Annotated in this window: 95 protein-coding genes (1 of these 95 running past the window's edge); 43 read left to right on the top strand and 52 right to left on the bottom strand. The window is 43.1% G+C overall.

From position 1 onward, the window contains the following. The 8 genes from rplP to rplC all read right to left on the bottom strand — a co-directional run. Positions 1-393, bottom strand: the 5' portion of a protein-coding gene (gene rplP, locus AB6735_RS12990; protein ID WP_076377413.1) for a 50S ribosomal protein L16. The gene continues 30 nt to the left of window position 1, outside the view; only the first 393 of its 423 coding nucleotides appear in the window; it begins with the start codon at positions 391-393; its stop codon lies beyond the left edge, outside the window. Positions 394-597: 204 nt separating this feature from the next. Continuing rightward, positions 598-1,473: a 30S ribosomal protein S3 gene (gene rpsC / locus AB6735_RS12985; RefSeq protein WP_090462776.1), complete on the bottom strand. Its 876-nt coding sequence runs from the start codon at positions 1,471-1,473 to the stop codon at positions 598-600. A 6-nt stretch (positions 1,474-1,479) separates the two neighbouring features. Then, positions 1,480-1,908 (bottom strand): 50S ribosomal protein L22, encoded by a 429-nt coding sequence (gene rplV, locus AB6735_RS12980; RefSeq protein WP_370996292.1) that lies wholly within the window; start codon positions 1,906-1,908, stop codon positions 1,480-1,482. A gap of 6 nt (positions 1,909-1,914) precedes the next feature. Beyond that, positions 1,915-2,181 (bottom strand): 30S ribosomal protein S19, encoded by a 267-nt coding sequence (gene rpsS / locus AB6735_RS12975; protein WP_076377419.1) that lies wholly within the window; start codon positions 2,179-2,181, stop codon positions 1,915-1,917. After that, the gene (rplB, locus tag AB6735_RS12970) at positions 2,181-3,008 is read right to left on the bottom strand and encodes a 50S ribosomal protein L2 (protein WP_370996291.1); all 828 of its coding nucleotides are present in this window, start codon (positions 3,006-3,008) and stop codon (positions 2,181-2,183) included. The genes rpsS and rplB overlap by 1 nt, the downstream gene beginning before the upstream one ends. Positions 3,009-3,015: 7 nt before the next feature. Next, positions 3,016-3,306 (bottom strand): 50S ribosomal protein L23, encoded by a 291-nt coding sequence (gene rplW / locus AB6735_RS12965; RefSeq protein WP_067059752.1) that lies wholly within the window; start codon positions 3,304-3,306, stop codon positions 3,016-3,018. Between the two features lie 6 nt (positions 3,307-3,312). Continuing rightward, entirely contained in the window at positions 3,313-3,942 is a 630-nt protein-coding gene (gene rplD, locus AB6735_RS12960) for a 50S ribosomal protein L4 (RefSeq protein ID WP_370996290.1), read from the bottom strand. A gap of 1 nt (position 3,943) precedes the next feature. Further along, positions 3,944-4,561 (bottom strand): 50S ribosomal protein L3, encoded by a 618-nt coding sequence (gene rplC, locus AB6735_RS12955; RefSeq protein ID WP_166095886.1) that lies wholly within the window; start codon positions 4,559-4,561, stop codon positions 3,944-3,946. A gap of 458 nt (positions 4,562-5,019) precedes the next feature. Between rplC and AB6735_RS12950 the strand changes: the two genes are divergently transcribed. From AB6735_RS12950 to AB6735_RS12940, 3 genes are all read left to right on the top strand, one after another. Then, entirely contained in the window at positions 5,020-6,426 is a 1,407-nt protein-coding gene (locus AB6735_RS12950; RefSeq protein WP_370996289.1) for a C45 family autoproteolytic acyltransferase/hydolase, read from the top strand. Between the two features lie 1,170 nt (positions 6,427-7,596). After that, positions 7,597-8,904: a DUF3472 domain-containing protein gene (locus AB6735_RS12945; protein WP_370996288.1), complete on the top strand. Its 1,308-nt coding sequence runs from the start codon at positions 7,597-7,599 to the stop codon at positions 8,902-8,904. 124 nt (positions 8,905-9,028) lie between these two features. Next, complete coding sequence (locus AB6735_RS12940) at positions 9,029-9,706, top strand: alpha/beta fold hydrolase (protein WP_370996287.1); 678 nt, start codon at positions 9,029-9,031, stop codon at positions 9,704-9,706. A gap of 86 nt (positions 9,707-9,792) precedes the next feature. On the opposite strand, the gene AB6735_RS12935 is transcribed toward AB6735_RS12940, so the two are convergent. Further along, positions 9,793-10,278: a hypothetical protein gene (locus tag AB6735_RS12935; RefSeq protein ID WP_370996286.1), complete on the bottom strand. Its 486-nt coding sequence runs from the start codon at positions 10,276-10,278 to the stop codon at positions 9,793-9,795. Between the two features lie 308 nt (positions 10,279-10,586). Further along, the gene (locus AB6735_RS12930; protein ID WP_370996285.1) at positions 10,587-11,846 is read right to left on the bottom strand and encodes an NAD(P)-binding domain-containing protein; all 1,260 of its coding nucleotides are present in this window, start codon (positions 11,844-11,846) and stop codon (positions 10,587-10,589) included. 133 nt (positions 11,847-11,979) lie between these two features. Between AB6735_RS12930 and AB6735_RS12925 the strand changes: the two genes are divergently transcribed. Further along, positions 11,980-12,711: a hypothetical protein gene (locus AB6735_RS12925; RefSeq protein WP_370996284.1), complete on the top strand. Its 732-nt coding sequence runs from the start codon at positions 11,980-11,982 to the stop codon at positions 12,709-12,711. Positions 12,712-12,971: 260 nt separating this feature from the next. Next, positions 12,972-13,550: an NUDIX hydrolase N-terminal domain-containing protein gene (locus AB6735_RS12920; protein WP_370996370.1), complete on the top strand. Its 579-nt coding sequence runs from the start codon at positions 12,972-12,974 to the stop codon at positions 13,548-13,550. A 42-nt stretch (positions 13,551-13,592) separates the two neighbouring features. Here AB6735_RS12920 and AB6735_RS12915 read toward each other — a convergent pair whose 3' ends face one another. From AB6735_RS12915 to AB6735_RS12900, 4 genes are all read right to left on the bottom strand, one after another. Continuing rightward, a complete protein-coding gene (locus tag AB6735_RS12915) occupies positions 13,593-14,297 on the bottom strand; it encodes a carboxypeptidase-like regulatory domain-containing protein (protein ID WP_370996283.1) in 705 nt (234 codons plus the stop codon). A 274-nt stretch (positions 14,298-14,571) separates the two neighbouring features. Further along, the gene (locus AB6735_RS12910) at positions 14,572-15,573 is read right to left on the bottom strand and encodes a LiaI-LiaF-like domain-containing protein (RefSeq protein ID WP_370996282.1); all 1,002 of its coding nucleotides are present in this window, start codon (positions 15,571-15,573) and stop codon (positions 14,572-14,574) included. A gap of 80 nt (positions 15,574-15,653) precedes the next feature. Then, entirely contained in the window at positions 15,654-16,262 is a 609-nt protein-coding gene (locus AB6735_RS12905; RefSeq protein WP_370996281.1) for a PspC domain-containing protein, read from the bottom strand. A gap of 350 nt (positions 16,263-16,612) precedes the next feature. Continuing rightward, positions 16,613-17,317, bottom strand: a complete 705-nt coding sequence (locus AB6735_RS12900) for an SDR family oxidoreductase (protein WP_370996280.1) — start codon at positions 17,315-17,317, stop codon at positions 16,613-16,615. 220 nt (positions 17,318-17,537) lie between these two features. Here AB6735_RS12900 and AB6735_RS12895 point away from each other — a divergent pair, with 220 nt between their 5' ends. The 6 genes from AB6735_RS12895 (at position 17,538) to AB6735_RS12870 (ending at position 23,823) form a co-directional block, all read left to right on the top strand. Then, positions 17,538-18,269, top strand: coding sequence for an MlaE family ABC transporter permease (locus AB6735_RS12895; protein ID WP_370996279.1), 732 nt, complete (start codon positions 17,538-17,540; stop codon positions 18,267-18,269). Continuing rightward, positions 18,266-19,018: an ABC transporter ATP-binding protein gene (locus tag AB6735_RS12890; RefSeq protein ID WP_370996278.1), complete on the top strand. Its 753-nt coding sequence runs from the start codon at positions 18,266-18,268 to the stop codon at positions 19,016-19,018. Before AB6735_RS12895 ends, AB6735_RS12890 begins: the two co-directional genes overlap by 4 nt. 125 nt (positions 19,019-19,143) lie before the next feature. After that, on the top strand, positions 19,144-20,031 hold the full coding sequence (locus AB6735_RS12885) for a class I SAM-dependent methyltransferase (RefSeq protein ID WP_370996277.1): 888 nt from the start codon (positions 19,144-19,146) through the stop codon (positions 20,029-20,031). Between the two features lie 5 nt (positions 20,032-20,036). Continuing rightward, complete coding sequence (locus AB6735_RS12880) at positions 20,037-21,623, top strand: amidohydrolase family protein (protein ID WP_370996276.1); 1,587 nt, start codon at positions 20,037-20,039, stop codon at positions 21,621-21,623. 65 nt (positions 21,624-21,688) lie between these two features. Then, positions 21,689-22,747 carry a hypothetical protein gene (locus AB6735_RS12875; protein ID WP_370996275.1) on the top strand — a complete coding sequence of 353 codons (1,059 nt, stop codon included), beginning with the start codon at positions 21,689-21,691 and terminating at the stop codon, positions 22,745-22,747. A gap of 110 nt (positions 22,748-22,857) precedes the next feature. Continuing rightward, positions 22,858-23,823 carry a Gfo/Idh/MocA family protein gene (locus AB6735_RS12870; protein ID WP_370996274.1) on the top strand — a complete coding sequence of 322 codons (966 nt, stop codon included), beginning with the start codon at positions 22,858-22,860 and terminating at the stop codon, positions 23,821-23,823. A gap of 68 nt (positions 23,824-23,891) precedes the next feature. Here AB6735_RS12870 and AB6735_RS12865 read toward each other — a convergent pair whose 3' ends face one another. From AB6735_RS12865 to AB6735_RS12840, 6 genes are all read right to left on the bottom strand, one after another. After that, positions 23,892-24,740 carry a metallophosphoesterase gene (locus tag AB6735_RS12865; RefSeq protein ID WP_370996273.1) on the bottom strand — a complete coding sequence of 283 codons (849 nt, stop codon included), beginning with the start codon at positions 24,738-24,740 and terminating at the stop codon, positions 23,892-23,894. A 181-nt stretch (positions 24,741-24,921) separates the two neighbouring features. Beyond that, positions 24,922-25,740, bottom strand: a complete 819-nt coding sequence (locus AB6735_RS12860) for a glycerophosphodiester phosphodiesterase family protein (RefSeq protein ID WP_370996272.1) — start codon at positions 25,738-25,740, stop codon at positions 24,922-24,924. Positions 25,741-25,762: 22 nt separating this feature from the next. Further along, complete coding sequence (locus AB6735_RS12855) at positions 25,763-26,857, bottom strand: alkaline phosphatase family protein (RefSeq protein ID WP_370996271.1); 1,095 nt, start codon at positions 26,855-26,857, stop codon at positions 25,763-25,765. Between the two features lie 77 nt (positions 26,858-26,934). Beyond that, positions 26,935-28,542: a SusD/RagB family nutrient-binding outer membrane lipoprotein gene (locus AB6735_RS12850; protein WP_370996270.1), complete on the bottom strand. Its 1,608-nt coding sequence runs from the start codon at positions 28,540-28,542 to the stop codon at positions 26,935-26,937. 17 nt (positions 28,543-28,559) lie between these two features. Beyond that, positions 28,560-31,877 carry a carboxypeptidase-like regulatory domain-containing protein gene (locus tag AB6735_RS12845; RefSeq protein WP_370996269.1) on the bottom strand — a complete coding sequence of 1,106 codons (3,318 nt, stop codon included), beginning with the start codon at positions 31,875-31,877 and terminating at the stop codon, positions 28,560-28,562. Positions 31,878-32,057: 180 nt separating this feature from the next. Next, on the bottom strand, positions 32,058-32,642 hold the full coding sequence (locus AB6735_RS12840; protein ID WP_370996268.1) for a phosphonate degradation HD-domain oxygenase: 585 nt from the start codon (positions 32,640-32,642) through the stop codon (positions 32,058-32,060). A gap of 256 nt (positions 32,643-32,898) precedes the next feature. Here AB6735_RS12840 and AB6735_RS12835 point away from each other — a divergent pair, with 256 nt between their 5' ends. From AB6735_RS12835 to AB6735_RS12815, 5 genes are all read left to right on the top strand, one after another. Beyond that, a complete protein-coding gene (locus tag AB6735_RS12835; RefSeq protein WP_370996267.1) occupies positions 32,899-33,477 on the top strand; it encodes a helix-turn-helix domain-containing protein in 579 nt (192 codons plus the stop codon). 364 nt (positions 33,478-33,841) lie between these two features. Continuing rightward, positions 33,842-33,994 carry a hypothetical protein gene (locus AB6735_RS12830; protein ID WP_370996266.1) on the top strand — a complete coding sequence of 51 codons (153 nt, stop codon included), beginning with the start codon at positions 33,842-33,844 and terminating at the stop codon, positions 33,992-33,994. 2 nt (positions 33,995-33,996) lie between these two features. After that, positions 33,997-35,343 carry a DUF5690 family protein gene (locus AB6735_RS12825; protein WP_370996265.1) on the top strand — a complete coding sequence of 449 codons (1,347 nt, stop codon included), beginning with the start codon at positions 33,997-33,999 and terminating at the stop codon, positions 35,341-35,343. A gap of 4 nt (positions 35,344-35,347) precedes the next feature. Beyond that, positions 35,348-36,511 (top strand): TIGR03364 family FAD-dependent oxidoreductase, encoded by a 1,164-nt coding sequence (locus AB6735_RS12820; protein WP_370996264.1) that lies wholly within the window; start codon positions 35,348-35,350, stop codon positions 36,509-36,511. Between the two features lie 134 nt (positions 36,512-36,645). Then, positions 36,646-39,195 (top strand): phosphocholine-specific phospholipase C, encoded by a 2,550-nt coding sequence (locus tag AB6735_RS12815; protein ID WP_370996263.1) that lies wholly within the window; start codon positions 36,646-36,648, stop codon positions 39,193-39,195. Between the two features lie 229 nt (positions 39,196-39,424). On the opposite strand, the gene AB6735_RS12810 is transcribed toward AB6735_RS12815, so the two are convergent. Further along, a complete protein-coding gene (locus AB6735_RS12810) occupies positions 39,425-40,678 on the bottom strand; it encodes an alkaline phosphatase family protein (protein WP_370996262.1) in 1,254 nt (417 codons plus the stop codon). 262 nt (positions 40,679-40,940) lie between these two features. Between AB6735_RS12810 and AB6735_RS12805 the strand changes: the two genes are divergently transcribed. Continuing rightward, positions 40,941-42,632, top strand: a complete 1,692-nt coding sequence (locus tag AB6735_RS12805; RefSeq protein ID WP_370996261.1) for an ArnT family glycosyltransferase — start codon at positions 40,941-40,943, stop codon at positions 42,630-42,632. Between the two features lie 70 nt (positions 42,633-42,702). Here the strand turns inward: AB6735_RS12805 and AB6735_RS12800 are convergent, their stop codons facing one another. Next, positions 42,703-45,111: an ABC transporter permease gene (locus AB6735_RS12800; protein ID WP_370996260.1), complete on the bottom strand. Its 2,409-nt coding sequence runs from the start codon at positions 45,109-45,111 to the stop codon at positions 42,703-42,705. Between the two features lie 106 nt (positions 45,112-45,217). Beyond that, positions 45,218-46,105 (bottom strand): alpha/beta hydrolase, encoded by an 888-nt coding sequence (locus AB6735_RS12795; RefSeq protein WP_370996259.1) that lies wholly within the window; start codon positions 46,103-46,105, stop codon positions 45,218-45,220. 282 nt (positions 46,106-46,387) lie between these two features. On the opposite strand from AB6735_RS12795, the gene trxA reads away from it, so the two are divergent. The 4 genes from trxA (at position 46,388) to AB6735_RS12775 (ending at position 49,556) form a co-directional block, all read left to right on the top strand. After that, a complete protein-coding gene (gene trxA / locus AB6735_RS12790; protein WP_370996258.1) occupies positions 46,388-46,684 on the top strand; it encodes a thioredoxin in 297 nt (98 codons plus the stop codon). 112 nt (positions 46,685-46,796) lie between these two features. Then, on the top strand, positions 46,797-47,450 hold the full coding sequence (locus AB6735_RS12785) for a TetR family transcriptional regulator C-terminal domain-containing protein (RefSeq protein ID WP_370996257.1): 654 nt from the start codon (positions 46,797-46,799) through the stop codon (positions 47,448-47,450). A gap of 4 nt (positions 47,451-47,454) precedes the next feature. Next, positions 47,455-48,828 (top strand): ABC1 kinase family protein, encoded by a 1,374-nt coding sequence (locus tag AB6735_RS12780; RefSeq protein WP_370996256.1) that lies wholly within the window; start codon positions 47,455-47,457, stop codon positions 48,826-48,828. 155 nt (positions 48,829-48,983) lie between these two features. After that, complete coding sequence (locus tag AB6735_RS12775) at positions 48,984-49,556, top strand: hypothetical protein (protein WP_370996255.1); 573 nt, start codon at positions 48,984-48,986, stop codon at positions 49,554-49,556. A 43-nt stretch (positions 49,557-49,599) separates the two neighbouring features. Here AB6735_RS12775 and AB6735_RS12770 read toward each other — a convergent pair whose 3' ends face one another. Beyond that, the gene (locus AB6735_RS12770; protein ID WP_370996254.1) at positions 49,600-50,076 is read right to left on the bottom strand and encodes a DinB family protein; all 477 of its coding nucleotides are present in this window, start codon (positions 50,074-50,076) and stop codon (positions 49,600-49,602) included. 483 nt (positions 50,077-50,559) lie between these two features. On the opposite strand from AB6735_RS12770, the gene AB6735_RS12765 reads away from it, so the two are divergent. From AB6735_RS12765 to AB6735_RS12755, 3 genes are read left to right on the top strand one after another with little or no spacing between them, the layout of a single operon-like run. Continuing rightward, positions 50,560-51,471 carry an NAD(P)H-binding protein gene (locus AB6735_RS12765; protein ID WP_370996253.1) on the top strand — a complete coding sequence of 304 codons (912 nt, stop codon included), beginning with the start codon at positions 50,560-50,562 and terminating at the stop codon, positions 51,469-51,471. Continuing rightward, on the top strand, positions 51,464-52,369 hold the full coding sequence (locus AB6735_RS12760) for a TIGR01777 family oxidoreductase (RefSeq protein WP_370996252.1): 906 nt from the start codon (positions 51,464-51,466) through the stop codon (positions 52,367-52,369). Before AB6735_RS12765 ends, AB6735_RS12760 begins: the two co-directional genes overlap by 8 nt. Beyond that, positions 52,362-53,675: a deoxyribodipyrimidine photo-lyase gene (locus AB6735_RS12755; RefSeq protein ID WP_370996251.1), complete on the top strand. Its 1,314-nt coding sequence runs from the start codon at positions 52,362-52,364 to the stop codon at positions 53,673-53,675. The genes AB6735_RS12760 and AB6735_RS12755 overlap by 8 nt, the downstream gene beginning before the upstream one ends. Position 53,676: 1 nt before the next feature. On the opposite strand, the gene AB6735_RS12750 is transcribed toward AB6735_RS12755, so the two are convergent. The 4 genes from AB6735_RS12750 to ggt all read right to left on the bottom strand — a co-directional run bounded on the left by AB6735_RS12750 (position 53,677) and on the right by ggt (position 57,777). Further along, positions 53,677-54,693 (bottom strand): FKBP-type peptidyl-prolyl cis-trans isomerase, encoded by a 1,017-nt coding sequence (locus AB6735_RS12750; RefSeq protein ID WP_370996250.1) that lies wholly within the window; start codon positions 54,691-54,693, stop codon positions 53,677-53,679. Between the two features lie 62 nt (positions 54,694-54,755). Further along, on the bottom strand, positions 54,756-55,253 hold the full coding sequence (locus AB6735_RS12745) for an FKBP-type peptidyl-prolyl cis-trans isomerase (protein WP_370996249.1): 498 nt from the start codon (positions 55,251-55,253) through the stop codon (positions 54,756-54,758). Between the two features lie 244 nt (positions 55,254-55,497). Further along, on the bottom strand, positions 55,498-55,929 hold the full coding sequence (locus AB6735_RS12740) for a MarR family winged helix-turn-helix transcriptional regulator (protein ID WP_370996369.1): 432 nt from the start codon (positions 55,927-55,929) through the stop codon (positions 55,498-55,500). 135 nt (positions 55,930-56,064) lie between these two features. Then, positions 56,065-57,777 (bottom strand): gamma-glutamyltransferase, encoded by a 1,713-nt coding sequence (ggt, locus tag AB6735_RS12735; RefSeq protein WP_370996248.1) that lies wholly within the window; start codon positions 57,775-57,777, stop codon positions 56,065-56,067. A gap of 244 nt (positions 57,778-58,021) precedes the next feature. Between ggt and AB6735_RS12730 the strand changes: the two genes are divergently transcribed. Next, positions 58,022-58,516 carry a hypothetical protein gene (locus AB6735_RS12730; protein ID WP_370996247.1) on the top strand — a complete coding sequence of 165 codons (495 nt, stop codon included), beginning with the start codon at positions 58,022-58,024 and terminating at the stop codon, positions 58,514-58,516. A gap of 74 nt (positions 58,517-58,590) precedes the next feature. On the opposite strand, the gene AB6735_RS12725 is transcribed toward AB6735_RS12730, so the two are convergent. After that, positions 58,591-62,334 (bottom strand): S8 family serine peptidase, encoded by a 3,744-nt coding sequence (locus AB6735_RS12725; protein ID WP_370996246.1) that lies wholly within the window; start codon positions 62,332-62,334, stop codon positions 58,591-58,593. A gap of 353 nt (positions 62,335-62,687) precedes the next feature. Next, a complete protein-coding gene (locus tag AB6735_RS12720) occupies positions 62,688-64,337 on the bottom strand; it encodes an NAD+ synthase (RefSeq protein ID WP_370996245.1) in 1,650 nt (549 codons plus the stop codon). A gap of 137 nt (positions 64,338-64,474) precedes the next feature. Here AB6735_RS12720 and gldB point away from each other — a divergent pair, with 137 nt between their 5' ends. Further along, positions 64,475-65,512 (top strand): gliding motility lipoprotein GldB, encoded by a 1,038-nt coding sequence (gene gldB, locus AB6735_RS12715; RefSeq protein ID WP_370996244.1) that lies wholly within the window; start codon positions 64,475-64,477, stop codon positions 65,510-65,512. Between the two features lie 174 nt (positions 65,513-65,686). Here gldB and AB6735_RS12710 read toward each other — a convergent pair whose 3' ends face one another. The 6 genes from AB6735_RS12710 to AB6735_RS12685 all read right to left on the bottom strand — a co-directional run bounded on the left by AB6735_RS12710 (position 65,687) and on the right by AB6735_RS12685 (position 74,738). Further along, on the bottom strand, positions 65,687-65,881 hold the full coding sequence (locus AB6735_RS12710) for a hypothetical protein (protein WP_370996243.1): 195 nt from the start codon (positions 65,879-65,881) through the stop codon (positions 65,687-65,689). A 59-nt stretch (positions 65,882-65,940) separates the two neighbouring features. Further along, positions 65,941-66,816 carry a DUF4349 domain-containing protein gene (locus AB6735_RS12705; RefSeq protein ID WP_370996242.1) on the bottom strand — a complete coding sequence of 292 codons (876 nt, stop codon included), beginning with the start codon at positions 66,814-66,816 and terminating at the stop codon, positions 65,941-65,943. A gap of 214 nt (positions 66,817-67,030) precedes the next feature. Next, positions 67,031-68,614: a 2-oxoglutarate dehydrogenase complex dihydrolipoyllysine-residue succinyltransferase gene (odhB, locus tag AB6735_RS12700; RefSeq protein ID WP_370996241.1), complete on the bottom strand. Its 1,584-nt coding sequence runs from the start codon at positions 68,612-68,614 to the stop codon at positions 67,031-67,033. 115 nt (positions 68,615-68,729) lie between these two features. Next, a complete protein-coding gene (locus tag AB6735_RS12695; RefSeq protein ID WP_370996240.1) occupies positions 68,730-71,549 on the bottom strand; it encodes a 2-oxoglutarate dehydrogenase E1 component in 2,820 nt (939 codons plus the stop codon). Between the two features lie 252 nt (positions 71,550-71,801). Then, positions 71,802-73,211: an MAC/perforin domain-containing protein gene (locus AB6735_RS12690; RefSeq protein ID WP_370996239.1), complete on the bottom strand. Its 1,410-nt coding sequence runs from the start codon at positions 73,209-73,211 to the stop codon at positions 71,802-71,804. Positions 73,212-73,430: 219 nt separating this feature from the next. Beyond that, entirely contained in the window at positions 73,431-74,738 is a 1,308-nt protein-coding gene (locus AB6735_RS12685) for a DASH family cryptochrome (protein ID WP_370996238.1), read from the bottom strand. 463 nt (positions 74,739-75,201) lie between these two features. On the opposite strand from AB6735_RS12685, the gene AB6735_RS12680 reads away from it, so the two are divergent. The 4 genes from AB6735_RS12680 (at position 75,202) to AB6735_RS12665 (ending at position 76,916) form a co-directional block, all read left to right on the top strand. Further along, the gene (locus AB6735_RS12680) at positions 75,202-75,633 is read left to right on the top strand and encodes a hypothetical protein (protein WP_370996237.1); all 432 of its coding nucleotides are present in this window, start codon (positions 75,202-75,204) and stop codon (positions 75,631-75,633) included. Positions 75,634-75,718: 85 nt separating this feature from the next. Next, positions 75,719-75,898, top strand: coding sequence for a hypothetical protein (locus tag AB6735_RS12675; RefSeq protein WP_370996236.1), 180 nt, complete (start codon positions 75,719-75,721; stop codon positions 75,896-75,898). Then, positions 75,898-76,218 (top strand): hypothetical protein, encoded by a 321-nt coding sequence (locus AB6735_RS12670; RefSeq protein WP_370996235.1) that lies wholly within the window; start codon positions 75,898-75,900, stop codon positions 76,216-76,218. Before AB6735_RS12675 ends, AB6735_RS12670 begins: the two co-directional genes overlap by 1 nt. A gap of 173 nt (positions 76,219-76,391) precedes the next feature. Then, entirely contained in the window at positions 76,392-76,916 is a 525-nt protein-coding gene (locus tag AB6735_RS12665; protein WP_370996234.1) for a DinB family protein, read from the top strand. 116 nt (positions 76,917-77,032) lie between these two features. On the opposite strand, the gene AB6735_RS12660 is transcribed toward AB6735_RS12665, so the two are convergent. Beyond that, positions 77,033-77,875, bottom strand: a complete 843-nt coding sequence (locus AB6735_RS12660; protein WP_370996233.1) for a 5'-nucleotidase, lipoprotein e(P4) family — start codon at positions 77,873-77,875, stop codon at positions 77,033-77,035. Positions 77,876-78,079: 204 nt separating this feature from the next. Then, positions 78,080-78,625 carry a peptide-methionine (S)-S-oxide reductase MsrA gene (gene msrA, locus AB6735_RS12655; RefSeq protein WP_370996232.1) on the bottom strand — a complete coding sequence of 182 codons (546 nt, stop codon included), beginning with the start codon at positions 78,623-78,625 and terminating at the stop codon, positions 78,080-78,082. A gap of 112 nt (positions 78,626-78,737) precedes the next feature. Between msrA and AB6735_RS12650 the strand changes: the two genes are divergently transcribed. Beyond that, the gene (locus tag AB6735_RS12650) at positions 78,738-79,133 is read left to right on the top strand and encodes a DoxX family membrane protein (protein ID WP_370996231.1); all 396 of its coding nucleotides are present in this window, start codon (positions 78,738-78,740) and stop codon (positions 79,131-79,133) included. A gap of 141 nt (positions 79,134-79,274) precedes the next feature. Here AB6735_RS12650 and AB6735_RS12645 read toward each other — a convergent pair whose 3' ends face one another. Beyond that, the gene (locus tag AB6735_RS12645; protein WP_370996230.1) at positions 79,275-81,611 is read right to left on the bottom strand and encodes a M1 family metallopeptidase; all 2,337 of its coding nucleotides are present in this window, start codon (positions 81,609-81,611) and stop codon (positions 79,275-79,277) included. After that, a complete protein-coding gene (locus AB6735_RS12640; RefSeq protein WP_172337863.1) occupies positions 81,608-82,198 on the bottom strand; it encodes a HupE/UreJ family protein in 591 nt (196 codons plus the stop codon). The genes AB6735_RS12645 and AB6735_RS12640 overlap by 4 nt, the downstream gene beginning before the upstream one ends. 68 nt (positions 82,199-82,266) lie before the next feature. On the opposite strand from AB6735_RS12640, the gene AB6735_RS12635 reads away from it, so the two are divergent. The 4 genes from AB6735_RS12635 (at position 82,267) to AB6735_RS12620 (ending at position 87,065) form a co-directional block, all read left to right on the top strand. After that, complete coding sequence (locus tag AB6735_RS12635; protein WP_370996229.1) at positions 82,267-82,743, top strand: DUF6702 family protein; 477 nt, start codon at positions 82,267-82,269, stop codon at positions 82,741-82,743. Between the two features lie 382 nt (positions 82,744-83,125). Then, positions 83,126-85,552 carry a beta-galactosidase GalB gene (gene galB, locus AB6735_RS12630; RefSeq protein ID WP_370996228.1) on the top strand — a complete coding sequence of 809 codons (2,427 nt, stop codon included), beginning with the start codon at positions 83,126-83,128 and terminating at the stop codon, positions 85,550-85,552. Between the two features lie 201 nt (positions 85,553-85,753). Further along, positions 85,754-86,620 (top strand): aldose 1-epimerase family protein, encoded by an 867-nt coding sequence (locus AB6735_RS12625; protein ID WP_370996227.1) that lies wholly within the window; start codon positions 85,754-85,756, stop codon positions 86,618-86,620. A 100-nt stretch (positions 86,621-86,720) separates the two neighbouring features. Next, positions 86,721-87,065: a hypothetical protein gene (locus tag AB6735_RS12620; RefSeq protein ID WP_370996226.1), complete on the top strand. Its 345-nt coding sequence runs from the start codon at positions 86,721-86,723 to the stop codon at positions 87,063-87,065. A 54-nt stretch (positions 87,066-87,119) separates the two neighbouring features. Here AB6735_RS12620 and AB6735_RS12615 read toward each other — a convergent pair whose 3' ends face one another. The 3 genes from AB6735_RS12615 to AB6735_RS12605 form a co-directional block, all read right to left on the bottom strand. Next, positions 87,120-87,890, bottom strand: a complete 771-nt coding sequence (locus AB6735_RS12615; RefSeq protein WP_370996225.1) for a hypothetical protein — start codon at positions 87,888-87,890, stop codon at positions 87,120-87,122. A 526-nt stretch (positions 87,891-88,416) separates the two neighbouring features. After that, positions 88,417-91,245, bottom strand: coding sequence for a DNA gyrase/topoisomerase IV subunit A (locus AB6735_RS12610; RefSeq protein ID WP_370996224.1), 2,829 nt, complete (start codon positions 91,243-91,245; stop codon positions 88,417-88,419). Positions 91,246-91,771: 526 nt separating this feature from the next. Beyond that, positions 91,772-92,971: a hypothetical protein gene (locus tag AB6735_RS12605; RefSeq protein WP_370996223.1), complete on the bottom strand. Its 1,200-nt coding sequence runs from the start codon at positions 92,969-92,971 to the stop codon at positions 91,772-91,774. A 390-nt stretch (positions 92,972-93,361) separates the two neighbouring features. Between AB6735_RS12605 and AB6735_RS12600 the strand changes: the two genes are divergently transcribed. The 3 genes from AB6735_RS12600 to nagB all read left to right on the top strand — a co-directional run bounded on the left by AB6735_RS12600 (position 93,362) and on the right by nagB (position 98,292). Further along, on the top strand, positions 93,362-94,141 hold the full coding sequence (locus AB6735_RS12600; protein ID WP_370996222.1) for an SDR family NAD(P)-dependent oxidoreductase: 780 nt from the start codon (positions 93,362-93,364) through the stop codon (positions 94,139-94,141). A gap of 462 nt (positions 94,142-94,603) precedes the next feature. Further along, positions 94,604-95,551, top strand: a complete 948-nt coding sequence (locus AB6735_RS12595; RefSeq protein WP_370996221.1) for a phytanoyl-CoA dioxygenase family protein — start codon at positions 94,604-94,606, stop codon at positions 95,549-95,551. Between the two features lie 818 nt (positions 95,552-96,369). Then, entirely contained in the window at positions 96,370-98,292 is a 1,923-nt protein-coding gene (nagB, locus tag AB6735_RS12590; RefSeq protein WP_370996220.1) for a glucosamine-6-phosphate deaminase, read from the top strand. Between the two features lie 132 nt (positions 98,293-98,424). Here nagB and ftcD read toward each other — a convergent pair whose 3' ends face one another. The 5 genes from ftcD to AB6735_RS12565 form a co-directional block, all read right to left on the bottom strand. Next, positions 98,425-100,083, bottom strand: coding sequence for a glutamate formimidoyltransferase (gene ftcD, locus AB6735_RS12585; RefSeq protein WP_370996219.1), 1,659 nt, complete (start codon positions 100,081-100,083; stop codon positions 98,425-98,427). 108 nt (positions 100,084-100,191) lie between these two features. Then, complete coding sequence (gene hutI, locus AB6735_RS12580) at positions 100,192-101,412, bottom strand: imidazolonepropionase (RefSeq protein ID WP_370996218.1); 1,221 nt, start codon at positions 101,410-101,412, stop codon at positions 100,192-100,194. Positions 101,413-101,544: 132 nt separating this feature from the next. Continuing rightward, positions 101,545-103,218 (bottom strand): urocanate hydratase, encoded by a 1,674-nt coding sequence (gene hutU, locus AB6735_RS12575; protein WP_370996217.1) that lies wholly within the window; start codon positions 103,216-103,218, stop codon positions 101,545-101,547. Further along, positions 103,196-104,755: a histidine ammonia-lyase gene (gene hutH / locus AB6735_RS12570; protein ID WP_370996216.1), complete on the bottom strand. Its 1,560-nt coding sequence runs from the start codon at positions 104,753-104,755 to the stop codon at positions 103,196-103,198. The genes hutU and hutH overlap by 23 nt, the downstream gene beginning before the upstream one ends. Further along, entirely contained in the window at positions 104,748-105,257 is a 510-nt protein-coding gene (locus AB6735_RS12565; protein ID WP_370996215.1) for a MarR family winged helix-turn-helix transcriptional regulator, read from the bottom strand. The genes hutH and AB6735_RS12565 overlap by 8 nt, the downstream gene beginning before the upstream one ends. 383 nt (positions 105,258-105,640) lie before the next feature. Between AB6735_RS12565 and AB6735_RS12560 the strand changes: the two genes are divergently transcribed. The 3 genes from AB6735_RS12560 (at position 105,641) to AB6735_RS12550 (ending at position 109,230) form a co-directional block, all read left to right on the top strand. Then, on the top strand, positions 105,641-107,509 hold the full coding sequence (locus AB6735_RS12560) for a patatin-like phospholipase family protein (RefSeq protein WP_370996214.1): 1,869 nt from the start codon (positions 105,641-105,643) through the stop codon (positions 107,507-107,509). A gap of 42 nt (positions 107,510-107,551) precedes the next feature. Further along, positions 107,552-108,397: a class I SAM-dependent methyltransferase gene (locus tag AB6735_RS12555; RefSeq protein ID WP_370996213.1), complete on the top strand. Its 846-nt coding sequence runs from the start codon at positions 107,552-107,554 to the stop codon at positions 108,395-108,397. Between the two features lie 71 nt (positions 108,398-108,468). Further along, entirely contained in the window at positions 108,469-109,230 is a 762-nt protein-coding gene (locus tag AB6735_RS12550) for a hypothetical protein (protein ID WP_370996212.1), read from the top strand. A 10-nt stretch (positions 109,231-109,240) separates the two neighbouring features. Here the strand turns inward: AB6735_RS12550 and AB6735_RS12545 are convergent, their stop codons facing one another. Continuing rightward, a complete protein-coding gene (locus tag AB6735_RS12545; RefSeq protein ID WP_370996211.1) occupies positions 109,241-109,753 on the bottom strand; it encodes a YdeI/OmpD-associated family protein in 513 nt (170 codons plus the stop codon). A 173-nt stretch (positions 109,754-109,926) separates the two neighbouring features. On the opposite strand from AB6735_RS12545, the gene AB6735_RS12540 reads away from it, so the two are divergent. Then, complete coding sequence (locus tag AB6735_RS12540; protein ID WP_370996210.1) at positions 109,927-110,355, top strand: nuclear transport factor 2 family protein; 429 nt, start codon at positions 109,927-109,929, stop codon at positions 110,353-110,355. Between the two features lie 157 nt (positions 110,356-110,512). Then, positions 110,513-110,941, top strand: coding sequence for a nuclear transport factor 2 family protein (locus tag AB6735_RS12535; RefSeq protein ID WP_370996209.1), 429 nt, complete (start codon positions 110,513-110,515; stop codon positions 110,939-110,941). Between the two features lie 54 nt (positions 110,942-110,995). On the opposite strand, the gene AB6735_RS12530 is transcribed toward AB6735_RS12535, so the two are convergent. The 3 genes from AB6735_RS12530 to AB6735_RS12520 all read right to left on the bottom strand — a co-directional run bounded on the left by AB6735_RS12530 (position 110,996) and on the right by AB6735_RS12520 (position 115,078). Continuing rightward, positions 110,996-111,655 carry a GDSL-type esterase/lipase family protein gene (locus tag AB6735_RS12530; protein ID WP_370996208.1) on the bottom strand — a complete coding sequence of 220 codons (660 nt, stop codon included), beginning with the start codon at positions 111,653-111,655 and terminating at the stop codon, positions 110,996-110,998. A 73-nt stretch (positions 111,656-111,728) separates the two neighbouring features. Next, positions 111,729-112,223, bottom strand: a complete 495-nt coding sequence (locus AB6735_RS12525; protein WP_370996207.1) for a cytidine deaminase — start codon at positions 112,221-112,223, stop codon at positions 111,729-111,731. Positions 112,224-113,182: 959 nt separating this feature from the next. Beyond that, the gene (locus tag AB6735_RS12520; protein ID WP_370996206.1) at positions 113,183-115,078 is read right to left on the bottom strand and encodes a DNA topoisomerase IV subunit B; all 1,896 of its coding nucleotides are present in this window, start codon (positions 115,076-115,078) and stop codon (positions 113,183-113,185) included. Between the last annotated feature and the right edge of the window lie 265 nt (positions 115,079-115,343).

The raw sequence follows: 115,343 nt of genomic DNA, 5'->3' as shown, positions 1-115,343 counted from the left end.
AAATCTGGTTTGTACCGGAAGTTTTTGTGCTGCAAGGCGTAAAGCCTCTTTAGCAACGTCCAATGGTACACCTTCGGCTTCAAAAATGATCCTTCCGGGGCGCACTACCGCAACCCAGTATTCTGGAGCACCTTTACCTTTACCCATACGTACCTCTGCTGGTTTTTTGGTTACAGGCTTGTCAGGGAATATCCTGATCCATACCTGGCCTTCACGTTTCATAAAACGTGTTACAGCGATACGCGCAGCCTCGATCTGGCGGCTGGTGATCCAGGCCGCTTCGAGTGATTTTATACCGAAAGATCCGAATGAAAGTTCTGCACCACGGGTGGCTAAACCTTTCATCCTGCCTTTTTGCATCTTTCTGAACTTCGTTCTTTTTGGCTGTAGCATTTTCTTAAGTATTGAGATATAAGATGTGAGATATGAGATATGAGATATGAGATGTTAACTTACTAATGCATCTCTTATCAAATTCTTTATCCGCTTATCAAAATCTTCTATCCTGTTATTTTATTATTTTACTATTGCATTTCAGGATGTTGAAATAAAATATGAATCTCATATCTCATATCTCACATCTCAAATCTGCCTTTATTATCTCTTTCCTGGACCACCCGGACGATTGCCGCCTTGGCCACCCGGACGGTTGCCACCTTGACCACCACCACGGTTGTTGTTTCCACCACCACGGCGGTCACCACCTGGTTTCCTGTCGCCTCTGCGCTCACCGCCACGTTCGCCACCGCGTTGGTTGTCACGTCCGCCGAATGCCGGAGCACCGTCTGGACGACCACCTTTACCGCTGCTGCTGCTTGTGCCGCCGATGTTTGGAGACAAGTCACGCTTTCCGTAAACTTCGCCTTTGCAGATCCATACTTTAACACCTATTTTACCATAAGTAGTTAAGGCTTCTGCCAGTGCATAGTCAATATCTGCACGGAAAGTGTGCAAAGGAATTCTTCCTTCTTTGTATTGTTCGCTACGTGCCATCTCGGCACCGCCTAACCGGCCTGATGTCATGATCTTGATTCCTTCTGCACCCATTCTCATGGTTGAAGCAATTGTAGTTTTCATGGCACGGCGGAAAGAGATACGTGCTTCCAGTTGTTTCGCGATACCTTCCGCAACTAATTGCGCGTCAAGCTCAGGGCGTTTGATCTCGAATATGTTGATCTGAACTTCCTTTTTGGTAAGTTTTTTCAACTCTTCTTTGATCTTGTCAACTTCCTGACCACCTTTACCGATCACGATACCCGGACGGGCAGTGTGAATAGTTACAGTAATGCGTTTTAATGTGCGTTCGATAACCACTTTGGATACCCCACCTTTAGCTATACGAGCTGAAAGGTATTTGCGGATTTTTTCGTCTTCAACTAATTTGTCAGAGTAGTTGTTGCCTCCGAACCAATTAGAATCCCATCCTCTGATGATTCCTAACCTGTTACCTATTGGATGTGCTTTCTGTCCCATTTCAAATTAATTATTATCGTTTTTACTATCCACAATAAGGGTTACGTGGTTTGAGCGTTTGCGTATACGGTAGCCTCTTCCTTGCGGAGCAGGGCGTAACCTTTTTAGCTGACGGCCGCCACCTACTGAAACTTCTTTAACAAATAAAGCGCTGTCTTCAACACGTTTGCCTTCGTTTTTTGCTTCCCAGTTTTTGATGGCTGATAACAAAAGTTTCTCTACACGAATAGCAGCTTCTTTGTTAGTATATTTTAATATGTACAACGCTTTTTCAACGTTCTCGCCACGGATAAGATCAACCACCAAACGCATTTTGCGTGGTGAAGTTGGACAGTCCTGTAGTTTAGCAACCGAAGCACCGCCAATCTGGGCTTTTGCTGCTTCTTTTTGTTGCCTGATCAATACAGACTTTTTGATTTTTGTTGTTGCTTCCATTGCCTGTTATTTTTTCTTTTCTGCGTGACCGCGGAATGTACGGGTTGGAGCAAATTCTCCCAACTTGTGACCAACCATGTTTTCTGTTACATACACAGGTATAAATTTATTACCGTTGTGTACTGCGAATGTATGACCAACGAAATCAGGAGAGATCATGGAACGACGTGACCATGTTTTTACAACTGATTTTTTGCTTGATTCATTCAAGGTAAGAACTTTTCTTTCCAGGTTATGATCAATATACGGTCCTTTTTTAATTGAACGTGCCATTATTTTTTCCTTCTTTCAATGATATAACGATCCGACCCTTTTTTCTTATCACGGGTTTTGTAGCCTTTAGCTAATAAACCTTTACGTGAACGTGGATGACCACCTGAGGCTCTACCCTCACCACCACCCATAGGGTGATCTACCGGGTTCATGGCTACACCACGAACTCTTGGTCTGCGGCCCAACCAACGGTTACGGCCTGCTTTACCTAACACCGCGTTTGCTTTTTCGCCATTTGAAACGGTACCGATAGTTGCCAAACAAGTTGACAGTATCATACGTGTTTCGCCTGAAGGCAATTTGATGATAGCATATTTACCATCGCGTGCTGAAAGCTGAGCATAAGTACCGGCGCTGCGGGCAATAACACCACCCTGGCCTGGGTTTAACTCAATGTTGTGGATGATAGAACCTAACGGGATGTTTTTCAAAGGCATGGTATTACCAACCTCTGGAGTAGCAGTCTCGCCAGATACAACTATTGTACCAACTGTTAAGCCTTCCGGAGCTATCATATATCTTTTCTCACCATCTACAAAGTGTAGCAGAGCTATACGTGCAGAACGGTTAGGATCATATTCAATAGTGGCAACTTTTGCCGGGATATCAAACTTATTACGTTTGAAATCAATTAACCTGTATGCTTGTTTATGACCACCGCCTAAGTAGCGCATAGTCATTTTACCGCTGTTGTTACGACCGCCCGATCTGGTGTTGGCTGATACAACCAACGACTTTTCAGGAACGTTTGTTGTAATATCTGAGTTAGATACATCAACTCGGAAGCGGGTACCCGGTGTAACCGGTTTAAATCTCTTTACTGCCATGTCTTAATTATATATTGCTGTAAAAATCAATTGTTTCACCGTCCTTCAACGTAATGATCGCTTTTTTATAAGTTGCAGCACGGCCTGAAACGGCGCCTGCCTTAGTGTTGCGAGTTTTAAGTTTGCCGACGTATTTCATGGTGTTTACCGCCGTAACGTTTACACCATACATTGCCTCAATGGCTCCTTTAATCTGAATTTTGTTTGCTCTGTGATCAACTTTGAAAGCATAACGGTTAAGTTTCTCGGTTAATTGAGTTACTTTTTCAGTAAGTAGGGGTTTCTTTAAAATTTCCATAATTACTTAAGCTAGTGCTTCCTCCAAAGTTTTAACAGCACCTGTAGTTAATAACAGTTTGCCTGCGTTCAACACATCATAAGTGTTCAACTGCTCAACCGAAATAACTTTTGATTTTTTCAGGTTTCTGCTTGATAAATACACATTGTTATTATCAGCGGCTGCAATTACCAATAATGTTTTATCATTAGTAACATTCAGATCAGCCTCCATTTTAAGGTAGTTTTTAGTTTTGATGCTATCGAAGCTAAAATCTTCCAATACTAAAATGTTGTTATCTTTTGCTTTGTATGATAAAGCTGATTTACGTGCCAGTGATTTCAGTTTCTTGTTTAATTTGAAGCTGTAATCGCGTGGTTGCGGACCGAAAACGCGGCCACCACCGTTAAACAACGGAGATTTTACGCTACCTGCACGGGCACCACCTGTACCTTTTTGTTTATATAATTTGCGGGTTGAACCTGCAATTTCGTTACGCTGTTTTGCTTTGTGTGTACCCTGACGCTGGTTAGCTAAATACTGCTTTACATCAAGATAGATCGCGTGATCGTTGGGTTCAATGCCGAATACCGACTCAGGAAGCTGCACCTTGGCACCTGTTTCTTTACCTGATACGTTTAATACGTTAACTTCCATCTTATTTATCAACTATTACGAATGAACCCTTAGCTCCTGGGATGGAACCTTTAACAACTAACAGATTCTGCTCCGCATAAACTTTCACAACTTGTAAGTTCTGAACTTTAACACGGCCGTTTCCGGTTTGACCCGCCATACGCATACCTTTAAATACGCGAGATGGCCATGATGACGCACCCAAAGAACCCGGTGCACGTAAACGATTGTGCTGACCGTGAGTTTGCATACCCACACCACCAAAACCGTGACGTTTTACCACACCCTGAAAACCTTTACCTTTTGAGGTACCAACCACATCCACAAAATCTCCCGCAGCGAAAATCTCTACAGTAACAGTGTCACCTAAGTTTTTTTCGTCTTCGAAAGTTTTGAATTCAACAAGTTTACGCTTTGGAGCAGTACCTGCTTTTTGGAAGTGACCTTTTAAAGGCGCAGAAGTGTTTTTTTCCTTTTTGTCGCCATATGCCAGCTGTACAGCAGCATACCCGTCTGTATCTACAGACCTAACTTGTGTTACCACGCAAGGGCCAGCTTCGATTACTGTGCAGGGAATATTCTTCCCTGTTTCGTCGAAAATGCTGGTCATTCCTACTTTTTTACCAATAATTCCTGACATTTCTTTAATTTGTTTGTGCCCATCGAAGCAGTAGGGCTTCGTTCAAGGCATATTATTTCCCCTAAAGGGACGGCAAAGATAGGAATTTTGTATTAACTCTCAAATAGTTAGTGAATTATTTTTTAATATTTTTCCACAATCATTTTTAACAAGAGCTTTGCGGGTATTTAGCTGGCGCCTAAGGTATTTAATACGTGCCGCGAAATTATGATTTTTGGAGTTTACTCAGAAATGATAAAAACATGATGGCTAAAGATTCCTGAAATGTAAATCCCGGGTTTGAATTTTTCAAAATCTGGTTTTACAACAGCCAACAATAAAGCTCATATTAACTGTAAATGCGCTGCTCTAATTTGATCTGGGTTAATATCCGGCTGAATTAAACTTTTGATCACCTAACTATCTGCAATTCAACATTCTTTTATTAAATTGAGCTTTCTTTAAAACTATTACTGATCATGAAAGCCACTACCCCAACCATTACTATCGCGCTCATCTGCTCCCTGCTTTTTAGCTGTAAACCAGAAGCCAAACCACATGACCGTATGGGCAAGGCCAGCCGGGCCGATAAAAACGGCTGGATTTACCTGCACATAGAAGGCTCTCCGGCCGATATGGGCTATCAGCATGGATACCTATTATATAAGGAGATAGATACGCTGCTTAAAGTGATGGCCTACTACCTGCCTTACAGCAGTAAAAAAGACTGGGCATTTTACCGCAGCGCGTCGGCCCGGTTCTTATGGAAAAAGATAGATAAGGAATACCAGGACGAAATACGCGGGATAGCCGAAGGCCTGCAAGCTCACGGCCTTAAATATGATACATTGGACATCACCGCCCTTAATGCCAACATTGAGCTGGCCCAATATTATGTGCCAGGCCTTATGAATAAGATAAAACCCGGCAGTGGCGATAACAAAGCCCCCGGCAATTGCAGCGCATTTATAGCTACCGGTCGTTATACTAAGGACGGTAAGATAGTAATTGGTCATAATAACTGGACAGACTATATTATAGGTGAACGCTGGAATGTGATAGCCGATGTAGTGCCCCAAAAAGGCAACCATATATTAATGGACTGCGCGCCGGGCTTTATCCACAGCGGCGACGATTTTGTGGTCACCAGTAATGGTATACTCATTACCGAAACCACCATTACCGGTTTTAAAGGTTTTGATACTACCCGTACCCCTGAATTTGTGCGCGCCCGTAAAGCATCACAATACAGTAAGAATATAGATGATGTGATCAGGATCATGAGTGCGGATAATAATGGCGGCTATGCCAACGACTGGCTCATTGGCGATACCAAAACCAACGAGGTAGCCAAACTGGAGCTCGGATTAAAAACCGTAAAAGTATGGCGGTCAAAAGATACGGCCATGATCGGCTCAAACTTCCCGAGTGATCCGGCGCTGATTAAAACAGAAACTACTTTTGATGTGAACGATAAAACCACCTCGCCCAATGCCCGCAAGCTCCGCATGGAAAAACTAGTATGCCTGGATTATAAGGGCAAACTGGATGTTGAGAACGGAAAAATGATTGAGGGTGATACCTTTGACGCCTTGCAAGGTAAAAACGCCTTTAACCGCTGCATTATCGACGGGCACATTGATCAGGACCCTAAAGGCTGCCCCGAATGGAGCGAGGGCCCCTACTTCCCAATGGGTGCCGTACAGGGTAAAGTAACCACAACCGCCCTGGCCAATAAAATGCAACTATGGGCACACATGGGTCACCCTGGCGGAACCGATTTCCTGGCTGCCCCTTTCTTCAAGCAACACCCGGAGTATAATTACCAGGCCAAATACCTACGGGATATGAAAGCTTATCCATGGACATTGTTTGCAGCGAAGTAGGTGGCTGTCGCCCGCAGACATATTGATCATCAGACTTACGAAGTTTCAAAAACTTCGTAAGTCTTAAAAACCCTCTATTGGCGCAAGTCTTGTGTTGTGGAGTTGTGTGTGTAAAGGCTGACTTGTGACCTCAGCAGAGCACAAGTCAGCCCTCCATAGGCGACCACACAAGACTTGCGCTAAAAGCGGGATATGAAAGCCTATCCATGGACATTGTTTTCGGCGAAGTAAAGACCATTATCCTTAGACATATTGATCATCAGACTTACGAAGTTTTTGAAACTTCGTAAGTCTTAAAAACCCCTCCCCACGGCTACTGTGTGAACACATCTTTTAATGTGCCCTGTAGGGGCTGAATGTCGGTAGAAGAAGGATCAAAAGAAATTTTTACGTGCCTAGGTACGTCACTTTTTAACTTCGTGGGGCAAATAATAGTGCATTAATAGACCCTAAGTCGGTTAGTGTAGTACCTATGGCACTAAAAGAGGTTGAATTTTATTATTTCTACCGACATTTTGCTCCTCTGGAGCAGCTTTTTTAATTGTTAGTGCATTGAAAAGATGTGTCCACACAGTAGCCCGGGAGGGTAATAGCCCATGAGTAGACATAACGGACAAATAATATTAAAAAGGGGGCTGTCACCCTGAGCTTCGTCGAAGGGTCGTGCGCAGAGGCCTGCCCACCATGCTTCGACGAGCTCAGCATGACACCCTTTTTTGAACAAATGTCCAATGATGGGCTATTACTCTCTCAAGAGGGAAATCGCACTATGCCCGGCTTTCTTCCGGACACATAACCGCCTGAAATACAATTTCAAACGTTTGTGTTGTGGTTTACTGCTGTAAACGCGGTTTTATAAAACATGATCAATAAGATCAATAAGGCGGTGACTATTCATCCACCACCTAAGTATTTGAAAACTATTAAATTACCTACTGTCTTCTCTTCCCAATATCCCCGCAGCTTATTAAAAATACGTTTTAGCAGTGCCTTTGGTCAACAAGCTGTTTTTAAAAGATGGTTTTGCTAATATCTCGCGGAAGCACATAAAATTATTCTTGTGGTTAAATTTTTAACAAACGTTTGCGTGGCCTTTACATAGTTGATTAACTACCCATTTCATAATTTAAGTTAAAATTAACCGACAAAATTTTAACAAACCTTTACATTATGAAAAAGAACCAATTACACTATCTGGTGTGTTTTATGCTGCTTGTATTATTTTCCTGTAAAAAGGATGCGCAAAAGAGTTTAGCCGCCAACGGGGCTGCCGACGTCAAAAGCCAATCGCTGGGCGGCTCATCGCTCCGGGTTTCTATGGGCGGTAATGCCTTCGTAACTACCCTGGCCTCGGGTGGGGTGGAAACCGTAACCTCAACCACATTGGCTAACTGGACCAACCCAAACAGTATCTTCTCTTCCTATTTCCGTTTAGGCAATACCGGTTCGTTAACCGTAAAGGTAAAAGCTAAGGTGGCATCAGGCAGCAGCGTAATTAAACTGACCATTAACGGGATAGCCTTCAATGTATCTATGACTGGTTCAGCCTTTACTACCTATGATGTAGGCACGGTAAATGTTACCAGTGCCGGTTATGTACGGGTGGATTTTCAAGGTGTAAGCAAAACCGGCGGCTATTATGCCGATGTATCCGACCTCATCATCAGCGGACCCGTGGTGGCATCTAATGTGCAGTACGCTAATGACTCTACCAATTTTTACTGGTCGCGCAGGGGGCCATCAGTTCACTTAGGTTATACTGCGCCGGCCAACTCCCAATGGTTTTATAACGAGGTTACCGTTCCTGTTGGCCAGGATCCGGTTGGATCCTATTTTATGGCTAACGGCTTTAGCCAGGGATATTTCGGGATGCAGGTAAATTCCTCAAGCGAGCGCCGCATCCTGTTTTCGGTATGGAATCCAACCGGCGGTACTACAACCAGTACCCGGGCAGGCGCCGGTGTTGTAGTAAAAACATTTACCGGTGAAGGCGAAGGCGGACAGGCTTACCTGGACTATAACTGGGTTGCAGGTACTACCTATAAATTTTTGACCGAAGCTGTACCCGATGCATCCGGCAATACTACCTTTTCGTCCTGGTTTTACGCGCCCGAAGTTGGTTCATGGAAATTCATCACTTCCTGGTTAAGGCCATCTACCAATACCTATTTAACAGGGCTGTATTCATTTGTAGAGAATTTTACAGATACTAATGGCTACCTGGGCCGTAAAGGAAATTTTGGCAATCAATGGGTAAAAAGCTCAACCGGTACCTGGACCGAGCTAACCAGTGCCTATTTTGACGGCGACGCTACCGCCAACAACCAACAGAGAATGGACTATGCCGGCGGTCTTTCCGGCAGTCAGTTTTATTTACAAAATGGAGGCTTCTTTGCCAATTATGTAACCCTTAACCAAACATTTACACGCACAGCTACAGGCACGCCGCCAAGCATCAATTTTACAACGTTGCCATAGTTAACAAGACATTATATATAATAAAGGCCGTGTCGTATTGCGGCATGGCCTTTTGTTTTACTTTTAAAAAATGCTTTTATCGAGATAATTATAATTTTATATTACCCCTTTGTAATGATGATCAATGGAAATAAAAAAAACATATTTATTTATTCCTGGCGGATGGCATGGGGCATGGGCATTTGACCCGGTAACTACAAGGTTAAAAGAATTTAACAAGAAATACTTTGCATTAACCTTACCTGGGCTTGAACCGGAACCTGTTGAACAAGATAAAATCATTAACCTGACCACACACATTCAATTCGTAATTGATTTTATAGTTGAAAGAGATATTACCAATGTGATATTGTGCGGACATAGTTACGCGGGAATGGTTATTACCGGCGTAGCAGATAGAATTCCTGAAAGAATATACGCACTTGTTTATATTGACGCTTATATTCCAAAAAATGGCGATTCCTGCTGGAAGCTTACGAGTGATCATTATCGAAATCTTTTTGCATCCGGAGCAGAAAATGATGGTTTTACGGTTGCGGTTCCGCCGGGATCAGAAAATAGGAGACGACCTCAATCTTTAGCCACATTCATACAAAGTTTACAGCTGACCGGAAGTTATGAGCAAATCCGTAATCGCACGTTTATTTATCTCAGCGGCTGGGAAGGAACGCCTTTCAAAAAACAATACGAAATATTAAAAAATTCCGCAGACTGGCATGTTAAAACCATTGATTGCGGACATAACGTAATGACACAACGCCCGGATGAATTAACAACTATATTATGTGATCTGGATAAATAAAAAATACCGGAAAAAAGAAATAATATCGAATTTGAATAAATCCCCTGCAAATAATTAAACTCGAAAAGTTTTCAGACTCATTCGAATCATTTTTTAATAAGGATAACGTTACCGCTTGTATAAGCGACAGGCGCGTTCTTATTCACCTGTACCTTATTTAAAACATATGTGGTACTACATTCGGTTTTAGTTGCTGCAACAGTACTGATCATGGTATCTGTTTTCAAGTTCTTTATTTTGATATAACAGGTATCCAGTGTCCGGGTATAAGGAACAGGATATACAAAATGCGATCCGGCAGGCACCGCTTCTTTCAACGGTGGAGAAACAGAATCTAATTTACCTGAGCTGTTTCTGAACACAATTTTAATATCAGTTAAGGCATAGGGAGGATTTGGAGAGAAAAAGAAGTCTTGCCCACTGGTTTTATCAACTACCTGAAATCTCACAACCTGCAATATTAATGCAACCGGTGCAGGCGGACAGATCTTGGTCTGATTTTTATTTTTTGAACAGGACACCACGATCCATAAAAGCAACAGACCGGCGATGCATTGGATTATTTTTTTCATAAACTAATTGGTTTAACAAGAGCAATGTATATACATTACGTACCGGATCTATCCATACGCTACAGGGGTTATATATCTTTGTCGGATATTGCGGATATTTGTATACACTAAGCCAAAAACCGATCGTTTGGTATGTTGTATTTGACAGTCAATAATTGATATTTTTTAAAGTTTCAAAAACATGTTAAAACCGCATTGAAATTTGTTAAAAGGTTTAGAATCGATGGTTTTGAGTGAATTTAGAGCTGTTTTTACACCATTTTCGACCAGAAATTTGTTAAAATTTGAGGTTTAAAAAGTTTTTCCGCTTATTCCATCATCAATCTTCTGATGAGTTCGGCGCTTTGTTTTTTGCCTTCTTCCAGCCGGTCGCCAAAAAAAGCCTGCACCTCGTTGAAATGTTTTTTGTAGCCTTCCATATCGCCATAACCAATAATGGACGACCATTCCCGCACCGCCGAATGAAATTCCAGATCGTCGCCCCGGATGGCCTTATCATATAATGCCGTCTCGATGGATTCTTCCAGCAGATCTTCATTCTTGAACAGATATTCGGCAATACCCAAACGCAGGCGGAAGGGTGGAGTTTGGCAAATGAGGTTGTCATAAGGGTTTACACCCAGGTGGTACCAGGCATCAACCATGCTCAATATGCTTAAATGCGAATTTGGTTTTTGCTGGCCGGGTTTCTGCGACAGGGAAAATTCGCGCATCACCGCGTCGTTCAGCATAATAGGTTTACGGCTTTCGTGAAAAACAAAGTCGCGGCCCCGGTACAAACGCTCTCTGAAGGTTTTGGCCTCCTCCTTGATCATGAGCTTAAACAGCTCCGATTCCGACTCGGCATAGCGTTTAACCTGTTGTCTGGCGTAAGGGTTCAAAATAGCCAAACCGGCATATACGTGTGCTTTATAGCTAAATATACGCAGCATGGTCAATATCTTTACATTGTCGATACCGCCTACGTAGGAGTCATTTTCCCATGGAAAAAATCCTGCCGATTTCCACCCGGTGCCCATACTTTCAAAACCTACATGGGTTACGGCCTGGGTATCAGCTACAATTTTATCATGTTCATGATAATCGGCAATTTCAACAATATTGCTGCCAATGGCGGTAAACAGGTCATACATCCGCTGGTAGGCATCGGGCGTGGTACGGTGGGGTATCAATATCAATGTTTGCCCGGCTGGTTCAAATCCAGGGCCATGCATACCATGAAAAGTGACTATCTGAACATCAGCAGGGAGGTATTTTTCAAAAAGGGCTATCTCCGGATGTTTTACAGATGTTTGACCTGCCACAATAGCGCCATATTTGGTCAGCGGACCGCACTCGGCCACTACCTGCTCCATTTTATCGGCCTCAACCGAATAAATGACCAGGTCATTGGTGCGGGCAACATCTTTACCGCTATCCATTATGTTTATTTTGTATGGTGCCAGCTCAGTTTCAAGCCTGTCCCTGTTTTCGGGCAAATCGCATCCGCAAACGGTGTAGCCAGCATTTGCAAAAGCTTTGGCATACAAACGGCCCATGTCGCCTAACCCAATAATACCTATATTCATGCTGCTAATATAACCATGAGTAGCAAAATTACGTATGAAACCTTACATTAGCCCCTACAAACCTGCAGGATATTATAATAAAAACCAATAGATATCCTGTTTTGTTAACATAGGATACCTAATTTTACATCTAATGAGCAAGCATTTTTTATTCCGTATCGGTATTTTAACAGTCGTTTTTTTTAGCAGTATCAGCGCGGGGTTTGCCCAGGATACCTTAAAAAAAACAGGTGCAGTAAAACCAGCCATCCAGAAGCCGCCCACTATAAAACCTGCTACTATAAAACCAGCAGTGCCTGTTAATCCTTTGGCCCACAGATATACGCAGCCAAAAGCTACCGCGGCCGATTCGGCATTAGAAAAAGACAAATCACTTAATGGCCAGTATAAATACCTGATCAGTAAACTATACCACTACCAGGAACCATTGGCATCGGCTCTTTGGAAAAACATGCGTGATACGCTGAACACCGAAAGACGTAAACTGGCCGAAGCGCAATCAAAGCTCGCAACGCTAACAAAAGATATCAACAGCCTTAAAACTGATGTAACCACTAAGGATCAGACACTTTCTGAATCAAACGCCAAACGCGATGAAATAAACCTCCTGGGTATCTCGCTCACCAAATCATCCTACAATTTATTGATGTGGGGACTGGTTATTGCATTTGGCGCTATAGCCACCATTGTTATTGCCCGTTCAGGCGCACATAGTCGTGAAGCTAAATACAGGACAAAATTGTATGAAGAGCTCGACGAAGAATATAAAGCTTATAAATCAAAAGCCAACGAAAAAGAGAAGAAACTGGCCCGTGAACTGCAAACAGAGCGTAATAAGCTTGATGAATTATTAGGCCGGGGGTAGTTTTTGATTTCGTATTTGAGAATTGCGATTTCGGATTTATCATATCATTTTGCCATCATGAGGAACCAAGGACCTATTTTAGGCTTTGCAAGCACCCTTTTAGATAATTCACCCCGTTGCGCATGACGTGTTTCATCATGTCATTGCTGCGAGGAGGAACCCTGTATCGCATGCGATTGCCATGCTGCGCTCGCAATGACATATTTATTATACCATGAATAACAGCCCTCTTTTAACCCTCATTACCCCAGGTAAGATCCATTGCTGATATAGGCCTGCTTTACGCCAAAAACGAGTATGATATAGAACGGTACACCGAACTGCGGCACATCAGCACACAAATGCTGGATCAGGTTTCGGGTTATGGAGAAGAAAAGATCGGCATACTTTTTCCGCAGGCTACCGATTACCCTACAGCTAAAGTTGATGTGCGGGGTATCCTGCTCTCTCCCGACAATAAAATATTGCTGGCCCGAGAAAGCACCGACGGCAAATGGTCGTTACCCGGTGGCTGGGGTGATATAGGTTACAGCCCAAAAGAAGTGATCGTCAAAGAATTTCAGGAAGAAACCGGGCTTGACGTTGTACCCGAAAGGTTGCTCGCCGTGTTTGACAAGAAAATGCACGCACACCCTCCGCAACCGCTTTATGTATATAAAATGGTGTTCTATTGCAAGGCATTGTCCTTTACCCTTAATAAGGGATTTGATGTACTTGATGTGCAGTATTTTGGTATTGACCAGTTACCCGAGCTATCAGAAGACCGTATACTCAAAAGCCAGATTGAAATGCTTTATCAAAATATCCTATCCGGCAACATGGCCGTTTACGTAGATTGATACTATGCTCACCTGCTAAGCAAACTGCAAACCGGCAACTGCCTACTGCAAAGTTTTACCGGTATTGGGTAAACTTGGCAATGTGCGTTTATCAGGGGGTAAAGCCATAAATTTCTTATAGGAATCGTTGATATACACCGTAAGCGATTCGCCATTATTGTTTTTCAGAAACGCATAAGTTGGGCGGTAAAGGGTCATGAAATTTTCAAGATCCTGACCACGTAATGGCACCAGGCTTTGCACATAAGTGGCATTAAATATTTCGTCAACATGCCTTTCCTCTTCTTCACGTTTAAAGTATTTTTTCAGGCGACGGGCATCACGGGCATCTTTACTGAACCATGATGATGGCGACAATGGATAAACTTTGCTTCGTGTGTAAATCTCAGGATATTCTTTATGCGCATCAAAAGATTGCCTGGTCGAGGTGATATTAACCTGGCGCAGGGCAATGGTTTTGGTTACCATTTCTATCTTTTTAGGCGTAAGATTAGTTACATACAAGGTATCAGATATATATCCCGGCGAATCAAATATCAGTGTGTGACCAGTTTCGGTATTTATTTGAAAATTACCTTTATCGTCGGTAATGGTTATTTGTTTTTTGTTGTTATCGTCCCTTATAAAAACATTGGGCATCCGGTTGTTTTTACCTGCTTCATAAACGGTGCCCTTTAACACACTTTGAGCGTTCACGGTACCCGCAATAAAAAGGGCAGAAAATATTATAAAGTATTTAGGTTTCATATGCCGATCAATTAAGCTGTAAATTAAACCTATTTTTTCCAATAATGGTTTTGGATTTAACACTTTTAGGCATGTTTTAACAATTAATGACAAATGGGTGAGTTCAAGTTTGCCAAAACTTACTTTGAACTATTGTTTATTTGCCGCATATATAAAAACGCGCCTGTCTACTCAGTGTCTTTTTAGGGATCACAAAAAAAGCCGCCTCATGATAATATCATGAAGCGGCCTGTAAAATTATTATAGATATACTGTCCCGGTATCGGTTGGGTAATTAATACCTTGTTACTTTAAAATCAGATACACCACCCGTCATGTGGATGTATATTTTGTTTTTAGCGGCATCAAACCCAGGGGTTTCGTACCGGTTATCATCCTTCTTGTCAAAGCCATCAAAATCGCTTGATGACAGGCCTGAATTAGTGCGGATGCTGCAAGCCGCGTCTTTTGGCACATTGATCTTTACTTCTGATACACCGGTTGATACCTCAACATTGGTAGTTGCCAAAGGATTGCCCAGCTTTACTTCAAATGATGCCGCGCCTCCCTTTAAAGTTAAGTTTTTTATTTTGAATTTACTAAGGTCAAAGTTAAGTTTTGTGGCGCCGGTCTCTACATTAACCTCCCATACCGGGTTAGGGTTTAGCTTAATGTCGGCCCTGTTGGCTTTATCTTTGTCCTCATCGCTATCAATATGCCAGCCTTTGTCATTGCGCAGATGCAGGTTTACTACATACATCGAATCGTCTTTGCTGGAAGTAAACTCGTATTTGCTGCCATAAAACTCTTTGGTTTCGGCTTTAAAAAGCTGATTGGTAGTATCATTTAAAGTATAAGTAGTACCGCCACCGCTAATGTTAAGACGGGCAAGTTTGGCATCCGGTGTATATTCTTTATTAAAAATACTGCTGCCCGATACCTTAACCACACCGTGGCCCACGCTACCTGTGCTATCGCTGTCGTCGTTGTCATCATCGTCATCATCCTTGTCATCATTATAACGGAAATTATAATGATTGGGCCAAAATCTGTAGTTATCAAAATGCCCAAACATAAGCAACCCGAAACCCAGGATAACCACTCCCAATTTTAAGATGGTGGCCCATGCTGTACGGTTGCCCGCAAAAACCAGGTTAACACCACCCATGATCAAAAATATGGGCCAAAGGTGTAGTACATTCATCCAATGGAAATCTATATACCCAAAGTTGTTAAGCAGGAATATGGCTCCTATGCAAACCAGGATAGCGCCCGGAACTAATCTATCGTTTCTCATTTTAATATTCTTTTATATTTATGAAGCTGCTATAACCTACATTAACTTTGCCGATCATAGTAGTTTAATGGCATCGGATGTTATACAGTTGGTGGATTATTTTTTAAATTATCGTTTTCGGGATTAGTATGATCTTCTTTATTCAAAGCGTCATCTTTTATCTCTTCTTTAACATCAGAGGCATCGGTACTGCCTGAATTATAATCTTCCCAGGGTTTCTTTTTGTTGCCTGTTGCCATTAATGCAAGGCCCGCTCCTACTAAAACCACCGGCCAAAATTTTCCAAAATGCCAGAACCTGAACAGATGTAATTCATGCAGCAGAAATGATGCACCTATGAATATCAATATCACACCAATGATCAATGCAGGGGTTGATGATCCCGATTTTTTGGGTGGTACACCAAACGGCACATCCTGTTGAGGAGGTACGCCAGTAGTAAAAGGGTTATAAGGCTCCTCCTGTGGCGGTACACGATAATCAACCCCAGGATTAAAATATTGCTGATATTTTTTAGGTAATACAATCCATAAAACAATATAAACCATAAAACCTGTACCCATGAATATAAAGGTGAGCAGGAATAGTGCCCTTACTATAGCTATATCGAGATCAAAATAATCGGCTAAGCCCGCGCAAACACCGCCAATTACCTTGCGGCGTTCATCGCGATAAAGTTTCTTTTCCATAATTTATTAATAATAGTGATTTTATAATTCAAATGTGCAAACAACAAATGTTTTACGGTAACACTATTAGGTAAAAGCAGCCAAACTCTCGGTAAAGCACCTGAAAATACCGATGAAAGTTGATGGTTGATGATTGGTTGTTCATGGTTCATAGATCGTGGTTCATGGTTGATAGTTCATGGTTCATAGTTCATAGTTCATAGTTGATAGTTCATGGTTCATGGTTCATAGTAAAATCAATGATATAAAAATATGCATGCTTCTCTTAAACCATGAACTATCAACCATGAACTATCAACCACCAATCATCAACCATGAACCACCAACCATCAACCATGAACTAATCAAATTTATATCTGGCCGGGCGCGGGCTTAATGATCATCTCGTCAACATTTGCGCCGGGGCTCATACGGTATATATTAATGATGGCTGATGAGATATCTTCTGGTAATACCATAGTGTCTTTGTCAACTACCGCGTCTTTCCATGAATCCGTTAATGTTGATCCGGGGATTATCGCGGTTACTTTTACACCATGCTCCTGCATTTCCAACCGCATTACTTTGGTGAGGCCCAACAGCGCGTATTTGGTTAAACTATACGTACCAGCCTGAGGGAAGGGGTTTAAAGACGCCACTGAACAAATATTAAAGAAATGCCCCTTGCGTGCGGCTATCATGGCTTTGCCGAAATGCCGGTAGAGCTCATAAGTGGGCATCAGGTTGGTATGCAGTTGTTTTTCAAAGTCGCCTTCGCTTTCGTCAAGTATGCTGCCGGGGGCGAACATCCCCAGGCTGTTGACCACTACATCAATAAATCCCAGCTCTTGTTGCGCCCCCCATGCAAATTGAAGTAACTGGGCTTTATTACTGCCATCAGCAACCTGTGCAAAAACTTTGATAGATGGGTTGATTAATTCCAGTTCGTCTTTAAATTTTAACAATTCTTGCTCATTGCGAGAACAAATTGCCACGTTCAATCCTTCCTTAGCAAATGAAATAGAAATAGCGCGGCCCATGCCTTTTGTTGAACCGGTGATAAGAGCGTTCTTCATGAAAATAATATAATAATAATGTATTTAAATAATTGTTCTTTTAAAGCGACTTAGAAAATACCGCGTCAATTTTTTTGATCAGAGTTGAAGCTTTACGGGCCGAATTTACGTAAGCAATGGTTAATGGCTTATAAAATTGCATATTTAAATTAATTCAATAGATACAAGCGGTAAAGCTTAATGTAAAAAACGTATTTTTAACCGATTTTTATAAAAACAAATGTTCCATAGTTTAGGAAAATACATTCTTCTGCTGCGTTTAGCTTTCAGAAAGCCCGAAAAGTTTAGTGTTTATTGGAGCGAAGTGATGCGTGAAATGGTTTCGGTGGGGATAGGCTCACTGGGTATTATAGCCATTATTTCGGTATTTATCGGGGCTGTGGCCACTATACAAACCGCATTCCAGCTGGTGAGCGACTTTATTCCTAAAACCATTGTAGGTGGTATCACCCGTGATTCAACTATCCTGGAGTTTAGTCCAACCATTTCGGCACTGGTATTAGCCGGACGTGTGGGCTCCAGCATGGCCTCGCAAATTGGTACCATGCGGGTAACCGAACAGATAGACGCGCTGGAGATCATGGGTGTAAACGCGCCGGGTTATTTAATATCGCCAAAGATCATTGCTGGGGTATCTATGATTCCGCTATTGGTTATTGTATCGGTGATTTTGGGTTTAACCGGTGGTTATATTGCTTGCGCCGCCTCCAACGATGTATCCACAGCCGATTATGTGACGGGTTTAACTGATGGTTTTAACCCGCTCATTGTAACTGTTTGTGCCGTTAAATCAATCTTCTTTGGATTCATTATTACCTCTATTTGCTCTTACCAGGGTTTTTATACTGATGGTGGTTCGCTTGAGGTGGGCCAATCGGCTACCCGTGGCGTTGTTTGGAGCTGTATCATGATATTATTTGTGGATCTCATTATTTCACGCCTGCTACTATGATCGAAATTAAAGATATCTACAAAACATTTGGCGATAACGAAGTACTAAAAGGTATAACCGCGATTTTTAAACCAGGTAAAAACAACCTTATTATTGGCGGTTCCGGATCTGGAAAAACCACCCTGCTGAAGTGTATTGTTGGTTTACACGACCCCACCAAAGGCGATGTGATATTTGACGGTGAAAACTTTACCGATATGGATTTTGAGCAACGCGTGCCCATCCGTACCAAAATAGGGATGCTTTTTCAAAATTCAGCCCTGTTTGACTCCATGACGGTGGAAGAGAATATCATGTTTCCGCTTAACCTGTTTACGAATCAAACAAAAGCAGAGAAACTCGATCGTGCCAATTTTTGCCTCGAAAGAGTTAATCTTACCGGCAAAAATAAACTATACCCATCCGAACTTTCAGGAGGTATGAAAAAACGCGTAGGTATTGCCCGAGCTATATCTATGCAACCCAAATACCTGTTTGTTGACGAACCCAACTCGGGCCTCGACCCTAAAACATCCATCCTGATTGATGAACTGATCAACGAACTGACCGAAGAGTATGAAATAACAACAGTGATTGTTACGCATGACATGAATTCGGTAATGGGTATAGGCGATCATATTATATTTTTACACCAGGGTAAAAAATGGTGGGAAGGCAGTAATAAAGAAATAGCCCACACCGATAATCAGGAACTGAACGATTTCGTATTCGCCAGTAAATTTATGCAGGCGGCAAAAGCGAAATTGTAGTTTACGGTTATCAGTTCACAGTTAGCAGTCGCTTTTATCAGAATGATTATATTTGCATCTATTAAAATGGCGTAGTAGGTAACTATTTACTGCAAACTGCCCACCGTAAACTGCAAACTAAATACATGATTCAACTATTAACCCCAACGCACTGGAAAGATTACGAACTGATTGATTGCGGCGATTTTGAAAAGCTGGAGCGCTTTGGGAATACTATACTGATACGCCCCGAACCGCAGGCGGTTTGGAGCAAGCAGTTGCCGGCTTCTGAATGGCAGCGCTTACACCACATTAAGTTTAAAGGCCGCTCGGCAACCGCGGGCGACTGGGTAAAGAAAGACCCTAAAACACCCGATCGCTGGCATATCGAATACAAGAATAAAGACGCGGCCATTAAGTTCCGTTTGGGTTTAACCTCATTTAAACACCTGGGTATTTTCCCCGAACAGGCGGTAAATTGGGATTACATCACCCAAAACATCAAAAAGTTTAAAACGCCACAGCCTAAGGTGCTCAACCTGTTTGCCTATACCGGCGGTGCATCATTAATTGCACAGGCAGCCGGCGCCGATACCACACACGTAGATTCGATAAAACAAGTGGTTACCTGGGCCAATGAAAACCAGGAGATCTCGGGTCTGAACAATATCCGGTGGGTGGTTGAAGATGCTTTGAAGTTTGTAAAACGTGAGCTAAAACGCGGTAAAAAATATAATGGTATCATCCTGGATCCTCCGGCATACGGCAACGGCCCCAACGGCGAAAAGTGGAAACTGGAAGATAACATCAACGAAATGATGGCCGATGTGATTCAGCTGCTTGATCCCGAAGAACACTTCCTGATCCTGAATACTTATTCACTGGGTTTTTCATCGGTCATTATCGAAAACCTCATCAAAAGCGCGTTCCCTAAGGTACAGAACCTGGAGATTGGCGAACTTTATCTGCAGGCCACTGCGGGTTCAAAATTGCCGCTTGGCGTTTTCGGAAAATTCTTTAAAACACGTTCATAGTTACGATGATCAAAAAACTGCTATGTACCGCATGCCTGGTGTTGATATTCACAGGCTGTTTCGCGCAGCAGCATTTTGATATCATCTTAAAAAACGGAAAGATCATTGACGGTGCCGGTAATCCCTGGTTTTATGGGGATGTAGGCATTGTTAAAGATAAGATCGTAAGCATTGGCGATCTGCCCAAAAACAAGGCTGGCAAAACTATTGATGCCTCCGGCCTGATCATCGCTCCCGGCTTTATTGATGTACATACGCATATTGAAGGCGACGAAAAGAAAACCCCAACTGCCGATAATTTTATTTACGATGGCGTAACCACCGTGATCACGGGTAACTGCGGCAGCTCCAATATCAACATTGCCAAATACTTTAAATTTTTAGATAGCTTAAAACTATCTGTCAACGTAGCCTCGCTGATAGGCCACAATGATGTACGCGAGGCTGTATTGGGCAAGGCAGCCATAACACCCAATGATGCACAGCTGCAAAAAATGCAGGCTATAGTAGAGCAAGCCATGCGCGATGGTGCCGTTGGTTTTTCAACCGGACTAATTTATACACCTGGCTTATATTCCAAAACACCCGAGGTTGTTGCCCTGGCAAAAGCGGCGGCTAAATATCATGGCGTGTACACCTCACATATGCGCAATGAAACCGATAAGATTTTTGATGCCATTGCCGAAGCTATTGACATTGGGCGGCAAGCCAATATGCCCGTAGAGATCTCGCATTTTAAGGTAGGTTTACCCAACTGGAACTGCTCTACAGAAATGATAGCGATGGTGGAGAAGGCGCGCCATGAAGGTTTGGATGTAACTGTCGATCAATATCCCTACACAGCCAGCAGCACTACGTTGAATGTATTACTGCCCGACTGGCTGCAGGATGGCGGGCACGATTCGGTACTAAAACGGTTGAATAACCCACTGATCCATCAAAAAGTAGTTGCCGAAATGATCGTGGATATGAAAAGGCGCACCCGCGAACATTTTGATTATGCTGTGGTTGCCCATTGCGATGGCGATCCGTCTATCAATGGCAAAAACATTATGCAGATCAATATCGCCAAAGGCAGGCCATCAACCATACCTGATGAAATTGAAACCATTTTAGATATCACCAAAATTGGCAGTGCTTCGATGGTATTTCATGGTTTGAATGAGGCTGATGTTGAAAATATACTCCGATATCCGCTTACTATGGTGGCATCAGATTCGGGTATCCGTTTATTTGGTTCGGGTGTGCCACACCCGCGCGGTTACGGCAGCAATGCCCGGGTACTGGCTTATTATGTACGCGAAAAAAATGTGATCCGCCTGGAAGATGCTATACGTAAAATGACCTCATTACCCGCACAAAAATTTCATTTAACTAATCGCGGCTTATTGCAGCCCGGTATGTTTGCAGATATTGTTATCTTTGACGCCGGTACGGTCAAAGACCAATCAACGTTTGAACATCCCCACGCCTATTCAACTGGTTTTAAGTATGTTTTAGTGAATGGAAACATAACTGTTGATAATTTTAAACACACAGGCACCAGAAAAGGTGTTATTTTGCACGGGCCCGGATATCAACAGAATAATTAATAATTAACCGGTTAAATGAGTTAAGCTAAGTACATCAAAACGCAAAAATCTCACCTTTATAAATAATGAAACATTTTTTCCTTTACGCCTCGGCGCTTTTATTAACAATTACCCTGCTAACCAATTGCAAACAAAGCGGCAGTACCAGTAAACCAGGCGCTAAACCAACAGCCAAGGCAGATTCGGCCAAAGGCGAAACAGCAGATACGCTGAGCGTGGTAAAATCAAGCTATCCACCTTTGGATAAAAAACTGTATGATTCCCTGCTGAAATTTAACGCCCATGGCGATACCACCGGCAGATGGCCAGTTAAAAACACGCCTTACCCGCTAAACGGTGCTATTTTACCGTTTAAACGCGTGGTAGCTTTTTACGGCAACCTATACTCTAAAAAAATGGGAATCCTTGGCGAATTACCTCCTAATGAAATGCTGGCCAAATTAAAAGGTGAAGTAAAACACTGGGAAAAAGCCGATCCAAAAACACCGGTACAACCAGCCCTGCATTATATTGCCGTAGTAGCACAAGGAGATGGCGGTAAAGATGGCAAGTTCCGTTACCGTATGCCATTTAAACAAATTGACAGCGTATTATCATTAGCCAAAAAGGCTCATGCCATTGTATTTTTAGATGTGCAGGTAGCATTAAGCAATATACGTGCAGAGTTACCGCTGCTTGAAAAATACTTAGCCATGCCGCAGGTTCATTTCGGTATGGATCCGGAATTTTCTATGAAAGATGGCACCCATCCGGGCAAAAAAATTGGCACCTACGATGCTGACGATGTGAACTATGTATCGGGCTATTTGGCTGGCTTGGTTAAAAAGTATAACCTGCCTCCAAAAATATTAGTGGTGCATCGCTTTACTAAAAAAATGTTGACCAACTATAAAAACATTAAACTGCGTAAAGAAGTTCAGGTAGTAATGGATATGGACGGATGGGGCGAACCCGATCTTAAAACAGGTACTTACCGTTACTTTATTAACCAGGAACCGGTACAGTTTACAGGCTTTAAATTGTTTTACAAAAACGACATCAAAAAAGCGCCTCACCATATGTTAACTCCTGAGGAAGTTTTATCAAGATACAAACCATATCCTATTTACATTCAGTACCAGTAGTGTAAGTCGGAAGTCTTTAGATAAAAGTCTTAAGTCAATTAATATTTTTATTTTTTGACTTAAGACTTTTTTATTTTAGACTTTTGGCTTCGGACTCAGAACTTAAGACTATGATCAAATGGGGAATAATAGGTTGCGGACGCATTGCCCACCGGTTTATGCAGGGCCTTCAGGAAGTAGAAGAGACGCTACTGGTAGCTTCCTGGTCAAGAACACCATCAACGGTTAAAGCATTTGTGGAGCAATACGGTGGCATTGCCTGTGGCAGTGTAGACGAGTTGCTGACCTGCGATATAGACGCGGTATATATTGCTACCCTGCCTGATAGTCATGCCGCCTATAGCATAGCCGCGTTAAAAGCAGGTAAACATGTTTTGTGCGAAAAACCGGTTACCGTTAACCTGGCCGAGCTGGAACAGGTGCTTGCCGTAGCTAAAGAATGCAACCTGCTTTTTATGGAAGGTATGAAACCTGCCTTCTATCCTTTATACCTGCGTTTAAAAGAACATCTTGCCCATGATCCTATTGGCCCGGCTGGTTATGTACGCGCGGGATCATCAGTTGCGGATCTTTCGGCAGATCATCCTAATTTTAGCCTGGAGCTTGCCGGTGGTGGTTTGATGCAGATAGGCATATATGAAGCTTTCTTGGCGATAGACTGGCTGGGTGAACTACAGGATGTACAGGCCATGGGGCGTTTTGGCAGCACCGGGGTAGATATGTTCACCATATTTCAAACGCTGCATACAGGTGGCTATTCACAGCTATATGCCGGGTTTGATCTGCATGGCAAAGGCGACGCCCTGATTGCCGGGCCGCTGGGCCATATCACCATACATAAAAACTGGTGGAACCCTGCCCGTGCTACTATCGATTACCTGGATGGCCGCGTTGTTGAATTAAATGAACCTTTTACCGCTGGCGGGCTTAATTATGAGATAGCACATTTTTGCGACCTGATCAAAGCGGGTAAAACAGAAAGCCCTGTCATCAACCACCACATGTCAAAACAAATGATCGACCTGATCGACAGAGCCCGTGCCCATATAGGGTTGAAGTTTCCGTCTGAGCAATAATTCTGAGACGCATGTGATGCGTCTCTACATTTCATTTTCGTAGAGACACATTACATGTGTCTCCTTATTTACAATTTATTTGAGTTAAGCACCGGATTTTGACTGGCGTTTACCTGGTAAGTGTAGATAGCGTTTTCATTGTCAACCTCCACTATGCGATATCCCTTATAATCGGTACCCCAGTTGCCTCCAATATGCGAATCAAAAAAGTGCGGGAATTTATCGCCGGTATAACGAATGCCATCAAGCAAATGATCGTGCCCATGAAAAGTAGCCTTTACATTTGGGTAGCCATGTAGTAGCTCCATGGTTTCTGGGCAATCCACAAAAAAATCATCTTTTTGCCATTTGAACGGGGCGATGTGCAGTATCACAAACACGATCTTCTTATCCTTGAATTTCTCTAATGAAGCCTTGATAAAAACATTATCCGGACAAACATAGGTGCCTTTGGTATCAGCCGTATTGGCCAGTACAAATGCAATATCACCAAACTCTACCGTGTACTTATCTTCATAACCAAAATTCTTTTGCCAAAGGGCCGCGTCTGCAAAATCATGGTTACCGGGGATGGTATGATAAGGCATATTAAACTTATCCAAATATTGGGTTTTTATCTCGGGCAGCAAATCGGGGCGGTTATGAACCAGGTCGCCGTTAACAATTACCATATCCAGGTGGTTCTTAGCATGATCGGCATTGATCCATTTAACCATATTGCCGGTGTTCAGCGCATAATCGGTATCGGGTTGTCCGTAATGGATATCAGATGCCAGGGCAAAGCGCAGTTTAAGTTTGCCTTTATTTTGGCGGTTATACTCGTTATTAACGTTTGCAAAAGTATTAACAGCAGGCAGTAAGGTTAAGGCTGCTATACCGGCCAGTCCGGTACCAATAAATTCTCTGCGGGTACTCATGTTTGTTTTTTCAGTAAAAGTACGGTACAGGTGTTAAGTTAGGATTAAGGATAGAGAGTGAATAGAAAAAATATAACCGTATAAAAACGCGTCATTGCGAGGCACGAAGCAATCCCCGACTTACAGAGCGGTCCTGTATAGCATAGAGATTGCTTCGTGGCAATGACGCGTTCAAGGGGGCTTACCTTAACCCCTTCTCTTTTAAATATTTCACTAACGCAGCAGGATGATCGGTCTGCAAACCAGATAATCCTACAGCGAAAGCCTTATCCCAATCTGCCGGGCCCTCGCCTCCACTCTGAATATCAGGCCAAACGGGAATGTGTTTATCTTCGGCAAATTTTACCATATCGGCATTATACTGCTTATAGCTTCCATCCAGTATATCAGGCTGATACTTCGTGATAAAGCTATCCATTCCTGCAACTGTTTTTACACTATCAGGTAAACTCAGCATCAGGGGCATTTTGGGAGCAGCTTTACGCCAACCGGTAAATTGGGGAGCGCTGTTGATGTAAACCAGTACCTGTTTTTCCATGCCATATTGTTTGATCATCTGATAAGCTGCAACCGGGTCAGCAGCCTTAAAATCAAGATAGATATTGATCTTGTTCTTACACAACTGTAATATTTGCCTAAAGGTTGGGATACGATAGATCTCGGTTGATGTGCTGTCCTTGCTTTTTACCTGGAGCAACTCAAGCTCTGCCAGGGTGAGGTCTTTAACCTGCCCTTGTCCGTTGGTCATCCGGTTCACAGTACCATCATGCATGCTTATCAGCTCGCCATCTTTGGTTGTCCGCAAGTCTATCTCAACATAATCAGCCTCGTTTTTGATGGCTTCCTGATAAGCCGCTAATGTATTTTCCGGGTAGATCACGTGATCGCCCCGGTGCGCGGAGATTATAAATTTATGTTTTGATACCGGTGCCGGGTTAGGCTGCCAGTTATCACCGGCTGATAATAAAAATAATGTTGTAGTTAATATCGCTAAACGCATTTGTTTTTTTGATAATGAGTTATTATTTACCAAAAACACTCTCTACAGCATCCCCAACTTCATGACCTGCCGATGCTTTAAAATCAAAGCCCAGTAATTTGGCTATGGTTTGGGCCAGTTGTTTGTGGTAAGTTGTTGCAGGTAATTTCATTTCACCACCGGCAGGTGTATCGGGACCTAAAACGGCAAACCAGGTTTGCTCAGAATGCGGAGTCTCTGTACCATGATCGCGCCATTTGGTTAAAGGCACATCTCCCCTGCCATGATCACAGGTGACGATGAGGGTGGTTTTATTTTTATAAGCCGGATCGGTTTGCACATATTGCCACAATTGTTTTATATAAACATCTTCCTGACGGATACGATCAAGATAAAACTTATAATTACCGGCGTGCGCCAGATCGTCCGGTTCATCGAAGGCTACGTATAAGGCACGCGGTTTAAATTGCTGCATGTAAGTTTTGGCAAACTCAAAGGTTAAAAAGTCGATCCGAGTGGAATCGCCCAGGAAATGCGGCACTTCATTCAGCATTTCGTTCAGATGTTTTAACCGGTCATTCATCCCCGGAATATTTACAGGCATATAACCCGAATTGTTCAGGATGCCCGAACGCGGGGTATTCAATATCTGTGTAAACCTCTCCCATGACGAAAAAGCGGCAACCTTATGCTGAAAGCCTTTTTGCTTATTTAAAAATTCCAGCACATTCATATTTGGGTTAGTAATGGCCTCATTGGTGTTCATGCGCGGGTCAGGGAAACCGGTGAATATCTCATTATAGCCTGGATACGAAAAATGAAACGAATTGGCTACCTCATCTTTGCTGCCCAAATCCCGGTTACCATACATTTGACCTTGTTGAACAAGGGTCGACCAGAAAAACGGCATCAATAGCTTGCGGCGGTCATTGACATTTGGCGTCCAAAAATTTTTACGAACCGCATCTTTCTCATTCGTTTCGTTTGAATTGATCAGGGCCGAATCTGCACCGCGGAAAACCTCCTGCCAGCGTAAGCCATCAATGGTTACAATAATCACGTTCTCTGTTTTGTGCTGTTGCGCAAACAGCACCGAAAACGAGCCGGCAAGTAGTAATGTTAAAATTATTTTTTTCATTGGGTTTTTATTTAATTCAACAAAGGCCCCCTGGTATACCGGGGGGCCTTTGTTACTCATTATTTAATATTCATGATTTATTTCAATATCCACATGGTAGCGTTGATATCATCGCTGCCGCCATATTGGCTGGCTAATGCTTTATTGTAATTAGTGGCATTAACGGTTCTTTCAGACGTTGGATATTCAAAACGCAATGGTATACGTGTACCATTACCGGTACCCGGGCCGGTGGTAAAAGTTGGCACACCGGTACGGCGATAAGTAAAGTATGATTCCAAACCTGAATGACGGAATAAGGCCAGGTATTTTTGCTGTAATATTTGTTTGTAACCAGTTGCCCCGCCCGCGTATTTAACTAATGGCTGCGCATAATAAATATTCCAGTTTACGCTAACCTGATAGGTGTTATAACTGGTTCCGTCAGTTACACCTTTAGAACTTGCTGTAGGGTGGTAAAAATAGGCTGTGAATGCCCCGATACCGGTTGGTATGCTGTAAGAATCAAACGAAGCCTGGATACCTTTTTGATAATAAGCCTCGGCATCTCCTGTTGCCCAGCCCAGGTTAATACCTTCGGCAATATTGAACATTAGTTCGGGATAACCTATCTGGATACTTGGTTCACCGGTATAAGTAGAATAGAAATGCTTACGGTTCAGGAACGAATAACGCTGCAACGTGGCTTTATTATACATCACCCCAAGGTCAAGACCCGCATCAGCACCAACAAATGAAGCAAAATCAGTTGGGCTCTGTTTTAGCGTATCAACCAGGTAACGTGAAGGTTCGGCTGTAACAAATACCCTTGGATCTTTAAGCTGTGTAAGCAAGCCAACATAAGTTGCCGACATGTTTTGCCTTGAACCATTTTGCCCAAAATTGTTAGGATTTTGAGGATAGTAATTGCTTGGAGAAACAAATACGTATTGCAAATTATCGGATATGTTCTCCATTAACGGATACTTGGCAGGATTACCTACTATAGCAGCAAACTGTGATTTAACGTCAATATCAGCCGTTTTTTTGCTTAGGGCTAATAACAACCTGATATGAAAGGCATTAACCGTTTTTTGCCATTTGGAAAGATCATTATTGAAGTAAATGTCATTACTTAAAGTTGAGCCAACACCTGAACCAGCAATGGTTGGATCATTGATCAATTGAGTAAGATCAGCATTGGCACTCTCCAACCAGGCTAATGATTGAGTCATTACCGCTTTTTGAGTATCATAGGCAGGTGTAAGATTAGCTAAGCCTTGTATAGCATTCGTCATTGGTATATCACCCTCTTCTAAACTCATTTTGCTGAAGAAATATGCCCTGAAAAACTTACCTAACGCCTCGTATGGATTAATTGCTCCACCACCCGTAGCGGTTGCTTGTTTTTCCATATCCAACACGTTTTTAATAGTGCTATAATAATTGTCGCCACCGCTGGCAAAACCATCATAACGATTATTACCATAGTAATCGTAATTATAGATGTAATACTGGCAATATATTTCGTTGCTGCTTTGTGGCAGATCGGCCATTTGGTTTAATATACCGTTAAATAACAGCGATGCTGGTACTGTGCTGGGTACGTTGTTATTTTTGGTCAGATCTTCAAAGCTCTTTTTACAGCCCGTTACCGCCAGTACCATAAATACCGGCAGCAAGTAATTGATAAATATCTTTTTCATCATTATTTAATTTTTAATTAGAATGATACATTTAAGTTAACACCATAGCTACGTACTGTTGGCGACTGTAAAACAGTGCTTGAAGTAGCATAGTTATATTGATCTAAATCCACATCCTTAAAGCGTTTGTCGCCATAGAAGTATAATAAGTTACGGCCATATACCGATACAGATGCTTTTCTGATGAACGATTTATCTAACCATGCTTTCGGGAAATCATAACCCAAGGTTACCTCGCGCAATTTGGAGAATGTTTTGCTCATGAGGTTTGACTCATCAACGTTGTAATACTTACTCACGTAATCCTGCACCAGGGCTGTTTGTTTATTTGGTGAGTATTGCAGTGCGGCGTAGTTTATTATTCTTCCTGTTGCCGGGTCATAGTTGATAGAGGTTCCGTTTGATACGGTTACACCTGGGCCAACATAACTACCGTTGTAATCTGCTTTACCAAAATTTTGCCAGTCTTTATAACGGGCATCGCCAAGGGCGCCGGTAGCTGTTTCAATGTTTGAACCACCACGCATGGTTTTGTTGTGCATGTAGTCAATAATTACACCACCAACAGATCCGTCAAACTGAAAACCCAGGTTAAAGTTCTTGTAACGAACTTTATTAGAAATACTCCATTGGTATTTGGCATTCTCATTACCCAGATACTGTGCAACAGGTAGCACCAAAGGTTTACCGGCAGCATCATTGATGATCTGGCCTTGTGGGGTTCTGGCAAAGGCGGTACCATACAATTTGTCGGTACGATCGCCTTGTTTAAAGAACTGCTTGTAGGTGTCCTGGTATCCGGTAGGGCTGGTTTTATCCGGTGGCAATTGTTCGTATACATCCTTAAAGGTTGATACGTTTACTAAAACATTCCAGGTAAAGCCACCTAAGTTTCTGATCGGCGTACCTTCTATAGATGCTTCATAACCGGTTTTTTTGGTTTTTAAAGCATTCAGGTATAAAGTAGTATAACCGGTTGCGGTTGAAATACTGTTAGCCAATATCTGCGGACCGTCAATGTATTGGAAAGCGGTAGCAGAAAGACCTAAACGATTTTGTAAGAATTTAATATCAAAACCCTCTTCGTAGTTAACACGGGTTGAAGTTTTGATACCTGGTTGATACAGGAAATCCGAAGCTGATGCAGCCGGCTGACTGTTATATGGTTTACTGGTTAAATAAAACGGATTAAGCTGATAGCTTGGACCGTTGTAAGGCGAGTTATAAGTACTGCCATAACCCAGTGGGTTCAGGAATAACGGATTTGAGTTAGGGCTGTTAGTAGTAGTTGAGCCACCCAATGCCGAAATAGCATTAAAGGGAGCAGGACCAATTGTTGGGCTTGATGCATCAGCTTTAACTGTTGAGTATGATGCTCTTGCTTTTAAGAAAGAAATAACCTCGGGCAGTTTAATGTAATCAGAGATCACGGTAGCTACCGATAAACTTGGATAATAATAGGTAGTTACGTTTTGAAATGCTGATGATTTATCAACACGGCCCGTGCTTGATAAGGTAGCATATTTACCAAAAGTAGCATCCAAAGAGTAATAACCGCTTAACACGCGCTCCTGTGAGCTAAAAGCGGTGGACTGTACCGGGTTTCTGGAGTTGGCAAAAGTATAAACCTCTGGTACGTTCAAATAATCGGTTGACGTCCAGCTGGAGTTATAATTAAAGCTACGTAAGTTTGAACCTACCACACCTGATAAATTCAGGAATTTTTGAACGGTGTAGTTATAGTTTAACATCAACTCCGTGTTGTTATCAAACAGGTTGCGGCGGTCTTCGCGGTAATCGCCCTGGTTACCTTCACGGCCATAAGGGTGAGCCGAGAATGGCAGGTCTTCTGTACGCAAAATATTATAGGTATCGATCTGTGAACGTAAAGTAACATTCAGATTATTATCAATCTTAAAATTACCCGACAGATACCCGTATACATCATTTTTATAATGACCCCTTGTCCATTTTTCTGTTAATAACCAGGGGTTATGGTAACGGGTGTATTCGGCAAATACCGATTGAACGCCTTCTTTACCCGGCTGCCAGATAGCTTTGATATCGGGCGCGTTCACATTCCAGTCGGCGCCTGTCCAAACGGCAATGTTATAGATGATACTGTTCGGACCGTATTGAACATCTGGAAAGTTATCAGTTGATTGTCTGTTGAAATCAACGTTAGCTTCAAATTTCCAACGGCTGGTTGGGGTAAATGAGGCATAAAAATTGGCATTGGCTATATCCAGGTATTGCGCAGGGATGTAGCTGGTTTGATGCTGCTGCGAAACCGAGAAACGGGTTACATAAGTATCGCCTACAGCGCCTAATGAAATATTGTTGTTGGTTTGATACCCGGTTTTCAAGAAGTTTTTCAGGTTATCTTTACCGCGGGCAACCCATGGGGTCCCCTGGCGTACACCATTAACAACGGGGCTATCATACTGAGGTATTAACTGACCGGCAAAATAAGGCCCCCAAACGTCATAATCACTATCAACACCACCTGGTGCGCCACCTTTACCATCAACAAAGGTATAAAAGGTATTTTCACCAGGACCATATGAGTTCTGTGTACGCGGAAATGCCAGGAAGCCGGTATTCATTACCGTACTGCTGTTAATGTCAACGGTTAATCCTTTTTTGTTCTTTTCACCTTTTTTGGTGGTAATCAGGATAGCGCCGTTTTGTGCACGGCTGCCATATAACGCGGCAGCGGCCGGGCCTTTTAATACAGTATAGGTTTCAATATCATCGGGACTGATATTATAAGTATCTGTATTGATCGGAAAACCGTCAACTACGTATAAAGTTACGGAGTTACCCCTTATTAATACCGAAGGGTTACCCAATAACTCTGCCGATGGACCTACTGATAAACCTGCCACTTTACCTGTTAAACCGGTAATAGGGTTAGGGTCACGAGCAGTAGTTACATCGGCGCCGTTAACTGCCTGCAGGGCGTAGCCAATGCGCCGGGTTTCCTTTTTAACACCAAGAGCGGTTACAACAACCTCATTAAGCGTTTTGCTGTTACCGTTCATACTTACATTAATAATAGCCTTGTCGCTCACAACTACTGATTGTGGGGTATAGCCGATAAATGTAAAAATGAGTGTTTGACCGTTGGAGGCTGTAATAAAGTAACGACCATCTACATCGGTAACGGTACCTTTGTTTTGATCTTTAATTTTCACACTTACTCCGGGAAGCGGCAAATGGTTTTCGTCGGTAACGGTACCGCTTATTTTGGTTTGTCCAAATAAAATAGATGGCGTAATACAAAATAATAAAACCGTGATAAGGTTTTTTAGTCTCTGGTAAAACTTGTTCATCTGCTAAAATTTAAAGGTGAAAGGATTGATTTTTTCATGCAGCAATACTAAACTTTGTTTATTATTAGTAAACCAATTTAGTATTAAGCTATACTTAATCTTATGTTCACCCTGTGTTAAGCAGGCGGTTTTTGTAACAACGGAATTACATATTCCTTACAAAAACTTAATATGGAAATATCAACTGTTTACCAGTTGCAGGTGGGTAAGCGCTATAGATTTTAAATAATCGAGGTTGTTTACGGGTTGGTTCATCTCTTTGGCCATGTCGTCCCAGTACCGCAGTCTTATAATCAGTTCGGCATCAGGGTTTAACTCAAAATCCGTGGCTTCTTCTTCGGTCATTACACCGCCCTGAAACTCAAGTGTGCCCTTACTTGCGTCAGACAAACGGTTATAATATTCGGGATATTTAAAAGTAAGATAACGCTTTGCTATTACGTGGCCCTGTACCAGATTGGCGACCCTTTCAGAAAAACCACGCTCCAATAAATAATCGGCGCCCAATTTTTCATGATCAACATTACCCATGCCATCCATACTTCCTGCCTCCTCGGCATCAGCGCATAAATGGCCTATGTCATGAAAAAAAGCGGCCAAAATTACCTCATCGTCAAAGCCTTCGGCCTGCGCCAAGGCAGCAGCCTGAGACATGTGCTCCAATTGCGAAACCGGTTCGCCTATATAATCTTCGTCACCAAATTTTTCATAAAGTGAAAACACTTCATTTACAACAGCCTGCGGATCATATTGGGAAAAAGCCATGGTTAGTTTATTTTTTGCAAATAAAGGGTATCCACATTATGAAAATATTAAATGTTTGTAAAATATCGTTTTCGCTTAATATTAACTATCGATTATACGTTATTAACTCATTAATATCATTATTAGGTAATTAGATACCTGTTTTTATGATTTTCAGGGACTCATTTTAAGAACTATGCTGATTGATTGAGGTTTTTTGAATTTTGACTTTTGGATTTTGACAACTACTTTGCACCCGCTAATTGGAGACTAAATAATGGAAGAAGATATACTGATACAAATCAGTAACCGGATAAAAGAACGCCGTCGTGAAAAAAATATCACCGTACAGGAACTGGCTATACGGGCCAATGTGAGCAAGGGACTGATATCACAGATCGAGAACAGCCGTACCATACCATCACTCATGGTACTCATTGAAATTATTAAGGCCCTGGAAATTGACCTGAATGATTTTTTTAAGGATATCCGCTCAAAAAGTGATCATTTACCTGTATTGATAAAACGCAAGAGTGAGTACGAGCATTTTGAAAAAGAACACACCGCAGGCTTCCATTACCAGCGCATTTTTACACAGTCCATCACGCAATCAACCGTTGATATTGTCATACTGGAACTTGAGCCCGGAGCGGAGCGTCCGTTGGTAGAAACGGATGCCTTTGAGTACAAATATATTTTACAGGGTGAAGTAGAATACCAGTTTAATGATGACAGGATAGTTATACACCAGGGCGATTCTATGTTATTTGATGGCCGTATCCCCCATACTCCCAAAAACCTAGGCAACACCACCGCCATTATGCTCGCGGTTTACTTTTTTGAAGAAAAAAAATAGAGCGGTGAGTGGTGAATGGTGAGTAGTGAGTTAAAAAAAAGTAGAGAATGTAAACCTACATACTCATAACTACCCACTAACCATTTACTAATCCCCAAAGTTACCCGTTAACCATTCACTACTCACCACTCATCACTCACTACTCACTACTCACTACTCACCATTCACTACTCATCACTCACTACTCATCACTCATTACTCACTACTCATCACTCACTACTCACTACTCACCATTCACTACTCACCACTCACTACTCACCACTCACTACTCACCACTCACCACTTAACTCAACCTTAACACAAATTTAGCCCAGTATTAATAAACAAAGTTTAGTATTGCTAAACATTATTTTATTGATATTATATGGCTATTAAATTAGTGGTATTTGACCTTGCCGGCACTGCGGTTAAAGATGATCAAGAGGTGAATAAAGCTTTCCACGCGGCCTTAAAAAAATACAGATCCTCTCACATCAGTGATGATATAGCTCAGCTAATTGATATCATAAATCAATAAAAATGATAAAACTGATGGAGCAACTCAGGGCAAAAGTAGCTAAATGGCCGTATTCCCTGTTATCAATAATAGCTGCTGTAGCCTCATTCGGCTTATACACTTCTATGTATGCCTTTCGCAAGGCTTTTGCGGCCGGCACCTTTACCGGTCAGCAATACCTGCATATTGATTATAAGGTATGGTTGGTGATAGCCCAGGTAGTAGGCTATACCTTCAGCAAGTTTTACGGCATTCGTTTCATAGCCGAGGTAAACAGCAAAAATAGGGCACGTTATATTTTAACATTAATTGGCATTGCCTGGCTGGCATTGCTGGCTTTTGCTGTGGTACCTGCTCCTTTCAATATCATTTTTCTCTTCATCAACGGCTTTCCGCTTGGGCTGATATGGGGCCTGGTATTTGGTTACCTGGAAGGCCGGCGTTCTACCGAGTTTATGGCAGCGGTGCTATCTATCAGCTTAATATTTGCTTCGGGCTTTGTAAAAACAGTTGGGCGTACCCTGCTCAGCGTTTTTCACGTGAACGAATACCATATGCCCTTTTTAACAGGCGCCATATTTGTTTTACCCCTGCTACTATTTGTATTTTGTATGGAGCTGATGCCCGCCCCTACAGCCGAGGACCAAAAGCTACGTACTAAACGCAGCCCTATGAACGCTACTGAACGTAAACAATTCCTGATGCGTTTTTTACCCGGCATCATCCTTACCATTATTATTTATGTGCTGCTCACCATTATGCGCGATGTGCGCGATAATTTTGAGGTGGAGATCTGGGCCGATCTGGGCGTAAAAAGCAACAGTATTTATACCAATATCGATTCTATCATATCTATCATTGTACTGGTTGCTATGAGTTTGCTTATTTTGGTTAAAAAGAATTTAAAGGCTTTCAGCATTATCCATCTGCTCATCATTGGCGGCTGTGTATTGGTTGGCGTATCAACCTTGTTATTTACCATGAAGCTGATAAGCCCTATAAGCTGGATGACCATGGCCGGACTTGGTCTTTACCTGGGGTATGTGCCGTATAACGCCATATTTTTTGAGCGGATGATAGCCACTTTTAATTATAAAAGCAATGTTGGCTTTATCATGTACGTGGCCGATTCTATGGGTTACCTGGGCAGCGTAAGCATCCTGCTGGTAAAAGAACTGGGCCGCCCAAACATTAGCTGGGGGCACTTTTTTCAGGAAGGCGTTATGATTGTTGGCCTTGTTGGCGGTAGCTGTGGTGTACTGTCCCTCATTTACTTTTTACAAAGCGCAAGGCCAAGTCAAAATTCAAAAGTGAAAAGTGAAAAAAAACCTGATTTAACGGGTGATGATCTGATAACTATATCAAACTAAAAAAATGAATACAAACCCATCAGAAAACTCCACCCTTCGGGGGCGCAGCGGCTCTGCCATCATTATTGGCGCGGGCATTGTTGGTTTAGCCACCGCCCGTGCCTTAGCCATGCGTGGCTATAAGGTAACTGTATTTGAGCGTAACGAGCGCGCAGTTGGCGCTTCCATCCGTAACTTTGGGATGGTATGGCCAATTGGGCAGGCAACCGGCCCCTTGTATGATCGCGCTATGCTATCGCGCAGCATCTGGAAAACTATTTGTACCGAAGCCGGTATCTGGCATAATGAAGTAGGATCATTACACCTGGCTTATCATGATGATGAGTTGCAGGCTATTAAAGAATATGTAGAGGTTAATCACTCATTCAGGGATTGTGCCTTATTAACCCCGGCCCAAACTTTTGACAAATCACTGGCTGTAAATCCCGAGGGATTAAAAGGCGCTTTGTGGAGTGGTGAGGATATGATCATAGAATCGCGCGAGGCAGTTGGACAGGTAGCCAAATACCTGGCCGAAAAATATGGCGTAGAATTTCACTGGAATACTGCCATTAGCCGTATAGAGCACCCTAAAGTAATATCAGGCAGCCGAAGCTGGCAGGCCGATGAAATATTTGTATGCAGCGGTGCCGAGTTTGAAACCTTATACCCAGAGCTGTTTGCTCAAACACCTATAACCAAATGTAAACTGCAGATGATGCGCCTGGTTACCCAGCCTGATGAATGGCGCATAGGCCCTTCGTTATGCGGCGGTTTATCCATGATCCATTACCCTGGTTTTCAGTCGGCAGCTTCATTACCCGCTTTGCGCAAACGTTACGAAGAACAGTATGCCACACACCTAAAATGGGGTATCCACGTAATGGTTTCGCAAAATGGCAGTGGCGAATTAACCATCGGCGATTCGCATGAATACGGCCTGGTACATGATCCTTTTGATAAGGCATTTATTAATAATTTAATAATAGAGTACTTACATACTTTTGCCACCTTTAAGGACTGGAAACTCCTGCAGTCATGGCATGGCATTTACCCCAAAATGACTAATGGGGCTACCGAGCTTGTTGTTGATATCGAACCCGGTGTAACCATCATTAACGGAATGGGCGGTAACGGCATGACCCTTTCATTTGGCCTGTGCGAGGAAGTAATAGCAGCAAGGAATTAGTCTATGGTTTGTAGTTGATAGTTCATGGTTCATAGTAACTACCAACAATTGACGATTATATTTTGGATTATTTCTATTTTACCATGGTCAATGAACCATCAGCTATGAACCAATAAATAAATAACTAAACACTAATGTTTGATACCCGCAGAGACTTTTTAAAGAAAGCAGCATTATTGACAGGCGCGGCCGGCATGGCCAGTATCTTGCCCGAATCTATTCAAAAAGCGATGGCCATAAACCCGGCCGCCGGCAGCACGTACCTGGATGCCGAACATATCGTGATCCTGATGCAGGAAAACCGCTCTTTTGACCATACCTATGGTACGCTTAAAGGCGTGCGCGGATATAACGATCCGCGGGCAATTGATCTGCCTAATAAAAATAAAGTATGGCTGCAATCTAACAAAGCCGGTGAAACTTATGCTCCTTTTCGCCTGGATATCAAAGGTACAAAAGCTACCTGGATGTCGTCGCTACCGCATTCCTGGGCCAACCAGGTAAATGCCCGTAACGATGGCAAGTATGATGAGTGGCTTAATGTAAAACAAAACGGCATTAAAGAATACAGGCACATGCCGCTTACCATGGGTTATTATAACCGGGAGGATCTGCCTTTTTATTATGCCCTGGCCGATGCCTTTACCGTGTGCGATCAAAATTTCTGCTCGGCATTAACCGGTACTAATCCCAACAGGTTATATTTCTGGAGCGGCACCATACGCGCCGAGCAGCATGAAGACTCGCTGGCCCACGTGTGGAACGACGATATGGATTATGGCACGCTCAACTGGGCTACCTTTCCCGAACGTTTAGAAGATCATGGCATCTCCTGGAAACATTACCAGAATGAAGTAGCTATTGACAGCGGTTTTGAAGGGGAGGAAGATCCCTGGTTATCAAATTTCCAGGATAACCCTTTGGAGTTTTTTAGCCAGTATAACATCAAGCTGCATGATAACCATATTGCTTATCTGCAAAAAAGATTTACCCTTTTGCCCGATGAGATAAGTGCCCTTGAAAAACAGATAGCTGCTTTACCTGCCGGTGATGCGCATATTGATCATCTGCAAAAACAGCTAAAACAGAAAAAGCGCGACCTGGACAATATCAAAAAAGATATGGACAGTCTTGATCCCGGCAAATTTGCTACTTTATCACAGCGTGAAAAAAACCTGCACCAGAAAGGCTTTGTCACCAATACCAACGATCCGCATTACCGCGAGCTGGTGAACCTCAAATATGATGATAACGGCACCGAACGCGAACTGCTGGTACCTAAAGGAGATGTGCTGCATCAATTTAGGGAAGATGTAAAAACAGGGCAGCTGCCAACCGTTTCCTGGATCTCGGCCCCCGAAAACTTCTCGGACCACCCAAGCGCGGCCTGGTTTGGCGCCTGGTACGTATCCGAAGTAATGGATATATTGACCCAGAATCCTGAAGTTTGGAAAAAAACTATTTTCATATTGGCCTACGACGAAAACGATGGTTATTTTGATCATGTACCCCCATTTGTAGTGCCTCATTCTAAAAAACCGGGCACTGGCCTGGTTTCGAAAGGTATTGATACCAGTGTTGACTTTGTGACCCTTGCCCAGGAAAAAGCCCGCAATAATTTTCCTGAGGTGTACGATCGTGAAAGCTCTATAGGCTTGGGTTACCGTGTACCTTTGGTTATCGCTTCACCGTGGTCAAGGGGCGGATGGGTAAACTCCGAAGTGTTTGACCATACTTCAACCCTGCAATTCCTGGAAGATTTTTTAAGCAAAAAAACAGGTAAAAAAGTAACCGAACCAAACATCAGCAGCTGGCGCCGTACCATTTGCGGCGATTTGACCAGCGTGTTCAGACCCTACAATGGCGAAAAAATAGCCAATCCGGAGTTTGTAGCCAAAGACGCGTTTTTAGAAAGCATCCATCAGGCCAAGTTTAAAAAGCTGCCTACTTATAAACTGCTTACCCCTGCTGAGATTGCGCAGATCAACAAAGATCCACACTCGTCGCCCTACATGCCGCAACAGGAAAAAGGCATCAAACCATCGTGCGCCCTGCCCTACCAGCTATATGCCGATGGTAAGCTGAGCGCCGATAAAAAATCGTTCGAAATAAAATTCACTGCCGATAACAAAGCATTTGGCGATAAGGCCATAGGGGCGCCATTTAATGTTTACGCGCCGGGCAGGTACGTTAGCTTTAACAATCCGCAGCAGATGGAGCCGCTTCGTACCTGGGCTTATGCGCTTTCCGCAGGCGATAGCCTCACCGATAAATGGCCCGTACAGGAATTTGAAAGCGATGAATACCATTTGCGTGTTTACGGCCCTAACGGTTTCTTCCGGGAGTACAAAGGCAACACTAACGATCCGCACCTGGATGTAACCTGCGATTATGAACATACCGGGAACAAACTAACCGGTAATATTGCCCTGAAACTGGCCAATGCCGATAGCAAAGCCCATACCATCGAGATCACTGACCATGCTTATAAAACCAATAACCTGAAAAAGGTATTAACAGCCAAAGGACAAAGCACACTGGTACTTAATCTAACCAAAAGCCATGGCTGGTATGATTTCAGCGTAAAAGTTACCGGTAGCCAAACCTTTGAAAAACGCTACGCCGGTCGCGTAGAAACCGGGCAGCACAGCTTTAGCGATCCGCTGATGGGAAAAGTGGTTTAGGTAATCCATAAGAACAAAGGCCGTGCATTAATGTACGGCCTTTGTGGTTTTCTAAATTCCCTCCCCACGGGAGGGGTGGGATGGATTGAGCGCAATGGCAGGGAGGGGTTTATACGACACACTTATTCGCATATATAAACCCCTTCCTCCCCTTCCCCAAGGAAGGAATCGCACAAGCCTTGGCTTTTGTGCTTTATCTTGATTCCTGATTCTTATCTCTTTACGCCCCCTACTTCTTCTCCTCCAAAACCACCCACCTGTTCACGGTATTAAATTGCCCTTCAATACAAACCTTATAAAACTTGGATGGCAGATTTTTAACATCCAGCAGCGCGTGCTCATTGGTAACTGGTACTTCGGCTAATAGTTTATAATCATCGGGCTGACCTTCTTTATAATTATTGGCGGCAGCTACCCAGATCTTTACTTTGCCTTGTGGGCTCAATGCTTTCCAGCTTACATCCAGGGAGCCCTGCACAAAATTAGCCTGTGGCTCTGCAACCGAAACCTGGCCGATCAGCGATATACCATCAACCTCACGCAATTGTGCTTCAGGTACCTTTACATTTAAAAAGGTATTGATGGAAGGGGTGATATCCACAATACCGGGAGTATAGTATTTAGCATAATTATTCAACGGTTTATAGTTGGTTACCATCCAGGTGGAGCGCTGGCGGGTGCTTTGGCCACCGTGATCTTTGCCGTTTAGCTCGCTGCGGCCATGATCGGTCGTGATAAATATGAGCCAATCTTCCTTAAAGTTTTTCTGGCGGTACTGAATAGCCTGCCAGATACGACCGACCTGCGCGTCCATCTTTTCAATGGCATCATAATATTGCGGACTATCCCCATAACGGTGCCCCATATCATCCGTAAACTCCAGATATACCCATGACAGGTCGGGCGCTTTATCTTTAATGCACGTTGCAGCCGAAGCAACCACCTGCTCATCTATCAGGTGCATATAATTACTCAGCTTATCATGCGGAAACTTCACGGTATCCAGTTCGTACCCATCATAGGCATAATCCGGATGAATATTACCTGCGGCAGGTAGGTTATCGCCGATGAGTTTAGTACGGTTATCCGTCCAGCTCGAGAAAATGGCTGTCTTTTTATTTGGGTAAGTATTTTTAAACATCCTGAACACATTCCAATAGTTATAGTTGGGCGCCTTGATATCATTACCCCAAACGTTATGTTTATTTACCCAGGTAGCCGTAAGCAAGCTATTATAACCATTGGCAGATATAGTAGGTGTTTGCGAATAGCTCCCTTTTTCGCCCCCAACGTGAGCTCGCAGATAAGTTCCTTGCTGGGCTATCAATTTCAGATTAGGAGTATTCAGTTTTTCGACCACATCGGCAGGGATGCCGTCGGCAATAATAAAAACCGCTTTTTTGGTACGGGTTTGAGCATTTGCGCTTAAAGTTGCCAGTAAAAACAGGCCTGTTACAGTTAATTTTATAGAATTTAGCATCATATATACTTGAATGAAGGCAAGGTACTAAACTACCCCGTTTTAAAAATCATGACGTTAATAAATTGTTATGTTTTGGGAAGATTTTGGAACAAGGATCTATGGACAATAGATTAAGGCAAACAAAAGCAAAATGTCTTTACCCCCTACTCCCCTAATCTTTGCTCCTTGTTCCTAAAATCCTTGCTCTCCAAGTCCTTGCTCCTTGTTCTAAAAATCCTTACTCCTAAAATCTGTTTATATTTGCATACATGATACCCACAAGATGAGCCCCCGATACACGAAACACGAACCCGGAACCTCAAACGTCAACAGCGCTCATCAAACCAAATGGCTCTACCTGTTTATCGGCATGGCGGTTATTATCAACTTTAGCGGTTTGTTCACCAACATTATGGGGCCCGATGCTAACCTGTATGCCATCATCGCCAAAAATATGGTGCAGCGTAACAACTACGCCGACCTGTTTGCCTGGGGCAGCGACTGGCTCGATAAACCGCATTTTCCGTTTTGGGTTGCCGCGGTGTCCTTTAAATGTTTTGGTTTTACCACCTGGGCTTATAAGCTGCCGGGCATCCTGTTTATGATGATGGGGGTGGCGTATACCTATCACTTTGCCAAATATCTGTATAATAAACAAACCGCTTTGTGGGCCGTTTTGATATTGCTTACCGCCCAGCACATCATCCTTTCCAATACCGATGTGCGTGCCGAACCTTATTTAACCGGGTTAATTATCGCTGCGGTTTATCATTTTTATAAAGCGTATATCCGTAACAACATCTGGCAGTTGGTATTGGCCTGCCTGTTTACCGCCTGCGCGGTGATGACCAAAGGCATGTTCGCGCTTATTACTATTGGCGGATCGATAGTTGGACATTTGATCATTACCCGGCAATGGAAACAGCTTTTTCACTGGCGATGGCTGCTGGCCATTATATTAGTGCTGCTATTCATCACACCCGAGGTTTGGTGCCTGTACCGGCAATTTGATCTCCATCCCGAAAAAGTGGTATTCGGGCATACCGGCGTATCCGGTATCAAGTTCTTTTTCTGGGACAGCCAGTTCGGGCGTTTTTTTAACACAGGCCCCATTAAAGGTCATGGCGACCCTACCTTTTTTATACATACTACACTATGGGCTTTTTTACCCTGGTCGCTGTTACTATTTGCGGCCATATTTCAGTTCATCAAAAAGGGTATCAAAAATGTACAGGCACAGGAGTGGTATTGTATCTGTGGTTCGCTCATCACTTTTCTGTTGTTCTCGGCATCCCAATTTCAACTGCCGCATTATTTAAATATCGTATTCCCGTTTTTTGCTATTATTACGGCACAGTATCTTGCAGGGCTCAAATCCGAAAGAAGTATCAAAGCGGTACAGATTACACAAACTATTGTTATTGCATTGATGCTGATGATTATAACCACATTGTGGTATTTTTATCGCCCCGAAACCTTTGACCCGCTCACCGGATCAATCATCGCTATATTCCTGCTGATGCTGATATTTTTGCCTGGTAGAATTTCCACGGGTATGCAGCGGATTATTTTCAGCACCATGCTGGCTTCGTTTATCGTAAACCTGTTTCTTAACCTGTGTTTTTATCCCTCACTGCTGCATTACCAATCGGGCAGTGAGGCTGCCATCTGGATCAACCATAATAATCCACAAAAACTTCCGGTTTATATTAATGACGGTCAGTTTCATGACGATTTAAACTTTTATCTGCATGCGCCCTTTACAGAAATTACTGAATCCTCCCAAATAAGGAACAAGGGGTTGCTATATGCCAATACAGAAGTATTGCATACTCTCGAAACAAAAGGCTGGAAATTTAAGCCGGTCAAAACTTTTAAACATTATTCCGTAACCCGCCTCAATCCCACATTCCTGAACCGGGCTACGCGCGAAAAAGAATTATCAGAGGTGCAGGTAGTGATGTTAAACCCATAGAATTTTAAATTAGATTATTGTGAGTAGCACTCCTTTTAAAGCCCTTCCTTTGAAGAGGACCGGGAAGTTCTTACTCCGATCTCAAACTTTTAACCGGACTGTTAAGCGCCGCTTTAATGGTTTGTATACAAATCAGTATGGCCGTTATTAAAGTAAGCCCCAAAATAGCTATCATAAACGGATTAAGGGTGATAGCTATTTTATATGCATAATCATTTAGCCATTGGTGCATAATTAAATACGCTATGGGGCAGGCTACTAATCCCGCAATGATGACCACCCCTAAAAATTCCTTCATAAACAAACTGATGATACCTGCAATAGACGAGCCCAGCACTTTACGGATGCCAATTTCTTTAGTACGTTTCTGGATACTTAAGGATATTAAACCTAATACGCCCAGCAATACGATGACAATGGCCAGCGCTGTAGCTATATATGATGCCTGTTTCAATTGTATTTCGCTTTGATAAATTTTAGCAAGGGCGTTATCAATAAAGTTATACTCAAATGGGGCGCCGGGTAATACTTCGGCCCATTTTTTTTGCAGGGCAGCAATATTTTGCTGTGTATTCCCCGATTTTATTTTGATAGAGAAAAACCGGTAATAAGTGGTATAATTAACATTAAAAAAAGTGATAGGCTGAATGCGGTTATGCATAGATCCAAAATAAAAATCGGCTGTAACTCCGCAAATGGTGAGCGGGATAGTACTACCCTGCATCATAATATTTTGACCGATGGCATCCTGCGGCGTTTTATAGCCCAGCGCTTTTGACTGAGTTTCGTTGATGACCACCTGCGTGGTATCAGCAACCATAAAAATCGGCTTAAAAAATGTACCAGCCTTAAGCGGTATATTATAGGTAAAGGCATACTGATTATCGGCAGCCAATCCCTGCGATGTAATTGCCTGGGCGGGATTAGAACCCTGTTTATAAACCGGCATATTACCGCCGTTGCTTCCGTCAGGAATTTCCCAGGAAAGGGATATAGCCTTTATCTCAGGCATCTGCGCCAATTGCGCTTTGATGGATTCCATTTTTTGCACACCCTTTACCGACCAATCGCGAGGAACCTGCGCATAGATCACATAATCGCGATTATAGCCCAGGTCTTTATTAAAGAACAGGCTAATCTGTTTGGAAATAATGATGGCTCCTATAAATACAATTGCCGCTGTACCAAATTGAAATGCCACCAACGTTTTACGGAACAGTACACTCTCCTTAACCGAACTCAGCTTCCCTTTCAATGAATCAACCGATTTTAAGGCCGATAATACCAATGCGGGATAAATACCGGCCAGCACACCCACTACCAGCGCGAACACAAAAGGAACGGGGATAAAGTAAACCGGGAACGAGAACAGTCCGGTGATCTGCTTGCCTAAAACCTCGCTGAAATATGGCCTGGCAATCATGAATACAACCAGAGCCAACAAGGTTGATAGCATCACCAGCAATACCGACTCCGTTAAAAACTGCCAGATCAATTGCTGGCGTAAGCCACCTAATACCTTACGGATGCCCATCTCTTTCATTCGCCCTGATGAGCGCCCAATACAGATGTTTACAAAATTGATAACCGCCATCAGCAATATAAACAGGGCGATGCAACCCAGTGTATAGATCATTTTTTTAACCAGGCCACCATCGGCAATCAAATTATAATCACGTAAAGGCTGCACTTTAACAGTCAGGTTTTTACTGATCTGCTTAGAAGCATTTTTACGGATCAGATCTTTGATGGGCTTTTCAAGATCCTTAGGACTAACACCTTGTTGTAGTTCAATATAATTAACAATATTGATATTGTTCCAACCCTCCAGGTTACGTTTAAAATATTTAGCAGCGCTTGCCGTAAAAAAGAAATCAGAATTGTTACTTGCGTTTAAATTGGTTACCGAGTTACGGGGTATTTTTGCCAGTACACCAGTAATTAAAAAGTCGTGCCTTTCACCTCCAAAACTTTCAAAATTTAGGGTTTGCCCCACTACATCAGTTCGGCCAAAATATTTTTTTGCCATATTTTGGGTCAGCACCACCGAAAATGGATCATTCAGTGCGGTATTTACGTCACCTTGTGACAGTTTAAAGCCATACATTTTAAACAGTGTACTATCACCCAGCTGCAGGCTTTCGCGAAAATGCATATCGCCCCTCGATACATTGGTGGTAACACCATCAAAGTGATAATATCCGGCCACCAGGTTAGGGTAGTTATCCTTTAATGCCTTGGGGAGCTGTGCTATACTGCCTATTTCGTTACCCATATTTGGGTCGGTCCATTTACTGAGCAGGATATACTGGTTATCCGCGTTTTTTAACTTGTGGTTTACCTGCAGCTCATCCCATATGTAAGCGCCGATAAGCAATGTAAAGGCAATACCTACTGACAGACCCAATATATTAATGAGTGAGAAAACCCTGTTCTTCCACAGGTTACGCCAGGCCAGTTTAAAGTAATTTTCAAGCATAGTATGAATATAAGCTATACCTTAAAGGTAACTGCAATTTTCAGAATTAATAAACCGCTCCTATTTAATTAACAATTATTAACATTATAAAAGCTTCGGGTAAAATTCAATGCAACACCTTCGGCCTTTCCCTCCTTACCGGGGTTAAATAGTTATTATCCGTTAGCCAGTCGGCCATGCGCTGCGGCCAGGTGTTGATAGATTGCAGTTTGGACCGGTTACCCATGTTAAAACCATGACTGCCCTGGGTATACAAATGCACCTCTACCGGTATTTTGGCGGTGCGATACAGGTTAAGCAGTTTTACTACCGAGGGCGAGCAGCAAGGATCGTCATTGGCAGCCAGCAAAAAGGCCGGCGGAGCATCGGCAGGCAGCACATCGGGTATATACAGCGGACCAGGATATATCTGGATCACAAAGTTTGGCCGGGCATTCAGCCGGTCGACTGGATCAGGCGCATTGGCATCGCCTTTACCCGAACCATAAGCCACCATATCCACTACCTCGCCCCCCGCCGAAAAACCCATCATCCCTATGCGGTTGGTGTCCAAGCCATATTCGGCAGCTTTACTGCGCACCAGTCGCATGGCACGGTAACCATCCTGTTTGGCATGCACGTCAATTTTATAGGGCGACAGCGTATCCCTGCCTAAACGATACTTCAGCACAAAAACAGTCACTCCCAGGTTGCTGAGGTATTTACCCGGATCAACACCCTCGGCGGTATATACCAGCAACCGATGACCACCACCCGGGCACACAACAATAGCCGCGCCGTTGGCTTTACCCGTCGGCGGTGCAAAAACTGTGAGTGAAGGATTGTGGATATTTTTCACCCAGTAATCCTTAGCCTGCTCGGGCTCATTACGACGGTTCTCAAAACCCGGCGCGCCTTTGGGCCAAAGTGGTATTACAGTTGGTTTATCCTGCGCCATAATGACTATGGGGGTTAAAAGCAGCAGACAGAGGTAAATGATTAGTTTGGTTTGCATGCTTAAATTTAGATATTTTAACTTAAAAACCGTCATTGCGAAGCAATCCCTATGCTATACAGAGCGAATAGAACAGTTTAAGCTTTAAATGACCGACCTGCTTACGTAGAGATTGCTTCGTACCTCGCAATGACGTTTTTTTAGCATTATGCCCGGCTCCCCTTCATAACCCCAAAGTCATAATATGCCATACCATTACAAATACCCTAAACTTTTACGAAATTAGAGTGTTCATAACAAGTGGACTATGAACTTTCACTCTTGAACTAAAACAAATACGCTATGGCAAATTTCCAGGAAATTATAGCATCAGACACGCCTGTACTGGTTGATTTTTCGGCCGAATGGTGCGGCCCTTGTAAAATGATGCCGCCCATATTGCAGGATGTAAAACACGCCCTTGGCGACAAGGTAAAGATCCTCAAAATAGATATCGACAAAAACCCATCGGCAGCAAGCGCCTTCAAGATCCAAAGCGTACCAACCCTCATGATATTTCAAAAAGGGCAAACAAAATGGCGCCAAAGCGGGGTGATACAGGCACGGCAATTACAACATGCGGTTGAGCAGTTTATATAAAGCCTCACATAATCCTCTCCAAAGGAGAGGGAGTTAGAAAAGCAAAAAAAATACAAAGTAAAGTCCTCTCCTTTGGAGAGGATTATGTGAGGCTCTTTAAAAATTTTAAATTATGGCAACTATCGAAAGCATCCAGAACGCGTATATTGATTATGTACTGACCGAGGGTGCGCAACCCAAATCGGTTTACATTTTTGCCAAACAGAACGAAATGACCGAGGCTGAGTTTTATCAGTTCTTTGGTTCGTTTGAAGCAGTTGAGCAAAACATCTGGGCCGAATTTGCCCGCAAAACTTTAACAGAGATTCGCGGACAGGAAGTTTGGGCCGGCTATAGCGCCCGTGAAAAAGCCTTATCCTTCTTTTACGGCTTTTTCGAGCTGATTAAAGGCAGCCGCAGCTTTGCCATTTATACCATCAACAAACAGCCTAAAGGTTTTACCACTCCTCGTGTGTTTGAGCAGCTGAAGGATATTTACGAAAACTTTGCCGATGAAATATTGAAAGAAGGTTTGGAATCATCGGAACTGAGCGACCGTAAGTTTTTCAGCAAACGCTACAAAGATGCCTTGTGGGTACAGTTTGTATTTGTGCTGAACTTTTGGGTGAATGATAATTCGGCCGGATTCGAGAAAACCGACGAAGCTATTGAAAAAGGTGTTAACGTTACGTTCGATCTGTTCCAGCGTTCACCTATTGATAATTTGCTGGAGTATGGCAAATTCCTGGTTAAAAACGGCGGTATAAAGGATAAGATGGGATTTTAATACGATGACAGAAGATAAGAAAGTTTCTCCGCCTGCCACCGACGGAGATTTAACGGGAGATGATAGCACATCCCAACAAAACAGCATGCCCACCACCAAAGTGCAGCGTTCGGCCAGGTTTGTGAGTACGGGTATAAAAATCGGCGGCAACTATATCAAGCACTATTCCAAAAAGCTATTTAACCCGGATCTGGACAAGTCGGAGTTGAACGAAGACAATGCAACCGATATTTACAAATCATTAAGCGAGCTCAAAGGCAGTGCCCTTAAAGTAGCGCAAATGCTCAGCATGGACAAAAACCTGTTGCCGCAGGCGTATGTTGATAAATTTACGCAATCGCAATACAACGCGCCCCCGCTTTCGGGACCGCTGATCGTGCAAACCTTCAGAAAATATTTCGGCAAAAACCCAGATCAGATCTTTGATAAATTTAACATCCGCTCCACCAACGCCGCCTCTATTGGTCAGGTTCACGAAGCCGAACTGAATGGCAAAAAACTGGCGGTGAAGATCCAATACCCTGGTGTGGGCGAAGCTATTTCATCCGACCTGAAACTGGTAAAACCCTTCGCCTTCCGGATGCTGGGTATGAGTGAGCGCGAACTGGATGTTTACATGCGTGAGGTGGAAGAACGCCTGCTGGAAGAAACCGACTATGAACTGGAAGTACGCCGCTCCATCGAATTTTCCACTGCCTGTGCCAACTTGGATAATGTCGTATTCCCCAAATACTATCCCGAACTCAGCAGCAAACGCATCATCACCATGGACTGGCTCGAGGGTAAACACCTGCGTGAATTTCTGGCTATCAATCCATCACAGGAGCTGCGTAACCAGGTTGGTCAAGCCCTGTGGGATTTTTACAATTTCCAACAGCATGAGCTTCGCGCTGTACATGCCGATCCGCATCCCGGCAATTTCCTGATCACCCCCGAAGGTAAACTGGGGGTTATTGATTTTGGCTGCATCAAAGAGATGCCGGAAGATTTTTATTACCCCTTCTTCTCGCTTACCTCCACCAATCTGCTCGATAACAAAACGGAAACCATCAAAGCTTTCCGGCAGCTGGACATGATTCATAAGGGTGATACCCCAGCCCAGATCGAGTTTTTTTATACCCAGTTCTGCGAAATGATTGAGCTGTTTGCCATGCCCTATATCCATGATCATTTTGATTTTAGCCAGACAACCTTTTTCGACCAATTGTACCGCTTTCGTGAGCGCTTGTCAAAACTACCCGAGTTTAAACAGGCTCGCGGCGTAAAGCATTTTATCTACGTAAACCGCACCAACTTTGGCTTGTACAATATCCTGCATGAACTTAAAGCCGAGGTTAAAACCGATACGTTTAAGCCGCATGTAGTGCTGGAGTATTGATTTTTTTAGTGGGCAGATCGCGGTAAAAAACCTGTCATTTTAATACTTTTTGTCATCCTGAGGAACGAAGGATCTTCTTTAGCTATGCCTGATGCACAACGAATGCTTTACTCCGTTCCATGACAAATTTTCGTTATATTTGACTATCCATCACCATGAAAACTGCTTATCTACTCCTGCTCATTTGTATTATCGCCTCTTGTAAGCCCCAACCTGCAAAAACCAACGGTGGTGTTAAGGTTAAGCCGGTTAAAATTTTGCCGGCATCTTATAAAAGAACCCAGGCACTTCAGGCTAATGCTGCCGCTGATACCTCCCAGGCCGATGAGCAAGCAGATGCTTATGCAGACTATTATATTGTAGTAGCAGATACAGGCCTCAGTTATAATGCACTCCGGGGTAAAATGTTTGATCTGAACAAGTCACTAAACATTCCCATTGACACGATGAACCGTGGATACAATAAAACCAAGGACCTGATAGCTCTTTCTGATAAAGACGAAGATGAAATGTACGCAGGCGAATATTACCCGCGAAGATCAGTTTCTGATTTTTTAAGCCTGGAATATCTGAACCAGTATAAATCCGATGCTAAAGAAAAAACCATTGCCCTGGTAAGAGGTATTTACGAAACCAAAACGAGCGCAGACAGCGCCCTGCAGGCCATGGGCCAATCAAAAACAGCATTTGCCTTTAAGGCTAAGGTTTTTGTAGGATGTATGCATTAAAAGCATTGGGGGATAACTGTCAGCGATAAAAGCCGCTGAGCAATTAATCCCTTATCACATCCGTATCAACCGGGATATAGCCCAGTAGCCGGCTCATATTGGCTAATTGTCCTTTATGATGGTATTCGTGAGTGATTGCATGAGTAAACAGCTCCAGCGGTGTTAGTGTTAGTGGCGTTTCGCCCTCCCTTGGCAAAATAAGCGGCACGTTAACATCATCCTTATATTGCTGCAAAAAGTCGTTAACCACCAGGTTCACCTGTTCAAACATACCGCGAATAGCCGGCAGATTTTTGTGGTTGTCTTCAGTAAAGTAGGGCCGTTGTTCCTGCTGCAAAAAATTGAGCAGCCAGCCTAAATAAGTATTAGCTACATGCCTCATTAAACTACCTATACTATCGTTATTGTACGATGGGATTGACTGGGTCAAATGTTCCGGGCGAATGGTTTCCAAAAAGTCAAGCAATACCCCGCGGGATGATAAAACCAATTGATATTGACGTGATAGTATTGCGTACATATTATTTACCGTTCAATAATTAAACCAAATTTTCGTGTCGGTAAGGCTGGCAGCATATTGACAATATGACTTGCCCCACTCCATAAATTTCCGTATATTTATATCCATAGCCCGCTTATCTTTTATCAGGATAAGCGGGCTGTTTTGTTAAAGACAAAACAAAGCCAAAAAATCGACCGTTTCGTATGTTTTATTTAACAATCAACAAATTAATACTTTTTAAACTTTTGAAAACCTACCAAACCGGGTTAAAGTTTGTTAAAAAGTGTTAAAACCGATAGTTTCGGATCAATTTTCAAGCGTTTTTCGGTTGTTTTTGCATCGAAAGTGTTAAAATTTAAGGTTTAAAAAGTTTTGACTCATCAAATTTTGCACAAGTCCTGCAACATAGCTGCCAAGCATTTCAGATGTAGCCGTTTTGTTCAAAGCTATTATTGCGGTGTAATTTTAAAACACCATACCCTTTTTATTTGTTGCGCATAAATGAAGGTTTTACTTGCCGGTGCTAATAGTTATATAGGTAGGATGCTGATCCCTTTTTTATTGGAGAAAGGTTATGAAATAGTATGTTTGGTAAGTGATAAAAAACGTTTTCAGGAACACAATGCTTTTGCAAATGGTGTTACCCTTATAAGCGGCGATCTGTTGCGGGAACAAAGTATAGAGACCCTTCCGGCTGATATAGAGGTTGCTTATTACCTGGTTCATTCTATGGCCCAGTCGCAGGATTTGGCTGCACTGGAAGCTTTATCGGCCTATAATTTTGTACATGCGCTTGACCGGACGGATTGTCGCCAAACCATACTTTTAAGCGGTCTCAGCCATGGTAATGGCCGGTCCAAGCGCATGGAGTCACGCAAACATGTGGAAGATATATTGAAAGAAGGTAAATCGGCCTTAACCATTTTAAGGGCAACTATTATTATTGGTTCGGGAAGCGTTTCTTTCGAGATCATTCGTGATCTTACGGAGAAATTTCCGGTTATAACCATATCTGGCTGGATAAATTCACCTTGCCAGCCCATAGCCATAAGCGATGTATTGACCTATCTGGAAAGTGTGGTGCTGAATGAGAAAACCTTTAACCGAAGTTTTGACATAGGTGGACCCGATATTTTAACTTTTAAAGAGATGATACTGGAATATGCCCGAATACGTCAATTGAAAAGACGCGTTATCACCATACCGTTCCTGCCATCAGGCATATTATCATACTGGCTTAGTCGCACCAGTTCTTTTGGTTATGCAGCTACCCATAACCTTGCCAGCCGCTTGAAAGGGGGAACTATTATGCATGAGCACGCCATCCAGGAAATTGTACCCAACCGGTGCTTAACCTATAAAGAATCATTACTTTTAGCTATAAATCACACACCGGTAAAAAGCAATGAGTAAAAACATCCTGATAACGGGCGCATCTGGCTCAATAGGTAAACGCCTCACTAATGTGTTACTTCGTAAGGGCTATAGTATAAGTGTGTTGAGCAGGGCACCAGGGCAAAATCCGGCTGTTAAAACCTTTATATGGGATGTCAATAAGGGTATTATTGATGATCGCTGTATAGATGGTATAGACACCATAATACACCTGGCGGGCGCAGGCATAGCCGAAAAAAGATGGACGGATACGCGAAAAAAAGAACTGATCGATAGCCGCACCAGATCGATCGGTCTGATATATAATCTACTCAAAACCAGGCAACACCAGGTGACTTCAGTGATCTCTGCATCGGCCATAGGTTACTACAGCGATCGTGCTGATGAATTGATGACAGAAGATAGCGCCCCTAATACGGATTTTATGGCCCATTGCTGTGTGGAATGGGAAAATGCTGTTGATGAGGGCGAAAAGCTGGGTTTGCGCATCGTAAAATTTCGTACCGGGGTGGTATTAGATAAAGATGGCGGTGCGCTGCCTACTCTGGCCAAACCCATCAAATGGTATGTTGGCTCGCCCATGGGTAATGGCCGGCAATGGATTCCCTGGATACACTGGCAGGATGTAGTGGACATGTATGTGTATAGTATCGAAAATATCACTATTAACGGCATTTACAACATGGCAGCTCCTCACCCAGTTACCAATGCACAACTAACCCAGGCGGTGGCCAAACAATTGCACAAGCCACTTTGGGCTCCAAACGTCCCGGCTTTTGTATTGAAGCTAATGCTGGGCGAAATGAGCACCATTGTTTTAGGAAGCACCAGGGTTTCAGCACAAAAGATCCAGGATGCTGGATTCAGCTTTAAATTCGCCGAAGTGCGGGCAGCGCTAAAAGAAATTTATGGATAAAAATATACCGGTAACTATTTTCTGGTTTCGCCGCGACTTACGCCTAAATGATAACGCGGGTTTATATCACGCCTTAAAAAGCGGTAGATCAGTGCTTGCACTATTTATTTTTGATAAGGAGATACTGGATGATCTGGAAGATAAAGATGATGCCCGTGTAACTTTTATTCATCAAACTATTGAGCAGTTACATCATCAACTATACCAGTATGGAAGTAGTTTGTTGGTGTTATATAATAAGGCCGAAGATGCCTGGGATAATATCATTCGGGACTATCGTATTAATTCGGTTTATACCAATCATGATTATGAACCTTATGCTCTAAAACGCGACAATGCGGTAAAAGAAAAACTAAACAAACAAGGCATCGAACTTAAAACATTTAAAGACCAGGTAATTTTTGAAAAGGACGAAGTTATTAAGGATGATGGTAAGCCTTATACAGTTTATACACCCTATCAGCGCAAGTGGTATAGCTCATTGCGGCCATTTTATCTGAAGGCTTATCCTACCGAAAAATATCTGAAAAATCTGGTTAAAACACAAGTTTTCCCTATTGTATCTCTGGAAGCAATGGGATTTCAGAAAAGCGGTATACATTTCCCTGATCGGGAATATAAAGATATAATTGCCGATTATAAAGCGAAAAGGGATTTCCCGGCCATTAAGGGTACATCCCGCATCAGTTTGCATTTACGCTTTGGTACGGTAAGTATCCGTGAACTGGCCAAAACAGCCTATGCCAACCCCGATAAAACCTGGCTGAATGAGCTGATATGGCGCGAGTTTTATATGATGATCCTGTACCATTTCCCGCATACGATGGATCATGCTTTTCGTCCCGAATATGACCGTATTCAATGGGTAAATGATGAAACACAATTTAAGGCCTGGTGCGATGGACAAACCGGTTATCCTATAGTAGATGCAGGTATGCGCGAACTAAATACTACAGGCTTTATGCACAACCGTGTGCGCATGATTGTGGCCAGCTTTTTAAGTAAACATCTGCTGATGGACTGGCGGTGGGGTGAGCATTATTTTGCCCGAAAACTCCTTGATTATGAAATGGCCAGCAATGTAGGGGGCTGGCAATGGGCCGCGGGCTCAGGTACAGATGCAGCACCGTATTTTCGCATATTTAGTCCGGATGCTCAAACTAAAAAGTTCGATCCGCAACTGCAATACATTAAAAAATGGGTTCCGGAATATGCCGATTTTAGCAAATATCCGAAACCCATTATTAATCACGCTTTTGCACGCGAACGTTGTTTAAAAGCTTTTAAAGCAGCGCTGGTTAAATAAATTATGGATTAGTAACCGTTGCTATAGTAAAATCAAAGGATAAACACGCGTTTGGCCCTATAGTTGATCCATTACCTGATTTCCCATAACCTAACCGGGATGGTATAAGAATAGATACACTTGCACCTGCCGTTTGGCCCATTAATGCTTCCTGTACACCCGCAACAACCGAATTAAGGGTAAAAGGAATTGGGGTTGTCAAGTCGGTAATTCCACTGTTCTTGTTCTGAATTTCACTACTGTCAAATGTGGCGCCGTTCAGCCACTTACCTTCATAAGTAGCCGTAAATGATGATGTTAAATCAAGCACATCGGTACCCGTACCTGCTTTAGTTACTTTATAATACAACCCTCTCCCGCGGTCAGTTATATCTGTGAGATGGGTATAAGTGGATAACTGTATATTGTTTCGCTTTGCATAGTCATTGATCACATAATCATCATAACCGGGTGTTTTAGCATCAACATAATTCAGGTTTGAAATTACATTTACATAGTAATCAAGACACTGATTACCTAAAACCCGTGAATTGGTATTGCTTGAACTACCTGTACCAACCCCATTAACCCCATAAGCTACCCGTGACGGAACAAGAATCCTTGCTCTTGTACCTTTATATTTCATGACATTATAAATGGCGTATTGTAAACCCTTGGTAAAACCAATAATACTGCCACCATTTGATACATGCCCCAATAAACCAGCAAAATGCGCTAAATTAAGGGTATCTGTATTGATATACTTACCATCAAATGATTTTACCGAGAGCACAAAATTAACACTGTCTGAATACTGCAAAGGTGTACTGGTTGAACCTTGCGAAAGTATCTGGTAATATATACCGCTGGTATCACCGTTAGACATATCTCTTTGCATGCCGGTAAGCCCATTGGCGTTAATATAGTTTTGTATCTGGGTTTGATCGTACTGGGTAATATTAGGATCGTTGCGCGTTTTCCGGCAGGATATTAAACCTATAGATGTGATTAATAAAAGCGTAAAAAGTGTTTGTTTCATTTAAGTTATTTTATTTTTTGGCTCAATAGCGACTTTACTCACTATCCGCCCATAGTTCTTTTTTAGTTGATTACGTTATATAATTGTATATCAAAATCAAGTACCGAATTTGCCGGCAAATGTAGTGAATCCTGCGGAAACGGTCCGTAAGCATATCTTGATGGTATAAATAACCTTATTTTACCATTTTTCTTGATCTTAGGTATGCCTAACTGCCACCCCCTGATCACATCACTCAAACGGTACGAGGGATGAAAATCGTTGGTTTGCGCAATCACCAGCTGCGATGTCAAAATTCGACCTGTATATCCAACAGTAACCTGTGTAGAACTGGTAAATAAATCGTTACCGCTTCCCTCTTCACCCGGTTTAATGCTATAAAAAACCCCTGAAGTATCAATGCGTTTAGCATTCAAATCGGGATGAGCTGCCAAATAATCACTCACAATCTTATCATCAATAGCTTTTTGCTCTTCATAATGGATCGAAGGATCGGTGGATTTTTTACAGGCACCAAAACCAATAGCAATAACCAATAACACTGACAGGATCCTGTTCATTTTTTCAAAAGGCAAATTTATTCTTTTATAATAGAAAAACGGCAGCTTAACATTTTTTAACAATTAATAAGCCCTAAAGCATACCATCGCCCTATATTTAGGGCCTGATTTTCTGAATAAAACGTACAATTTAAGGTAAAAGTGTAGCTCATTGGTACATGTCTGAACCATTAACAGTAAGAGTGTGATGATAGCCCAACATAAAAGACCAATGAACTTGTGAACTAATGAACCTGTAAACCAATCATGGTTTATAGTTCAACGTAAGTTTGTTGATCTTCTTCAGCATTTCAGTAAGGTATTGTTTGTCGGCCTCGCTGATATGTGAATCGAGATAATTATTGAATTGCTTTACTATTGCCCGGGCCTGGTGACGCTTTTCTTTCCCCAATTTGGTCAAATATATTTTAACTGAACGTTTATCGCCCTGGTTAGATTCCCGGTATATTAATCCCGTTTTTTCCAGCTGGCTAAGCATCCTGGACAAACTGGTTGACTTCAAGCCCAGCAAAGCCGCAGCCTGCGATACAGTAGTACCTTCTTTTTCGTCAATATTAATCAATAAATAACCAATGGACTGGGTAATGCCAAATTCCGTAACCAACTGGTTATACCGGTTAGCAACCGTTTGCCATACTATCTTTAAAAAATAGTCAATAGTTTCCTGATGTTTAATGCTGTTTTGCATGCATACCAAACGTAAGAAATGCTTGTTGATTACGCAAATTTTAGTTGGCAGTTTTCAGTCGGCAGTAAGCAGCATTTATAATAACTGATAATCCATGCCAACTGCCCACTACGAACTGCAAACTTAATAACCTACCTTCTTGTCATCCCCACGTGGATCTGCCCCGCCCTGGTAGCCTTGTGAGGTTTTCAAAATGGCATCAACCCGGCCAATACCGCCTCTGCTATTTATTTTATAGCCTTTGCTTTGCAATTTTATTATGGTTGCACTATCCAATGCGCCTTTTTCAATCGCTATTGCATCGGGTAGCCACTGGTGGTGAAAACGTTTAGATGTAACAGCCTGCTGCATATCCTGATCAAACTCGATCACGTTAATGATGGTTTGAAAAACCGAAGTTATAATAGTTGATCCTCCGGGTGTACCCACCACCATAAATAATTTACCGTTTTTTTCAACAATAGTAGGTGTCATTGACGATAACATGCGTTTGCCCGGTTGTATACTGTTGGCTTTTCCACCAACCAGTCCGTACATATTAGGCACGCCGGGTTTAGAGCTAAAATCGTCCATTTCATTATTCAGCAAAAAGCCTGCACCTTTTACAAATATCTTTGAGCCATAACTATCATTTAAGGTTGTTGTGATGGATACCGCGTTACCGTCATGATCAACAATAGAATAATGGGTGGTTTGATCGCTTTCGTAACCCGCAAAAGTGCCCGGCTGTATACTGCTGCTTGGCGTGGCTGCATCCCAGCTAAAGTTGCTCATGCGCGATGTGATATATGACGGTTTCAGTAAACTATCCACAGGTACTTTGAAAAAATCGGGGTCGCCCATATATTTGGAACGATCTGCATATACCCGGCGTTCGGATTCAACTATCAGTCTTATAGTTGAATCCTGATTATAGCCCCATCTTTTTAAGGGATATTTTTCAACCGACTGCAGCAGCTGTAATAATGCAATTCCTCCGCTTGACGGCGGCGGCATGGTAATAATTTTATATCCTTTGTAGTTCCCAGTAACGGCCTTGCGCCAAACCGAATGGTAATTTTGCAGGTCGGCTTTGGATATCAGACCGTCGCCCGCCTTCATTTCGGCAACTATCTGGTCGGCAACTATACCATCATAAAATCCTTCACGGCCCTTATCGCGTATTTGTTCCAGGGTTTTAGCCAGATCCTCCTGTACCAAAACATCACCCTCATGCCATTCGGTATCTTTTATTAAATAAGTCTTGCCAGGGTTTAATTTTTCAACCTGAGCTTTTATATGGTTTAATTCGGAGGCAAAACGCTGTGTTACCTTAAAGCCCTTACGCGCCAGATCGATAGCAGGCTGCAGGAGATCGGCCCATTTGAGTTTACCATACTTTTGATGAGCTTGTACCATTCCATCCACAGACCCAGGTACCCCTGATGCTTTATGGGTGTAAAGACTCATATTGGGTATCACATTACCCGCCGCATCCAAATACATATTAGCACTTGCACCGGCCGGGCCCTTTTCTCTAAAGTCGAGTGTATTGGTTTCACCGGTTTTGGAACGGTATACCATAAAACCGCCTCCACCTATATTGCCGGCATCGGGATAAGTAACGGCCAGGGCAAAATGTACCGCTACTGCCGCATCAATAGCGTTACCACCTTTCTTCAATATATCAAGTCCAACCTTTGCAGCATCCGGATAAGCACATACCACCATACCATTATAATACGGTCCATTAGCATTAGTTACCAGGCGTTTTTGCACGCATCCTAACGGCACAAAACACAGCGCCAACAAAACCATGCCCAGACACCTGTTTTTCTTTAGGTTTAAGTTACTCATCGTTATCACAGTAAGATTATTTTACTAAAATAACCTATTTGCCCTTATAATATCATTCTTAAAAGTTCAATATTTAACACTGATTTTCAGCCTGATAAAATTTTCAGGGCATTGTTTTTTAATTAAAATGCCATAAAATTTCAAATCTGCCGTTTATTTGCAGGATATGTGCAAGTTGAAAAGCTTAACCAAACGTGAGGTTTTGCATGCACGGTAACAAAATTCATTAACTTAAAATCACTACATGAAAAAATTAGCTTACATTTTATTTCTCTCGGTTTCGTTCTTATTAATAGGTAAACGTTCGCAGGCACAGGATTACAAAACAGCAGTTGGACTAAAATTTGGCGCTTATGAAGTAGGCCCCTCCATAAAATACTTTATGGATAACAGCACCGCTCTGGAAGGTATCATAGGTATCCGCGATCATGGTGTGGTAATAACCGGGTTATATGAAATACATCAGCAGGCCTTTGGTGTTGATAAGCTGAATTTTTATTATGGCTTTGGTGGTCACCTCGGGTCGGTAGGCAGCGGTTATTACAAACGTATAGGCGGCGATGATGAATACTATAGCGGTAAACACATCCTGATTGGTGCTGATGCAACGCTGGGGCTCGAATATAAGATACCAACTGCACCTATAGCTATCAGCCTTGACCTTAACCCACGTCTTGAACTGGCACGAGGCCCATTCTTTGACATAGCACCGGGTTTGGGATTAAAATATACTTTCTAAAGTTCGGGGAGCGAGTTGCGGGATACCAGCGATCTGACACTCGCACTTCGCAACTCGCTCTTTCAAAATCGTGCTTACCTGCTGATCACTATTTTACGGGCATAAATCTTTTGCCCCAGCAGTATTTTTACTACATAAATACCCGGTATTTGTGTGGAAACATCAATTACCTTACTAAAATTCCCCTGCGGTACAGACTGCGCATCCAGGTATACCATTTGCCCCGCCGGGTTTATCAATGATAATTTAAGATCAGCAGTGGCTTTTGTGGCGAAGATCACATTAAGCTGGCTGCTTGCCGGAACCGGAAATACCGTTAAACCAATCTCTGTAGCGTCATCCGGTTTTTCAACGGTGCGTGCATAGGTGTAAATATCAGACATCGCTACGCATCCACCTGATAAAGTATCTGCTACCTGGTAATCACCGCTTTGCAACGGATCATACGTTTTTCCTATAGCACCGGATATTGCTTTACCATTTAAAAACCATTGGTTACCGGTAGCAAAATTTGAACCTAAAGTATTATTCGTTTGAGTAATAACCGGTTTAGAAAAAATAACGGGCTGCCGTGCTGATGATGCACAGCCTAAGCTTTGTACCTTAATATCGTAAAAATAATAATAGAAATTTTTATAATAGGTAGTATCCGGCGGGCCATCGGGCGTGGCATTATTACCGGTAATGCTGAATATACTACCTATGCTGAATGGATACCCTTTTACACCTCCGTTGCTCCGATAAATGGTAGCCGTAGCATCAAACGCCGCTGATATGGTATAGTTGCCTGCCGCGGGCAATTCCAGGTTCAGATCATATACCTTTCCCTGGTCATTAGGATCATCAGGCTGTGCACCGGGTTGCGGATTGGTTCTGGTAGCCTGGGCATCAATAGTTGTGGTTGATATTGTTTGCCCGTTACTGTTATTTACATTAAATGTTATTTTCCCCGAATTACCAATATATAAACGGGCGCTTTGAATAACCATAGGAACTTTGGTGCTTACTGTTATTGCCGGCGAAAACTGGTTATACCCCCCTGCTGTAAATACATTTTTAGTAGCAGGCCCTACAGACCCTTTAAAATCATTTATTCCTGCATAATAAGTATTATTTACCGGGGGCTGTGTGGTAATAGCTGCTGAACCATACGCTATCGGAATTACATCATTTATATTCTGATACCAAAGTAATATACCATCACCTGAACCTGTTAACAAATATTGCTTGCTATCTGTACAGTAATAAGCGCTTAAACCACCAATTACAGCCGGCGTATTGATTGCCACAGTAGCTGTTACTGTATTATTGGACACAACCGGATCGCTGGCCAGGTTGCTGGTAGCTGTTATAGTATAAGTAGCACCGGCTACAGCATTAAACTGCTGACTAAAGGTAAAGTTATCCTCAACCAGGGGCTGCAGCGTTGCCGTATAATTTTCGGTATAGGTGGTTTTGGTATTATCGGGCGCTGTAATTGTAACGGTAACCGGGATATTACTAATAGGAGCGCTACCAAAGTTTTTAAGCCTGATGGTAATAGGCGCGCTTGCAGAGCAGGATCCGCTTGAACCAGGGTTTACGATAGCCACTACACCGGCATCAATACTGGTTTGTAAAAACTGTACCCGGTAATCCTGTGTTTCGCCTTTGGCGTAGCTGCCACAGGCTGTTATAGTTGTGGGATCGCTTGTTTCGGTTAACACTACACGCATCAGGCTATAATTACCTGGTATTACAGATCCCGGCACAGTAATATTGGCAGAAAGCGTTCCTGTAGCACTAATTACAGTAGTGGTGGCAGCCAACTCATCGTTATCAAAAATACCATTGCCATTCCAATCAACAAATACTTTAGCAGCTTTGTTAAAATTACCGCCGCATGTACCCAGAGTAATACTTAAGGGGTAGGTTTTAGCCTGCTCCAACTGAACGGTTAAATTGGTGTAATCCGAATAGCTTTTGCAACCGGCAGCGGGAGTATTATTGATGTTTGATAGCTTTAAATTATCAATGCGGGAGTCGGCATTAGACAGTGGAGCCGAGGCGCAATAGGCAGTTCCGCCGGCACCGGTAACAATAAGCGAATATGCCTGCGGTCCTTGCTTAAGGGTACCTTTGTGCGATACGGTGATGGTATAGCTTTTACCAGGTGTGGTGTTAGGTATATAAACCTGTTCAATATTATCCCGGATATTATCACCTGTGGTGGCGGGCGCGGAAGGTGCATCCGGATTTAAAATCCAGGCATTGTAGGTGGTTGTGCCGTCACTGATCTTGATATCAAGGTCATTGATCAGTTTTGGCGTACGGTTGTTAATCTCGCCATCAGCATTGGGTGTACCCTCAGGGTCGGTCCATGAAATAGTAGCGGCCAGCACATCATTACCGGAGGCCACGATATTAAATGTTTGTTTTTGGCCCTGCTGAAGCGAGTTTTCGCTAATGAGGCTTTTTGTACCATTATCGGTTATGGCCTGTGTTGCTTTCTTCATATCCAGCAGCCCCCAGCCGTAAATATAATCGGGTCCCACATTGCCGGCGTCAAAAGCGGTTTGACATACTAACCCTTTTAACGTAGCCGCCCGCATAAAGGCGCCGTTATTCTTTTGAGCATAATACTCTTGTAGCAAATATAATGAACCGGTAATATTTGGCGCAGCCATTGACGTACCCGAAAGGGTAAGATAGGCTGTAGGATTAGTTACCCCTACCGATAATACATTTACCCCGTTGCCCACAATATCGGGCTTGATACGACCATCATCCGTAGGCCCCCAGCTACTAAAAAAGGCACTGCTGATACCCTGCCGGGTACTTGGCCCATACGGTAGCGGATTTATAGCGCCAACCGTGAGTATATTTTTGGCGTTGCCCGTGGTACTGATAATATCATAACCATTATTATCGCTAATACCGGCCGGTCTCGGGCCTTTATCAACCAGCGTTTGATCGGTTTTGCTTTTGTAGCCATAATAGTCGGCCCCTACAGCCGGGCCATTGCTTGAGCGGCTGTTACCAGCCGATTCCACAATGAGGTAGTAGGGCGCGTTATAGGCTATTTTATCCCATGACTGTGCACGGGTATCATAAAAACCAAAAGTATAATCAACCGAGTCGCCAGGCAGGCCATACCACTCCCAACGGTTATCGCTATCGTTAAAGTTCCAACCCGCTTCATCTCCATAGGAGTGGTTTGATAATAACAGGCCCGATGCCGCAGCACTCATTTCGGCTACGTCATTATTATAATCATATGATTGCAGGGTGGCAGCGTTAAAGGCCATTCCCTTGGCCGGCGCGTATACTCCACGGGCAATCATAGTACCGGCCACATGGGTAGTATGATCAAGCACCGAAGCACCGTCTTTAATCGTTATGCTTTTACCGGCGAACTCCTGATGGGCCGTGTACACCGAGCCGCCGTCCCAGATGGCCAGCTTATTATTCAAAAATGTACTGGAGCCTGATAAATTAAGACCAAGCGAACCACCAGGCTGTACGGCATTGGTACCGGTTGTAGCTGCCGATGTAGTATTATTATGGGTAATGAGATAAACAGGAAAACCTAAAGCGTTAACGCCCTGTAGCGATACCAGGTTACCGTTTCTGGTATGGCGCTGAATCCGCCAGCCCCGGTTTGCAGCTAATGACAAAGCCCGTGTACGACTGGCCTCGTAATTACTGCGTATCTGGGCAGAAAAGCGTGTTAGTTCCGCACGTTTGGCATCGGTTACCAGCGCTTGTTGGGCAAAAGTGCCGGCTGTTGCACACAGCAATAAAAAAAATATACAAATTGCTGCGTAAGATTTATTCATAGATCTGAGATATAGGCATTTTTACAGCCCTAAATCTATAAATATTCCCTTAGTTATTAAAGCCCAACACGATGAAAGCGTATTAAATACCGATATATAATACAACCTATTTTGAAAAACCTGACTTAGAAGAACTCATATCGATTTTAAATTCTCAACATCGAAATCATTATTCAATATTCGGCGCCCGATATTAATACTTCATCAATCCTGAGTTAATGGCATGGAATACTTTGCGCTGAGTGGGTTTACCTATAAATTCACTACTTGGCGATAAATAACTCATATTCAATTGATTGTTAACCAATTACGCGTTAACCATAAAAAGTGTAAACCATGTAAATCCACTTTTACTATGACAGATATTTACCCACAATAGGCATCCTGCGGCCCATACCAAATGCCTTTGGTGATACCCTAAGAATAGGTGGTGTTTGATAACGTTTGTGTTCGGCCAGGTTGGTCAGCCTGATCACCCGGCGGACAATTGCTTCGTCGTAACCCATTTTAATAATATCGGTTGATGAACGGCGGTTCTCGATGTACTCGGCCAGGATCTTATCCAGAATATCGTACTCAGGTAAGGAGTCGGTATCCTTTTGATCTGGTCTGAGCTCTGCCGATGGCGGTTTAATGATAGAATTTATCGGGATGATCTCCCTATCACGATTGATGTAACGGGCCAGTTCAAAAACCTGCGTTTTATAAACATCGCCTATTACAGATATCCCCCCGCACATATCTCCATATAAAGTACCATAACCCACGGCTGCTTCGCTTTTATTGCTGGTGTTTAATAAGATGTAGCCAAATTTATTACACATGGCCATCAGCAATATGGCCCGGCTGCGCGATTGTATGTTTTCCTCGGCTATGTTGAAGGGCAGGTTATTGAATTGTGGATGCAGCGCTGTTTCAATGGCTTCGGTAATATTTTTGATCGGAACCAATTCGCTTTTGCAACCCAGATTATTCACCAGGTCTTCAGCATCCTTTAACGAGTGATCCGTAGAGAAACGTGATGGCAGCAATACAGCCATTACATTTTGAGCTCCCAAAGCCTCGGCTGCCAAAGCGCACACCACTGCGGAGTCAATACCACCAGAAAGGCCCAATATAGCCTGCTTAAAGCCCGATTTATGAAAATAATCGCGGATGCCCAATATAATTGCCTGGTGTATCTGTTCAATATCAGAAGCGCGTTCAGCTTTCAGGGTTGTGGGATGATCAAAACTGATAGAGGCATCATCATTTAAGGTATAGTACGCGAGGTTCTCTTCAAAATAGGGTAACTCATCAATCAGTTTACCGGTATTGTCAAAAATCAATGATCCTCCATCAAATATCAATTCTGTTTGTGCGCCTATCTGGTTTACATACAGCAATGGTAAATGGTAACGACTGGCATTATCGCTCAAAATAGCTATACGTTCCTCGTCGTGGTTATAAGCAAATGGCGAGGCGGCTATGTTGATCATTACATCGGGCTGTTGATGGATGAGGCTATCCATTGGCCGTGTAATATATAATGGATTTTCGATGGTATTCCAAAGATCCTCGCAAATGGTAAGCGCAATCTTTTTGCCTTTAAATTCAATACAGTTAAACTCGGTTGAAGGTTCAAAATAGCGGTACTCGTCAAATACATCATAATTGGGCAGCAGCGCTTTGTTTACCACAGCTTTTACCTGGCCGCTTTCAATGAAGTAGGCTGAGTTATTCAGGTCCTTCCCCTCGTCTTTATGATTATAGGTAGGCAAACCAATGATGCAGGCTATATCGGTACAAACAGCAGCTATCTTTTTGGCTGAATCCTCGCACAGGTCAATAAATTCATCAAACTCCAAAAAATCACGTGAGGGGTAGCCCGAAACGCATAACTCGGCAAACACCACCAGGTCGGCACCGTTTTGTTTTGCCTTTTGTATATGATCGATAATTTTGGTGGTATTTGATTCGAAATTACCTATATGATAGTTAAGCTGGGCTAATGCGATTTTCATCAATTATGTTTGTTTTTTTAAGGCGATGAAGCTATCGTGAGTTGTGTTTATTTTTTGTTGGTAACTCACGATGGATTCATAGACAGTATAGTAACGTATTAATGCAAATAAAAATTATTTTTGCTCAAAGGATAAAGATGATAAACCCCCGGCTCAAAGCAAAGCAAATTTACTTAATTTTTTCCATCGCCCTGATATTCGCGTCATGCGGGCGCAACAAAAAGGTTGATCTCAGTCATATAAATATTGAAGTTAAGGTTGAACGCTTTGACCACGACTTTGATGCCATGCGTACCAAACCTATGGGAGCTCAAGCTGTATACCTGCAGCAAAAATATGGCTCGTTTTACCAGGACTTTATCAGTAGGATACTACAAGCGGGCACTACCAATGATACCGCTTATTTTAAGACCCTTCACGAAGTTTTTAAGGGTAAAGCATACATAGATCTGAAACATGACGTGGATGCCGCCTATCCTAATATGGATGCGCAGAATGCCAGCCTTACCCAGGCTTTTAAATACATTAAATACTACTATCCGCAAAAAAGGCTGCCCCAAGTTTACGCCTATTTTTCGGGTTTTCAGGCGCAAACTTCTATTGGCGATGGTTATTTTGCTATCGGACTCGACCTATTTCTGGGCGCCGATTCCCGGTTCTATCCTGCCCTTACCAACGCGTTTCCGCACTACTTGTCCCGGCATTTCACTCCCGAAAACATTACCCCGCGTGTAGTGGAAGGTATTGCCAGAGAGGATATGTTCCCGGAAGACGATAACAATAAATCGATGCTCGAAAAAATGGTATACAACGGTAAGATCATGTATTTTATGGATCAGATATTACCTGAGGTTGGCGACACCACCAAAATTGGCTACACCACAGCCCAGCTTAAATGGTGCGAGGACTTTAAAGCAAAAATATGGGCTTATTTTTTAGAAGAAAACCTCCTTTACGAAGCAGACTACCCTAAAATTCAAAAATATTTTACCGAAGCCCCCTTCACCCCTGGTTTGGGCGAAAAAAATGAGTCGGCGCCCAAACTGGCGGTCTGGACAGGCTGGCAAATTGTCCGGGAATATATGGATAAACACACTGAAGTTACGCTGCCACAACTAATGGCCGAAAAAGATGCGCAGAAGATATTGAATCAATCGAAGTATAGGCCTAAGTAGATGTGCAAATTAACTTCGTTGAGGGCTTTGCCGTTTTAGATGTGCAGATATGCAAATGATTGATACGTTTATAACAAGGCAATAAAAAAACAGCCTCCCTGAAATTCAGAGAGGCTGTTTTTTTTATTTGAAATTCATGTGCACATTTAAAATTTGCACATCTGCATATCTAATTTATTTGATGATCCTGAAAACAGTTCTTAAACCGATTGCCACACCTACAATAAGTAACAAGTTGGCTATCCATGAGAAATAGGTTGAATTTTCATCACCAGCAAAACGAATGAAAACACCTATAATGCCAATAACGATAGCTAAAACCAATACTTTATAATGTTGTTCTGAATTAGCGTTTTGTGTAGAATCCATGGTACTTTGTTTAATGTTGGGCAAAAATAGAAATGTTTACCGAATTTTCCACCAATTTTTTAGGATTTTATCGTGTCGGGTAATATTGAATATTTTCTTCTATAAAAACGGATCAATAGCAAGATACTTATACCTGCCAGGATAAATACCCAAAGGTTAGCGATGGCTAAAATCGCTTCCATAAAAAGGTGCCAGCCATTGGCAAATGCCCCTGCTAATCTATCGAAGAAGGGTAAATTATAAGCCGAGGGATCATCGTTAGCGATGTGTTCTTGAAAAATGGTATTGCTTTGGTAAAAACTCAATGTAATAATGCTGTATTTTACCGCATTATCAATTTTAAGATTATCTATCTGCCCATCTACCATATCATCTTTCAGCAATAAAACATTCACCGGATTCTTGATCGTAACTTTTCCTTTTTTCTGTTGGTCTATTAACTCCTTCCGGCTGTTCAGCTTCAGTTTGGCCGACAGAAAATCGAGTGATTTATCTTCAATATCCATTTTACGCATGGTAACATACATGCCTATGTGCGCAACTTCGGTCATAAACTCTTCCAGGTGTTCCGAAGGTATTTTAACGGTTATATCAGCAGAAGTATTAAATGACGATACCCGGTTAATAGAATCGTCGGTGATCCTGAAATTCTTGCTATCCCCAACTGTTGATTCCATTTGAAGATGTATGATCATCCCTTTATTTTTTGTTGTTAGCGCCGTTATTTTTTCGGCTGTTTGCTGCACATTCTTTACTTTAAAACGCATATCTGCGGTTTTCACCAATTTAGGAGAAACCGTTGAATCCGTTATGGCTGAGGCAACTGTATCAGCAGAACTACTGTTATTAATAGCCTCATAGCGAGACCCTAACCCCTTACAAGCGCCCAGCAGCAAGACGACCGCCAATGGCAGTAGTAAAATTTTTGTTTTCATGTTGTTGTTAATTTTTTTGGTTACTATTGATACTAAAAAAGGGAATTAGGTAACCCTTAACCGTCTGAATCAGAATTTACAGAATTTAAGAATTAGCTGAATGATATAGCTGCTCCGTTATTTTGTCAATTCTTAAATTCTGTTAATTCTGATTTAGACAAACAAGAAGAGCCCGACATAAGCCGGGCTCTTTAAATATGATTACAGGGAATAATTAAACCCCTAATAATAACCTTGCAGGGTCTTCCAGTAATTGTTTTACACGTACCAGGAAGCTTACCGATTCACGGCCATCAATGATACGGTGATCATAAGATAAGGCCAGGTACATCATCGGGCGAATAACCACTTGTCCGTTTACGGCAACCGGGCGCTCAATAATGTTGTGCATACCCAATATAGCCGATTGTGGCGAGTTTAATATCGGGGTTGACATCATAGAACCAAATACACCACCATTAGTGATGGTGAACGTACCGCCGGTCATTTCAGGGATGGTTAGTTTATTTTCACGGGCTTTACCGGCTAATGCCACAATTTCCTTTTCAATTTCGGCGAGGCTCAAAGTATCAGCATTACGGATCACCGGAACTACCAGGCCTTTAGGAGCCGATACTGCAATAGAGATATCAGCAAAATTACTGTATACCACTTCTTCGCCTTCGATACGGGCGCCAACAGCAGGCCAGTCTTTCAGCGCTTCGGTAACCGCTTTGGTAAAGAACGACATGAAGCCTAAACCAACACCATGTTTCTCCTTAAATTTATCTTTGTATTTACCGCGCAATTCCATGATGGGCTGCATGTCTACCTCGTTAAAGGTAGTAAGCATAGCCGTTTCATTTTTAACAGCAACCAAACGTTTGGCAACTGTTTTACGCAGGGAGGTCATTTTCTCACGTTTCTCGCTTCTTTCGCCAGCTACTACAGGGGCAGCGGCAGGAGTTGAAGTAGCTGCTGCAGGAGCCGCAGGCTTAGCCGGAGCAGCTTGTGCATTCAGGGCATCACCCTTAGTGATACGACCGTCGACACCGGTACCATTTACACCTTTAGGGTCGACACCTTTTTCGGCCAGTATTTTGGCAGCTGCGGGCGATGGAGTACCGGAAGCGTAAGTTACCGCGCCATCAGCAGTAGTTGGTGCACCACCGCGTGGCGATTCATCTGTAGCACTTACCACAGCAGGTGTTACAGGTATAGCCTGCACAGCTGTACCAGAACCTTCAATGGTGCAAACAACCGCGCCAATAGGCAATACATCACCTTCCTTGGCTATAGTTTTTAACACGCCTGCTTTTTCGGCGGTTAATTCAAATGTTGCTTTATCTGATTCCAGTTCGGCAAGGGCTTCATCCATCTCTACTGTATCGCCATTTTTTTTAATCCAGCGCGATAAAGTAACTTCTGTTATAGATTCGCCTACTGCAGGCACTTTAATTTCTATAGAACCACCACTTGTTGCAGGTGCGGCAGCAACCGGGGCCGGAGCAGGTGCATTGGCTACAACTTCGGGCTGTGGTTGTGCGGCAGGAGCGCTTTCCTTTGCAGGAGCAGCAGCGCCGGCGCCTTCTTCAATATTGGCAACAACAGCGCCAATAGCTAATGTATCGCCTTCTTTGGCAACTGTTTTTAAGGTACCTGCTTTTTCGGCAGTCAATTCAAAAGTGGCTTTGTCCGATTCTAATTCGGCAATAACCTCATCCATTTCCACGTGATCGCCATCTTTTTTCTTCCAGCTTGATAGGGTTACTTCTGTTATTGATTCGCCTACCGGCGGAACTTTGATCGCTAAACTCATATTTTAGTTTTGTAGATTTAATATTTTATTTGGTACGAGTTTCCTGTTGCGAGGTTCGTGTAAATAGTTGTTAGCTTAACACCCGAAACCCGAAACCCGTCATTGGCAACAGAACTCAATCAGCTCCGGCATCAGCCATTTTTTTTGTTGTCTTTTTTATTGCTTCTTTTACCACTTTACCGGCAGGTGCTTCAAATGCTTTGGAAACAATATATGCTTGTTGAGCGGCATGTTGTTTGGCAAAACCGGTAGCTGTACTGCTGCCCTCAATGCGTGAAATTACATTAAGGTTGATGACCTTATCATTATGGAACTTACGGCATATATACGGCCATGCACCCATATTTTCGGGTTCTTCCTGTACCCAGATAAACTCGGTGGCTTTATCGTATTTGGCCTTAATTTTTAATATCTGAACAACCGGTGTCGGGTATAATTGTTCTACACGCACAATGGCTACATCCTTGCGTTTATCTGTCAGTTGTTTCTCCTGCAAATCGTAATATACCTTACCGGTACAAAGCAATACACGTTTTACTTTTTTAACATCAGCATAGGTATCGTCTATCAGTTCATGGAACTTACCGTTGGTAAACTCATCAATCGGCGATACGCATTTAGGACTACGCAGCAAGCTTTTTGGTGTAAAGATGATTAATGGCTTGCGGAAATCGCGGTGCATTTGCCTGCGCAGGATATGGAAGAAATTGGCTGGTGTAGTACAATTAGCTACCTGGATATTATCATCGGCACAAAGCTCCATAAAGCGTTCTACACGTGCAGATGAGTGCTCAGGACCTTGTCCTTCATAACCATGCGGCAACAACATTACCAAACCATTACCGCGCTGCCATTTAGTTTCGGCGCTGGCAATGTATTGATCAACAATTATCTGCGCGCCGTTAAAGAAGTCACCAAACTGGGCTTCCCATATGGTTAAGGCGTTGGGGTTTGCCAGGGCATAGCCATATTCAAAACCCAATACACCATATTCAGACAGTAAAGAGTTATAGATGCTTAGTTTAGCCTCGGTATCAATAGTAGCCAGCGGGGTGTACTCATCTTCAGAATCAATCAGGGTTAATACCGCATGACGATGAGAGAACGTACCACGTTTAACATCCTCACCACTTAACCTCACCGGGAAACCATCTTTTAATAATGTACCGTAAGCCAGCAACTCGGCCATGGCCCAGTCAAATACCTGGGTATTGTTCACCATAGCCCGGCGATCTTCAAATAATTTTTCGATCTTCTTGAAAAAGCCTTTGTCTGCCGGCAATGAGGTTATTTTATTACCGATCTCTATGATTTCTTCTTTAGGGACTGATGTATCAATAGCCGATACCAGTTCTTTATGGCTGGCTAAGTGTAATCCGCTCCAGGCGCCTTCAAACATGGCGATGGTTTCGGTAAATCTTTCTTCGGCTTTTGATTCATCCAGTTTTTGCTGTAATTCGTCACGGAAAGTTTTTTCCATTGATTTAAGCAGACTGGCATCAATGCTTCCCTCGGCCACTAATTTCTCATTATAAATGATCAGCGGATTTGGATGGGCTTCAATAGCTTTGTATAATAATGGCTGCGTGAATTTTGGTTCATCAGATTCATTATGACCATAACGACGGTAGCACAGGATATCAATAAATACATCCTCATTAAATACCTGGCGGTATTCCATGGCCAGGTTAACTACGTATGCCAATGCTTCTACATCATCGCCATTCACATGGAAAACGGGCGAAAGCACGGTTTTGGCCACATCAGTACAATAGGTACTGGAACGGGCGTCTTTATAATTCGTGGTAAAACCTATCTGGTTGTTAATCACCAGGTGAATGGTACCACCTGTGCGGTAACCATCCAGTTTTTCCATTTGTAAAACTTCGTAAACAATTCCCTGACCTGCAACAGAGGCATCACCATGGATCAGTATCGGAGCGATCTTGGAATGATCGCCGTTGTATTTAAAATCGATCTTTGAACGGGTAATACCTTCCACAACAGGGTCCACCGCTTCCAGGTGCGATGGGTTTGGACAAAGACTCAGGTGAACTTTTTTACCGCTGGCTGTAGTTACATCTGTTGAAAAACCAAGATGGTATTTAACATCACCACCAAAAGGTGATTCAGAATCAAAGTTTTTACCTTCAAACTCAGAGAATACCTCTTTGTAGGTTTTCTCCATAATGTTGGTCAGTACGTTTAACCTGCCACGGTGGGCCATACCGATGATAAACTCCTCGATACCCAGGTCGGCACCTTTATTAATTACCGAATCCAGTGAAGGGATCAACGCTTCCGCCCCTTCCAGTGAAAAACGTTTCTGGCCCAAAAACTTGGTACCTAAAAAGTTTTCGAAGGTCACAGCCTCGTTGAGCTTATTCAGCATCAATTTCTTTTCGTTAACAGTAAAGGAAGGTGTATTGCGGTTGCTCTCCATCCTGTCTTCAAACCATTTCAGTTTTATAGGATTACGGATATATCTGTACTCCGCACCAATAGCACGGCAATAAGTATCTTCCAGCAATTGGCGAATATCGCGCAGAGTGGCGGCACCCAAACCAACTTCAACACCGGCATTAAATACGGTATCCAAATCGGTCTCATTCAGGCCAAAAGTCTCCAGCTCTTTACCAGGGAAATAATGACGACGCTCACGTACCGGGTTTGTTTTAGCAAACAGGTGACCGCGCGAACGGTATCCGTGAATCATATTAAGTACATTGATCTCTTTTAAAAAGTGATCGGGGGTTTTGTCACCTACACTTGGCGCAGTTGAGCCGGCAGGAGCTTGTGTATCCTTACCAAAATCAAAACCTTCAAAAAATTTCTGCCATCCATAATCCACCGATTCGGGATCCTGTTTGTAGCTGTCGTATAGGGTATTAATGTAGTCTGCGTTGCCGCTATTGATATAATTGAGACGATCCATGAGAAACTGATCTTTAAAACGGTACAAAAGTAAGCATATAGGCTTATATACTTCATAATTAATTGTAAAGAAATTTACATATGCCTAATATCTGTGTTATAACGCATAGAATTGAACAAAAGCATATTTGATGGGGTCATAATTTCAAAATAGCTTAAACACGATGCGTGGAATACCGTCCAGTAATCCCCTAAACAGGCACCAACAAAAAAAGGCCGTTTAAAAAACAGCCTTTTAAAATGTGGTAATAATCTATTGTTGCAAATAACCTATAATTCCTTCATATATCCAGCCATCGCGCCCATTACCAAGTTCATTAAAATCATTTGAGTACATATGCGATCCATTTTTAGAGGTTCTGTAACGATATAATGGCTTATATCCGGCTACCGGAGAAAGATCCAGGTAACCCGGTACCCCTTCTCTTTTTGCCTGAGATGGAATTTCATTTACATCGGTTGTAAAAAAATGATAGCCGTTGCTTAGCAAAAATCTGTTTAATGGAGCAACACCAGTCTTTGAGTTATCGTTGTATACATAGCCCAAGCTGCCCTCTACATTCCAATTTGGCTGATTAGCTACCTCATTTGGATCAGTCACCAACATGCGATCGCCACTTTTGGTATTAAAGCATCTGTACAATGTTGATTTTCCGTATTGAACCTGAACCTGATGATTTGGTAAATAATCATTATAAATATAGTTTTTAACAGCATTTGCCAGACTTGGATCAGGAATCAATTCATTAATTGGAATCAGACCACTCTGCGCAATGTTGATTAATTCGGCATTTTGGGCATTGGTACTGGCTTGCCACGCACTATAATCAATAGGTGGAGTATTTTGGGTAAATGAAATTGTAGCCGGAGTAATACCTAAAGTTGGATCGCCACCATTGGTAAGATAATGTACATACTGATTAAAATTGGAGCTACTTTGCGAATGATTAGAATTAACGCCTGCGTTAATAGAGAATATAGCTCCTAAACTGGCATCTAAACCTGCCGATGCCGCAGATTTCCTGTCGGTACTTTTGGTTTCTGATTGATAAGTAACTTGCAGCTTTGCGCCTAAAATAATGTCAGAAAGTACAAAAGCACCATATTGACTCACTATTTGTTGTGGCGTAAGCGTAGCAATGTCATTTAAAAAATTCTGTGTTAAATATTTTTGAAGTAATGCAGATGTAGCATTGAATTTCAACTCCCGTTGTTGTATCAGCAAATTATAACTTCCATAAATATATTTGGAGTTAAAGGAGTTTGAATTTGAATATGCCGATGTTACTGAACCTTTAAACAATGAAAAGCCTACTGTAGCATTCAAATGTGCCGAAATATCTGAAGCATAAGCTTGTACATTTTCGCCGTATGAAAAAGATGAATTTCTGGTTGTGTTTAAATTAGTAACCAGTCTGGTTGGCTCAGTGCTGTAAAGTTTAGTGATATCAATCACCTGAAATGTAGTTGAGCTTGAGTTTGCGTATTCGCCGGTTACATCATAACCATAGCCCAACAAATCCCAAACACCATCTTTGGCCGATTGTGATTTTAATTTACCGGTTGCTGTATTGGTTTCTGTTTGTTTTGGGGTTTGCTGATCTTGTTTTTTGCATGACCATAACATTCCCAGTAAGGGAATCAAGAGAAAGATTTTTTTCATAAAAGCGATAAGAATTTAAATAATATAATACGGCAAGTATACCACTTAAATTCAATAATAATATTAATAAATATTATTAATTTATTAATATTATCAATAATCAATTATATTAATTATAGATGCCCATATGACAAAAATAAACAAAGAGGGTGTCTGTATCTTTTATCAAGAGACTTACTAAATTGAATTAAAATTTTGAAAGAGAAAGGAAGCTTAAACTTATGCACCCACCAGATCACCGGCTTCATTGATGGTAGAGTACTGCCAGGTGGTTACAAAATCGCTCTCTGCGTCTTTAGGTTGCATGGCGGCTATAGCATATTTGCTTTCTTTGGCATCATTGACCCCGGCAATAAAGGCCCAGTTACCCCAATTACTGGCCGGCGAATAATCGATCAGTTTTTCTTCAAAATAAATGGCGCCAAGGGTCCAGTCGGCTTTGAGGTCGTGCACCAGATAGGAGGCTACTATTTGCCGGCATTGGTTACAGATGTAGCCGGTGGCATTGAGCTCATGCATACAGGCATCAACAAACGGAACGCCGGTTTCGCCATGAGCCCATTTGTTAAATTCTAATTCATTAATGGTTATATCGGTCTCTTCACCCTCGTTTTTGGCTTTGATGAATTTTTGACCGTGTTTTTTAAACATGAACCTGAAATAGTCGCGCCAAAGCAGTTCCAGTTTCAGCATGCTGGCATTTTGAGCATAGCTATCGCCGCTGTGTTTAAATATCTCCCAGTAAACCTGTCTTGGCGATATACAACCTACCGACAACCATGGTGATAATTTAGATGAATTATTTGCACCTCCCCGGGAGCCTTTAGGCTTAATCGCCTGCTCGCTTTGCGAAAAATATTTATGCAGCTGTACCAAAGCAGCGGTTTCGCCGCCCTGAAAATAGTTAGTAGCGCGCGGATCATCTATGGGTTCATCCAACCCTAATTGTTGAAGGGTAGGCAATTCACCCGCATCAATTATTTCGGGGACAATAATATGCTCAGGTGTTGGTACACATGGGCGTACATTGCTATCACGTTCCACCTTTTTCTTAAATACAGCAAAGCTATCCGGGATATCCTTAATCGGGAATGGCAGATCTTCTTTATGATAGAGGGTATGGCCGATAAAATGTTTGAGATTAAGTCTCAACTTCCATAAAGCAGCTTCTACCTGTTCAGATATGCCGGTTTCTTCATAAGCTACCTCCCGGTGATGATACACCTCATTTACCTGGTATTCTTCGGCAAGCTGTGGTAATACTTCGGCTGGGTTGCCTGTTCTGATGATCAGTTCGGCGCCATAACTTTGTAAGTTTTTACGCAGATCGGCCACTGCTTCTAACAGAAACCGGGCCCTGAAACTACCTGTTTTTGAAGCTCCGGATGCCGTACGCTGAAAGTAATAAGGATCAAAACAATATACCGGCAGCACTTTATCAGCCTTACGAACAGCCTCTAACAAGATCTCGTTATCGTGTATCCGCAAGTCATTTCTAAACCAAACCAATATTGTCTTTTCACTCATCGTTAAACAGGGAGTTAACTGAATATATGCAGACCACAAATTTGCAATTTATTTGTGTCATAAACACACTTTGTTGCAATATTTGACACCGTTTCAACATTTTTTCTGTTTTGCCGACAGTTTTAAATGTCATTTTCCAAAAAATCCTGAATCTTTCGTCAGCGATAAATATAGGCTATAATACTACAATGCAACAGCTTCTTGTACTACACAGAAAACTTTTTAAAGTTTCATTTTAACATTTTTTTAACTAAAAATCGAGTAAAAACGGATCAAAATTCATTCAAAACCATCCATTTTAACACTTTTTAACAAATTTTTGGTGGATTTTGAAAAGTTTAAAAAGTATTAAAATTATTGACAGTGACTACGCACTAAAGATTTGTCTTGATCCTTCGTGCAAGCATAAAAATTTTTAAATTTATCATTTATAAATTTCTAACACAGCTAAAACCTAAACATTATGCTCAACTCCGTCATTATTACTATTCCAATAGAAAGTGAAGAATACGAAATTTTTGTTAGCCCGTTCCTGTTACAATCCAAAGAACCGCCTAATATCAAATCGGGCAAGATTGAAATTTTATACTTTTATGGTCAACTAAGAGATGATGATTATAAGACGATGCTTGAAAAGGAAACCCTGGCGGAGAAGTTCAAATCAGATGGTTACATTATAAATTATGGGCAGGATTTCGGGAAGTACTACCTGGGAAGCTTACATATAGACCTTGATACTAAACGTTACTGGCAATGGGAAGGACAATCCAATAAGCTGTCAGACCAGGATGTAAAGCTTTTAGCCGAATCCTTATTTAATCTTAAGGCAAAATCACGGCCGGTTACACTATTTACACCAACACGGCCATCTGACTTTAATTTCGGTTTAATATGAAAAGTAATAGCTTGTGGTCGGTGTTATCACCGCACCACAAACTAAATGATGCATGATTTTTTATACTTTTAACATCAAAAAAAACATGCCCCCTAACCCCAACAAGATATTTACAGAAACACAAAAATATGATGACCCAAGGGTAAGATATAGTGCAATTGCGCTATCTGTATTAGCTATTATCGCTTTCGTTTACTGTATTAACGCTCCTGTACATACGGTTCCCGATGCTGTAGGCATTGGATCCTTCGCGGGGTTGGCGTGATGTTTGGTGTGGATATAGTTATATTCTTGAGCAGTCTGTTTATAAAAATAGATGAGCAGGGCATCCTGCTGAAAGAAAAACCTTCCAAAACCGAAATACTGTGTCATTGGGAAAATATTGATCAGCTAATTTTTCGCTATTATAAATATGGTGTTTGGGGAGTGAGAAGCAGTAGAAAACAAGGAAAGGCTTTTAATGTAAAAGGAAAAGCCGGCATTCAAATTATCTTCAAGAACGGTCAAAAGCTACAACTCGGGATACAAAATATTGAGGAAGCCAAATTGACAATTGAACATTATTTTAAAGCTGAAAATTCCTGATCATAGCGAACATCGTTGGGCATGGTGATATCAACCAAACGCAGGCTAAACCTTTATCACATACCGCCAAAAAGGTGATTTTAACATACAAATCACCACCGCAACTGGTATCCAGACCGGATTTTATCATTAGCTTTAGGATATTTATTACAACAACCCAATACCAGATCATCATGAAAAAAATATCATTCCTGTTATTCATGTTAACATTTGCCTGCACTACAGTATTTGCGCAGTTAACTAAAGACCAGATCGTTGCCGAATGGACTCGCGCCAAGGCCTATACCAAAGCCTATCTGGATGCCATGCCTGCCGATGGTTACACGTTTAAGGCCACACCGGAAGTTCGCAGCTTTGCCGGCCAGATGCTGCATTTAGCCGATGACAACTACTTTTTTTTAAATAAGGTAAGCGATAAGCCAAGTCCGTTGGGCAAAGGTGTATCTTTAGAGAAGACCGTAGAGCAAAACAAAGAAGCTACCACCAAAGCGGTTTTAGACAGCTATGACTACGCTATCGGCGCGCTACAAGGCATGACGGATTCACAATTCAGCCAGGAAGTAGCCCTGGGTAAGCTAAAAACCACCCGCGGCCTGTTATTGGCCAAAGGATTTGAACATCAAACCCACCACCGCGGTCAAAGCACCATTTACCTGCGCCTGAAAGGTGTTACGCCTCCGCCCGAAATGTTATTTTAACTAAAACACGAAAGCGTCGGGAGGCAGTAAGCCTCCCGACGCTTTCGTGTTTTAGATATTTACCGGTTCAACCGAAAGACCTTTTTTGACTTTTTAATTTTGACTTATCACTTCCCTTACCTATCAGCCTTTACCTTAGCACGGATAACAGAATCTTTTTGTGCAGGACTCAGCTTGTAGTTATACTGGAACAATGCGCCTTCAAAATCACCGTATGATGGGTTGGGGATCACGATATAGCGGCTGCCAAATTCCTTTTGCAGTTTCTGGGTTATGGCTGTACGGCTTTCTTCGGTAGGATGATTATCATACAGCATATCAAAATCGGGCAGGTTATCGCCGCAAAGCAGCAGGATCTCGTGCGTTTTTAATACCTCCTGGCGGCGTTCTTCTTTGCTGGAGTTACCATTCTTTAAAAACAAATGCTCATCGTTGGCATTGGGCAGGGCGTATTTCTGCAGGTTGTACAGCGTAGCGCCACGTTCGTTCTCGTTGCGGTTGGTGATATAGTAAATGGTGATGCCTTTGGAGGCCGCGTATTTTAAAAACGCGGGTGCGCCGGGCACCGTATCGGCCTGGGCTTTGTCGGTCCATTGTTTCCAGGTTTTATCGCTGTAATCAGCATTTTTCAAGCCCTGAGCGGCATCATACGGACTATTATCCAGCAAGGTTTCATCAATATCGGTTACAATAGCCAGCGGTTTGGTGCTTACCTTTTTTACACCTTCATCTACCCTTTGTTTGGCAATATTATACGCCTGAAAGCACAGAGCCCTGTATTCGGCGGCTCTTTGCTGCCATAAGGATGCCCATATTTTACCATCATTTGCGATAGAGGCATTACTATTTACAACTGATGCAGTATTGGCTGAGGAAGTAGTTGTTGTAGTTGCTTTTTTTGATGCGCAAGCGCCGAGCACTAAAAGGGCTGGTATTAGATAGCAATAGCTTTTTTTCATTTTTTGAGATAGGTGGCTTGTGCAGGGATATAAAAAAATGACGCAAGATCCTGAAACAAGTCATCCCTTATATATTTCCTATGTGTCATTGCGAGGAGGAACGACGAAGCAATCGCAAACTATGCAAGAAGACCCTGTATAGCATGAGATTGCCGCGCTATCGCTCGCAATAACATAGTTTATAAATCTTGTGAGCCTTTTAATTTATAATAGTTCGGGCTTAATTTTATCCTTGAACTCCTTGGCAAATTTATTCAGTTTTGGTTGGATCACAAATGCACAGTATGATTTATTGGGATTATCATTAAAATAATTCTGGTGATAATCTTCGGCCGGATAAAACTCGCTGGCCGGGGTAATTTCCGTAACTATCGGATCATCAAATACATGCTCATTGGTGAGTGTTTTGATCATGGCTTCTGATGCCTGTTTTTGCTCATCGGTATAATAAAATATGGCCGAGCGGTATTGGGTGCCCACATCGTTACCCTGGCGATTCAGAGTGGTAGGGTTATGCGTTTTGAAAAATACTAACAGTAATTCGTCAAGCGAAATCATGTCGGCATCATACTCCAGGTGGATTACCTCGGCATGGCCGCTGGCGCCTGTACAAACCTGCTCATAAGTGGGGTTTAAAATCTTACCGCCCATGTAACCTGATGTTACCGAGGTTACACCTTTAAGGGACTGAAATACAGCTTCGGTGCACCAAAAGCAACCGTTGCCAAATGTTATTTTTTGAATATTCATGCTATTTATAAACGAAGTTAATACATGTTTGGTTTATGCTGATAATGTGCTCTTTGAAAATGTCATTTAAATTACTAAATTAGTATTTACACATTCACTAAACCCTAAATTCATGAAAATTGCAGTATTAATTGCCCGCATTTTGCTGGGCCTCATCTTTGTGGTATTTGGTCTTCATTTCTTTTTCCATTTTTCATTTATGCCGGCCCCAACCGCCATGCCCGAAAAAGCACAAGCCTTTAGCGGCGGACTTTATGGTTCGGGTTATTTTTTCCAGTACATGAAAGTGATTGAAATTGCAAGCGGTCTGGCTATACTGTTCAATCGTTATACCGCATTATTTTTGCTGATCCTGTTCCCGGTAACGGTAAACATATTTCTGTTCCATGCTATTTTAGTACCGTCTGGCGTACCCGTTGCAGCTGTTATTATCATCCTGCATCTGTTTTTGGCTTTTGCCTATCGTAAATATTATGCCAGCCTGTTTACTGCTGTGCCAACCATATAAAGGTTGGTTAGATCGGGGTTGTAGAGACGCATATTTGCGTCTCCCGCCAAGCGCAACCGGCCATCATAATTAAACGAAAAGAGACGCAAATATTCGTCTTTACAGATAAAAAGCCCTCCGAATTGTCGGAGGGCTTTTTGTTTACTGGCCCTTTTTGGCTTCCTGCATAGGGTTTGGCCCCGCGGTGGCGCCACGCGGCAGGGTTTGCTGTTTAAACAGCTCAAATCTTGATGGCTGATATTCGCGCGGCCAGCTGTTATTGCTTTCGTCAATGTCGGCGGTTTCGCGGTATGGGTCGAGTTTAATGCCTTTTACTTCTTTGGTTTTGGCAAAAACCTTGGTGATCTTGTTCTCATTTTTACGCCAGATGTAGGCTGATATTTTTTCAATCTCCTTGGTGCCATCGGCATAGGTCCACTCTATAATTAAAGGGGTAACCAGGCCGCCTTTGTTAGTAAAGCTAACTTCGTAAAAGTAGTTCTTACTGTCGTACAGTTTCTTTTCGGCAGGACTGGCCGCGTTATACATGGCTTGATAGTTTTGCGAGGTAGCCGGCGTTGCCGCGAAACGATCCCATTTGCTGTAAAAATCTTGTAAGGAAGTATCAGCCTCAACCGCGAAACGGGTACCTGCTTCTTTATTACGGGTGGTGCTTATATTTTCGAGGTTGCGATCGTACTGGGCACGATCGGCAGCGCCTTCCACAGCCGGATTTTTGGTATTGAGCCGATAATATTTTACGCTGTCGATTGATACATCAACAGGTTCAGTCCCGTAGAACCATCCGCGCCAGAACCAGTCCAGATCAACCGCTGAGGCATCTTCCATCGTACGGAAAAAATCGGCAGGTGTTGGGTGTTTAAAGGCCCAACGGTGCGCATAGGTTTTAAAGGCGTAGTCAAACAGTTCGCGGCCCATTACGGTTTCGCGCAATACGTTTAACGCCGTTGCAGGTTTGGCGTAAGCGTTAGGGCCGAACATCACGATGTTCTCCGAGTTGGTCATGATAGGCTCTAACTGGTCTTTCGGCAGTTTCATATAGTCAACGATCTTATATGCCGGACCGCGTTGCGATGGATAGCGGCTATCCCACTCCTGCTCGGCCATATACTGGCAAAAGGTATTCAAACCTTCGTCCATCCAGGTCCACTGGCGTTCATCGGAGTTCACGATCATCGGGAAAAAGTTATGCCCTACTTCGTGGATAATTACGCCGATCATGCCGTTTTTGGTGGCCTCGCTGTAAGTGCCATCCTTTTCGGCACGACCATAGTTAAAGCAGATCATCGGATATTCCATACCGTTGGAGGCTTCTACAGAAATGGCAACCGGGTAAGGATATGGGAAGGTATGTTTTGAATAAGTTTTCAAAGTGTGTGCCACAACCTTGGTTGAGTACTTGCGGTAAAGCGGATAAGCCTCAGGGCCGTAGTACGACATGGCCATCACCTTTTTACCGCCATCGATCTGGGTGCTCATGGCATCCCAAACTATGCGACGTGAGGATACCCAGGCAAAATCACGTACATTTTCGGCATGAAAGGTCCAGGTTTTGCGTGCTGAAGCGTGGTTTTTCATAGCCTGCTTCACCTCATCCAAGGTAACTATCTCCTGCGGTGCAGTTGCAGATTGCGCAGCGTTCCAGCGTTTCAATTGTGCCGCGGTAAGCGTTTGCGCGTAATTGGAGCATTGGCCGGTACCGCCTACAATATGGTCGGCCGGTACGTTCATGCTTACCTTAAAATCGCCAAAAGTTAGGGCAAACTCGCCCCTACCGGTAAACTGTTTGTTTTGCCAGCCCTGAAAATCACTATAAACAGCCATACGCGGGTACCATTGGGTCATGGTGTACAGGTAATTGCCATCCTCCGGGAAATATTCGTAACCACCGCGACCGCCAATTGTTAAACGGTCTGATATGTTATACCACCAGTTAATTTTAAAGCGGAATTTTTGCCCCGGCTGTAAAGTAACAGGCAGCTCAATACGCATCATGGTTTGGTTAATGGTATAGGTCAATGAGTTACCATTGGCATCCTTAACGCTCACAATGTGGTTACCCAGGTCAAGATCATGGCCCATGATGCCCTGCAACTGACGGATGGTCATTTTGCTTTGCATTTTGCTCTCGTCAAACTTAGCGCTTTCGGCATCCTTTTTATGCTCATTCTCGTCCAGCTGCAGCCACAGGTAAGTAAGCGGGTCGGGCGAATTGTTGGTGTAAGTGATGGTTTCGTTACCGTCTAAACGCTGCTTGTCATCGTTAAGCGTGGCTCTGATCTCGTAGTCGGCTTTTTGCTGCCAGTATTTTGGACCGGGGGCGCCGGAGGCCGAACGGTATTCGTTTGGCGTAGAGATCATGGTACCCAGTTGTTCAAAGCGGTTACCGTGGTTGGAGCCAGGATTATTATCATACTGCGCCCAGGCAGCTGATGTTAATAGTGTACAGGAAAATAATGCGAAGTAAAATTTATTCATCTGAATTTTATGAGTAAAAAGCGTTCAATGCACATGATAAAAGCAATTCCAAATATAGCCGACGAAAGGAACATTGTCCACTCGCGTTGTGGTGTTTTAGCAAATTTGATGAGTAAATAAGAGATAAGTAACGCAGATATTACAATTAACACCTGCCCAAACTCCAATCCCAGGTTAAAAGCAAACAGCTGCGCGGTAATATTACTGCTGCTACCCAGCAAACTTTTGAGGTAATTGGAAAAACCCATGCCATGTATCAACCCGAAAAAAAGCGCCAGTGTATAGTTTAGGCGCATGGTTGTAGCTGTACGTTTTTTGTTAAATACATTTACCAGGCTGGTAAAAACGATGGTTACTGGTATCAGGAACTCAATAAGCGAGGTATTGATATGGATGATATTTAAAACACTTAACGCCAATGTGATAGAATGACCGATAGTGAATGCCGTAACCAACACCAGTACTTTGCGCCAGTCGGCCAGTAGATAAGTTCCGCAAAGTACGGTTACAAACAAAATATGGTCGTACCCGGCCCAGTTACAGATGTGTTGCCACCCCAGTTCAAAGTATAGAGAAAAATCAGTCATGTAGTCAAATTCGCAATTGCCAATAAAATTAACGTTTTTTGTGTAAAACAAAACCATTTAACGCAATTATGTTGCAATTAATAATCCTCAGCTGGCTCAGCTTCTTCCACCCGTTTTATGTGAGCGTTACCGAAATTAACCATAACGCCCATACCCAGGCGGTTGAGGTAAGCTGCCGCATATTTTATGACGACCTGGAACGCACGCTGGAAAAGCAATATCATACCCGTGTAGATATTGTTAAACCTGCCGATAAAAGTAAGATGAACCAATTGCTGAACGATTATATTAAAAAACACCTGGTCATTAAAGCCGATGGCAAAGTGCTCGCTTTAAGTTATGTAGGTTACGAAATTCAGGAAGATGCGGCCTGGACCTATTTTGAGATAAAAGGCATTAATAAGGTAAAGAAATTTGAGGTACATGACGATCTGTTGTTCACCGAGCATCCCGAGCAGATCAATATGCTGCATGTAACCGTAGGCGGCCAACGCAAAAGCACCAAACTGAGCAACCCGGAGAGCGAGGCGGCTTTTGAGTTTTAAGATGTTAATTGACCCGGCCCTCTCCAAAAGAGTAATAGCCTATGAAAAGGCAGAAGGCGAAAATTAAGCATCTATCTATCGACTCACCCCGACATCGCTGCGCTCGTCACCCCTCTTTGCGACGAAGTCGCAGAGAGGGGATTTTCATCATACTTTTTGTCCGCGCGTCATTGCTGTAAGGTACGAAGCAATCCCCCACCTACAGAGTGAACAAGCAATGTCTGCGTCTTGTCCTAAAGAGATTGCTTCGTACCTCGCAATGACGCGTGGAAAGAGGGATGCCTTAGCAGATCAAATCTTATTTTTTACATACTTCTTCTCTATTTAGTTATTATTTATAATTTAGTGTCAAAAACACAATTAAAATCCAACTCAAATAATTATGCCTCCTTTAAAATTGTCTTTACTAAAGCATGGTCTGCTTTGTATGGTAATGCTGACCTGCTTAAATACCCTGGCCCAACAAGGCCGGCAAACCATTGATTTTGATAAAGGCTGGCGTTTTAATTTAGGCGCTGTCACTGATGGACAGCTATCCGGCTTAAATGATGCCGGCTGGCGCTCATTGAACCTGCCACATGACTGGAGCATTGAAGGAAAATTCAGTAAAGATAACCCGGCTACACCCGAAGGCGGCGCCCTGCCGGGTGGTATAGGCTGGTACCGTAAAACATTTACCGTTCCGGCTTCGTCAAAAAACAAACTGGTTTATATTGATTTCGACGGCGTTTATCAAAAAAGCGATGTTTGGATTAACGGGCACCACCTGGGTTTCAGGCCTAACGGCTATATCTCTTTCAGGTATGAGCTTACACCTTATTTAAATTTCGGCGGTAAAAATGTGATCGCTGTTAAGGTGGATAACTCTGTTCAACCCAACTCGCGCTGGTACTCGGGCTCGGGAATTTACCGGAATGTATGGCTGGTGACCACCAATAAAGTAGCTATTGATCATTGGGGAACTTATATCACTACACCAGAAGTAAGTGATGCTTCGGCAAGTGTAAACTTAAAAGTCAAAGTAAAAAACCGAGCCGGTAAAAAGGAAATTTTTACAATCAACGCCTCTGTTTATGATGCAACTGGCAAGGTAGTATCTGCAGGTGGTTTTATTCCTTCTAAAACAGAGTTAGAAGATACCGTATTTGAAACCTCTATCAATCTTGGCATTAAAAACCCTCACTTATGGTCGGTTAAGCAACCTTACTTATACAAGGTAGTAACACAGGTGATGAGCGGAAAAACCATAGTTGATACATATACAACCCCACTTGGCATCCGCTATTTTAATTTCGACGTTGATAAAGGTTTTAGCCTGAATGGTAAATCCATGAAGATCCTGGGTGTATGTGATCATCACGATCTGGGTTCATTAGGTGCCGCCATCAACACCCGCGCACTGGAACGCCAACTACAAATTTTAAAAGCGATGGGCTGCAATGGTATCCGTACCTCACACAATCCGCCTGCCCCCGAACTGCTTGATCTTTGCGATAAAATGGGTTTTATCGTAATGGACGAAGCTTTTGACTGCTGGGACTGGAAAAAAGAAAAATATGATTATCACCTGTTTTTTAAAGAATGGCACAAACGCGACCTGGAAGATCAGATCCTGCGCGACCGTAACCACCCCAGTGTGATGATCTGGAGCATTGGCAACGAGATCCCGCAGCAGCACGATACTTCGGCCTTACGAATTGCTCCTGAACTGACCCGAATAGTGCACAGTCTTGATAAAACCCGGCCTATTACCGCCGCCAATAATAATCCGGATACCAGCAACAAGATCATCAAATCGGGCGCCATTGATCTGGTAGGTTATAACTATCATGAAGGTGAGTATGCTAAATTCCACGACAGGTACCCCGGCAAAAAATTCATCGCTACGGAAACTACTTCGGGCCTGGAAACCCGTGGGTATTATGAAATGCCATCAGATAGTATCCGGATCTGGCCAGAGCGCTGGGATAAACCTTTTACCCGGCCCGGCAATAACGTTTCGGCCTATGACAATGTACGACCACCTTGGGGTTCAACCCACGAGGCTACCTGGAAGGTGATGAAAAAATATGATTTCCTTTCGGGTATGTTCATCTGGACTGGCTTTGATTACCTGGGCGAACCTACCCCTTACAGCTGGCCATCGCGCAGTTCATACTTTGGTATAGTTGACCTGGCTGGTTTTCCTAAAGATGTTTATTATATGTACCAAAGCGAATGGACCGATAAACCGGTGCTCCACATATTCCCGCACTGGAACTGGGAGCCCGGGAAAATGATTGATGTTTGGGCCTATTACAATCATGCCGATGAGGTGGAGCTTTTTCTGAACGGTAAATCGCTGGGCATTAAAAAGAAAACCGGCGACGATCTGCACATTATGTGGCGGGTAAAATTTGAGCCAGGCACTTTGAAAGCAGTATCACGTAAAGATGGTAAAGTTGTTTTAACTAAAGAGATCCATACCGCCGGTGCACCTGCAAAAATCGAATTATCTGCCGATCGCAAGTCGATTGCAGCCGATGGAAAAGACTTGTCGTTCATCACCGTAAAAATTCTGGATAAGGATGGCAACATTGTACCCGATGCCGACAACCTGGTTAACTTTAAAATTAATGGAGAAGCATTTATAGCCAGCGTTGATAACGGCGACCCGGTTAGTCACGATTCTTTTAAGGTAAATTACCGCAAGGCATTCCATGGACTGGCGCTGGCTATTGTACAAGCCAAAGAAAAGGCCGGTGTTATTAACTTTACGGCAACATCAAATGGGCTGCAAAGCGCGTCGGTAGTGTTAACAACCAAATAGCCTATTATATATTGCAGAGGCCCCTATTGGCGTCTCTGCAATATGATTGCGAAAAAGAAACAGGAAACGGTTTATATTGTTAAGAAGATATAGTCTAAAAATTACGCATTTTTTGTACTGTCCGGTACATCCTAATTCACAAAAATTGCTGTAACTTGCTTGCATATTAGTTAATTTTCTAAAAATAATTGCCGTTAACGTATGACTGTAATAGAAAACGAGTTTCTTAAAGTAGCCATTGATTTGAAAGGCGCGCAGCTCAGTTCATTTTATAATAAACAAACCGGTATTGAGCACCTTTGGCAAGCCGATCCTGCTGTTTGGCCATGGCATTCGCCTAATCTTTTTCCGATTGTGGGCGGCCTGATTAACAACCAGTTACTGGTTGAAGGAAAAGCTTACGATATGTCGCGGCATGGCTTTGCAAGGCAATCAGAATTTATTTTGCTGGAATCTGATGAGGTATCGGCCAGTTTCTCGCTCCCCTACTGCGAAAAAACACTCCAGGTATATCCGTACAAATTTGATTATCAGGTTTTGTACACGCTGATAGATAATTCGCTCAGGGTAACGCACAAGATAATCAACCTCGACAAAAAAACCATCTACTTTTCGGTCGGCGCGCATCCTGCCTTCAACGTACCTTTTTTTAAGGGCGAAAACTATGAGGATTATTATCTTGAATTTGAAACCGACGAGCATCTGGAAGCCAATATGCTTTCGGCCGATGGCTTTTTTACCGGCGAAACTCACCCGGTTGCTACGCCAGGTAATAAACTCTATTTAACCCGCCACCTGTTTGATGCCGACGCGCTTGTTTTTAAACAGCTCAACTCCCGGATGGTAAGCATCAAAAGCAAAAAGCATGATCAATCCGTTTCGGTAGAATTTCCGCACTATAATTATTTGGGCGTATGGGCCAAACCCGGTGCCGATTTTGTATGTATTGAGCCCTGGCTGGGCTGCGCCGACACACAGGATCATCACGTAAACATCAATAAAAAAGAGGCTATACAAACGCTGCATACCGGCCATGTTTTTGAAGCCCCCTATTTTATTAGTCTTTAGGCCGGATTTTTGCAGCAAAAAATAAAAAAGCGGTAAAACATTTTCGCTGCTTTTTTATTTAACAATAATTAAACACAACACGCTATTAAAACTAATTAACATGAAAAAGAAAATTTATCTTATCGCCCTTACTATGCTGCTTTCTGTCGCGGCATTTAACAGTTATGCCTCTACTGCTACAGACGGTGCTTTAACCATATTGAGTAAGGAGCAAATAGCCAGTATGACCACTGAGCAAAAACAGGCGCGTATTGAAGAGATCAAAGCCAGGGTGAATGAGATTAAAGCCATGGATAAGTCTGAACTTACCAGGCAGGATAAAAAAGAATTACGTACCGAACTTAAAGGTTTAAAACATGAAGCAAACGCTTTAGGCGGTGGTGGTATCTATTTATCAGTAGGTGCTATTATTATCATTATTTTAGTATTGATCCTGATCCTGTAATCAGCATTACAAAATAAAGAAGGCCTCCTGATGTATTTGGGAGGCCTTTTTTATTTATACCGTTTTTTGAACCGAAAGCTTCTTGAGCTCGTCTTTTGCTTTGGCAAACCAAACCCGGTTACTTTTCCGTTCCATCGGACTCAAATGGGGTTGCTCTTCCAGCATATCTGCAAAAACCTGGTAAGCGTCGTTGTCCCTACCAGCCCTTGTTAAAAATAAACCATATTCATAGCGGGGCTCGAAATAAGAGTATCGCCCTTTCATGGCTTTAAATTCGTTTTCGGCCTGTACTGTTTGCCCGGTGCGCTCCAACGATTGCGCGTACAAAATATGCGCCTTTGAACGGGTAAACTGGGGCAGGTTATAGAGTTTTTTTGCCATCGGGATCACTTCATCATATCGCTGCTGTTCAAAATAGGCAATGATGAGTTGGGCCAGCACATGTTCATTTTCTGAGAACGCCCCTGTAAGGCTGGCGTTATATAAGTCAACCGCTTTATCGGTATAGCCTGCAGCCAGGTAGGCATCAGCCAGTTTTACCTTATTGGCAAAGGTATCGGTAAAGCGAAGTTCATCTTCCAGTTTTTTGATCTTGCCACCCGGATTCAGCACAGCGCCAACATCTATTTTAGGGGTCCGAATGACGTTCCGGTTTGAAATTATCTCGCTATAGATATATACAATACAGCCTATAACCGGTATAAATACAATGAGCCAGATCCATCTGTTCAATGTGCCCCGGCGGGCGCTATGTATGGCACACAGGATCTGCAAACCAATGATAATATAATAATAGGAACCGCCGCCGCCAAAAAACATGTTCATTGTAAAAAGGATAAAGGTGATTTGTATGATCAAAAATAAAAAAACGAAGCGGTAAGCAAATATACTTTCATCAGAAAATCAATATTTTACCTGTTTATTTACTTAATTGGTCTTAAAACGGGTATTGGGAAGAATATGTAATCGATTAAACTCCCTTCTTGAGAGTAATAGCCCATAATTAGGCAGAACAGGCTTTTTTGAGAATATCATGGTGCAGAGCCGACTCACCCGGTCTACGCTTTGCTGGACCACCCTCTCTCCGGCTTTGCCGGAAAGAGGGTGGAGAAAAAAGAAAATAAAATCCCCTCTATGCGCGAAGCGGAGAGAGGGGTGACGAGCGAAGCGATGTCGGGGTGAGTGGATACCGCGCCTTTGATTCTTCTCTCTGTCATATCATAGGCTATTACTCTCTCAAGAGGAAAATCGCACAGCCTCCCGCTTTTTTTGTCTTTCCAACACTTGTGATTGTAATGAGCACAAGCAACAAAGCCACCGGTATTTATTCTCGGTAGCTTTGCTATTTTATTTAAAAGAGTCCTAACTGCCCTTTATCATCCAACTGGATGTCATCGGGGTTAGTGATCTCAAAATCTACCTTTTTGTGTACTTCTTTGGGCTGGTCTTCGGGTGGTTCCGGTTCTTTGGCCTCGGGCTCTTTTGGTTCTTGTTTTGAAGCAGCAGGAGGTTTTGGCGGTATCTGCGCTTCCACCTTAAGCTGCTCTGGTTTCGTTTCCTGTTCGGGCTCTTCATCCGATAACTGATCAACAGGCTCATCCGAACCTGTTTCTTCATCCAACCCGGTTTCCGGTTCTTCTGTATCAACAGATTCATCCGCGCTTTCGCCATCGGCTATCAATTCAACAGATCTTACGGGGAATTGCGACAGGCGGTTACCCATGGCTTTCATTCCCTTTACATCTATCAGTTCGGCCAGGTTTACTTCAATGGTTTCGGGAGTTTGATCTTTTCCTTTCAGCTGTACCACGCTCACCAAAGGTGATTCCTTAGCTATCAATATCAGTTTTGATCCGGGCTCTTCGCTGATGATGCTCACCTGTTTGCCTAAAGCTATATGCTCAAACGAAAAACGCTTAACCATATAGTTTTTCGATTTGCCATCCAGGTGAATAACCGAATAAACTTTCTTAGGATCGTACTTTTCGATCAGGATCATTTTATCATCAAAATGATTATTCAGATCAAAACTGGTCAATTCGTATACTCCGTTACTCAGTACATTTAATATACGGTCGTCGCCATCAAATTCGCCCAGGTACTTACCGCGGCTATCGGCATTCAGGCGTTTCAGGATATCGTCATACCAGATCTTACGGCCCGCCAGTGTTGATACGCCTTTGCTTTTCAAGATGATCTTTTTAACCGGGTACTTGGTGATAATATTACCCATGGAGCCACGGCCTTTGATAGCCAAGGTAGCAAAATCTTCATCAAACTGCAGTTTTTTCAGTTTCGAATGAGGTTTTAACTGAACGTTTACCACCTCGGCCTCGCCATTAGGGTTAGCGCTAAAATATAATACTTTGGTACCCTTGGTACCTTTGGTGAGGTCGTACTCCTTATCGCGGGTTACGCCCACCACCGAGAAACGTTTGATATAGCTGATACCACTTGTACCATCCTTATAAATCATATTATAAACGGTGCGCTCGTCATTCTTTTTAAATACGGCAACGTGTATGATCTCTTTACCCACAAAAACTTTGTCCTGTACCTTGGTGATAATGCAACGCCCATCCGCCCGAAAAACAATGATCTCGTCAATGTCTGAGCAATCACCTACCAGTTCTACTGATGCGTCCTTTTTAAGACCGGAACCTATAAAACCATCCTCGCGGTTAACATATAATTTCACGTTAGCCAGTGCTACCTGGGCAGCTTCTACTTTATCAAAGGTGCGCAGTTCAGTTTTGCGTTCCCGATCCTTACCATATTTTTCTTTCAGTTTCTCGAACCAGGCAATGGTATAATCGGTGAGGTGTTTAAGATGATGTTTCACCTGTTTGATCTCGTTCTCGAGCGTTTTCATTAGCTCATCCGCTTTTTTAACGTCAAAGCGGGTGATGCTGCTCATGGGCTTGTCGATCAATTTCTTATAATCCTCAGGTAGTATTTCCCGGTAAAATTGCGAAAAAAAGGGTTCGAACAAACGGTTCAATACCTCTAATACAGCTTCAAAATTACCTGAGTTTTCATATTCGGGGTGTTTGTACATCCCCTCCTGTATAAATATTTTGAGTAAGGAGCTAAAGAAGATGCGCTCCATGAGCTCTTTCAACTTGATCTCCAGTTCCTGCTTCAGCAGATCTTTGGTGAAGAAAGTGCTTTCACTAAGCATATCATTTACACTCATGAACCGGGGCTTATCATCCTGAATAACGCAGGTATTGGGCGATATGGATACCTCGCAATCGGTAAAAGCATACAGCGCGTCGATAGTTACATCAGGCGAAATACCGGGCGCCAGATGAATCATGATCTCGACATGCTGAGCAGTATTATCTTCGATCTTTTTAATCTTGATCTTGCCTTTGTCATTGGCCGATATCACGCTATCGATCAAACTGCCTGTTGTGGTCGAGAATGGGATCTCGGTAATAGCCAGTGTTTTTTTATCGCGCTCTACAATTTTAGCACGCACACGGATCTTGCCGCCACGCTGCCCCTCGTTATATAAAGAAGCATCGGCCATACCACCTGTAGGGAAGTCGGGCAGCAGGTTAGGCCGCTCGCCTTTCAGTACGGCGATAGACGCGTCAATCAGTTCAATAAAATTGTGGGGTAATATTTTGGTAGCCAAACCAACCGCTATACCTTCGGCACCTTGTGCCAGCAGTAAAGGGAATTTTACAGGCAGCGTAATAGGCTCTTTGTTACGCCCGTCATAGCTGGCCTGCCAAACGGTGGTATCGGCGTTAAAAACAACATCAAGCGCAAATTTCGACAAGCGCGCCTCAATATAACGCGGTGCCGCGGCCGAGTCGCCTGTTACCGGATCGCCCCAGTTACCCTGACAATCGATCAGTAAGTTCTTCTGTCCAATCTGCACCATGGCATCGCCAATAGAGGCATCCCCGTGCGGGTGATACTTCATAGTATTACCTATTACGTTGGCGGCCTTGTTAAAACGTCCGTCGTCCATTTCCTTCAGCGAGTGCAGGATACGGCGCTGTACAGGTTTTAAGCCATCGTTGATATGCGGAACGGCACGGTCGAGAATTACGTAAGAGGCATAATCCAGAAACCAGTTTTCGTATAACCCATCGAGTGAGGTAACATTATGTAATTTTTGTTCATTGCCTGCGGGTATATCGTTTTGATTCAGATCTTCACTCATTATATGCTAAAAAACTTTTGGATGGGTAAAGATAAAAAATTATGCGCGGATGTGCCGAGACCGGATTTGCACAATTTGGATTTTGTTAACAATTGGGGATACTTACTTGTGCTCGTTTAAAAACCACAGGTTTGGGGAAGAAGCAAAAAAAGCGGGAGACAGTGCGATTCCCCTCTTGAGAGTAATAGCCCATGAAGGCGGAGTTTAAACTTACAAGGTTAAAAACAAGTCGCATAACCGACTCACCCGGTCTACGCTTCGCTGGACCACCCTCTCTGCGGCTTTGCCGCAAAGAGGGTAAAGAAAAAAAGAATTAAAAACCCCCTCTATGCGCGAAGCGGAGAGAGGGGTGACGAGCGCAGCGACGTCGGGGTGAGTCGATAGATGCTTAATTTTCGCTTATACCTCAAGAGAGGGAGCTTGATCCATAACATAGCCTTTTCCCAACGCCTGAGGTTGCAAAAGAGCGCAAGGCTAAAATCAAGATACCGAATACCATATTTGTTTTTCTTAATTCTTGACTGTCTTATTGAGCCAAATCATTACAAATAAATAAATTACAGCTACTATCCATATTCAGCACCTTGCCTTCCAGCACACTTTGTCCGGCACTGGCTGGGTTATTACCCCGCCCCAGCGGCCAGCTGCCGTTAGTATACAAAATACTAATCCCCGCTGTACTGGCCAGGCTCAATCCAAAATCGGTACAATTATTTTTGTTGAGGTTGTAGTTTTTTTGATCGAACTGCCTGATCACTTTAAGGATCCTTTTAAACCGGCGCTCTGATATGAATTTGCCTACGGTCTCGTCCCAGTCGTGCTGCCCATCATTTTTAAAAACAGAACCCGTTGTAGGGAATAATGGTGTGGCAGACAAAAAATGTTCTTTTTTTGGATAAAACCCAAACGACCGGGATACCGATGTAGAATCGGTGTTATACTTAATAAGTGTTATAAAGGTATGCCCTACCTTACTTAATTTCACAAATATTCTCCGTTTACCAGAGACAGGTTGTGATATATGGATCAACAGCGCATAGGCCGAAGCCTTTTTACCGTCATCAAAAGGGTCGATGATATTGGTCAGTTGCACCGGGGGCGATTTTATTTCCTTTCCGGGATGATCATAGTTACCAGAATTGGCATCCAGCATTAGTTCATCTGCTCTGTTAATAGCCAATAACCCGGCTACTGATGTGTCGTTCCGTAAATTTGCTTGTGTAAAAGTTGGTTTGCTATCTGAAATACGGGAACTATCCACAGCTACCGAATCTGTTAAATGAGTAGCGGTATGTTCATCGTCTACCTGCAGTGTTTTAAAATAGCACTTCATCGCCAGGGGATACATCCGGAGCCGGGCAAATATGTTGGCCATGTGGTAATAAAACTTATGGCTGCGTTTTTTATTGCTGGTTACCGCTTTTACCTGATCGGCCTTTAGGAGCTTAGCAATGGGCCGGGCATCGTGTTTTTTACCATACACATCAAAACTGGCTACTTTTTGCAGATAGCTTTCTTCGTCAAAATCGGCAGCGCTCAGGGTATTATCGGCAGCAACATCGGGCTTTTTAAAGGCATTAGCCGCAATTACGCTGCTATGCACGCCACCAGAATCCACCCGTAACTGTGCATATCTAACTACCGGTGCATCCTGTGCATAAAGAGGTATTTGCAGTGATAGTAATATAATGGCACTATATCCTATCCATCGTAATAATGCTTTCATTTAATTGCGGTTTGGTTGAACAAAACGTATACTAAAACAAAAAGCCCTTCATAAAAACTGAAAGGCTCAACAACAAATATTGATCTGTATTATATGCTGCTGCCTTTACAATAACTTGGTGCTACAACACTTAACGTTGCATAAAGGGTTAATAATATAAGCGGCGTTTGTAATCATATAGATACAAACATACAAATAGTCTACAAATTTAGTAGTCATTTTGCAAAAGAAATTTGTACACTTGTTTAGCCTCACCCCAGCCCTCTCCAAAGGAGAGGGAGCTAAAAACAAGATGCAAAGCAAAGTCCTCTCCTTTTGAGAGGATCTAGGTGAGGCTTGATAAAAGAAATTTGTACACTTGTTTATCAATAGCATTTTAGGGCTTATTATATGAATACTTACGCTTTAATTACCGGGGCCAGCAAAGGCATAGGCCGGGCTTTAGCCTTACAACTGGCCAAAAAAGGTTACCCTGTTTTACTGGTGGCTCGTTCCAAAGATGAACTGCAGGCACTGGCCACCGAAATAATAACCATCTATCAGGTACAAGCCAGGTGGCTGGCTATCGACCTGTCTGACAGCCATGCTTCGGAAAAAGTTGTTAACTGGTGTACCGATAATTCATACGCTGTATCTGTACTGATCAATAACGCGGGTTATGGTCTCTGGGGTAGTTTTGAAAATGTGGATATCGAAGGGCAACTTAATGTAATCGGCTTAAATATTAATGCCCTGATAAAACTAACTCATGGGTTCATCCCTTTGTTAAAGCAACAACCAAAAGCTTATATTTTAAATGTGGGAAGTACGGCAGCCTACCAGGCTGTACCTACGCTGGCCGTTTATTCGGCAACAAAAGCTTTTGTGTTATCATTTACCAGGGCTTTGCGATATGAGCTCAAAGGTTCTGTTATATCCGTGAGTTGCCTTAGTCCCGGCCCTACAGATACAGGCTTTGCCCACCGGGCAGGCCTGGATGCTTTTGCCGATCTGGCTGCTAAGTTTAATATGCAACCTGAGGAAGTTGCGGCGATAGGGTTAAAAGGCCTGTTTAATAAAAAAGCAGAAATTGTACCCGGTTTGTTGAACAAGCTTTCAGTGACTGGGGCCCGACTACTGCCCAAGGCCCTTATTGAAAAAATAGGTGGAGATCTGTATAAGAGTAAGTAAAATCGTGAAGATATATTCCGCTGTTCGAAGTCTCTGACTTCGGACGACTATGTCTGTAGTTTAAAACTACAGACATCTGAGTAGTCTGAAGACTACAAGCATAATGGTTCGAAGTCAGAGACTTCGAACAGCGCGGTGTATTTAAATCGTCGCGCGGTGTCGACTCACCCCGCCGACGCTTCGCTGGGCGCCCCTCTCTACCGCTTTGCGGTAAAGGGTGGGAAATTCTTTTTTTTGATCCCTCTTTTCGCCGTAGGCGGAGAGAGGGATGTTGAGCGAAGCGACGACAGGGTGAGTCGACACCGCGCGGCACTTGAACGACACCCAATTAGCCTATTTCAAAAAATATTTTCATAATTATTTGTTTTTTCCGGATCACTTGTTACATTTGCATTGTCTATTAAATCTATAGACATTATATATTAAATAATTGACAACAAAAATTTCACATATAACCAACGCATGTTACATGCGAATGCCTTTCCCCAAGAAGGTAATGGTTTGTTGTTGTTGATCTTTTCACCCCGCTGCATACTACAATACAATTACCTGCTATTAGATAGCCAGGGTTTCCACATCATTTTTATTATTTATAACTTCAACATGAGTACTGTATATAAAAAATTCACTTTAGGCGATAAGCTTACCACCGAACAGCATCACTTTTTTAATGAGCATGGTTTTATTCATTTCAAAAATTTCATTAACCCCGAAACCGTGCAGCTTATCACCAGGGCATCTGAGCAGGTGCAGGAACAATGGATAAAAAACGAGGTGGCCAAGGTGAACGGCGTACCTATAAAATATGGCAAGGATTTGAACGGGGATACCATTGTACAGCGCTTCGCTTTTATCAACCAGCATCATCCTGTATTTGCTGAGTTTATCCAGGATCCCCGATTTAACACCTTACTTGATATTATCGGCCCCGACGCCAGGTTCGGCACCCATGAAAAAGACGGCATGGTATTGAATCATTATGTTAACAGCGAGCAAAGCAGCTTTACCAAAATGGGCTGGCATACAGACGGTTTGCGCGACATCTTCCATGGACAAAAATTAAACCCCATGCTGAACGTGGGTATCCATCTCAGCACCCTGAAACCCGAAAACGGTGGCTTGAGGATCTTGCCGGGAACCCATAAGCAGGGACTTTACCAGATGCTTTTTAAAAAGAAATATTTCCTGGATCATGATGCCGACGAGAACGAACTGGCTATTACACCAGAAGCCGGCGACCTTACCATCCACGATGGCAGGTTATGGCACCGGGTAGCGCAATCCTCTGTAAGTGGAGAGGCCAGCCGCCGCAGGGTGATCTATGTGCCCATTATTGCAGGTAAGTACGCACCGAAGGATGCTAACAGTCCTACCGTGTTTTATCAAAAATTTGCCGGCTTAGTTAAATAATCAGATGCTTATACTTTTATTATTCGGTTATTTAGCACGCACAGGTAAGCTTGCCCCGGCACAAAACGCGTTAATAAAATTAAAATATTATTATAAAGGCAGGCGAGCTGCTTTTGTACGCGTATTGAGTTAATGCGAAAAATCATAAATGAAAAAATAATTACAATTTAATCTACTAAATACATAGATTTAATAGATTAAATATTATATTTGCAACAGAAAGTTTATAAATGGTGGTTCATTTAATATAGCAAAGCAGGCGCTGGTTCGGCAGCAAACGGATGGGTTCGACTCCCTCCCCTGCATCTCTCTTCTCTCATATTTATGTTTTATAATTGGTTAATTAGAGTTCCTGCCCATCAGGAGCTCTTTTTTATTTTACACCCTAAAGGCTGCTTAAATTCCATTGTTTTTTAAATGTAGAGACGCATACTTGCGTCTCCCGCATGCACATTAATTAAGTCGGTTAAAACGTTTTGCAAAGCGGCTTGTCTTGTGGGAGACGCAAGTATGCGTCTCTACATCAAAATATTTTAAACCAACTTAAGCCCCCGCAGACGATTATTTAATAATTTGATAAAATTAATTTTACTTATTAAAAAAATTTAAAAAGTGTTTGAAATTAAAAATTAGTTTTATTAAGTTTGTAACAATAATGTACAGCATGTTATTCAACGGAATTTACTTTAGCCTCATGTCGGTGAGGTTTAAAAGGTTTTGTTAATTGGTTTGATAAAAATCCTCGTTTCGGCGGGGGTTTTTTGTATAGTGACTTTTTTTATTCATCATATAACTATAAAACAGGTTCTTAGAAAATTATGGCCCGATTAAATTTATTGGAAGAGACCCGGTACGAGAAGCTGCCGGTAAGCGTTTATGGAACCCAGCAACAAGCCTCGGTAGCGGTGGCTGCCCGCATTGCCACGCTCATCCGCGACAAACAATCGCGCGGTGAAAAAGCCGTGCTCGGTTTGGCTACCGGTGTTACCCCCATCGGTGTGTATAATGAATTGGTTCGTTTACACCGTGAAGAGGGGCTGTCTTTCCAGAACGTGATCACTTTCAATCTCGATGAGTATTATCCCATGAAACCCGACGCGGCCCAAAGCTATGTCACTTTCATGTATGAGAACCTTTTCAGCCATGTAGATATCGACAAAGCCAGTGTCCATATCCCCGATGGTACTTTGGATAAAGATGATGTGGTGGCTTTCTGTTTAAACTATGAGCGCCAGATCGAAGAACTGGGTGGCCTGGATCTCCAGATCCTGGGTATCGGCCGTACCGGTCACATCGGTTTTAATGAACCGGGCTCTGCCCCTAACTCGGGTACCCGTTTGGTGACCCTGGATGATTTGACCCGCAGTGATGCCGCCCGTGATTTTGGCGGCAAGGCCAACGTGCCTACCAAAGCCATCACCATGGGTATCGGTACTATTTTTAAGGCCCGCGAAATTATCCTGATGGCCTGGAGCAAGAAAAAAGCACCGATCATCAAAAAAGCGGTGGAAGGCGAAATGTCTGGCGAAGTACCGGCTACCTACCTGCAATTGTCTGATCATGTAGAATTTGTTTTGGATGAAGCCGCGGCTTCTGAACTCACCCGTTTTGATACCCCATGGCTGGTTAAAGATTGTTCATGGGAGGATAATATATTGAAGAAGAAAGCGGTGATCTGGCTGGCGGATACCATCGGTAAACCGGTATTAAAACTGACCGAGGAAGATTACAACAATCATGGTATGGCGCAGCTGGCCGTGGAACAGGGCCCTGTGTACAACATCAACATTGATATTTTTAACCAGATCCAGCATACCATTACCGGCTGGCCGGGTGGCAAGCCGGATGCGGACGATTCGCAGCGTCCGGAGCGGGCTTTGCCTGCCAAAAAGCGCTCGATCATTTTCTCACCCCACCCGGATGATGATGTGATTTCCATGGGGGGTACATTCATCCGTTTGGTGGATCAGGGGCATGATGTGCACGTGGCTTACCAGACCTCGGGGAATACCGCCGTTTGGGATGATGATGTGTTACGTTATATGGAGTTTGCCATTGATTTTACCAACAGTATCGGTGAAGATCCTGGTCACCTGAAAAAGCTATATGAAGAGATGCGCGGCTTTTTCCCACAGAAACAGCCTAACCAGATCGATACCCAGGAGATCCGCAACGTAAAAGGTTTTATTCGCAAGACCGAGGCGATCTCGGGTGCCCGTTACGCGGGTTTGCAAGATGACCACATCCATTTTATGGCTTTGCCTTTTTACGAAACAGGCAAGACCAAGAAAAACGCCGTGGGTGAGGAAGACATTCTTTTAACCATTGAACTGTTACAAAAAGTAAAACCACAGCAGATCTTTGCTGCCGGTGATTTTGCCGATCCGAATGGTACGCACCTGGTTTGTTTCAACATTATCCTGGCTGCCCTGGCCCGCCTGAAAGGTAAAGAAGCCTGGGTGGATGATTGCTGGTTATGGATGTACCGCGGTGCATGGCACGAGTTTGAAACCTATGAAATTGAAATGGCCGTGCCGCTTTCGCCACAGGAGGTGATCCGTAAGCGCAATGCCATTTTTAAACACCAATCCCAAAAGGACCGTCCTGTTTTCCCGGGTGATGATGCCCGTGAATTCTGGGTAAGGGCTGAGGACCGTACCCGTGACACCGCCCAGCGTTATGACCGCCTCGGACTCGCTGAGTATGAAGCCATGGAGGCGTTTGTTAGATACAGGTTCTAATTTTTTAGTCCATAGACGATGGACCATAGACTTTTTTCTCATAATTATTTCAAAAAAGCCGGTGCAAGCACCGGCTTTTTTATATAAAAACGTCATTGCATGGTCTATGGATCATCGACTATGGACTTCCTCCTACAACCCTATCTTCCCGTTCACCAGTTCAATTACCTCTGCTTCGAGGGCAATAGCTTTTTGCTCAATATCATTACCTTTTGCAATAATATCAGTTACAAAATCCTTATCCTTATAGCCAGAAGCATTGATCTTTACATTCATAAAAGCGCCCAGAACGGCGGTGCGGACACAAAGGGCCGCAACACCGGCATCAGTTACTGAATTGGGGTTACCGATCTCCGCCATAGCCTTGATCACTTCCATGCTGTTCAATGCGGCCTGCATCACTTTTAATGGGATTTCAATAGCATATTTGGTAGCATCTTGTATGGCTTTATCCCTTGCCGCTTTTTCTTCGGGTGTGGATTTTGGTAAATTAAACGATTCCATGATGCGGTTAAACGCGGTGGTATCCAGATCAACCAGTCGGATCAGTTCATCTTTATAAGCCTGGGCTTTTTCGGCCCAGTTACTAAATTCTTCCCAACGATCATCCCAGCCTTTTTTATGCGAGCTGAGATTAGCCACCATCCCCGCAAGCGAAGCTCCTAAAGAACCAACATAAGCAGAGATAGAACCACCACCCGGCGCCGGGCTTTCACTCGCTGTTTCATCGGCAAAATCGATAAGACTCATGCTCACCAGTTTGCTGGCAGCTTTATCTTTCAACAGGTATTCAATAATACGCTCCTCGGGAGTAAAAGGCCCAAGCTCATCCAATCCCATTGATTTAATAGCGATCCGGATCAGTTCCTTTTCACTTACACCAACCGAGCGTTTTTGTTTCCGTAGAAAATATTTGCCAGCATCCAGCATAGCTTTCAGCGGGATCAATCCCACCAGTTCGCTGCCTGTAACCCGGATGCCACGTGCATTGGCTTTATCGCAAACCTCATCGAAGGCCTTGTGTACCGGTGTTATTTCGATATTGGTGAGGTTCATGGAGATTTGAGCGATACCATACTCCTCAATATACCAACCAATGGCTTTTACCGCTTTCAATGAGCCTGGAATATTTTGCGGTTTGCCGTTCTCGTCGTTAATTGTACGACCAGCTTCGCGCACATCAAAAGCAATAGCGTTCGCTCTGCGGGTTGACGTAGTATTCAGGTTTACATTATAAGCCACCAGGAAATCGCGCGCCCCAATTACGGTAGCACCACGTCTTACATCATTCTCTGCTGGACCAAAATCGGGCGCCCACTCCGGTAGCTTGATCTTCTTAAAAAAGCCCTCGTACTCTCCTGCCCTGATCACCGATAAATTGCTACGGTTTTTATTAGGCTGGGCCTGCTCGTACAAATAAACCGGGATCTGCAATTCCTCGCCCACACGTTTGGCCAGTTGGTGTGCATACTCCGCGGTTTCTTCCATACTGATATTGCTGATAGGTATCAGCGGACAAACATCAGTTGCCCCCATCCGCGGATGTTCGCCCTTTTGTTTGCTCATATCAATCAACTCTCCGGCCTTTTTGATAGCAAAGAAAGCTGCCTGGATCACCTTTTCAGGCTCGCCCACAAAGGTTACCACGGTGCGGTTAGTAGCCTTGCCCGGATCGACATTTAACAGGCGCACACCTTCTACAGACTCTACTTCATTGGTGATCTGTTTTATAATATCAAGATTTACACCTTCGCTAAAATTCGGAACGCATTCAATTAGTTTCTGGTTCATTGGTTTAATAGTTTATTTGTTCATTGGTTGATATCGTTCATTTGTTCACTGGTTCATTCGTTCATTAGTGACCGATCGAAAATAAAATCAGCGAAACCATAAAAATCATTATAGATCAGCGGTCCATACCTTGCCCGGTTTCAATTTTCCCTGGTGATATAGAATATCGCGGTAATCATTACAAGGATAAGCCTGCATATCGGCCAGCTTATTTTTGGCTAAAGTCCCGCGGTCATTTAATTTTAATGCTGATGCAGCCCGGAAAGTTAAACCCGCAAAAACCTCGGCAGCACATAGCTTTTCAGCAGCACCCATCACAGCGGCCTGCATCAACAGATCGCCCATTGGAGCCGAACCTGGGTTCCAGTCGCTGGCAATAGCCAGGCATGCTCCGGCATCCAGCAGTTTACGGGCGGGCGCATAAGCCATTCCTAACCCTAATGATGCACCGGGTAAAGTTACTGCTACAATATCAGATTGAGCAAGCATATTGATCTCCCGTTCTGTACTGGCCTCCAGATGATCGGCTGAGGCCGCTCTTGCTTTAATGGCCACCTCACTGCCACCTGTAGTGAACTGGTCGGCATGAACGGTTACTTCAAAACCCATTTGCTTGGCTTTGGCCAGGTAGTTCAGCGCATCGCTGGTATTAAAAGCGCTTTCTTCAATAAATATATCCACCCGGTTGGTTAACCGTTGTTGTTTAATAGCTGGTAACAGATTTTGTAAAACATGGTTCAGATAATCTTGATGTGTTCCATCAAAATCTTTGGGCAGCATATGAGCGGCTAAGCAAGTTGATATCAGGCTGGCCCGGGTTTTATCCGCCGCTGATTTGATGGCTCTTAACTGTTTTAATTCGGCATCAATACTTAAACCATAGCCACTCTTTACTTCGATGGTAGTAATTCCCTCAGCCAAATGCCGTTGTACCCGGTTTAACAGCAGATTAGTTAAAGTAGCTTCATCAGCCATCCGGGTTTGAGTAACAGAATCCCAAATACCGCCACCTGCTTTGGCTATTTCCAGGTAGGTTTTACCTGCTGTACGCAAAGCATAGTCTTTTGCACGGCTACCGGCAAAACAGATGTGGGTATGACAATCCACAAATCCAGGTAACAATACATGTTCACCTGTAATTTCCTCAATTTGTACCGATGGATTGCTCGATCTTAATTTTTCAAAATCATCAACAGCCACAATCAGTCCGTCATCAACTAATACTCCTCCATTTGGAATAATATGTAATTGCTCATCCTTCAAAGCACCTTTTAACGGCAAGCCTGTTAACGGTAATATCTGCGTAAACGGACCTATTAGTATTTTCATTTTATTAGGCTAAAAGCTTAAGGCTAAAAGCCGAAAGCCAAAAATATCTATCACGCTGAAAGCTCAATGCTTAAAGCTGAAAGCCTGGAATAGAAATAGCTTTCTGCCTTCAGCTTTCTGCCTTCAGCTTATCTACCACACCTTCAATCCAAACTTATCCGCCCATTCCTGTGCTTTATCATAACCGGCATCGGCATGACGGAAAATACCCATCGCAGGGTCATTGTGTAAAACACGTTTCAGACAGGTAGCCGCACGTTCGGTGCCATCGGCTAAAACAACCATGCCCGCATGTTGCGAATAGCCCATACCTACCCCACCGCCATGATGGAACGAGATCCAGGTGGCTCCGCCCGAAGCGTTAGCCATGAGGTTAAGCAGTGGCCAGTCTGATACCGCGTCTGAACCATCTTTCATAGATTCCGTTTCGCGATTGGGTGATGCTACCGAGCCGCAATCCAAATGATCGCGACCAATCACTATAGGACCTTTTACCTTACCGGTTTTTACCAGCTCATTAAATAGCAAACCTGCTTTTTCCCTATCACCCATGCCCAGCCAGCAAATACGTGCGGGTAAACCCTGGAACGAGATCTTTTCCTGAGCGTTTTTAAGCCATTTGATGAGCGGTTTGTCTTCGGGGAACAATTCCATCAGCGCTCTATCTGTAGTAAAGATATCTTCTGGATCGCCCGATAAGGCTACCCATCTAAACGGCCCTTTACCCTCACAAAACAGCGGACGGATATAGGCCGGCGTGAACCCGGGGAAATTAAACGCGTCAGGTTCGCCGCCTTGTTTAGCAAACTCACGCAGGTTGTTACCATAATCAAATGTAACAGCACCTTTGTCCTGTAATTCCAGCATCAGGCTTACATGGCGGGCCATACTTTTCAATGATAGCCTCTTATATTCCGCAGCATCATTTTTTCGCAGTGTGGCCGCATCTGTCAACGATAATCCATTAGGGATATAGCCGTTCAACGGGTCATGTGCCGATGTTTGATCGGTTAAAATATCCGGAATAATATGGTCTTTTAGTAAATGCTCCAGCATATCGCCGGCATCGCTTACTAAGCCTACCGAAAGCGTTTCTTTTTTGGCGATGGCCTCCTTTACCCAGGCAATGGCCTCATCATACGAGCGTGTAATCCTATCGATGTACTGTGTATCTACCCTTTTTTGAATGCGCGATACATCCACATCGGCACCTAAAAAAACACCACCTGCCATAGTCGCGGCTAATGGCTGAGCCCCACCCATACCGCCTAAACCCGCACTTACGATCAGTTTGCCGGTCAGGTCGCCGTTAAAATGCTGGTTGCCGCACTCTACAAAAGTTTCATAGGTACCTTGTAAAATACCTTGCGTACCTATATAGATCCAGCTACCTGCGGTCATCTGGCCGTACATCATCAAGCCTTTGGCGCGCAATTCGTTAAAATGCTCCCAATTGGCCCAGGCAGGTACCAGGTTGCTGTTAGCTATCAATACACGCGGCGCTTCGGGATGGCTGCGCACGATACCAACCGGCTTACCCGATTGGATCAGCAGTGAATGGTATTCGTCCAGCTCAAGCAGCAATTCAATAATCTTTCTCAATGATTCCGGGTTACGGGCCGCCTGACCAATGCCGCCGTAAACCACCAGTTCTTCTGGATTTTCGGCTACCTGGCCATCCAGGTTGTTGAGCAGCATCCGTAATGGCGCTTCTGTTTGCCAGCTTTTGGCATGCAGCTGCATACCCCGCGGCGCTTTGTACACCGGGTGTTTGGCATAGGTTTTAATAAATTCCGAACTCGTCATGATTGAGATTGATATGGTGATGAATAGCTGTTTCATTGGCAACTGCCAGCAAAGAGCCGTTAGTGATCAGTTGATGTAAGTTATGAATATCCGTAGCAAAAACACGGTCGTCCTGTATGTGGGGTACGTGCTGCCTTACCAGATCATGAATGGCTTCAATAACCGGTGTTGATTTTAATGGCCGTCTGAAATCAACCGCCTGCGCGGCATACAGCAGTTCAATAGCCTGTATATATTCCAGGTTATCAATTACGTGGTGCAGTTTGCGCCCGCTGATAGAGCCCATGGATACATGATCTTCCTGCCCTAATGAAGTAGGTACGCTGTCGGCGCTGGCGGGAAAACACAGGGTTTTATTTTCGGTGACCAGTGCCGCAGTGGTATATTGAGGAATCATCAAACCGGAATTTAATCCGGCATCCTGCGTAAGCAGCTTGGGCAAACCATAACGACCTTCACTCATAAGGTAACAGCGGCGATCGGCAATATTGCCCAGTTCGGCGGCGGCAACGGTGGCATAATCCAGCGGTAAAGCCAATGGCTGTCCATGAAAATTGCCGCCGCTAATGGTATCATCGGCATTAAAAATTACCGGGTTATCCGTTACGGAATTAAGCTCGATCTCTGTTAGCTCCTTTAGATGCAGCCAGGCATTACGTGATGCACCGTGTACTTGCGGCATACACCTTAAGGAGTATGGATCCTGCACCCTGTCGCAATTCATATGCGATGAGTTGATCTCTGATCCGGTTAATAAGGTAAATAATCTGTCGGCCACCATTTTTGTACCTTTAAAAGGGCGGATGGCATGCAAGCGTGCATCAAACGGTCGCGCTGAGCCCATCAATCCTTCCAATGACAGGGCTCCGATCAAGTCAGCTCGATTCAAGGCATCATCCAGGCGCTGCACAGCTTTTACCGCAAATGCCAGTATAAATTGTGTGCCGTTGATAAGTGCAAGGCCTTCTTTGGGGCCTAATACCAATGGCTGCAGGTTATACTTTATTAGTAAATGCCCGGCAGGCATACGTTCGTTATTCTCGTACAGTTCGCCTAAACCAATCAGGGGTAAAAACAGATGTGATAGCGGTGCCAGATCGCCAGAAGCGCCAACTGATCCTTTTTCGGGAACTACAGGGATAATATCATGATCAATATGCCAGATGATGCGCTGCAATGTTTCAGGCGCTACGCCAGAATATCCCTGCGCCAATGCCTGCACTTTGGTGATCAGCATGAGCTTAGCAATTTCCTTTGGGATAGGCTTGCCCACACCTACGCTGTGGCTTTTCAGAATATTACTTTGCAGCAAACTCGTATCAGCTTCAGATATGCGGGTATCACAAAGCGGACCAAAACCGGTATTGATACCGTAAACGGGATGTTGGGCGTGTACAATTTTTTCAACCTCGCGCCATGAAGCACGAATGGCCTTGTCGGCATCAGCGTTAATAATGCCTTTGGTTTTACCAGCGGCTATATCCAGGCAAATGCCTATAGTTAAATGATCGGTACCATAATTAAATATACTATTCATGGTGGGTTGGTTTTAGATCGGTAATTAATTTCTGACTGATGACTTCGGCCAGGTTAGCCTGGCGAAAAGCGGTTTCCAATCCGGTTATAGCCGGTAGTAATTGTTTGGCCATCTCATCGCTTTCCACCAGTTCGGTCATAGCGGCACTGATCGCATCCCACATGGGTAATATCTGTGTTAATAGCTCACGCCCGCTATCCGTGAGTGTTACCAGTTGCCTGCGGCCATCATCGGTACAGGTAGCGGATGTAACTAATTTGCGGGTTTTTAAATTGGAGATAAGCTGACTGGCGGCCGGGTGCGAAACCTCGATCTGCTCGCTCAATTCTTTGATGGACAGCGCTTCGTTTTGGGATAACAGATAAAAAACAGGGAACCAGCTGGCATCAAAATCAATACCTTCATTTTGATAGGCACGGTTAATTTCGGCCAGAAAAGCTTCGCTCAGGCGGCGTAAACGGCTGCCTAAAACCAGGTAACCCAGGCTTTGATATAAATTCATTGTGCAATTTATATAAGTGCTTATATAATTGCAAATTTTATTTTAATGGCCTTACACTGCCCTTTCCAATGGAGAGTAATAGCCCATGAAAAGGCATAATGAAAGAAAAACGCGAAAAAAGGGGCTGTCACCCTGAGCTCTGTCGAAGTGTAGAGCGCAGAGGCCTGCCCGCCATGCTTCAACGGGCAGCATGACACCCTTTTTTGAATAGCTGCCTTTTCATGGGCTATTACTCTCCAAATGGCGTCAATGCAAAGCCCTCTCCTTTGGAGAGGGCCGGGCTGAGGCTTTTATACGTGATATTCCCCTTTAAATAAGGTATTTTTACGTATAACGGAATGTGTTTAATTACCTAATTTTATTGTCACTAAACCCAACATTTTATGGCAAACACCATGCCCGATACATTAGCGGAGAACAAACGTGAAGTTGATTATATTAAGCCTTTTGAAAATATAGCGCTGGCATTCTCTGGCGGCGGCTTCCGCGCGGCTTCGTTTGCATTGGGGGTATTATCTTATCTGAATAAAGTAACATTTGATGATGATACCGATGGGCTTTTCGGCCAAACACTTTTACAGCAGGTTCGCTATCTGTCATCTGCTTCGGGCGGCACTATTACTACTACCTTGTATGCATTATACAACGCACAGGGTAAAACCTTTGGGCAATTTTATACCAAATTATCTGCCGGTCTTAACGGCGACGATCTGCTGCGACAATCGTTAGAAATATTGTCAGATAAAAAGCACTGGAAAAGCAGACCGCAAAAAACCCGCAACATTATCAATTCCTTCGCGCTTGCATACGACCAATATTTATTTGACGGCCTAACGCTGGAGTCGCTTTGCCGTGGCGTATCGCCTACAGCCCATCTCCAGGAGGTTTGTTTTAATACCACCGAATTTTATACCGGGCAATCGTTCCGGCAAAACATCAAGCTTGTCCCGGACAAGGGTAAAGATGAGCAATTTAGATATGGGAACGAGGTTATTTATGTGGATAGCGCTGTTGCCGGTAAAATAAAACTGGGTGATGTACTGGCCGCGTCATCCTGTTTCCCGGCCGGATTTGAGCCCATCATCTACCCTAACGATTTTACACACCAGCATTTAAACATTCACGAACTAAAAAACGCGCTATCCCTGGTACCGCAAACCGGCGACAAGGAAGAAGCTGAATTTATAGAGCATAAACAGTTTGGCCTCATGGACGGCGGTATTACCGATAACCAGGGCTTGCAAAGCATGATGGAAGCGGATGGCCGGCGGCTCGACAAAAAAACCAGTTTCCCTTATTTTGAACTGATGCTGGTGAATGACGTGGGCAGCCATTACATACACCCTTATGTATTACCTAAAATAAGTAAGGGTTATGAACTGAATCTTTGGGGTGTATTTTATATTACCGCTGCTATTTTACTTGCCGCCCTAACGGGGGTTTGGTATGGGATAAGCCACCACAGCACGCCATGGATAATTGCCAGCACTTTATTTATACCTATTCCCTTTATATGGGTATCCGGCGTATTATATGTAAGGCATCAGTTGTTCAGCGTATCAAAAGCGTCCGCAGGGATGAATTTAAAACGCAACTTTACCGAGCAGATCATTCACATACTGGTCAGTTATTTTTCCAAAACATCTATCAGCCTCCTCATACATATGCTCAATACCCGGGCTCAATCTGTGTTGATGCTCAATACCAGCATATTTTTAAAGCGCATCAGACAGTTGCTTTATGACAAATTTTATGGCAGCACTCAGTGGAACAACCGCGGTAAGGGTAATCACCTTTATGACCTCTCATTCTCCAATGATATTAACCGGGGCCAGGGTAACCATCAGTATATGATCACACCGTCCACCCTTAATCCCAGTGCTGATATGCAGATAGTAGCTCAAACCGCTTACAATATGGGTACCACACTATGGTTCGATAAAAAGTCGGCCGAACAGCAACATACAGAGGCCTGCCTGATAGCCTGCGGCCAGTTTACTACCTGCTATAATTTGATAGAATATATTGACAGGCTGCTGGATAAAAATACGGGGACTCCATATGATAACGAATACGAAAACCGGCTGTTAAAACTCAAAGCCCAGATGACCGCGGATTATGAACACTTTAAAACCGATCCGTTTTTCCTGTACAATACTTCGGGAACCGGTTATAAAATACCCGATTTTAAACCCATCAAAATGATCGATATCCCCTTCCCAAAAAATTGGAAGGAGAAGAGGAAACCATAAATACGGGCATACAAATTTTCCTTAAAACACAAAAGAAAACAGATGGAAAAACAATTTGAACAAATCCGCGAACAGCAAAAAGAGTCATGGAATAAATTTTCATCAGGCTGGAAAAAATGGAATGATCTTACGATGGATTTTTTAAAGCCCGTGGGTGATGAAATTATCCGATCGATCGACCCTAAAAACGGCCAGATAATTCTGGATGTGGCAGGAGGAACCGGAGAACCGGGATTAACTATTGCAGGTATGCTGAATGGTGGAAAAGTGATCATCACGGATCTGTCTCAGGATATGCTGGAAATAGCCCGCGAAAATGCTGACCAAAAAGGTATTAAAAATGTTGAATTTAAGGCTTGTGATGTTTGCGAACTTCCTTTTGCCGATGATACATTTGATGCTATAAGTTGCCGGTTTGGGTTTATGTTTTTTCCAGATATGTTGCTGGCAGCTAAAGAAATGTTCCGGGTGCTCAAACCCGGCGGAAAAATTGCCGTTTCGGTTTGGAATGTTCCGGAGAAGAATTTCTGGATTACTGCCACTATGAGCACCATTAATAAAAACATGGAACTACCTGCCCCTCCACCCGGCGCACCAGGTATGTTTCGCTGTGCCAAGGATGGTCTTATTGCCGATCTGTTTTCCCAGGCAGGATTAAAAAACATTACGCAAGAAGAGATTGCCGGAAAGCTTAATTGCTATACAACCGATACCTACTGGATCATGATGACCGAAATAGCCGCTCCAGTTGTTGCCGCATTAAGCAAAGCGGATGAGGCAACAAAAGAAAAAATAAAAAGAGAGGTTTATCTTACTGTAGATCAAAAATATCCCGAAGGAAATGTGATAATCGATTCAAGTGCCCTGGTAATTTATGGTGAGAAATAATATAAGAATGATTGTAACTGGGTCAAATTTTAATAAGTCAATTATTTTAACTTTCATTAAATCCTGATCTTATGCCAACAGATGAACCTAAAGAAGTTAACAACGGTACCGGGCAAACCGGCAAACCACTTTTTTCCAGTACCGTAACCGCCTGGATAGGAGTTATTACTTCAATAATCACCATTATACTTACCATTTACACTACTTCAAACAAAGTTCGCTTAGATCAGTTGGAGACCGATTTTAAAGACCGCTCCACAAAAGTGGAAGAATCAAAAGAACGGGTTGAGCGTTATAAATGGGTTTATAGCCTTTATAACGATTTAAATGATGTTGATAAGCGAAAAAAGAACTTCACTGTTGGTTTAATAACCCTCGCGCTAACCGATGCGGAGTCAAAAAAGCTATTTTCGGCCCTCCAAACCTCTGGCGATACTTTATTGCAGAGCGTGGGTCAAAGCGGACTAAAAGCTTTAAAAGCGATAGGTAATGAAGATATAGCGGCCCTGGTATCCAAGATTGATACGTCAAGCGCTGCAGACCGGATAAAAGCTGTTGGCGAACTGGAAAACAAGTATGCCTCATCCTCACCTGCCATAACTATGGTATTAAATTTATACAACCCGGATAATATAACAACACTTTCGCCCGATGGTATTATTAACGGACTGTATTATTTAAACCGAACCAATGTGAAAGTTTGGAATAAGCAGCAAATTAAACAGGGGCAGGATGCTGCTGTTAGAATTGCAGCTTTAAACCCTGGCAAAAACACCAGTAAGGAACTTGTCAATTTCAAATCGTTATTAACACTTGCCGCAACAGGGCAATAAGATAAGCAAACTACTCCCTCGCCTTTTTCAGCGCTCTTATCATTTCGGGATAACCCTGGCGATGCAGCATGGCTTCAATGGTATTGGCTATGCGGTTAGCGCGTGTATTTTCGGTTTTGGCGCTATTGATCCATTTAATAAAATAATCGCGATGGCCTCGTGCAAGGGTAAAAAAGAACTCACTGGCTTCGGGTTCAAAGTCAAAACACTCCTGCAGATCGGCCGGAATCTCAACCTTATAATCGTTATCGGGCTCCAAACGTACCCTAAGCATAGCACCCCGGTGTTTGTGTAGGCCTTTACATATTTCCCGTTTCAGGGCCATAATAAAGTTGCCTTCGCCCATGGGCATTAAGGCCATACCGGCAATGGGCATCTCGTCCAATTTCCCCTTTACCCTGAATGATTTTTTATTGCCAGGCTTCATTTGCTGGGCCAGATCGGCCGGAATTTCGATATAAGTCCAGCCGGTTTTTTCGCCTTGTTCTGCAAATTGCAAAATAATGGTATTAAAATCAATCATAGCGAGGTTTAAGGCAGCTTCTATTGCCAGGAATCTAAAAAAACCAGTAATATATTAAATTTATGTTAAATCAACAAAATTTCTAACATATTCTGTAACGTAAGGCATAGTGCAGATGTCTTATGGATATAAAAATTAAATAATAATAATAAATAACCTTAAACAGCAATACAATGAAAACTTTAAAATCAATATTATTAGGCTTAGCCTTATTAGTTATAGGCACTGCTGCCAAAGCAAATACCTACACCGAAGGTGAAAATTTAACTAAAAATTATGCCATCAGCACATACATAGACGCCATGACCCATGGTAAATTAAAAGGCCTGAGTGAAGTGATTGATCAGGATGCTAAATTCAGCATGTTACGCGGCAAAACCGTTTTGAACTTTAATAAAGATGAGATGATCCAATCATTAAACGCATCTAAAGGTACCGAGCAAACTTGCACTACTACCACATCAATAGTTGAAAGCAACGAAGCTATTGCCGTTATTAAAGTTGATATGCAATATGACGGCTTTACCCGCAGCAATTTTGTAACTGTATCAAATACCGGCAAAGGCTGGAAAATCACCAACGTGTACAGCGTTTTTAAATAAGAGTTTAGTTTTAGTTTAGTGTTAATATGTAAGTAGAGAGCCCCGCCCAGCGGGGCTTTTTATTTTTATTGGTTTTTATTGATTTTCTTGTAACGTATTGAAAATAAGTGTTGTCTTATAGATATAATTTAATCATTGATCAATCACCAACAACAATATGAAAACTTTAAAATCAATAGTACTCGGCCTTGCGCTACTGGTAGTAGGCAGCGCCGCCAAAGCCCTCCCTTACGGCGATGGCGATAACCTGACCAGGGCCTTTGCCATCAACACCTATGTTGATGCCATAACCCGCGGTAAATTACAAGGACTGAACGATGTGGTAGACCAAAATGCCAAGTTTAGCCTGCTGAGCGGTAAAAAGATTATCACCTTTACCCGCGACGAAATATTTCAATCATTAAGACTTAACAAAAATGTGGAGCAGGATTGTACAACCAGTACCACCATCATCCAAAGCAATTCCGATATCACCGTTGTAAAAGTTGATATGCAGTACGAAAGGTTTGTACGCAGCAATTATGTAACCATTGCCAACACGGGTAAAGGATGGAAGATCACCAGCGTGTACAGTGTTTTTAAATAGATTTGGGTTAATGTAATAGTCCAGGTAGTGAAGCCCCGCATATCGGGGCTTTTTTTATTTTACCATCGGCTGCAAAACCGATTGCCATTTATCATATCCTTTTGCATTCAAATGCAGGTAATCGCTTTTGAACAGACTGGAATCAGGTGTGGTAGTGCCGGGTTTATAAATTACATTAACCAGATTCACAAAATGACTGTTAGGTTTATCCTTAAGGTACGTTTTGATCAGCTCATTTGCCTGTGCCACCGTTGCGTAATACTTGGCCCGCACAGGGCTTGGTTTTATGGATAGATAATAGATCTCGGTTTTGGGCAATTTTTGATGCAGCAGGGGCCATAATTTAGCAAACTCCTTGGCCACAAAAGGGGCCGACTTACCAGCGGCAATATCATTTTCGCCGGCATAGATAAATATCTTGCGTGGCTGATATGGGAACAGAATATATGGGGTATAGTAGTCAACCAATTGTTCCAATGTTGAACCGCCCACACCTCGCTTAATAATGGGCTCGGTTGGAAAACGCTGCTCCAGATCGCTCCATAAACGGATGGATGAGCTGCCAATAAACAATATACCACCCGGTTTAGGGAAGCTTAAACTATCCTGATGTTTAAAGGCCCGGATCTCGTTACCAAACGGAAAACCTTGTTGTGCAGATGCTTTGCCTATAAAAACACAACCAAGCAAAAACAAAAATATTTTCAATTTCATAATGCTAAGATAAATCTAAAGTCTTGAGTCCAAAGTCTGTTTTTGTCTTTCAATTTACACTTAATATTTCCGACTATTGACTTGATAATAGTCGTTCTTCAAAAAATAAAAATGGCAATTGGTTTTCGATACCTTTTATTACCCATACCGGGCCGCCCTCTACAAACAATAAAATTTTGATGGCTTTGTTTTGCTTTTTTTCTACTTCGGCCAGTACCTGCAGACATGAGCCACAGGAGGTTACGGGTTTGGTGAGCGCAAATTCATCTGTTTGGGCGGTAACAGCCATGGCCACAACCGGATCGTCGGGGTGATTGGCGCCCCAATAAAACAGGGCCACACGCTCGGCACACAGGCCCGATGGATAAGCCACGTTTTCCTGATTGCTGCCATAAATAATTTTACCGCTTTGTAAACGCAGGGCCGCGCCTACCCGGAATTTTGAATATGGTGAATGTGAGTTCTTTAACGCTTCGGTTGCCTCCAGGCACAACTCGCGGTCGGCGGTGGGTAGTTCTTTTAATGAATCATATTCATCAAAAGCTATTTTTATTTCATGGTTGGTCATAAATTTTCGTCCCGAAAAAAGCGGGGGAAACAAGATAAGGATTTTTTAACAGGATTAAAAGATTTGACAGGATTTATTAGATTCTTCTTACCTAACTCATCCCAATAAAAACTTTTTAAACCCCTAATTTTAACAAATTTCGGCCCTAAAATGAGGCAAAAACGGTCAAAAATACCTTCAAAAACCCTCATTTTAACACTTTTTAACAAATTCCAGGGCAGTTTTGGCGTGTTTTTAAAACTTTAAAAAGTTTTAATTTATTAGTTATCAAATAACTAAACATCTAACGATTGATTTTTGGCGCCTTTATTCTCTTAAATAAACAGCCCGGCTTTCTTAAAAAAAGAAGCCGGGCCGGTGTTTATATAAAGATACGAAAAATCAGGGAGAATATAAAAGGGTGTCATGCTGCCCCGTCGAAGCATGGTGGGCAGGCCTCTTCGTTCTACCCCTCGACAGAGCTCAGGGTGACAGCTCCTTTTTCATGCGGCTTCCGTTTTTTTAGTTCCCTCCCACGGAAGGGGTGCGGCTGGTATGCGCCTAAAGGCAGAGAGGGGTTTAGCCAGCTGACGAAACCCCTTCATCCCCTTCCCGCAATGTCATTAAGTTAAGGAATTTTGCAAACCCCATCCGGGTTAAAGCTTTGTAGAAAAAAGACAGTTTCCAATTCAGTGCCGTAGGTACTGCACTCAGCTTGCATACCTACGGCATGCTGAATACTTATTTTTGCTTTCTACAAAGCTTTTACTCCTACGGAGTATCCTTAACTTAATGACATTGACCCTTCCCCAGGAAGGAATCGCACGGACCTCTGCTGCTTCTTGTCTTTGTAGTAACCACAGCGGGACGCTTACGGTAGCGAAAGACACGTGGAATGTGTCTCTACAGAAAAACTTTCACCATAAAAAAAGAGACGCATTTACATGCGCCTCTTATAAAATCATATCGTTCGGTTAAGCTTATACCGCTACCGGCAGGGCCAGGGTTTCTGCTTCTTCGGCTACCAGCGGGTTAATGCTTTCGTCGTCTTTTTCAACACGCAGGTTGTTCACGATGTGCAGCTGGCGGGTTGGCGTATTTTTACCCATAAAATATTCCAGCAGGCCTTTGATGTTGGCATCCTTCAGGATCACCGGATCCAGGCGGATATCCTTGCCAATGAACAAACCAAACTCCTCGGGCGAGATCTCACCTAAACCTTTAAAGCGGGTTATCTCGGGCTTGTTGCCCAGTTTTGCAATGGCGTTGCGGCGTTCCTCGTCGCTGTAGCAGTAAATGGTTTCTTTTTTATTGCGTACCCTGAACAATGGGGTTTGCAGTATGGATACGTGGCCGGCTTTTACCAGATCTGGAAAAAACTGCAAAAAGAAGGTCATCAGCAGCAAGCGGATGTGCATACCGTCCACATCGGCATCGGTAGCTATCACAATATTATTATAACGCAGTCCGTCGATACCGTCCTCAATATTCAGGGCATGCTGCAGCAGGTTAAATTCTTCATTTTCGTATACTACCTTTTTGGTGAGTCCGTAACAGTTTAACGGCTTACCCTTTAAGCTGAATACGGCCTGGGTCATCACATCGCGCGATTTGGTAATGGATCCGCTGGCCGAGTCACCTTCGGTGATAAACAGTGTGGTATCCTGGCGGCGTTCGTGCGTATCTTCAAAATGCAGCTTACAATCGCGCAGTTTGCGGTTATGTAACGATGCTTTTTTGGCGCGCTCATTAGCCAGCTTTTTGATGCCGGCAATATCCTTACGCTCGCGTTCCGATTGCAGGATGCGTTTTAGCAGGGCATCGGCAGCAGCCGGATTTTTATGCAGGTAGTTATCGAGTTCTTTTTTTACAAAATCATTGATGAAACCACGTACCGATGGTCCATCCGGACCAATGTTTTGCGAGCCCAGCTTGGTTTTGGTTTGCGATTCAAACACCGGCTCCTGAACCTTAATAGCGATAGCCGCCACAATAGAAGCGCGGATATCCGACGCATCATATTCTTTTTTATAAAATTCCCGGACTGTTTTCACTACGGCCTCGCGGAAAGCCGCCTGGTGTGTACCACCCTGGGTAGTATTTTGTCCGTTCACAAAGGAATAATATTCTTCGCCGTAGGCCTGTCCGTGGGTCATGGCTATCTCAATGTCTTCGCCTTTGAGGTGAATGATAGGATAGCGCAGGGTTTCCACATCGGTATTGCGGGTAAGCAGGTCATACAGGCCCCGTTCTGAAAAATATTTTTGTCCGTTAAAATTAATCGTTAAGCCCGAATTGAGGAACACATAGTTCCAGATCATGCTTTCCACAAACTCCGGTATAAAGCGGTAATGTCGGAAAATGGTATCGTCGGGTGTAAAGTTAATGGCGGTACCGTTGCGCTGGGTGGTTTCCTTTTCAGCCTCATCGCGGATCAGTTCGCCTTTGGCAAATTCGGCCAGTTTGGTGCGTCCGTCGCGGTATGATTGTACAATGAAAACATTAGATAACGCGTTAACCGCCTTTGTACCCACACCATTTAAACCTACCGATTTCTGGAAGGCCTTGCTGTCATACTTACCACCGGTGTTGATCTTGGATACGCAATCAATCACTTTACCCAGGGGTATACCACGACCATAATCACGTACGGATACTTTATGATCGCTCATGCTTACCTCAATGGTTTTGCCCGATCCCATCACAAACTCATCTATTGAGTTGTCAACGATCTCTTTGAGCAACACGTATACACCATCGTCATAAGCTGAGCCATCGCCCAGTTTACCAATGTACATGCCAGGGCGTAAACGGATATGTTCTTTCCAGTCCAGCGAACGGATACTATCTTCACTATAATTAACTGCGTCTGCCATTTATAAAGTAGATTTTTTTAAACCAGTGCAAAAAATGCACGTAGCTGCAAAAATATAGTTTAAGTATTGAACTTCGGGTTCAAAACTGTCAACTTATTAACATTTGTGGTGGACTGCCTTAAATCTCCACTATATTTGTGATTTACCGCAGAAACCCCTACCCGCCTTTGAGTTCATATCCATAACATCCCTCCCGTGGGGCTACTGTGTGGACACAAGTATGCTATAAAAGTTCGATTTTTGCGAAATGGATGAACCTATAAAT

It is taken from the genome of Mucilaginibacter sp. RCC_168 (assembly GCF_041355315.1).
Taxonomy (GTDB): Bacteria; Bacteroidota; Bacteroidia; order Sphingobacteriales; family Sphingobacteriaceae; genus Mucilaginibacter.
This window is presented reverse-complemented; position numbering and strand designations above follow the sequence as displayed.

What these genes read in the sequence shown, in the direction of transcription:
- rpsC (WP_090462776.1), bottom strand. Translation starts at nt 1,473, where the DNA reads ATGGGACAGAAAGCACATCCAATAGGTAACAGGTTAGGAATCATCAGA.
- rplV (WP_370996292.1), bottom strand. Translation starts at nt 1,908, where the DNA reads ATGGAAGCAACAACAAAAATCAAAAAGTCTGTATTGATCAGGCAACAA.
- rpsS (WP_076377419.1), bottom strand. Translation starts at nt 2,181, where the DNA reads ATGGCACGTTCAATTAAAAAAGGACCGTATATTGATCATAACCTGGAA.
- rplB (WP_370996291.1), bottom strand. Translation starts at nt 3,008, where the DNA reads ATGGCAGTAAAGAGATTTAAACCGGTTACACCGGGTACCCGCTTCCGA.
- rplW (WP_067059752.1), bottom strand. Translation starts at nt 3,306, where the DNA reads ATGGAAATTTTAAAGAAACCCCTACTTACTGAAAAAGTAACTCAATTA.
- rplD (WP_370996290.1), bottom strand. Translation starts at nt 3,942, where the DNA reads ATGGAAGTTAACGTATTAAACGTATCAGGTAAAGAAACAGGTGCCAAG.
- rplC (WP_166095886.1), bottom strand. Translation starts at nt 4,561, where the DNA reads ATGTCAGGAATTATTGGTAAAAAAGTAGGAATGACCAGCATTTTCGAC.
- AB6735_RS12950 (WP_370996289.1), top strand. Translation starts at nt 5,020, where the DNA reads ATGAAAGCCACTACCCCAACCATTACTATCGCGCTCATCTGCTCCCTG.
- AB6735_RS12945 (WP_370996288.1), top strand. Translation starts at nt 7,597, where the DNA reads ATGAAAAAGAACCAATTACACTATCTGGTGTGTTTTATGCTGCTTGTA.
- AB6735_RS12940 (WP_370996287.1), top strand. Translation starts at nt 9,029, where the DNA reads ATGGAAATAAAAAAAACATATTTATTTATTCCTGGCGGATGGCATGGG.
- AB6735_RS12935 (WP_370996286.1), bottom strand. Translation starts at nt 10,278, where the DNA reads ATGAAAAAAATAATCCAATGCATCGCCGGTCTGTTGCTTTTATGGATC.
- AB6735_RS12930 (WP_370996285.1), bottom strand. Translation starts at nt 11,846, where the DNA reads ATGAATATAGGTATTATTGGGTTAGGCGACATGGGCCGTTTGTATGCC.
- AB6735_RS12925 (WP_370996284.1), top strand. Translation starts at nt 11,980, where the DNA reads ATGAGCAAGCATTTTTTATTCCGTATCGGTATTTTAACAGTCGTTTTT.
- AB6735_RS12915 (WP_370996283.1), bottom strand. Translation starts at nt 14,297, where the DNA reads ATGAAACCTAAATACTTTATAATATTTTCTGCCCTTTTTATTGCGGGT.
- AB6735_RS12910 (WP_370996282.1), bottom strand. Translation starts at nt 15,573, where the DNA reads ATGAGAAACGATAGATTAGTTCCGGGCGCTATCCTGGTTTGCATAGGA.
- AB6735_RS12905 (WP_370996281.1), bottom strand. Translation starts at nt 16,262, where the DNA reads ATGGAAAAGAAACTTTATCGCGATGAACGCCGCAAGGTAATTGGCGGT.
- AB6735_RS12900 (WP_370996280.1), bottom strand. Translation starts at nt 17,317, where the DNA reads ATGAAGAACGCTCTTATCACCGGTTCAACAAAAGGCATGGGCCGCGCT.
- AB6735_RS12895 (WP_370996279.1), top strand. Translation starts at nt 17,538, where the DNA reads ATGTTCCATAGTTTAGGAAAATACATTCTTCTGCTGCGTTTAGCTTTC.
- AB6735_RS12890 (WP_370996278.1), top strand. Translation starts at nt 18,266, where the DNA reads ATGATCGAAATTAAAGATATCTACAAAACATTTGGCGATAACGAAGTA.
- AB6735_RS12885 (WP_370996277.1), top strand. Translation starts at nt 19,144, where the DNA reads ATGATTCAACTATTAACCCCAACGCACTGGAAAGATTACGAACTGATT.
- AB6735_RS12880 (WP_370996276.1), top strand. Translation starts at nt 20,037, where the DNA reads ATGATCAAAAAACTGCTATGTACCGCATGCCTGGTGTTGATATTCACA.
- AB6735_RS12875 (WP_370996275.1), top strand. Translation starts at nt 21,689, where the DNA reads ATGAAACATTTTTTCCTTTACGCCTCGGCGCTTTTATTAACAATTACC.
- AB6735_RS12870 (WP_370996274.1), top strand. Translation starts at nt 22,858, where the DNA reads ATGATCAAATGGGGAATAATAGGTTGCGGACGCATTGCCCACCGGTTT.
- AB6735_RS12865 (WP_370996273.1), bottom strand. Translation starts at nt 24,740, where the DNA reads ATGAGTACCCGCAGAGAATTTATTGGTACCGGACTGGCCGGTATAGCA.
- AB6735_RS12860 (WP_370996272.1), bottom strand. Translation starts at nt 25,740, where the DNA reads ATGCGTTTAGCGATATTAACTACAACATTATTTTTATTATCAGCCGGT.
- AB6735_RS12855 (WP_370996271.1), bottom strand. Translation starts at nt 26,857, where the DNA reads ATGAAAAAAATAATTTTAACATTACTACTTGCCGGCTCGTTTTCGGTG.
- AB6735_RS12850 (WP_370996270.1), bottom strand. Translation starts at nt 28,542, where the DNA reads ATGAAAAAGATATTTATCAATTACTTGCTGCCGGTATTTATGGTACTG.
- AB6735_RS12845 (WP_370996269.1), bottom strand. Translation starts at nt 31,877, where the DNA reads ATGAACAAGTTTTACCAGAGACTAAAAAACCTTATCACGGTTTTATTA.
- AB6735_RS12840 (WP_370996268.1), bottom strand. Translation starts at nt 32,642, where the DNA reads ATGGCTTTTTCCCAATATGATCCGCAGGCTGTTGTAAATGAAGTGTTT.
- AB6735_RS12835 (WP_370996267.1), top strand. Translation starts at nt 32,899, where the DNA reads ATGGAAGAAGATATACTGATACAAATCAGTAACCGGATAAAAGAACGC.
- AB6735_RS12830 (WP_370996266.1), top strand. Translation starts at nt 33,842, where the DNA reads ATGGCTATTAAATTAGTGGTATTTGACCTTGCCGGCACTGCGGTTAAA.
- AB6735_RS12825 (WP_370996265.1), top strand. Translation starts at nt 33,997, where the DNA reads ATGATAAAACTGATGGAGCAACTCAGGGCAAAAGTAGCTAAATGGCCG.
- AB6735_RS12820 (WP_370996264.1), top strand. Translation starts at nt 35,348, where the DNA reads ATGAATACAAACCCATCAGAAAACTCCACCCTTCGGGGGCGCAGCGGC.
- AB6735_RS12815 (WP_370996263.1), top strand. Translation starts at nt 36,646, where the DNA reads ATGTTTGATACCCGCAGAGACTTTTTAAAGAAAGCAGCATTATTGACA.
- AB6735_RS12810 (WP_370996262.1), bottom strand. Translation starts at nt 40,678, where the DNA reads ATGATGCTAAATTCTATAAAATTAACTGTAACAGGCCTGTTTTTACTG.
- AB6735_RS12805 (WP_370996261.1), top strand. Translation starts at nt 40,941, where the DNA reads ATGAGCCCCCGATACACGAAACACGAACCCGGAACCTCAAACGTCAAC.
- AB6735_RS12800 (WP_370996260.1), bottom strand. Translation starts at nt 45,111, where the DNA reads ATGCTTGAAAATTACTTTAAACTGGCCTGGCGTAACCTGTGGAAGAAC.
- AB6735_RS12795 (WP_370996259.1), bottom strand. Translation starts at nt 46,105, where the DNA reads ATGCAAACCAAACTAATCATTTACCTCTGTCTGCTGCTTTTAACCCCC.
- trxA (WP_370996258.1), top strand. Translation starts at nt 46,388, where the DNA reads ATGGCAAATTTCCAGGAAATTATAGCATCAGACACGCCTGTACTGGTT.
- AB6735_RS12785 (WP_370996257.1), top strand. Translation starts at nt 46,797, where the DNA reads ATGGCAACTATCGAAAGCATCCAGAACGCGTATATTGATTATGTACTG.
- AB6735_RS12780 (WP_370996256.1), top strand. Translation starts at nt 47,455, where the DNA reads ATGACAGAAGATAAGAAAGTTTCTCCGCCTGCCACCGACGGAGATTTA.
- AB6735_RS12775 (WP_370996255.1), top strand. Translation starts at nt 48,984, where the DNA reads ATGAAAACTGCTTATCTACTCCTGCTCATTTGTATTATCGCCTCTTGT.
- AB6735_RS12770 (WP_370996254.1), bottom strand. Translation starts at nt 50,076, where the DNA reads ATGTACGCAATACTATCACGTCAATATCAATTGGTTTTATCATCCCGC.
- AB6735_RS12765 (WP_370996253.1), top strand. Translation starts at nt 50,560, where the DNA reads ATGAAGGTTTTACTTGCCGGTGCTAATAGTTATATAGGTAGGATGCTG.
- AB6735_RS12760 (WP_370996252.1), top strand. Translation starts at nt 51,464, where the DNA reads ATGAGTAAAAACATCCTGATAACGGGCGCATCTGGCTCAATAGGTAAA.
- AB6735_RS12755 (WP_370996251.1), top strand. Translation starts at nt 52,362, where the DNA reads ATGGATAAAAATATACCGGTAACTATTTTCTGGTTTCGCCGCGACTTA.
- AB6735_RS12750 (WP_370996250.1), bottom strand. Translation starts at nt 54,693, where the DNA reads ATGAAACAAACACTTTTTACGCTTTTATTAATCACATCTATAGGTTTA.
- AB6735_RS12745 (WP_370996249.1), bottom strand. Translation starts at nt 55,253, where the DNA reads ATGAACAGGATCCTGTCAGTGTTATTGGTTATTGCTATTGGTTTTGGT.
- ggt (WP_370996248.1), bottom strand. Translation starts at nt 57,777, where the DNA reads ATGAGTAACTTAAACCTAAAGAAAAACAGGTGTCTGGGCATGGTTTTG.
- AB6735_RS12730 (WP_370996247.1), top strand. Translation starts at nt 58,022, where the DNA reads ATGAAAAAATTAGCTTACATTTTATTTCTCTCGGTTTCGTTCTTATTA.
- AB6735_RS12725 (WP_370996246.1), bottom strand. Translation starts at nt 62,334, where the DNA reads ATGAATAAATCTTACGCAGCAATTTGTATATTTTTTTTATTGCTGTGT.
- AB6735_RS12720 (WP_370996245.1), bottom strand. Translation starts at nt 64,337, where the DNA reads ATGAAAATCGCATTAGCCCAGCTTAACTATCATATAGGTAATTTCGAA.
- gldB (WP_370996244.1), top strand. Translation starts at nt 64,475, where the DNA reads ATGATAAACCCCCGGCTCAAAGCAAAGCAAATTTACTTAATTTTTTCC.
- AB6735_RS12710 (WP_370996243.1), bottom strand. Translation starts at nt 65,881, where the DNA reads ATGGATTCTACACAAAACGCTAATTCAGAACAACATTATAAAGTATTG.
- AB6735_RS12705 (WP_370996242.1), bottom strand. Translation starts at nt 66,816, where the DNA reads ATGAAAACAAAAATTTTACTACTGCCATTGGCGGTCGTCTTGCTGCTG.
- odhB (WP_370996241.1), bottom strand. Translation starts at nt 68,614, where the DNA reads ATGAGTTTAGCGATCAAAGTTCCGCCGGTAGGCGAATCAATAACAGAA.
- AB6735_RS12695 (WP_370996240.1), bottom strand. Translation starts at nt 71,549, where the DNA reads ATGGATCGTCTCAATTATATCAATAGCGGCAACGCAGACTACATTAAT.
- AB6735_RS12690 (WP_370996239.1), bottom strand. Translation starts at nt 73,211, where the DNA reads ATGAAAAAAATCTTTCTCTTGATTCCCTTACTGGGAATGTTATGGTCA.
- AB6735_RS12685 (WP_370996238.1), bottom strand. Translation starts at nt 74,738, where the DNA reads ATGAGTGAAAAGACAATATTGGTTTGGTTTAGAAATGACTTGCGGATA.
- AB6735_RS12680 (WP_370996237.1), top strand. Translation starts at nt 75,202, where the DNA reads ATGCTCAACTCCGTCATTATTACTATTCCAATAGAAAGTGAAGAATAC.
- AB6735_RS12675 (WP_370996236.1), top strand. Translation starts at nt 75,719, where the DNA reads ATGCCCCCTAACCCCAACAAGATATTTACAGAAACACAAAAATATGAT.
- AB6735_RS12670 (WP_370996235.1), top strand. Translation starts at nt 75,898, where the DNA reads ATGTTTGGTGTGGATATAGTTATATTCTTGAGCAGTCTGTTTATAAAA.
- AB6735_RS12665 (WP_370996234.1), top strand. Translation starts at nt 76,392, where the DNA reads ATGAAAAAAATATCATTCCTGTTATTCATGTTAACATTTGCCTGCACT.
- AB6735_RS12660 (WP_370996233.1), bottom strand. Translation starts at nt 77,875, where the DNA reads ATGAAAAAAAGCTATTGCTATCTAATACCAGCCCTTTTAGTGCTCGGC.
- msrA (WP_370996232.1), bottom strand. Translation starts at nt 78,625, where the DNA reads ATGAATATTCAAAAAATAACATTTGGCAACGGTTGCTTTTGGTGCACC.
- AB6735_RS12650 (WP_370996231.1), top strand. Translation starts at nt 78,738, where the DNA reads ATGAAAATTGCAGTATTAATTGCCCGCATTTTGCTGGGCCTCATCTTT.
- AB6735_RS12645 (WP_370996230.1), bottom strand. Translation starts at nt 81,611, where the DNA reads ATGAATAAATTTTACTTCGCATTATTTTCCTGTACACTATTAACATCA.
- AB6735_RS12640 (WP_172337863.1), bottom strand. Translation starts at nt 82,198, where the DNA reads ATGACTGATTTTTCTCTATACTTTGAACTGGGGTGGCAACACATCTGT.
- AB6735_RS12635 (WP_370996229.1), top strand. Translation starts at nt 82,267, where the DNA reads ATGTTGCAATTAATAATCCTCAGCTGGCTCAGCTTCTTCCACCCGTTT.
- galB (WP_370996228.1), top strand. Translation starts at nt 83,126, where the DNA reads ATGCCTCCTTTAAAATTGTCTTTACTAAAGCATGGTCTGCTTTGTATG.
- AB6735_RS12625 (WP_370996227.1), top strand. Translation starts at nt 85,754, where the DNA reads ATGACTGTAATAGAAAACGAGTTTCTTAAAGTAGCCATTGATTTGAAA.
- AB6735_RS12620 (WP_370996226.1), top strand. Translation starts at nt 86,721, where the DNA reads ATGAAAAAGAAAATTTATCTTATCGCCCTTACTATGCTGCTTTCTGTC.
- AB6735_RS12615 (WP_370996225.1), bottom strand. Translation starts at nt 87,890, where the DNA reads ATGAACATGTTTTTTGGCGGCGGCGGTTCCTATTATTATATTATCATT.
- AB6735_RS12610 (WP_370996224.1), bottom strand. Translation starts at nt 91,245, where the DNA reads ATGAGTGAAGATCTGAATCAAAACGATATACCCGCAGGCAATGAACAA.
- AB6735_RS12605 (WP_370996223.1), bottom strand. Translation starts at nt 92,971, where the DNA reads ATGAAAGCATTATTACGATGGATAGGATATAGTGCCATTATATTACTA.
- AB6735_RS12600 (WP_370996222.1), top strand. Translation starts at nt 93,362, where the DNA reads ATGAATACTTACGCTTTAATTACCGGGGCCAGCAAAGGCATAGGCCGG.
- AB6735_RS12595 (WP_370996221.1), top strand. Translation starts at nt 94,604, where the DNA reads ATGTTACATGCGAATGCCTTTCCCCAAGAAGGTAATGGTTTGTTGTTG.
- nagB (WP_370996220.1), top strand. Translation starts at nt 96,370, where the DNA reads ATGGCCCGATTAAATTTATTGGAAGAGACCCGGTACGAGAAGCTGCCG.
- ftcD (WP_370996219.1), bottom strand. Translation starts at nt 100,083, where the DNA reads ATGAACCAGAAACTAATTGAATGCGTTCCGAATTTTAGCGAAGGTGTA.
- hutI (WP_370996218.1), bottom strand. Translation starts at nt 101,412, where the DNA reads ATGAAAATACTAATAGGTCCGTTTACGCAGATATTACCGTTAACAGGC.
- hutU (WP_370996217.1), bottom strand. Translation starts at nt 103,218, where the DNA reads ATGACGAGTTCGGAATTTATTAAAACCTATGCCAAACACCCGGTGTAC.
- hutH (WP_370996216.1), bottom strand. Translation starts at nt 104,755, where the DNA reads ATGAATAGTATATTTAATTATGGTACCGATCATTTAACTATAGGCATT.
- AB6735_RS12565 (WP_370996215.1), bottom strand. Translation starts at nt 105,257, where the DNA reads ATGAATTTATATCAAAGCCTGGGTTACCTGGTTTTAGGCAGCCGTTTA.
- AB6735_RS12560 (WP_370996214.1), top strand. Translation starts at nt 105,641, where the DNA reads ATGGCAAACACCATGCCCGATACATTAGCGGAGAACAAACGTGAAGTT.
- AB6735_RS12555 (WP_370996213.1), top strand. Translation starts at nt 107,552, where the DNA reads ATGGAAAAACAATTTGAACAAATCCGCGAACAGCAAAAAGAGTCATGG.
- AB6735_RS12550 (WP_370996212.1), top strand. Translation starts at nt 108,469, where the DNA reads ATGCCAACAGATGAACCTAAAGAAGTTAACAACGGTACCGGGCAAACC.
- AB6735_RS12545 (WP_370996211.1), bottom strand. Translation starts at nt 109,753, where the DNA reads ATGATTGATTTTAATACCATTATTTTGCAATTTGCAGAACAAGGCGAA.
- AB6735_RS12540 (WP_370996210.1), top strand. Translation starts at nt 109,927, where the DNA reads ATGAAAACTTTAAAATCAATATTATTAGGCTTAGCCTTATTAGTTATA.
- AB6735_RS12535 (WP_370996209.1), top strand. Translation starts at nt 110,513, where the DNA reads ATGAAAACTTTAAAATCAATAGTACTCGGCCTTGCGCTACTGGTAGTA.
- AB6735_RS12530 (WP_370996208.1), bottom strand. Translation starts at nt 111,655, where the DNA reads ATGAAATTGAAAATATTTTTGTTTTTGCTTGGTTGTGTTTTTATAGGC.
- AB6735_RS12525 (WP_370996207.1), bottom strand. Translation starts at nt 112,223, where the DNA reads ATGACCAACCATGAAATAAAAATAGCTTTTGATGAATATGATTCATTA.
- AB6735_RS12520 (WP_370996206.1), bottom strand. Translation starts at nt 115,078, where the DNA reads ATGGCAGACGCAGTTAATTATAGTGAAGATAGTATCCGTTCGCTGGAC.